The organism is Candidatus Pantoea multigeneris, from assembly GCF_011752615.1.
GTDB classification, from domain to species: domain Bacteria; phylum Pseudomonadota; class Gammaproteobacteria; order Enterobacterales; family Enterobacteriaceae; genus Pantoea; species Pantoea multigeneris.
Genome location: NZ_VWXF01000002.1, coordinates 692,057 through 797,276 on the forward strand (window position 1 = coordinate 692,057; position 105,220 = coordinate 797,276).

Here is a 105,220-nt window from a genome sequence, read left to right on the forward strand (position 1 = left end):
GTATCGAAGATGATAGCTGGCGCGATGCACAGCGCTGGGTGGCGTTGATCCGGCAGCACCAGGTTAGCGTGTTGAACTGTGTACCCGCTATCGCGGAAATGACGTTCACCAGCGCCGCAGCGGACAACCTGACGTTGCCCCTGAGGATTGTGCTGCTGGGGGGGGACTGGGTTCCGCTTGATTTGCCGAAAAAATTACGCGCAGTGGCCGATCAGTGTCGCTGCATTGCGTTGGGTGGCACCACCGAAACGGCGATCCACTCCACGGTACAGGAGATCACCACCGTGCCGGCTGACTGGCGCTCGGTGCCCTATGGGTATCCGCTCGATAATGTCCGTTGCCGGGTAGTGGATAGCCTGGGGCGCGATCGCTGTGACTGGGTCAGCGGCGAACTGTGGATTGGCGGCGCAGGGGTCGCGCTGGGTTATCGTCACGATCCGCAACGCACCGCCGACCGTTTTGTTCAGCAGAACGGGGAACGCTGGTATCGCACTGGCGATTTAGCCCGCTATCACGCCAGTGGCTCGCTGGAATTTTTAGGGCGGCGTGACCATCAGGTAAAAGTGCGGGGTTACCGTATCGAGCTAGGCGAGATAGAGTCTGCGCTGATCGCCCATTCTGGCGTGGCACGCGGTATTGTCCTGCTGGATGATGAACAACATCTGGTCGCCGCTTACACCAGCAAGCAGCCGGTGGATGACGCGGCGCTGCGCCAGCATCTGCAACGTTACTTACCGCAGGAGATGGTGCCAGAACGGCTGGTGGCGCTGCCGGCGTTACCGCTGAGCAGTAACGGCAAAATCGATCGCAGCCTGCTAAGACAGTGGCTGGCAGAGCAAGCACCGCAGGCTGAACACCCCGGAGAAGCCGCCTTGCCGGGTGTTGAGCAACAGGTCGCAAACATTTGGCACGATATTGTGGGCAAACATCCCCACCGTCAGGATAACTTCTTTACCGCAGGCGGCGACTCATTGCTGGCAACACGGTTGGTGGCAGCACTGCGTCGCGAGGGATTTAGCGACGTCACCTTGTCTCAGCTGGTTGCTCAGCCGGTGCTGGCGGCTTTTTGTCAGACACTGCATCGCAAACAGCCTACCACTGCCGCCTCGGCCATTGCGCATGATCGATCAGGACGTTATGCCGCCTTCCCGTTGACCAGCGTGCAGCAGGCTTATCTGTTTGGCCGTGAAAGTGAGTTTGCGCTGGGGGGGATTGGCTGTACGTTCTATCGCGAATTTGAGGTCAACGATCTGGACCTTGCCAGACTGGAAAACGCGGTAAATCAGCTGATTGCGCGGCATGACATGCTCCGGGCGGTATTCAGTGAAGGCCAGCAGCAGGTACAACCGCAGGTTGCGCACTATCAGATCCCGCGGTTCTGCCAGCCGGGGGAGGATAACGTTGGTTTGCAGCGCGCGGAATATGCCTCACACAGCTTTGATCCGCAGCACTGGCCGCTCTTTAGCGTCAGCGTGGCGCAGCAGGGTGGCACGCACCGGGTCGCGATTGCTATCGATAACCTGATCCTCGATGCGCTCAGTATCCTGCTGTTCTATCAGGAACTGGACGCGCTCTATCATCAACGCCCGTTACCGGATGCTCCGGCGATTCAGTTCCGTGATGCACTGCTGGCACGCCAGCCGCAGCAGGCCCAGCGTGACGCCGCGTGGGCGTGGTGGCGTCCTCGCCTTGACCACTTGCCGCTGGCGCCACAGTTGCCGCTCGCTCAGCAACCTGAGGCGATCGCGGTACCTGAGTTCACTCGCCGTGAGCAGTGGCTGGATGCGAAGTGCTGGCAGCAGTTGACGCAAAAAGCCCGCCAGAATGGCGTCACCCCTTCTGCGGTGATGCTCAACGCGTTTGCTACTGTGCTGCGTCGCTGGAGCCATCAGCCAGACTTTACCCTTAACTTGACCCTGTTTGATCGCCCGGAAGGTCACGCCGATATTGCGCGCGTTATGGGCGATTTTACCTCCCTGGTGCTGGTCCCTTGCCGCCATGCCGACGGCGGCTGGCTGGATGAAGTTCGCCAGGTACAGCGCGATATGTGGGGGGCACTGGATCATCGCTCGCTCTCAGCCGTTGAGGTGCTGCGCGAGTTGGCCCGACGCCATCAGGAGCCTGAACTGGTTATGCCGGTGGTCTTTACCAGTGCTTTGGGACTCAGCGCCGAGCCAGAACAAGGCATCTTCAGCCAGGCCACGTATGGCCTGTCGCAAACGCCGCAGGTGTGGCTGGATCATCAGTTAACCGAGCAGGCAGGCGGTGTTTCGCTGGTCTGGGATGCGGTAGAAGCCCTGTTCCCGGCGGGGATGCTGGATGCGATGTTCAGCGCCTATCAGCAGCTGATCCAGCATTTATGTCACCACAGTTGGCAGCAGCCGCTGCCTGAACTGCTCCCTGTCGCCCAGCGCCAGGTGCGCGAGGCCATCACTGCCGCGGCGCATCAGCCCTGTGTGGCGGAAACGCTGCATCACGCCTTCTTCCAGCAGGCCGAACAGGCACCGCAGCAGGTAGCACTGATTTGGCAGCAGGATCAGCAGACTTGCCAATTCTCCTATGCGGAGCTGGCACAACAGGCGCTGAAACTGGCGCACTGGCTACAATTGCAGGGCACGGCGGTGGGCGATCGGGTCGCGATATCCCTGCCGAAAGGGCCACAACAGGTGATTGCGGTACTGGGTGTGCTAGCGGCGGGTGCCAGTTGGGTACCGATTGGCATCGATCAGCCTCTGGCTCGGAAACAGACAATTTTGCAACGGGCGGACGTCAGCCTGGTGCTCGATCTCAACACGCCTTTGGCTGGCGCGCAGGCGGTGCAGGCAGACGTCGCGCCCCTGGCCCATCCGGTGGCCATCTCGCCTCAGCAACTGGCCTATGTCATCTTTACGTCTGGCTCGACGGGGGAACCCAAGGGCGTAGAAATGTGCCACGCCGCCACCCACAACACCCTACAGGATCTGCGCCAGCGGCTGGCCATGCAGCCACAAGACCGTATTCTGGCGCTCTCTGCCCTTGATTTTGACCTTTCAGTCTTTGATCTCTTCGCCCCGCTGGGTTGTGGGGCGGCGTTGGTGATGGTGGATGAAGCGTACCGCCGCGATGCTGCTCACTGGCTGCACTTAATGCACCGCCATGACGTTACCCTGTGGAACTCGGTGCCTGCGCTACTGGAGATGTTGCTGACCGCGGCGCAGGACGCCAGCTTGCCTGTGCTGCGGGCGGCGCTGATTTCCGGCGACTGGATCGCGCTGACGCTCCCGGAACGATTGCAACACACCGCCCCGGCCTGCCGGTTACTGGCATTGGGGGGCGCGACCGAAGCCGCGATCTGGTCAAATATCTTCCCGGTGACCACCCTCCAGCCGGCGTGGCGTTCAATTCCTTATGGCTACCCGCTACGCAACCAGCGCTGGCGCGTGATCAATCACACCAACGCTGATTGCCCTGACTGGGTAGAAGGGGAATTGTTGATTGGCGGTACCGGTCTTGCTCGCGGTTATCTTGGTGATGCCAGCCTGACCGAAGCCCGTTTCCCGATTCTGGATGGCGAGCGTTGGTATCGAACCGGTGACCGTGGCCGCTACTGGCCTGACGGTACGCTGGAGTTTCTTGGCCGACTGGATACGCAGATGAAACTGCGCGGCCATCGCATTGAGGCGGGTGAAGTCGAACAGGCGCTACTGACGCTCAGCGGCGTCGATCAGGCGGTGGTCTCATTATGGCACGATGGCCTCACACAGCGACTGGTAGCGGCCGTCGCGCCACACACACCGGCCCGGACGGAACAGGAGGAAGTGTTCAGCCCTGGTAACACGCAACGTGGCCTGCTTGAGTACGAAGCATCCATGGCCGAGCACATGTTGGCTGAGCTTCTGCAACTGCCGGAGCAGACGGGTGGCGTGTGGCATGAACAGCCGCTACAGCCCGATGAGAAGGGCAGCCAGGTACTGCAACTCTGGTTGAAGTGGCTGGTGTCGCGTGGCGTGTTGCAGCCACAGGATTCGCACTACATCGCCACCGGTACCGCCGCCATTTTCGCCAGACCGGCTGCGGCACAGGTGGTTGAAGCGCGCACCCGCTATGCCAGCTGGCGCGCGATGCTGCGCGGTGAGCAAGACAATACCGCACTGCTGACCGACAACGTCTTCAGCCCTGCCAGTCTGTCGGCAGCGGATGATGAGACGCGGCAATGGTTGTCACAACTGGCGCTGCACATTAACAGCCTGCACCACCAGCGCGGTCAGCCAATCAGCATTGTGGAGATTAACGGTGCCAGCGGTCAGCACAGCGCTGCGCTGCTGGCGCGCCTGCCGCAGGGCAGTGTGCACTACACCTTGCTGGAATCCTCCCCACTGGCGCTGGAACAAGCGCGGACGCAACTGGCTAACAGCGGTCATCAGATCGATTTCCTGTTACTGAATGAACTGTATGTACCGGAAGCACTGCAAAACTCGGCGGATATCGTGCTGGCAGCCAATGCGCTGCACCGCTATGCCCAGCCATTGCATGGGCTGACGGCGGCCGCTCAGTTGCTAACGCCAACTGGCGAGCTATGGATGATGGAGCGCCAGAGTTTGACGCCGGTTGCCATGATCAGCGCTGGGCTGCTGGCGGGGGGCTATGGCGATAGCGGAAACGATCCGCTGCGCACCGTTGGAGTGTGGCAGCAACGTGCTCAGGCCTCTGGCTTTACCGTCGGCGAATGTCACCACAGCGGCCTTGCCGCCACCTTAACCCTGCGCGCTTCGCATCGTCAGGCACTGCCTGAGAACTGGTCCAGCCAACTGGCGGAGAAACTCCCCAAAGCCATGGTGCCTGAGCGGCTGGTTCTGCTGACGCATCTGCCGCTTACCGCGAACGGCAAGGTCGACCGTAAACGCCTGCAATCGCTGTATGACAATCTACCGAAGCCGCAGCAACAACAGGAAACCTTAACCACAACCGAAGCGAAACTGGCTCAGCTGTGGGGAACATTGCTCGCGACTGCACCGCACTTTGGCCGCCAGCAGGGCTTCTTTGAGTCCGGGGGGGACAGTCTGTTAGCCACGCGTCTGATTAATGCCATTCGCGAGGCATTCAACGTCGACCTTGCTCTGCGAAAAATCTTTACCGCCCCCAGCCTTGCCGCCATGGCAGCGGAAATTGAGGCACAGCAGGCTGAAGTCGCCAGCATGGAAGGAGGTGAATTGTGATCGGGATTTTAGGTGGATTTGGTGCCGTAGGCGGCGAAGTCGCACGCATGCTGCATCTCTGGGGAGAAACTTCGCTGCGCGTGGGGGGCCGCCATCCGCAGCCGTTGCCCTGGGCACAGAGTTGTTATGTGGATGTCAGCGACGAAAAGAGCCTGATGGCCTTCGCCAGCGGCTGTCGGCTGATCGTCAATTGTGCTGCGCCGTCTGCCCGGCTGTCACTTCCCGTGGCGAATCGCCTGCGGGCGGCGGGTATTCCGCTGGTGGATGCTGGTGGCATTGATTGCCCGGTTCAGTTCACCCATCAGACAGGAATGCCACCAGTGAGCGCGCTGTTTGGAGCTGGCGCATTGCCGGGATTATCCGGCATTTTGCCCGCATGGCTGGCGGCTAAGTTGGATCGTGTTGATGCGCTGCACGCCTGGTTTGGCGTGTTTGACCGTTTTACCCGCAGCGGGGCAGAAGATTATCTGGATGGCGTACTCCGTGCGCCAGCACCGCTGTCCGCTCTGCCGAGACGCCAGTCTAACGTGACGTTGCCGTTTTTCCCGCATCCGGTGCAGTTGCAACCTTACGAAGATGAAGAATCTCGCCACGTCACCCATCGCCTGGGGTTGCGCACCAGCCGCTGGCAGTTGGCACTGGCGGGTGAACATCTGGCACGGGCACTGGATTCGGCACGGGAGTTACCGCGTGAAGCGGCTATTCGTGCCGTGGTCGAGGGTTCTGAGCTGGACGTCGCGGGACGGCAACCCTGGGTTAACTTTTTGATTCAGGTTGAAGGCCGTCGCCAGGGCAACCTGACCACCTTAACCCTGTTGCTGAAAGCGCCGGGCATTGCGCAACTGACGGCCGCCTGCGCCGCCACCTGCGCTAAATGGTTGTTTAATTCCCCCTATCCCGTGGTGGGCCTCGCGGCTCATCACGTCGATGTGAGCGCGTTCATGCAGCTTTTCTGCCACGGGCAGACGGGCATCAGCATGGAGTTGTTTGACAACAGCGTTGAGCAACTGAGCGAAATGTGCGGAGGTGCGCTATGAGCGCTGTACCGTTAAAGGTGCTGGTGTGTGGCTCCACCTTTGGTCAGTTCTGGCTGGCGGCGCTGCAACGCTATCCGCAGCGTTTTCAGGTGGTGGGGCTGCTGGCCAGCGGCGGTGCGCGTAGCCGAGACTGCGCGCAACGCTATCACCTTCCCCTGTATACCGATGTGGCTTCACTGCCTGAAAATATCGACCTGGCCTGTGTGGTGTTGCGTGCCACCGTCATGGGGGGGGCCGGTAGCGATCTGGCACAACAGCTGATGGCGAAGGGCATCCATGTGATTCAGGAACAACCGGTACACCATGATGAAGTGGTGGCGAATCTGCGTTGCGCGCGTGAGCACGCTGTGCAGTATCGGGTTGGAAACCTGTATCCACATCTGCCTGCGGTGCAGCAGTTTATTCAGTCTGCTCACCGCTTACTGCGGCGACAGAAGCCCCAGTTCATTGATGCCGCCTGCGCCAGCCAGGTTGCTTTCCCGCTGATTACCCTGCTGGCAGAAGCACTTGGCGCACCGCGACCATGGCAGTTTCAGACGCAGGCCCCCCTATCCGAAGCCCCTTTCCAGCAGGTGCAGGGGCTGATGGGTGGCATCCCCTTAACGCTGAATATACATAACGAGGTCGATCCCCAGGATCCCGACAACCATTTCCAGCTGTTGCAACAGATAACGCTGGGCTTTCCCGCTGGGCGATTATCGTTGATCGATACCCACGGGCCGGTGATGTGGTTCCCGCGTTTGCATATCCCTGAGGCGGTAAAGCGTGACCGCGACTTTAGTAGCCCGCAGTCGGCGCATTTGATGGAAGAGACCAGTGCGATTATCGGCGAGGTTACGCAAGCCAGTTGGCGTACCACGCTGGCGGAGCAGTGGCCAGAGGCCATTTCCCAGGACTTGCTGGCGCTGGCCGAGAGCATTCAGTCGGCGGATGCGCCACGCTGGAGCCCGCAATCCCTGTTAACACAGTGTCAAATGTGGCAGGCGTTGACCAAAGCACTCGGCTATCCACGCCTCAATCCAGATCAACAGTTTCAGCCGCTGGCGCGTACCTTGCTCCCTGCCACTGTCGGGCTGGATCGTACGATCACCCAGCAGTGGGACTTTACTCAACGGGCTGAGCGGTTGGTGAGTGACATCACGGCACATCAGGTAACGGATTTTGTCTCGCGCATGGATGAAGCCTGCCTGAACGCCATGCTCTTCAGTCTGCAACAGGGAGGCGTGCTGTGCCATCCCGAACAGGGCCACGATCTGCCGCAGATTTTGCAACAATTGCAAGTCGCTGAAGCCCACCACACCCTGATCGGGCGTTGGCTGCTGCTGCTGGCCGACGCAGGACTGGTGATCCAACGCGGCGCGCACTATTTTAGCCGCCGAACAATCCGTTATGACGAGCTGCATCATAGCTGGCAGGCGGTACACGCGGTGTGGGATAACCGCCTGGGCTCTGCCACTTTTATCGACTACCTGTGGCATAACGCAGAAAAACTGGGAGAGCTGATGCGTGGCGAGCAGCAGGCAGCGCTGTTGCTGTTCCCGGAGGGTCGCAACGATGTCGCCGATGCGGTTTATCGTCATACCATTACCGCACGTTACCTCAACACCCTGATCGCTGACTGGCTGCTGCAACGGCTCAGTCAGCATACCGCACCGCTAAACGTTCTCGAGATCGGCGCAGGCACCGGAGCCACCACTGAACGGGTTAGGGAGTTGTTGCAGGAGAAATATGGAGAAACCCCGCCGATCCACTGGCTCTTTAGCGATGTTTCACGCTTCTTCCTGGTGAATGCCCAGCAGCGCTATGGCTATCTCGGCTGGCTCTCTACCGCCCTGATCGATATCGATCGCCCGCTGACGGAACAAGGTGTCGCCGCAGCATCCCAGGATCTGTTGGTGATGGCGGGCGTGCTGAACAACGCACACAACAGCGAACAGACCATTCGCTGGCTGGCAGAGGTGTTACAGCCTGGCGGCGTGATGCTAATCACTGAACCGACGCGTGAGCATCTGGAAATTCTCACCTCGCAGGCCTTTATGATGCCCCCGCCGCAGGATGATCGGCAGCGCAGTGAGCAACGTTTCCTCTCACCGGAACAGTGGCAGGATCTGCTGCAGCGCGCCGGGCTGATATGTGAAGCCTGCCTGCCCGATGCGGGACATGTACTGGCACCACTCGGTCAGCGCCTGTTTATCGCGCGGAGGCCAGATCATGCTTAAGTGCAGCCATATTCTCTGCAAGGTCGATAACATTCATGCCTGCGTCGCTCAGCTGGAACAAGCGGGGTTCTGCGTGCAGTGGGGAGGCGATCCTGCGCGGGCGCACAATGCGCTGGTGTGGTTTGAAGAGGGTCCGTTTCTGGAGTTCTTTGAACTGCCACGCTGGTTTCGCTGGCTAAGCTATCCGTTTGGCTGGCGCTTCGGCTCCAGCGCCGGACAGCGCCTGAGAGGCTGGTCGCAGGCGGGCGCTGGCTGGTGTGATGTAGCACTGGAGCCTGAACAGTATCAGCCCGAAGCACCGCTGAGTCTGGTTCAGGTCAGTCAACATTTGCAGCAGCAGGCACTGGCCGGTTCGCGCGTGGTAAAAGGCCGCCGTAAATCGGTGCAGGGGGAAACCGTACACTATCGCTTTATGATGCCGCGCGGTGAACACCTGCCCTTTATTGTCTCCCACTATCACCCGCTACAGCGACCGGTTTGCATACAGCACCCCAATGGCGCACGCGCCGTGGCTCGGGTCGATTTCCATTTACCGGTCTCCAGTCACCGCCACCTGCAACGTCTGTTGCCTTCTGATCGTTGGCTCAACAGCCAACAGGGCGAACGACGTTGTGTCAGCAGTGTGGTCTTGCAAGGATGGCAGGCATCGCCGCATACCTCTGGTTTTATCCAGTCACTGTTTAAGTCATCGCAGGAGGCGTAATGCGTGAGCTATTTTCTGCCTTACAGCACACGCTGGAAGGGGATGTTCTGTTGCCGCAACATGCGGAATACGAGGCGGCACGGCGGGTACGCAATGCCCGCATCGATCACCGGCCTGCGGCAATTGTGCGCTGTGCCAGCGTGCAAGATATTCAACATGCGCTCCAACTGGCGGCGAGCCAGCAGCTCCCAATCGCGCTGCGTGGCGGGGGCGCTCACGTTGCCGGTTACGGCACCTGCCAGGATGGGCTGGTGCTGGACCTGTCACGGATGAAGCAGATTTCTGTCGACCCGGTGACACGCCTGGCGCAGGTTGCACCCGGCGTTACCTGGGGTGAGCTGGATGCGGCAACCCAGGCGCACGGCCTGGCAGTCCCCGGTCCGCGCAACCCCACTATTGGCATCGCCGGGCATACGCTGGGCGGTGGCGTTGGTGACCTGTCGCGTCAGTTCGGCCTGACCAGCGATAACCTGGTGAGCTGTGAGCTGGTGACGTTGTCCGGTGACGTGCTGGAAGTCAATTCGCAGCGCGATGCCGAGCTGTTCTGGGGCCTGCGCGGAGCGGGTGCCAATTTCGGCGTGGTATCACGGTTCACCTTTCAACTGCACCCCGTTGAGGGCGTGGTGGCGGGTGTCCTCGCGTGGCCGGCACAAGACATTCCTGAGGTGTTACGTCGGGCGCGTAGCTGGCTGGCGCAGGCACCGGATCAGGCCTCGTTGATTGCCCTGGTCTGGACGGCTCCGCCGTTACCGTTTCTGCCTGAAGTACTGCATTTTGAGCGCAGTATCATGCTCATTCCCACCTGGTTTGGTGCACCGGAAGAGGCAGATCGCGTGCTGGCTCCCCTCAAAGTGGGGGCGCTATGCGACACGCTGCAACCGATGCGCTATGTGGATTACCAGCGCCTGCTTCCTTCCGCACCCCACTATCAACAACAACATGTTTACAACCGTGGCGAACTACTGCGTGAGCTAGATGATGTCACGCTTGAGGGATTGTTGGCGCTGTTCCGGCGCTCCGGTCCGAATTTCTCGCTGGTGTTTGGTGCGCTTGGCGGTGCCATTGCCCGCGCCCCGGCGGGGGCCACCGCGTTTGCCCATCGTGATGCCAACTGGTTCGTGGAAGTGTGCGCCCAGTGGTACGGCGAGCCGAATAACCCGGCGATGTTGGCACCGGCCATTGAGGCCTGGCAACAGTTGCAAACGGTGAGCTGTGGCCCTTATGCCAACCTGCTGCCAGACCATGAGCCGCGCTGGGCACAGGCCACCTATGGCAGCGGCTGGTCACGCCTGGCCGCGCTCAAGCAGCGCTTCGACCCGACTAATCGCCTGCGTTTTAACGTCAATATTTCGCCCCCGTCGTCCCTGATGACGGCGCCGGGCAAGGAGGATTTAACATGACTGACCGTTCTGTCGCCTTTGAACTGCTTCAACGTCTGCGCCGCCGTGGCACCCAGTTATGGGAAGAGCAGGGCAAGCTCAACTACCGTGCGCCGCAGGGCGTGGTGTCAGCGGAGGATCTGCAAACGCTGAAAGCCCACAAAGCAGAGGTGTTAGCCCTTCTGGCCGAGGAGCAGCAGCAGACCACGCTGGTGGCTGATGAGGCTGCACGTTTTGCCCCTTTTCCGCTGAGCCAGGTGCAGGCGGCCTATCTTGTCGGGCGTAACGCGGCCTTTGGCTATGGTGGCGTGGCTTGCCATGTGTACCTGGAGGTGAGTTATCCGCCGCTGGAGCATGCCAGAGTCAGTGCCATCTGGAATGCGTTGGTGAAGCGTCACGATATGCTGCGCGCGGTATTCGACCGCAGCGGCAGCCAGCGGGTATTAGCTGAAGTACCAGAACTGATCGTTGAATGCGCGAATAGCGGAGCAGAACCGGACGAAGCGCTACTGGACAGGGTGAAGCAGCAGATGGGGCATCGTCTGTATCAACCCGAGCAGTGGCCGCTGTTTAGCCTGAATCTTTCGCAGCTAACGGAACGCAGCGTGCTGCATCTTTCGATGGACTTCCTGATTGCAGACTGGGCCAGCATCTGGCTCTTGTTGGGCGAATTTGAAGCCTGCTATCAGCACCCCTCTCGGCCGCTGCCCGCGCTGGAGATTCAGTTCCGTGATTATCTACTGGCAGAGCGCGGCATGGATGCATCACCGGCGGCGCAACGCGACCGCGCCTGGTGGCAGCAGCGTATTCCCCAACTTCCTGCCTCGCCTCAGCTTCCGCTGCTTGAGGCGCAGGAACAGCAACCTGCCCGCTTTACCCGACGATTTCTGCAACTGCCGCCGGAACGCTGGGCGGCGCTCAAACAGCAGGCGGCGCAACGCGGGATCACCCCCACCGCTGCGGTATTAACCGTCTATGCCAGCGTATTACAGCGCTGGTCTGCCAGCGCTCATTTTTGCCTCAATCTGACGGTACTTAACCGGCAACCCCTGCACGGTCAGGTTGATCGTCTGGTGGGGGATTTCACCTCGGTCAGCCTGCTGGAGATCGATCAACGTCACCCAATGAGCTGGGCAGAGCGTGCCAGTGCCATCAGTCAGCAACTGTATGATGACCTCGATCATCGCCTCTGTTCCGGCGTTGAGGTGATTCGTGAACTGGCGCGTGCCAAAGGGCGCGATTACGCATTGATGCCTTACGTCTTTACCAGCGCTATCGGCCTGGTGCCTGTTGATGCTGAAAATACGCTGCTGGGTAAACTGGACGGCCGCGGGATTACCCAGACGCCGCAGGTATTTATCGACTGCCAGGCGATGGACAGCGCTGCCGGCTTACAGGTCAACTGGGATGTGCGCGACGGCGTCTTCCCGCCAGGCATGATCGACGATCTGTTTGCCAACTTTGAATCCCTGCTCAATGCCATGGCGCAACAAGGCGCTATCTGGCAGCAGCCCGCGCAGGTTGCACTGCCCGAGTGGCAGCGTGAGCAGCGGTTACAGGTTAATCATGTCCGCGCGCCGCTGCCGGAAGGTGGTCTGCATCTGCCGTTCTTCGCGCAAGCGCAGCAAACGCCGGATGCGCTGGCGGTGAGCGATCCGCAGCAACACATGACCTATCGCCAACTGGCGGACGCCGCCTTGACGATCGCGGGGCATCTGCAACAGCGCGGCATTACGCCGGGTGAGCCGGTGGCGATCACGCTGGAGAAAGGCGTGATGCAGGCGGTGGCGGTGCTGGGTGCCATGGCGGCGGGAGCGGTATGGGTGCCGGTGGATGTCTCACAACCCGCAGAACGTCGCCAGCAAATTCTGACAAATGCCGGCATTCAATGGGTGCTGACCTACCAGCAGGTGGCAGCGTGCGGCGTTAGCGGTGAGTGGCGTATTGATGTTGATGCGCTGCACGGCAGCAAAGCGCTTGAGGCACCCCACGCGCCGCGCAGTTCCGCTGTGGCCTACATCATTTATACCTCTGGCTCCACCGGTCAGCCCAAAGGGGTGGTGATGGGCCATCAGGCAGCGCGTAACACCGTTGAAGACATCAACCGACGTTTCGCGGTGCACGCATCTGACCGCGTGTTGGCACTGGCGCAGTTGGGTTTTGACCTGGCGATTTATGATCTGTTTGGCCCGCTGAGCGTGGGCGGAGCCGTGATCTATCCTGAACCGGCACGTGCCACCGATCCCTCGCACTGGATTGAGCGGATTGAATCACAGCAGGTGACGCTGTGGAACAGCGTGCCTGCGCTGATGCAAATGCTGGAGAGTGCGCTACAGCATCAGCCGCTGGCGACGTTACGTCTGGCGTTACTTTCCGGTGACTGGATCCCGTTAACGCTGCCGGAATCGTTGGCGACACGGCTGCCGCAGCTTCAACTGGTGGCGTTGGGGGGGGCCACCGAAGCGGCCATCTGGTCTAACTACCACTGCTGGCAGGGCCGTGATGCCGCATGGCGCAGCATCCCCTACGGCTTGCCGCTTACCAATCAGGGTTTTCGCGTACTGGATGAGAGCATGGCGGACTGTCCGGTGTGGCTGCCGGGCAATCTTTACATCAGCGGGGCGGGGCTGGCGCAGGGCTATCTCAATGACGCCGAGAAAACGGCCCGTCACTTTATTCATCATCCCCATGACCAACAGCGTCTCTACTGGACCGGCGATCGTGCCCGCTATCTGCCTAATGGTGAACTGGAGTTTCTTGGTCGGGCAGATAATCAGCTCAAAATTAAAGGGCACCGTATCGAGCCGGGTGAAATTGAAGCGGCACTCAGCGCCTTGCCGGGTGTGGAGAATGCCTGCGTTGTGCCCCATGGCGAGGGGAATCAGCGGCAACTGCTGGGATTGGTCATTCCGGCGTTGCAAGCGCCGGTCCCTGTTGATTACGCCCGCCTGACGGACAGCATTGACTCCGCCACCGCGAGCCTGACGCAACATATCAGCGCCGCGCAGTTGCAACAGGCAATGACCGCCCTGGATGCGGTGGTGCTGCAAAAGATGCGCGACACATTGCAGAGTTATGGCCTTAGCGGTGACTTCAGTGAGGCGGCGCTACGCGAGACGGCTGTAGATACACGCTTCTTCTGGCTGGTGCGCCGCTGGCAGGCGATGGTCGCGCAGGCAGGGGCTTTGCCCCCTTACAGCTGGCCGCAGGTCGAGGCATTATGGCAGCCGCTGCTGGAGGGGCCGGCGTTTCTGGCTTACATCCACAGCAACCTGGAAAATCTTACCGGGCTGCTTGAAGGCCGTGTCGATGCGCATAAGCTGCTGTTCCCGCAGGGCCAGTTGACCCACGTGCAGGCGCTGTATCGTGAAAACCTGATGGCGAAATACCTGAACCAGGCCGTCAGTACGCTGGTAAGCCAGATTGCGCAACAGCAGGAGGCGGAACGGCCGCTGCGTATCCTCGAAGTCGGTGCCGGTACCGGCGGTACCACGGCGGATGTGCTGGCGGCGTTGAGCCACCAGGCCGTGGACTATCACTTCACCGATGTGGCGGCTTTCTTCCTGCCTGAAGCACGATCCCGCTACGGTGAACGCACGGGGATGCATTTTGGCCTGCTCAATATTGACGACGATATTCGCTCGCAAGGCTATCACCCGGAAAGCTTCGATATTGTTCTGGCCGCCGGGGTGCTGGAAAACGCCCGCGATCAGCGTCGGGCACTGGAAAATATCCGGTTGCTGACTGCCCCACAGGGCTGGGTGATCCTGACCGAGCCGACGCGTGAATGCCCGTGGATCATGGCCTCTCAGGCCTTTATGATGACGCCGCCAGAAGACCGCGATCGCCAGCAGGAAAGCTACCTTGACCAGCATAGCTGGCAAGTGCTACTGCAATCCGTCAACCAGGATCCGGTGCTGTGCCTGCCGCAGCCAGAACATGTGTTGCAACAGCAGGGCTTCCATCTGCTGGCGCAGCAGATCAAGCGCGACCGTGCACCTCTTTATCCGCAAGTTCTCCAGGCGGCGCTCCAACAGAAGTTACCACGTCACATGATCCCAACGCAGATCCAGTCGGTAGCGGCTCTGCCGCTGACGCCAAACGGCAAAGTGGATCGTAAAACCGCTGCCAGCTGGTGGGTTGCAGCGACAGAAGAGGGCGACGCGACGCAGGATCTGCAACCACAGGGGGATGCACTTGAGCAGTTGCTCAGTCAGCATTGGGCAGAAGCGCTGGGCATTAAGCAGATCGCACTGGATGAGGATGTGTATCACCAGGGCGCTGACTCGCTGATCATGGCGCGTATGGCGGGCAAGCTGCGCCAGGTGCTGGCTGCTGACCCCTGGCGGATGGGGGATATTCCCTTTGATGCCTTGCTGCGTCATATGCTGAATGGCCCGACGGTGCGTGCCCTGGCGCAGGCTATCCGCACACAGCATGCGCCTGAGGCATCCATTGCAACGCCTCTGAACGGAAAGCAGGTTCAACCCGCTAACGATGGCCGGGCTGAAGGCAGTAACGGCATATTGCTGCCGATGGGCGGCGGTAGCGAAGGTCCGCTGCGCGTGGTGTTCCATGCGGGTCTGGGCACCATGGATTGCTTCCGACCGATGCTGGCGGAGCTGGAGAAAGATCCGCGCGGGCCGGTCATGGGTATCGTGATAGCCGATACCGCCCAGTATTGTGCATTGCCACCGCAGCAGGCGGTTGAGCGCATGGCGGATGATTACGCCCAGCGCTTGCTGGACACCGGGCACAGTCGGTTCCAGCTGGTCGGCTACTGTCTGGGGGGATTATTTGCGGTGGAAGTGGCGCGTCGTCTGAGCGAGCAGGGTGCAGAGATTGACGACCTGGTGTTAATCAGCAGCCACCCGGTGCTCTTCGAGGTGCAGGATGACCTGATGATCGAATCGCTGTTTATTCCTAATCTGCACATCACGCTGGCGCAAGCCGGTTTTGGTGAGGTGGATGGTGATGCGTTGGTCAATGGCTTTATGCAGGTGATTGAGCAGCATCAGGGCCGCATTCCAGAAGGTGCGCTGGCGCAACTTCCGGGCGCAGCGGGTCTGTTCTTCCAGCAGATGCAAGCGCTAACTATTGAAGAACGGTTTGCGCGGTATGTCGCTGGCGTTGAACAGTTTACCGGTCAGCAGATGCCAGCCGAAATGGCGCTGGGGTTATTCCGCGTATTCCGCCAGAGTTTCCATGCCGCACACTTTACCCCCAGTGCGTACGTGGGGGATATCCGCTTCCTGCTGCCTAATCAGGGATCGGGGTTCGCACCGGGGATGGATGACAACACGCTGAATTTCTGGCGCGATGTCTGTCTGGGAGAACTGCAAGTCACTTCCATTGCCGGTAATCACTTCAGCTGCATCGATACGCCAAACGCACAAGCCGTGGCGCAGTTAGTGAATGAGGGGCTGAAATGAAGCTACTGGGCCAACCCGGTAGGTTAGTGGCGAGCGTGCCGAAGGTGGCGCGCTCACTTAACCTGGCACTCAGTTTTGGAAGCATGGCGGGATTGTTCAACGTCAGTGGGATTGCGCTACTGGCATGGGCCGTTGCGCCATTACTCCAGGGCCCAATGTTACCGTCATCGTCACTGATTGCGCTCTGCGGCAGCGTGCTGACCCTGGTGCTGGCGTTCTGGTTGCGCTTACAGGCGGAAACGCGGGCGCACGAAGCCAGCTATCAACTGGAGGAGGCGCTGCGCGAGCGCCTGGTGGAACACCTCAGCCGCTTGCCTCTTGGTGTTGTACAGGGCTGGGGCAGTGGTCGGTTGCGCAAAATCATTCAGGATGATGTTAAAGCCCTGCACGTTGCGGTGGCTGATGCGGTGCCGTTTATCGGTGCCAGCCTGAGTCAACCGCTGGCCGCATTGCTGGTGTTAGCGTTGGTACAGTGGCGGCTGGCACTGGTGGCGCTGCTGTTACTGCCGGTTAGCCTCGTTTGTATGGCGCTGATGGCGCGGGAGAATCCGCAGCAGCGCCGCCGCTACAACGAGGCCAGTGAAGCCGTTAATGCCGGGGTGATTGAACTGGTGCAGGGCATGGCGGTGATGCGCACCTTTGATAACGGGGCCGCAGGCTGGCAGCGCTTTAACGCGCGCCTGCAACAGTTTACCTCGGCGGTAGAAAGCTGGATGGCGGGCAGTAAAGTACCGTGGAAGATCAACCGCCTGGTGGGGGCCGCGCTGCCTACGGCTGTGGTGCTGATGATAGCGGGTTTTGTGCTGTATCACGCCGGGCAGATTACGCTGGTGCAGTGGCTACTGGCGCTGATGCTGGGGACGTTACCCATCAAAGCGCTGGAACCGTTGGTGCATCTGGCAAATTATCTCAATGACGCCTCTGCGGCCTCTGGCCGCATTGAGGATGTGCTGATGCAACCGGTGTTGCCAGAGCCACAGCAGCCACAGCAACCGCAAGGGCACGCCCTCAGCCTGAATAACATCAGTTTTCACTATCCCGGTCAGACGCAGCCCGCACTCAGTAATGTGTCCTTAACGCTCGCACCAGGGACGCGCTGTGCAATTGTCGGGGCGTCCGGTTCGGGAAAATCGACGCTGGCGCGCCTCATCCCGCGTTTTTATGACGTGACCGAAGGCAGCATTCATCTTGGCGGCTGCGATATCCGCCAGATGCACAGCGATGTGCTGCTCAAGCAGATGGCGCTGGTGCTACAGGAACCGTTTCTGATCGGTGGCACGCTGGAGGAGAACTTGCGACTGGCCGCCCCTGAGGCCAGTGAAGAGGCATTGCAGCACATCATGGCCGCTACCGGCGTGAGCGAAATCGTCTCTGTGCTGCCATTGGGGCTAAATACCCCGATCAGTGAGCGTGGCAGTTCGTTATCGGGTGGACAGCGTCAGCGCGTTACTCTGGCGCGTGCGCTATTGAGCAATGCCCCTGTGCTGGTGATGGATGAAGCCACCTCCTATCTGGATGCACACAACGAACAACGCATTCAACAGGCACTGGCACAACTCGCGCCAGACCGGATTGTAATCACCATTGCGCACCGTTTATCCACGGTGGTTGATGCGGATGTGATTGTCGTGATGCACCAGGGGCGAGTGGCTGAACAGGGTCGTCATCACGATCTGCTAAACCAAAATGGCCATTACGCCCGGCTGTGGCAGCACTATCAGCTTGCCAGCCAGTGGACACTACAGCGCGAGGAGCAAGTATGATGCGCACCTATCACAACATGATTGCCGTGGCAGGGGAATTTGCGGCACCTTTTCGCCGGACGTTAGGCTACGCGGTAATCTCCGCGGTTTTGCAGGCGGCGGGCTGGGCCATCACATTGCCGTTGTTTTCACTGCTGCTGGCACCCGGTGCGCTGGCGGTGCGGGAGATAGTGAGCTGGTTAGGAGGGCTCATCATCCTGTTGCTCCTCGAAGGCCTGGTGCGCTGGCGTGAAATGGCGTTTGTCTATGACTACTGGCATCGCGTGACAGAGGCGATGCGTCAGCGGCTGGCGGATCGCCTGCGTGCGATGCCGCTGGAACAGCTGGCACGACGGAAAAGCGGCGATCTGGCGACGATCCTCAGCAATAACGTCACCTTCGCGGCAACGGCGCTCTCTTCACTGGCCACGCTGGCGATCCAGCTGATGGTGGTGCCTGCGGCACTGCTGGTGCTGATCTTCGCCCTCGACTGGCGGTTGGGCGCGCTATTGCTGGTGGGAGCCTTGCTCATCGTGCCACTGATGCTGCGGGTACGGCGTGATGCTAACCAGGATTTTCAGCGTATCGATGAGGTGGATGCGGCAGCCAGCGCCGCCATTGTCGAATATGTGCAGGGCCAGGCAATGTTACGTGCCAGTGGCCGTTCGGGGCGCAACGCACCTTGTTTAAGTGGGGTATTTGCGCATCAGCACCGGGTGCAGCATCAAACCGGCCATACCGCGCTGCTGATTGCCAAAGCACAGCTTATCCTCCAGCTCACGCTGGTGGCGACGGTCGCATTCGGGATTTGGCTATCTGCAACACAACAGCTTTCGCTTGCTTCGTTGCTCTGCCTGGCGGTGTTGGTGGCGCAGTTGGTTGAGCCGCTAACGCTGGGGCTTTCTATGGTGCGCCTGTTTGAATTGGCGGATGCGGCATTGCAACGGGTAAATGCGCTGTACAACGAAGCCGCGCAGGTCACCGAACAGCCGCAGCAGCAACCTCAGCACTTTGCGATCGGGCTGAATAAGCTGAGTTTTTACTATCAGCAGCAGGAGAAACCCGCCATCCAGGAGGTGACGCTGCACATCCCGGAGCACTCTTTAACCGCCTTAGTCGGCCCTTCGGGAGGAGGGAAAACCACGCTGACCCGGTTGATGAGTCGCTTTGCCGATCCCCAACAGGGCAGCATCACGCTTGGGGGCGCGGAGTTAAGGCATATCACGCCGGAGCAGCTTCTGGCCCAGGTTTCCGTGGTGTTTCAGGACGTGTGGTTGATGGACGATACGCTGGCGAAGAACATTGCGCTGGGAAGACCCGAGGCTTCGCACGCAGAGATCGTCAATGCGGCGCGCAAGGCCCATATTCATCACGTGATCGAACGCCTGCCCCAGGGCTATGAGACGCTGGCCGGTGAAGCGGGCAGTGCGCTGTCAGGTGGTGAACGACAGCGGGTCGCCATTGCGCGCGCCATTCTGAAAGATGCCCCGGTCGTGTTACTGGACGAACCCACCTCCTCGCTGGACAGTGAATCTGAGTATCAGGTGCAAAAGGCGATAGAGGCACTGGTGGCAGATAAAACCGTGGTGATTGTGGCGCATCGTCTCTCCACCATTCGCGCGGCAGATCAGATTGCCTTTATCGATCAAGGTCGTTGTGTTGAATGCGGCGATCACGCCAGTTTAATGGCCATTGAGGGAGGACGTTATCGGGCATTGGTTGAGGCTCAGCAGCACACCCTCAGCACTTAATCCTCTCTTTTCAGGCACTCGCAGTCATGCTGAGTGCCGTTTTCACGCCCAGCGCGAAAGGTAAAGAGCAGAATACATTTCTGCATCCATGTTGTTATGTTATAACATTGCAAATAAGACGCATTTCATTTTATCAGGGAGTTTAGGACGTTATGCAAAACAGGGCAGGGAAATTACCCTCACTCAAACCACTCAGCATCGCATTAATGGCCATATTAATGGCTTCACAGGCCAGCGCTGAAGAGACATTAAAGGTGGTAGCAAACACTTCAGACAGCAGTGGCCTGGTGGCGACCCGCAGTAAAAGCGCCACGAAAACCGACACGCCGTTGCTGGAGACGCCACAATCAATCTCGGTGATCACACGCCAACAGATGGATTTACAGGACGTCCGATCCCTTAATGAGGCGCTGCGCTATACGGCGGGTGTGGCAGCAGAGCAGTGGGGCGGCGTCAGTGCTTTCGACCAGTTCTCCATTCGTGGTTTTAACTACGGCTCCACCGGTTTTAACGATCAGTTCCTTGATGGCCTGCGCATGAATAACGGCCTGGTGTATGGCTTCCAGCAGGTGGACCCCTTCCTGTTAGAGAGCATCAGCGTGGTGCGCGGTCCGGCTTCAGTGCTGTATGGTCTTGCCAGCCCCGGCGGTATCGTTGCCATGCAAAGTAAATTGCCAACGGCGGAGACGGTGCGTCATATCGAACTGGAAGCAGGCAACCATCAGTATCAGCGCGGTGCTTTCGATCTCGGGGGTAAAGCCACGGACGATGGCAGCGTGCTGTATCGGATCGTGGGCACCGTCGCCACGCGGGAAGGGCAGGAACGTGGTACCGAAACACGGCGCTGGGCGTTGGCACCCTCGGTGACATTCCAGCCCGACTATTACAACCGACTGACGTTGTATGCGCGCCTGCAAAACGACCCCAAAATGGGCGCGCAAACCTCGTTGCCGGTAGCGGGAACGGCAAAATCTAACCCGAACGGCCAGTTGCCGGCCGATGCCTATCCCGGTGAGCCCGATCACAACACCTTCTCGCGCAAACAGGCGGCAGTGGGCTACAGTGCCGACCACTATTTTAATGATGACTGGGGCGTGACGCTGAATGGTCGCTATAGCGAGGAGACATCGAACTACAATGCGGTGATTTTCGCGGGGCTGCAGGATGACCAGCGCACCATTAATCGTGCTATCGCCGCGTCGAATGAACATTTCAATACCATCAACCTGGATAACCAGTTACACGGACACTTCACTACCGGAGAGGTCGATCATCAGCTGCTCTTGGGCATGAGCTGGGACCGCTTTACCGGGCATGCTAACTATGCCACTGGCTCGGTCAGCCCACTGGATATTTTCAACCCGGATTACGGCAAAGCGGTCTATGGTGCCTTGCAGGACTATCAAAACACCCGGGTGATGAACAGCCAGACCGGGCTTTACGCGCAGGACCAATTGAGTTACCAGCAGTGGCGAGCCACCTTGGGTGTACGTCATGACTGGTCGAGTATTCGCACCACCGATTTGCTGGGCGACAGCGCCAACATCAAGCAGCGGGATGAAGCCACGACCTGGCGTGCTGGCGTTAACTACCTGTTTGAAAATGGTATCGCCCCTTACTTTACCTATGCGCAGTCTTTCCAGCCTACGAGTTCGGTAGACAGCAGCGGGCATCCGTTTGATCCTTCGCGCGGTGAACTGTACGAAACGGGAATTAAGTATCAGCCTGTATCGTTGCCAGCCTTGTTCTCCATCGCGGCCTTCAACCTCACCCAGGATAAAGTATTAACCACCGATCCAGTGCACTCCGCTTACTCAGTGCAGGGAGGCAAAATTCGTTCGCGCGGCTTAGAGCTGGAGGCGAGAGGGAAACTGACCGATCAGTTCAGCATCATTGGTTCGATGACCTGGCAGAATGTGCAGTATGTCCAGGACAGCGATCGTGCCGTGATTGGCAAAACGCCGCTGCGCATCCCGACCCGTTTCGGTTCTTTATGGATTAACTGGGAAGCGCCAGAGACCAGCGTGGTGGCAGGATTGGGTGCCGGTGTAGGTGGTCGGTTCAGCAACGGCACCAAAGGCGGCACCATGGACAATCAGTTCAACACCGCAGGTTATGGTGTGATGGACGCGGAAGTACATTATGACCTCGGCCATCTGGCACACAGCTTACAGGGCGGTAAAGTGCAGGTAACGGCGCAGAACCTCACCAACCGGCAATATATCACCAGCTGCTTCACCGACTCACAGGGCTGCTTCTACGGCGCAGAACGCGCGGTTACCGCGAAACTGAGCTGGGATTTTTAATAACTGATTACCAGGTACCTGGCGGCATAGCGCCAGGTACCTTGGTGAATTTTTTCCTGTGAAACTCGTTTTATTTCTCTCCATTATCAATGATGTGATTAAGCATAGATGACCGGTTTCAGGCTACGCTGAGTTGTCCGATGATTCGGTTAAACGGCCAGTCTAGCTTAGCTATCGGAGAATAAATGTAAATTTATCAAATAGATGCTTGATTACGCGCAATGTTAGTTATGTTAAATTAAGTGTTCGGATGCGCACATGGACGGAACGCCCCTCTCCTGTAGCGGCACGATGTATCGCAACGAATCATTCAGGTGGATTGTTGTCTTGAGTTGTGCAGCAAATAACAAGTGCATCAAATCCCGGTCCAGCGAGATCGCGACTATCATCTCTTAGGGAATCTGTAGCTTTTAGACGTCTCAATCAGTGTACTACAGACATAGTACAAGTTACCGGCTGCACGTTAATAATATGAGCCAGGCCACACTCATGGTCCTGGCTGCGGTCATGAACCTGTCCCTCATGGTGATCACGTTGACTACTTAGTTGATGGTCATTTGCATCATCCTCATGGAGGCCACTGCGATGATCATGGGCCAGTTGACGTAGTTAAGAACAACTGATCGACCTTCTTCGACTATTCTTAACTGGAGATGCGGGATACCCGCTGTGGCCAGGGATCAGGAAAGGTACCCCCTTCGCGCCACCATGCGATTTCCTGGCCATTCAGAAAACAGTCTCTGAGTGCAGAAACAAAAGCACTGACCTGGGTTTTTTCACCAATCACGGTTAAATTACAGCGACGATCGCCAAAACGACCTGGCGCATTCTCAATCTCTTCCTGGAGGATCTGCCGTTCTTGAAACGTCAGATGGTTGTCGGTATGCCTGAGAATGCCGGCTTTCCAGTAGCTGATAAATTCGAGATTTATGCTCCCTGATGCCTGGTTCCATAACAGGGCAAGATCATCACGCCCCGGTAACCAGAAAAACCCTTTGCTGCGGTAAATACCCTCTCCCATAAAGTGATGGCAGGCATCCCAGAGGCGCTGTGGATGAAAGGGACGGTCGTCACAAATAACTTCTGATACCATTGTCCATGCGCCAGCCTCCTGAGTTTTTGGGGCATCCACTTCCGGCGCTAGCTCCTCGATCAGTGCCGCCACCCGATGAAAATCGTAATCAGGCATGGTCATGATATCGTTTAGTCGCAGATTACCCCATGACAGGGCGCTGACTGCCACATAGGGGTTTAGAGGATGGATTGCCTGAGCGATACCGACGACATTTTCCGTCGGGAGGCGATCAGCTCTCGTCAGCAGTAGCTGGCTACAAAACATGATCTGCTCGGCAAGTAGATTTTCAATACGCCGTTCCCCCTTTTCCAGATTAGCCTGAAGGCGTGGAATGAGCATCTGACCCACATCAAAATCATCATTCAACATCACACTGTCAACCAGAGACAAAAATCCTTTAAGCTGCACCTGTGCATGATCGCGAAGATAGCGCACCAACGGCAGGGGGTGACTGCTGCCTGATGTCTCCAGTAAGATCAAATCCGGATGATGCTGAGCCAGCATCTTCTTCAACGCGGCATCAAGTTTTTCAATACCGCTACTGCTGCTGATACTGTCAGCAGAAATCGTGACAAAGTTGTTTTTGCTCTCGTTAACGATTTCAGTGTTAGAGATGAGCACGCCATCAACGTCCAGTTCACTCATATCATTCACAACGACACAAACGGTCAGTTGTTGTTTGTGCGCCTGAACAAGAAGATTCCTGAGCAAGGTCGTTTTTCCGGCGCCTAGAAAACCATTCAAGATTGTTAGTGGTGTATTTGTCATAAATTCCTTAGCCACAGACGTATTACGGGATTTTATTGCCTGTAAACGCTGTAGAAGCCATCACGTCTGGATGATAAAAAAGGGGAAGGCTCTCTGGAAAGCCAAATAGCCGTAAGCTAATGCGAAACATTCTCAATCGCTAAATGTTATGTTATAACATATCCATTGAGTTATGGGATCATGTTATGACTGAACACAAAGATGTTGTAATCGTGGGAGCTGGCCCTGCAGGGGTTGGCATTGCTGCGACACTCCGGCATATCGGGGTGGAAAATTTTGTCCTTATTGACCGTTACGAGGTAGGTGCGTCTCTCCAACGCTGGCCAGTCGAAACCCGATTCATCACACCGTCCTTCTTTTCAAATCCATTTGGGCAGATTGACCTTAACGCCGTGACCCCAGACAGTTCCCCTGCTCTCTCATCAGGAATGGAGCATTTAGACGGCAAAACTTACGCTGGGTATTTACGAGAAGTACTTGATGCTCACGCAATAGAGACGCTCACTTCTACACATATTGTTGACGTTTCACTGAACCGTCAGGGACGTTTTCGTCTCCTGTCAGCTAACGGCGAAAGATGGGAAACGCCGGTATTGATCTGGGCTACCGGGGAATATCAGTTTCCAGATATGCAAGCCTTTGAAGGTGCAGATCTTTGCTGCCATTACTGCCAGGTCAATAGCTGGAAAGATTTCAAACCAGACAATTACATTGTGATTGGCGGCTATGAAAGCGCGATAGATGCCGCGCTGAATTTACTGGAACAAGGTAGCCAGGTCAGATTGTTAACCCGCTCGGCTCCGTGGGCTAACTACCATATTCAGGATCCCAGCGTAAGCCTTTCTCCGTATACCCGTCAGCGTCTGAAGAACGCAATGGATAACCCTAATCTCGAGATTTATGAAAATGCTGATATCACCAGCGTATTGAAGACATCAAATCCGGACAGCTTGTATCGCGTTAACACAGCAGATGGGCGCGCCTGGTGCACGCATCAGCGCCCCATCCTCGGTACTGGGTTTATCTGTGGAGGTGGAGCATGTCAGATCGCACCCTTTTTCGACTGGGGTTCTGAGGGGCAGCCGCTCCTGACCGAAGAAGATTGCTCGACTCGTTTTCCAGGTCTCTACCTGGTGGGTCCCCAGGTACGTCATGACCAGCGTATTTTCTGTTTCATTTATAAATTTCGCGAGAGGTTTTCAATTGTTGCACAAGCTGTGGCACGCCAGCTGAATATTCCCCTACTCAAGCAAGTCTGGCAGGTACCGGATGATGAGTGCTGCAAGGATGAAAGCTGTGGATGCTGACGGAGAATGTCATGAATAACGTGGCTTTAATCGGACTTGAGAGTACAGGCAAATCCAGCCTGTTCAATCTCATTACGAGGAGTGCCTCCAGTGATGAGCGTAACTTTCGCGGCTCTACCGTATATTGCCGTGAGAAACAGTTGCCAGATGGCTTGGGTCATCTGATTGATACACCCGGCATTCGCTATGCGAGCGATAGTGTAACGACTTCAATGGCGTTATCTGTCCTGCAGCAAAGTGACATTATCTTGCTGGTGATGCGTGCCAACCACGCGATGGCCGAATGGAACATCCTGCAACCGGTAGTAAAACAGAATCCTCATCGCCTGGCCATTATACTGACGTTTAGTGACAAAATAGCCACGGGCCTCGATGCAATAATTCAGGCATTTCATCTTAAGACACAGGCTCCGGTTTTAGCTCTCAATGTCCGGCATGCCGGAGAAAAGGAGCGACTGCAATTAAATGAGCTATTACGACAGGTTAAGTCGGTAAAATCCGCACTAATCAACAACAGAGACATTATTCCGTTCTTAAATGTCTCCACTGCAAAACCACAGCGTTCATGGTTTGAAATTGATTATCTTGGACCTTTTCTCGCCGTTATTGCCTTAATCGGGTTATTTTTAGCACCTGTATGGCTGGCCTGGCACATTTCCGACCTTACTCAACCGCTGGCAGATCAATTCCTCATACATCCCGCTATCCGATGGTTACATACCGCCCCAGAATTCATCCAGGCATTATTAACAGGCAGCTATGGGATTCTGTCTCTGGGAATATATTCGTTTATCTGGGCCTTTCCGGTGGTGTTTCTTATTGGCCTGTCCGTAGCTATCACCGAAGATAGCGGAGTCAAGGAACGAATTATTCATGCTCTTCATCCGATGATGCGGAAAATTGGCCTGAGCGGCGATGATTTGATCCCCATATTGAGCGGGTTTGGTTGTAATGTCGTGGCGGTTTTCCAGAGCAGAAGTTGTTCACAATGTTCCCGAAAAAGCTGCATCAGCACCATAGCCTTTGGCTCTGCGTGTAGTTATCAGATTGGTGCCACCTTATCTGTTTTCAGTGCTGCAGGACAGCCTGGGCTTTTTTGCTCCCTACATCGCGTTGTTGTTTTGCACGGCATGTCTGCATACACGCTTATGGCATCATGCCCATATACCTTCAAGCACTCTGGCCTCAGCTGATCTGACCTGGTTGCAATGGCCGCGCTGGCGTGCCGTTAAGTGGTCGCTGAAAAATATGGTGATGCAGTTTATCTTACAAGCCATGCCGATTTTTATCGGCATCTGCCTGATGGCCAGTGTTCTCGATTATTACGCTATAATTGATTCACTTTGTCATTTTCTGTCACCCGTAGCACAACTATTCCATCTCCCCCAACAGGTTATGCCAGGGATCATTTTTTCATTATTACGAAAAGACGGATTAATGGTACTTAATCAGGATAATGGCACTTTAATTCGCTCTCTTAATTCTGGTCAATTGATGTTGCTGGTGTGGCTGGCTTCTACTCTCATGGCCTGTCTGGTCACTGTGATGACTATCGGCAGAGAAGTCTCCTGGCGATTCGCCACCGGGATAATTATCAAACAATTAATAAGCTCACTGGCTGTTGCAGTGCTTTTTTCATTAACCATCAGATGATTATGGAGTAAATATGATCCCTAAAACGTACAATGAGTGGGAAAATTGTATTGTCAATGAATGTGGTATTGAATTGACGGGCTCATTTATTCAACAACGCCTTGATGTGTTGAATAATGAAACTCACCATGAGACTAAACGTTTGCTGTCGCTTTATGGAAAACCGCATCTGGAAAAACTCATTCGTTGGTTCACGACTGCAGCAGAAAAGCTGAATATGGAGAACGAAGCGACCCCACTGAATCAGATTCATTGATGCGAATTAAGCGCGGAGAACGAAAATTGAGACGTCTCCGCCCCTCGCTCAAAACGGCCCGTCTTGCCTGCTCTGTTCATTTTGTTAAATTGCATCTATTGATACGTAATAATCTCGCCTTCTTCTTTTTCAAGCACCCCATTCCCTGAAGCATACCAGCGTGGAGGCCCCTTTAGCCGCTAATGCTATGATGTTAACTTGGCAGGAAAGGGTACCAGAGGTCCCACCGGGGATCTCCTGGCGATAGCTGTCACTCAGCTGCTGTAATTCAACATTCTGACAGGTTAACTATGTTATCAACTCTTCTGGTCGTGCTGGTTGCCGCTATACATGTCTACATACTGATCCTTGAAATGTTCTTGTGGGATACCCCATTTGGCCGTAAGGCTTTCAATTTGAGTCCGGTTTTTTCACGTGACACAAAAGTGCTGGCTGCTAATCAGGGGCTCTACAACGGTTTTTTGGCGGCAGGACTGCTTTTTGGGGTGTGGTTAGGGAGTGAAGGCTTGCAGTTTAAGCTGTTTTTCCTGATATGTGTGATGGTGGCGGGTATCTATGGTGCGGTAACGTCAAGCAGGAAGATTCTCTATGTTCAAACCATCCCGGCTCTACTCGCTACCATCGCGCTGCTTTACACATAGTCTCTGGCCTTCTTGCCGCGTCAAGGCATACCGGCCGGAACTCACGGTCATTCCGGTCCGGTAGCGCCAATCCGTTAGCACTTCCTACCTGATACGCGAAACGAGCAGCTGTGGAGGATGATTAGGCTGGCGTAACTTTTGTAACCGAGCCGGACACAGCCCGGTTTCCCCCTGCCTGAACCCCGCTACTGAGCCGAACTTGCACCGCTCAATGCTTTATAACGCTGGTAAATGATATATGACCGAAGGGTGAAAAAGCCGACCACGCAGCCAGAAGAAACGGCTAACAGAATAATCAGTGCATGACTAAGGTGGTGGTTTTCAGCCGTTGCCTGGCTGTAGCCGATATAGTAACGCAGGGGGAAGTAGATCAAAAATATAATAATGACTGAGTACGTGCCAGACACCGTGACTGTACCTTCTTTCTGTCCCAGCCTATACGTTTTGGGGCCAAAGATTTTTTTCGCCAGACTCCCGCCAATCACACAGCCTAACACCCACGTCAAAATCGCAACGAATACGTCATCCTGCTGTAGCAAATTAATAAAAGAGAAAATCATAAAGCAGACTGGAATAAGCAATAAAAATTTAATATTAACGACTTTTTCAAAGCAAAATGTTATGCAATACGCCGCGACGACAGCTAAAAGTATAAATACCCATATCGGCGTGCCTGATACAATTCCTAACATATAGCGCTCCTGTAACCGAGATAATGCTCGCCATCAATAAAAGTGTAAAAGTGTTTGTTGTTGCCAGGGTATTTTCACTACCAATTTGCTTCAGAACATCCAGGGGAAATACTGTTTATCACCTCTTATGTGTCAGTGCAACCATGTTTACTGCATTTAGTGTGTGAACATTAAGTTACATGCAACTATAGTGTGGCTGTAACGCGCGCTGTCGTTCGGAAAACACCCTAATCGCGACGAAATTTCACACGTTTCCGTCAGGTAAGATTTCAGATTAATCCGTTTAAACGCGCAAAAACTCACCTGAATTCCCGTCCAGTTGCCATGTAATCTCCCCTACACCTGAACACCATGGTACATGAAGTGCCTGAAAATCAGGGGTTAAGCAACAGGTCAGTGTCATGGCTTTCAACGAGGTTGAAGCCGACACACCGTTTGGGCACAGGAAGTCAGCATTCACGCGCGCTGGCGTCAGAAAACATTAGCCGCAGCTCCAATTTATACATTGATTTTGTTTCAGCTGTAACATTTTACTGGTTGCAATGGTAAGGAAGTGTGATTAAGTTTGATGAATTGTCAACCACCGTCAATCGCCGCCGACCTTCTTGACGAATTTCTGTGAATTTCATGATTTGGTAATAAATATTTGGGAATAGTAATTAGATAACCTTATAAGAGCCTGCAAAGTATATGGACAAACATATGGATGTTGCAATTATCGGCGTCTCTTGCCAGTTCCCCGATGCCAAAGATTATACCGAGTTTTGGGAAAACATAGTCAATCACCGTAATTCCGTTGCTAACATTGCGGCCAGAAATAAAGAGATGACGTCACGCAGTCGTGAGTCATTACAATCACCGGATACCAGTGAAAATCGGTGGGCTGCACTGCTCAATTCCATTGACGGATTTGATAATCATTTCTTTGGTATTATTCCTAAAGTCGCTGAAACCATGGATCCTCAGCAGCGAATAATGCTGGAACTGACGTGGTCTTGTCTGGAAGACGCCGGGATTGTGCCATCGGCCTTGCGCGGCAAGAAAGTGGGCGTGGTTGTCGGTGTATTTAACAACGATTATAAAGAACTGCAGGAAAATTCGAATAATCCTATTGAAGCGCATTATTCGACAGGCACCGCAACCTCCATTATTGCCAACCGTATTTCGCATTTCTTTGATTTCCACGGCCCGAGCCTGGCGATTGATACCGCCTGTTCCAGCTCGCTGAATGCGATGCATGCGGCGATTCAGGCGCTCACCAATGGTGACTGTGACATGGCGATTAGCGGCGGGGTCAATCTCATTTTGACCTCCACCCGCCACCAGTCTTTTGCCCAAATGGGCATGTTATCCCCGACAGGTGCCTGCCACTCCTTTGACAACAACGCCGATGGGTATGTCCGGGGAGAAGGCGCTGGCGTCTTGCTGTTAAAACCGCTGGAAGCCGCCCTGGCCGATGGCGATACCATTCACGGTATCGTGAAAGGCAGCGCCATCAACCATTGCGGTACGTCGTATACCCTGACCTACCCCAGCGCAGAAGCGCAGGCCGACGTGATTGTCACTGCCACGACGCAAGCCGGGATTTCCGTTGACTCCATTGGCCTGATAGAAGCGCATGGTACCGGCACCCCGAAAGGTGATCCGATTGAATTTGCCGGTCTTAGCCAGGCATTTAGCACGCTGGCAGAGCAGCAAGGCATCACGCTGGCTGACGCGGTTTGCGGCGTCAGCTCGGTCAAAAGTAATATCGGCCATCTGGAAGCCGCAGCGGGTGTCGCGGGCGTAATCAAGATCTTGCAGGCCTTTAAGCACGGCACGCTGCCACCACTCAGAAACTTCACCACGCTGAATTCACGCATTGATGTCGCCTCAAGCCCGTTTTATTTCATTGAAAAGGCCAAAGCCTGGCCACGCCTAAATGCTGCGACCCCACGCCGTGCAGGTGTAAGCTCGTTTGGCTTCGGCGGAACCAACGCACACATCGTACTGGAAGAGGCACCCACACCCGCACGGCGCAAAACCTCAAAAAGCAAATCCGCCTTGCGCAACACCCATATGATTGCGTTGTCGGCAAAAAGCCCTGCCGCGCTGTTACAACGCCAGCAAGATCTGATTCACTGGCTGCAACAGCACCCTGCTGCCGCGCTCGGCGATGTGAGTGCGACCCTGTTAACACGGCGCGAACACTTTGCCTATCGTTACGCCTGTACAGGCAGTGACAGTGCGTCAATTATCGCCGCGCTTGAAACAGCGATTGCCAGTGGTCCGCTCCAGCTCGAAGACGCAGTAGAGGCCGACGAAGCAGAAAAAGCCACTGCCGAAGCCGCCGCATTACTGGCGACGGTTAACACGGTACCGGACTCAGCGATTGTCCCGCTGTTCCATCAGCTCAATGCGAGTTATCTCCGTGGTGCTCAACTGGACTGGACGCCGCTGTTTAAGGGAACGTCCCCGCAAGCGGTCGCGTTACCCACTTACCCGTTTGTCCATGCCCCGTTCTGGATAGCCGCGGAAGAGAAAGCCACCCGCCCGCACTCTGCCCAGCCATGCCAAACGCAACGTGTCGTCAACATCGGTAATGGGCACTATAAAATGACGCTGTCAGGCGATGCTTTTTATATTGCCGACCATCAGATTGGCGGCCAGGCCATATTGCCTGGGGTGATGTATCTGGAATGGGTGCGTGCCACCTTTGTCGAAGCCCGCCTGCTCACGGATAGCGATAAATTGACCTTCTCTCAGGTGACCTGGCTGCGTCCTTTCAGCTGCCTGCGCGCCGCGGAGGAGATCATCATTCAGATCGATCCGCAATCCAGCGAGGCATCGTGGGGATTCAAGGTTGTCGATGACGAGGCGCACATTTACTGCCGTGGTACGGTCGCGCTATCCGCAGCCCAACCAGACACTTTACCAGAGGAAATGCCCACTGACAGGCGTCGCCGGTTAGATAAAACCGCGTGTTATCAGCGGCTTGAAAATTTGCAGATGTGCTATGGCGCAGGCCTGCAATCGATAAACCACATCGCTCTTAATGACGATGTCGGTATCGCCGATCTCACGCTGCCTGTCGGCCGGGATGATGATTTTATCATTCACCCGGCGATGGCGGATGGTGCCCTCCAGGCCGCGGTGATTTGGGTGACCGAAAAGCGGCGCGTTGGGCATCAGGCAGATCAACCAGGGCCGGTGATCATGCCGTTTTCAGTTGAAGAGGTGGTGCTGGTTCAACCCTGCGGCACAGCAATGACGGCGACCATCATGCCTTCGGGTGATACCACACTCAGCAACGATGCGGTCACCGTCGATGTTTACCTGACAGAGACCCACCACCCAGAGCACATTGTACTGATACTCCGTGGACTGTGCCTGCGGGTGCTGAATGAGGGGCCGGCCGAAAAAAAACCGGCGCAAGCCCCGCAGCAAAACTGGCTCCCCCCGCAAGGCGTGAATCTTTATCAACCTTACTGGGTCGATAAAGCGCTACCCGCAGTGAATGATGCCGTTGAACGTATCGTATTCGTCGGCAACGAACAGGATGTTGCGCAAATGGCGGCGCTGATTGCGCAGGCCAACCCTGCCACGCACCTCCACCGCATCCTGTTCGCTGCTGAACCCGCACGCAACGCCTCTGCCGCATATGTTCGGCCAGGCAACAGCGACGACTTCATGGCCGCCGTTGATGCCTTGCTGGCACAGGGCGCGACATTCAGCCATATCCTGTGGGTAAGCCCAGCACTCGCCAATGACGATTTCAGTGTGCGCCTCGCAACCGGGCCGAGCAGCTTGTTTGCGTTAACCCAGGCGCTGATGCGCAAGGTTAAAAAAGCGCATTTTATCCATTTCCACCAGGCAGCGGAAAGTCTGCCAGACGTTGTGGCGATGAGTGGTTTTTACCGTACCCTGCGCGTCGAAAAGCCTGCTTACATCGGCCATGTCGTCCAGTGCGATAGCGCCATCGCACCCGAAGCGCTGCCAGCGCTGATCAACCGTGAATTCAGTGATACCAGCAAAGATGCCGACGTGCGCTACCTGCAGGGCGCGCGTCAGGTACGCCGGTTCACCACCGCGACCTCCGTTGATACGCAGAACCCGTTGAATACGGCATCGACCGTCTTGCGCCAACAGGGCACCTACCTCATTACCGGCGGCCTTGGCGCGTTGGGACTGATTTTTGCGCGCTATTTGTGTTCAACATACAACGCCACCCTTTACCTCACTGGCCGCTCTGCACTGAATGAGGATCGCCAACAGCAACTTGATGCACTTAATGCACTGGGCGGCAAAGCGCGGTATGTCGCTTGTGACATCAATGACGCCGCCAGCGTGCAGTCTTTAATCGATACCCTCCGCACGGACGGTCACGATCTGAACGGCATTATCCATTCTGCTGGCGTCATCGAAGATAACTTTATCCTGCGCAAGAGCCATGAGGCCTTTGAACGCGTCATTACGCCTAAAGCCATCGGCAGTTGGTTGTTGGATGAGGCCACGCGCGATCTTCCCCTCGACTTCTTCATGCTGTTCTCCTCTGTAACCGGCGTGTTGGGAAACATGGGGCAATGCGACTATGCCTATGGCAATGCCTTCGAAGACTATTTCGCCCACCAGCGGAACGTGCAGCAACAACAGGGGCTGCGTAGCGGCAAGGCGCTTTCAATAAACTGGCCATACTGGAAAGACGGCGGAATGCGCCTGACGGAGAAAGAAGCCTCTTTCCTGAAAACACAATTCGGGATTGTTCCGCTGCTGACCGACGACGGTATCGCCGCATTTGACTGCGCACTGCAAAGTCAGGCGACACAAATCGTGGTGATGCCGGGTGATACTGCACGGATCAACGAAACCCTGAACGTGGTGGATATTGCCCCAGCCGCAGCAGACAACGCCGCCCCACTACAGGACGTGGTGATTCACGCGCTGTCGACGATTTTTGCCACAAAATTGCAGATCCCGGCACATTTTGAGCGTCACGGGTTCTTCCGGGATTACGGGTTCGATTCGGTGGTGGTGATTGAACTGGTTAATGAGCTGAAAACGACCTTTGGCAGCAGCCTGCCGATGACGTTGTTCTTCGAATACCAGACCATGGATGAGCTGAGTCGCTATTTGCTTGAAAACTATGCCGAGGTTTGTCAAAGCCTGGCGGGAGCAGCCCCCGCAACCCGGCAGAATACTTTCGCACACAATGCCGCAACCTCTGCCGTTGAAGCGGTGCGTGTGGCATCGACGCAGCATAATGCACACGATGAGGATATCGCGATTGTCGGCATTGCTGGCCGCTATCCTGAAGCCGATAACCTCGAACAGTTCTGGCTGAATTTAGCACAGGGGCGTGATTGCGTTATTGAAGTCCCCTCCGAGCGCTGGAGCGCCCGCTGGTTTAAAGAAGGGGCCGCGACGCCCGGTAAAAGTTACAGTCGGTGGGGCGGATTCCTCTCTGGCGTTGAACGTTTCGATCCGCGTTATTTCAATATTTCGCCGAAAGAAACCGAAATCATGGACCCGAACGAGTGGCTGTTCCTTGAGACGGTCACGCACGCGATTGAAGATGCAGGCTACACCGCCGACAAACTCACCGCCGCAATGGCCGGGCGGGAAAATCATGTCGGCGTCTACGTGGGCATGATGTGGGGCGATTACCAGCTCCACGCTCACGCCAGCCCGCAAGACGAATGGACAACATCGCACTCCTCTTACTGGTCGGTTGCCAACCGCGTATCGCATTTCTTCAACTTCTCTGGCCCCAGCATGGCGCTGGATACCGCGTGCTCATCGTCCCTGACGGCTATCCATGTGGCCTGCAACGCGATTCGTAGCGGGGATGTGCCGGTGGCTATTGCGGGGGGTGTCAACCTGTCGCTGCACCCCTACAAGTACCATCTGTTATCGAATATGCATTTTCTCTCTTCCGATGGTCGCTGCCGCAGCTTCGGTGAAGGCGGTACCGGCTATGTGCCAGGAGAAGGTGTCGGGGCCGTGATACTCAAGCCGCTGTCTCAGGCTCGCCGTGACGGTGACCACATTTATGGCATTATTCGCGGCACCGCAGTCAATCACGGCGGTAAAACGTCAGGCTTTACCGTGCCCAATGCCAAACGTCAGGCGGATCTTATTGTGGATGCGTTGACCACGGCCAGGGTCAACCCGCGTCACATCAGCTATGTAGAAGCCCACGGGACCGGCACCAAACTCGGCGACCCGATTGAAATCAGTGGCCTGAATAAAGCCTTTTCGATGGCGGGTGACAACAGCCAGTACTGTGCCATCGGCTCCGTGAAGGCCAACATCGGACACCTGGAGGCGGCGGCAGGTATGTCGGCGCTGACCAAAGTGCTGCTGCAAATGAAGCATCAGACGCTGGTGCCTTCCATCCAGTCTGCGGTGGTCAACCCGTTTATCGACTTCCAAAGTGGCCCGTTCCGTATTCAGCAGACGCTGGCCCCGTGGCAACGTCCGGTGCTTGCCACGACTGCGGCCGATGGGAGCACGGTGACTCAGGAAATTCCACGCATCGCGGGCATCAGCTCGTTTGGCGCGGGCGGGAGCAACGCCCACCTGATCGTTGAAGAGTACAACGAAGCGATACCAGCCGCCGCCGATGAAGGAAAACCGGCGTTAATCATCCTGTCTGCGCGTCGTGAAGCGGCGTTGCACACCATGGCCGGAGAGCTGGCCGACTTCCTGGCGCAGCATACCGCTCTCGCTTTGCAGAATGTGGCCTATACATTACAGGTGGGGCGCGTGGCCCACGAATACCGCCTGGCATTGGTGGCAGAAACCGTAGCAGAAGCGATTACCCTGCTGCGCGCCTACACCAGACAGCAGCTTGCTGGCCTGATGACCGGCCATCGCGATAATGCCCGCCAGGCAGTGTCTCCCCCGCCAGTCAGCACCTGGATATCGCAGGGCAATCTCGGCGAATTGGGCGAAGCCTGGGCCAACGGCCATGTGATTGACTGGACACCGCTGCATACGCAACACCAGCGTCGTCGCCTCTCCTTGCCGGGCTATGCGTTTCAGCGTCAGGACTGCTGGGCACCAACTGCGCCGGCAGACTCTGTTGAGGCTAGCGGGTCACGCGTCGCCTCACTGCACCCGCTGATCGATAACAATATCTCCACGCTGGCCGCCCAGGCATTTGGCAAAACCCTGCATGCCGATGAATTTGTCGTCAACGACCATCGCCTCGGGGGCAATCGCATCTTGCCAGGCGCAGCCTATATAGAAATGGCCCTGAGTGCGGGTGAGCTGGCTCTGCTCGGCAAAGCGTTGCCAGAAGCGGGCGAACGTCCCGTCCTGTCACGGGTAGAGAATGTTAAATGGCAGCAGCCTGTCCGGCTTTCCGACAGCCCGGTGGAGATGGAAATCTCACTGGTGCCGTCTCAGGGTGGCCTCGATTTTGCTATTTATTGCCATCAAGGTGAAAAGCGTCAGCAAGGTGATCAACGCCAGATCTACGGCAGCGGTCGCCTGTGTGAAGCGCAGACCGCTAATTATCCTGCGGTTAATCTGCAGCGGCTGATGGCGCAGGGTCAGGTTGTTCAGCGTGATGAGGTGAACGCGGCGTTCACGCAGCGTGGCTTTACCTTCGGCCCGGCGTTCCAGGTCATTGAACGTCTGTATGCCCATGCTGATGAGGCGCTCGCCGAGTTGAAATTCCCGGAGGGTCAGCCAGCAGCCTCGCGGATTGATCCCTTTATTCTGCCGCCCTCCCTGCTTGATGGTGCCTTGCGCACCGCGCTGGGCATCGGGGGCTTTGCCAGCGGCGCAGAAACACTCCATGTCCCGGTGGCATTAGCCGGGTTGCAGGTGTGCAAACCCATTGCCGGGATTGGCTATGCCTACGCTCGTCGCACCGCCGTCTCTGGTACCGTCGCCAGTTACGATATTGATCTGCTGGACAACAACGGTGAAGTGGTGGTCAGCCTCAGCCAGCTACAGACGCAGGCCGCGCCTCAGTTAGGGATCACCGCCGCCCGTTCCACCCCAACGGTTCAGCACGCGGCTAGCCATGCTGCACCCGCGCAGGCCACCGTCATGCCGTCGCTGGCTGGCGCAACATCTGCACGCGATGCGTTGATTACCAGCCTGATCGGTCACGTTATTGCGGTCACCAAACTGGATGCGGGCGATGTCAGTGCCTCTACGCAGCTTGCGGAGTATGGCCTTGATTCGATGATGATTCTGGCCCTGAATGAGCAACTCTCCGCCACCTTCGATAATCTCTCGCAAACGCTGTTCTATGAATACGCAGATCTCGCATCAATAGCCGACCACCTGCTTGAACAGCACCCTGAGTATGGCGTCTCCTTCGCGTCATCTTCCCTTGCCATGCGCGATACGCAGGACACCGGTCACCGTTCGGTACGTGACAGTGTGCTGGAGTTCCTGATTGCGGGTGTCACGGAAGTGACGCGCCTCGACGCAGGCGAAGTCCAGGCCGCCACGGAGCTGGCAAATTACGGCCTCGACTCGATGATGGTCCTGGCGTTGAACGAGAAGCTGACGGCGACCTTTGGCGAGATATCGCAAACCCTGTTCTATGAATACCGGGATCTTGACACGCTGACGGATTTCTTCTGCGAAAACTACCCGCAGCAGGCAGCCGCATTGCAGCCCGCAGGGAGCGGGACTGCACACAACCCGCAGCCCGCAGCGCCCGCTGATGTGACCGAACCGGCGCAATCCGTACCGACCCTCAGCGAAACGCTGTTCGTCAGTCTCAGGACGGCCATTGGTCCTGCCGCAGCACACTGTACGGCCACCCTGCCTTTGTATCAGTGGCCGTTAGACACCATCAGCCAGATGCGTTTGCAGCATGAGCTCGACGTGCGTCTCAAGGGAATCAATGCCAGCGCCGTCTTCCGTTATCACACGCTGGCCGAATGGGCCTGCACGCTTGAAGCGGTGCCCGCGCCCGTTGCGGCTGCGCGTACCCAACCGCTGACCCAGGAGGTATCAAAGCCGTCTCTGGCAAGCCTCCTGAACGGATCTCGCCTGCATGCCGGGCAACACCCGACAACGGGCACGCAAGATATTGCCATTATCGGCCTGAGTGGCCGCTATCCCGGTGCCAATGACCTGGATGCGTTTTGGGCCAACCTCACCGCGGGCGTAGACAGCGTGACCGAAATCCCGCTGTCCCGCTGGGACTACAACCTGCATTACTCCCCGGAGCGCGGGCCTAAGGATAAGGTCTACAGCAAATGGGGCGGCTTTATCGACAATATCGATCAGTTCGACAGCCAGTATTTTAATATTTCCCCTCGCGAAGCGGAGCTACTCGATCCTCAGGAACGGCTGTTTTTACAGACCGCCTGGGAGTGCGTCTCAGACGCCAGCTATTCGCGTCACGCGCTGAGTACATCGCAGGTCGGGGTCTATGTTGGCGTGATGTGGGCGCAATATCAGTGCATTGAAACCACCGCCGAACAGTATAAAACCGGCTTCCCGATGTCGTTACACTCGTCGGTGGCAAACCGGGTGTCATTCTATTTCAATTTGAATGGCCCCAGTGTGGCACTGGATACCATGTGCTCATCGTCCCTCACCGCGCTGCATATGGCTTGCCAGGCGATTCAAAATGGCGACTGTCAAATGGCGATCGCGGGCGGCATCAATCTTATCGTCCATCCGATGAAATATTACCAGCTCGGGCAGAGCCAGTTCCTGTCCAGCGAAGGCCGCTGCCGTGCCTTTGGTGAAGGGGGCGACGGTTATGTTCCGGGTGAGGGAATGGGTGCGGTTCTGCTTAAGCCACTGCAACAGGCGTTGGCCGATGGCGACCAGATCCATGGCGTGATCAAAGCCACGGCGATTAACCATGGCGGGAAAACCAGCGGCTTTACGGTGCCGAACCAGGCAGCGCAGAGCAATGTTATCAGTCACGCCTTCCAGCGCGCAGGCTGGGAGCCGGCGACGGTGGACTATATCGAAGCGCACGGTACCGGCACCCAGTTAGGCGATCCGATTGAGATCGCTGGTCTGTCCAAAGCCTTTACGCGCATCAATGCCGAAAAAGGCGTGAACACTCCGCTCCTGCCGGGCTCCTGTCGTATCGGATCGGTGAAAAGTAATATCGGGCATCTGGAGTCGGCCGCCGGGATCGCGGGCCTGACCAAGATCCTGCTACAAATGCGTCATCGTCAGTTTGTCCCCTCACTGCATGCACAGACGCTAAACAGCCGGATTAACTTTGAGACCTCAACCTTCCGCGTGGTGCAGTCACCTGAAGCGTGGCACGCGAAGCCGGGAAGCCCGCGCCGGGCTGGCCTGAGTGCCTTCGGTGCCGGAGGATCGAACGCGTCTGTGCTGATTGAAGAAGCACCGACACTCTCCGTCACCGCGCCTGTCATCGGCGGATCCTGCCTGTGGGTGCTCTCCGCAGACAGCGAGACCCGGTTATCCGCCTATGTGGAACGCATGATTACCTTCCTGACGCAGGCGGTGGCATCACCTGAAACGTCACCGGTCCTGGCTGATTTGGCCTTCTCATCCTTAATTGGCCGCGAGGCGATGGCCGAACGACTGGCGGTGGTGGCCAGCAGCCCAGCCGATTTGCTGGGCAAGCTTGAGCAATACCGCGATGAAGGCAGCGCCCGACAGGTATTCCGTGGACGCATCGCGGGCAGTAACGATCGTCTGGACGCCATCCTCGACCCTGAGCAGTTGGAGACGCTGGTGACCGGCCTGGTACAGGAGCGCCAGCTCGTCCGTCTGGGGCGCTTGTGGACCACCACGCTGGATGTGAACTGGGAACACTTTGCCCGTCCGCTCTGCGAGCCAGCCGCCTCCGCAGGCGGCCCGCGTCGGGTCTCCTTCCCTGCTCTGCCGCTGAACACACGCCGCCACTGGCTGGCGCTGCCGGGAGAGCCAGGCACGCAGGGGCGCACGCACGCGCTGCATCCATTGATAGACGAGAATATTTCGACGCTGGCGCAGCAAAAATTCAGTAAAAAGTTGACCGGTCAGGAGTCCTGGCTGCGCGACCATGTGATTGGCCGCGAGAAAGCCCGGGTGATTTTGCCGGGTTCAGCTTACGTTGAAATGATCCGCGCGGCAGGCCAGTTAGCCATCGAAAATAGCTGGTGCGTGGCCGCGATCCGCAATCTGATGTGGATGAATGCTGTTGAGATAGAGGACGAGCCGGTCGCGCTGGCGATTGATCTCGTCTATCAGGATCATGAAAGCGTTAAAATTGGCGTGCGCAACCTCAATACTGACGTCATCGCGGCGGAAGCGGAGCTGGTTTATCGCGCCAGAGAGGTAGACGTCGCTGATGAGTGGATTGATCTCGATGCCCTGCGCAGCCGGGGCCTGCGGGAAAACGATCGCGCCGCATTTTATGCCGACTTTGCAAAAATGGGCTTCGCCTATGGCCCAGGCTATCAGGTCACGCAGGAGCGCTACCGTTTCGCCGATGCCGCGCTGAGCTATCTGTGCCTGCCTGATTCTGTCTCCTCACCGGACGCCTTCTGTCTGCATCCTTCACTGCTGGATGGCGCTCTGCGCACCTGTCTGGCCGTAGGGTTGACGCCGACTGATCCTGGCACGCCGATCGTGCCGTTCTATCTGGGCGAAATCGAGTTCCGTCATCCGCTGGGGAAAGCCTGCTATGTCTACGCCACCCCGGTACAAGCGACGGAGGCTGACAGCCATGTGCAAAAACATGACATCGCCCTGTTAGACACCGATGGCCGCGTACTGGCTCGCCTTAAAGCCTTTGCCGCCCGCGCGCTGGAGAAAGGGGCGACCGCCTCCCTGCCCGCGCCGCAGCAAGATGTGCGCTATTACGGCTATGACTGGCAGCCAGCGCTGCTCGCCGCCGCTGCGCAGGTCAGTACCACATCGCAGATCCTGGTGTTGAGCAATGATGCACAGTTGAGTGAGGCTTTACGTGCGCTGTATGGCGACGCGGCGACAGTGATCGGCGTGCAACCTGGCGACCACTACCAACAACAGGACCCTCACCATTTCAGCCTCGACGCTCAGTCGCCTGCAGACATTGAACGACTCTGTGTACAGCTCAAAGCGCAGCAGCTCTGGCCGACACATATCGTCCATGCGCTGGGCGCTGACGTGCATTTTGACACGCTGACCGGCGCAGAGAGTGCCGCGCAGTTACATGCCGGTTTGCAAACCTTACGCCATCTGTTTATCGCCCTGGAAAAGGGGCAACCGGGCCAGGTGATGCGTTGTATGCACGTTTATCGTGCCCAGCGGGCGCAGGTTGAGCCTCAGCAGGACGCGATCAGTGGCTATGCCCGTTCGCTGTTAACCATCAACCATCGCTTCGAACTCTTCACGTTACGCAGCGATGCCGGGAATACGACAGCGCTGGCGGGCGAGATTTATCAGGAGTGTGTTCAGCGTCCCGCTTCCCTGCCAGGGCTGGAACTGGCGTACTGGAACGGCCAGCGCTATCAGCGCCAACTGGTCGAAATCGCGCCACCGGCCGCCACCGGAACGGGACAGGCAGAGAAGCTGCCCTTCATCCATGGCGGACACTATTTAATTACCGGTGGTGCGGGCAAGCTGGGTCTGCTCATGGCGCACTATCTGGCCTCCCGCTATCAGGCGCATATCGTCCTGAATGGCCGTTCAGCCGACATCAGTAATGAAGTCCAACAGCAGTTGATCGCGCTGCGTGAGCTGGGGGCTGATGTCCGTTATATCGCGGCCGATATCGCCCTTCCGGGCCAGGCAGAGAGCCTGCTCGCACAGGCGAAAGCGGCATTTGGCCCGCTCCAGGGCGTGCTGCACTGCGCGGGCGTCGCCAGCGACACCCCGATAACCGCCCTGTCAGACCGGGAGTTCACTGCGCTGATCGGCCCGAAAATCGATGGTCTGGTCGCCCTCGATCGCGCCACCGCGCAAGAGCCGCTGTCCGTCTTTATTAACTTCTCCTCGGTTTCTGCCGTGCTCGGCGATTTAGGTTCAGGCGCTTACGCTGCGGGCAACCGCTTTATGGATAGCCATGCCGTGTGGCGTCAGCAGCAGGTCAGCGCAGGATTGCGCAGCGGCCAGAGCCTGTCCGTTAACTGGCCGCTGTGGGCCAGTGGGCAGATGGCCCTGGCTGAAGAAGAGGCCTCGCTGTTTGAGTTCTCCGGCATGCAGGCTTTGCAGCAACAACAAGGCATTATCGCCCTTGAGCGCGCCCTGCTTGCCCTGCGGCCTGAGCTGCTTGTCGCCGCTGGCGAACGCGATAAAGTCGCGCGTGCGCTGCGAATTCCGGTCAACAACGTCACGCACGCCGCGCCAGCGGTGCAGGTGGCCCGTGCCGAAGCCGCCCGGCCGCAGGATAGCGCATATCAGCACAGCGAAAAGGTACTGAAACAGCACATCGCCGCCGTCACAAAAATTGCGGAAGAGGATATTGCGGTCGAGGCCACCTTTGAGCAACTTGGTATGGATTCCGTGATGCTGATGGAGCTGCGTGCGGCGCTGGAGAAAGCGTACGCTGGCTTGTCGAAAACGGCGCCCTTTGAGTACAACACGACCGCGAAGCTGGCGGCCTACCTATGCCAGCATTACGGTAATAAGCAGACTGAGACTCCAGCCCCAGAGCTTAACCCCCATCCGGCCAGCGCGACGATCACCTCCGTGCCAGTGAACATCACCCGCTCGCCGTTCGCTCGTGCTATCCCCGCGTTTTCGCCTCCGGCATCGACGCGTACCGACCACGACGCCGTCGCGATTGTCGGGCTGGCGGGTGAGTTCCCGGGTGTCGATAATTTGGCTGAATTCTGGTCAGCGCTACAGGCGGGAGCAGAGAATCTCAGCGGCATCCCAGAGACACGCTGGGCCGTCGACGCGACGCATAGCGGCAATCCGCGCTATGTGGATCGCGGTGGCTTCCTCAGCAAGACAGACGTGTTTGATCCTGACTTATTCCGCATGAGCGCCGAGGAGGCAAGCCGCCTCGATCCGCAAGTGCGCGTGCTGCTTCGTTCCGCCTGGCATGCACTGGAACATGCCGGTTATACGCCAGCGGCGTTGAAATCCCAGCAGGTTGGCGTCTACGTCGGGGCCATGAATGAAGATTTCACCTGGGTGATGGCGGACTATTATGCCCGTACCGGCAATTATCCGGGCGCAGGTTCGGTCATCAGTGAACTGGCTAACCGCATCTCTTTCCTGATGGATCTGAAAGGCCCAAGTTTCAGCGTCGCCACCACCTGTGCTTCATCACTGACCAGCGTGCATATCGCGCGTAAAGCCATACTCGGCGGTGAGTGTGATATGGCGCTGGCTGGAGGCATTAACCTGAGCCTGCACCCCAGCAAATACATGCTGTTGCAGGATATGAAAGTGTTGTCTGCGGATGGCAAAGAACGCACCTTCGATGAACATGCCAATGGCCTGATCCCCAGCGAAGGGAGCGGCATCGTGGTGCTTAAACGCCTGAGCGCTGCGATCGCCGACGGCGATACGCTCTACGGTATTCTGCGTGGTTCGAGCATTGGTCATGCGGGAACCGGAGCCGGGCAATACCTGCCAAATCTGTCGGTGATGGAAGAGACCGCAGTGCGGGCGCTGGATGAAGCGCGCATTAACGTCAATGAACTGACCTATATCGAGAGCCACGGCGCGGCGACTGAGCTGGGTGATCCTATCGAGCTGAAGGCGCTCGCCAACGCGCTACGCCGTCAGACAGGCGCGCAGCAATTCTGCGCACTCGGCACCAAGGCCAACCTGGGGCATATGGAGGCGGCATCAGGGATTTGTTCCTTAATCAAAGTCTTGCTGAGCATGCAGCATGGCCGTGTGTCGCCGTGCGCCAACCTCAGCACGGTGAATACGTCCTTCGAGCACCAGACTTCACCCTTCCTGTTCCCGAGTGAGGCGCAAACGTGGGAGGCCAACGGCCGTGGCACACGTATCGCCGGGATCAATGCCTACGGCATGGGCGGCTCAACGGCGTTTATGGTGGTTGAGTCTCCCGAAGACGTGGTGATGCTAAATCCGCATTCACTGCCTGAGGACAATACGCCGCAGATCGTGGTGTTATCTGCCCAGCGCCCTGAACGCCTGCAAGCCTACGCGACGTTGCTGCACGATTTTGTTGCGCAGCAAGGCGATGTGCTGCACCTGGCGGATCTGGCCTACACCAGCCAGGTGGGGCGTGTGATGTTTGACAACCGCCTGGCGATCGTCGCCACCCACACGGCCGATCTCCAGGCGAAGCTGGCTCAATTTATCGCTCAACCGGCTTCACAGCACACCCAGGCCCACATCTATAGCGGCAACGTTCTCGACACCAGAGAAGTCTCGCAGCTCATTGCCGGTGAGGCCGGTCAGGATTTCATCGCCGCGCTGCTGCAAAACCAGCAACTTGGCCGTGTAGCAACCCTGTGGTGCCGTGGCTGTGAGGTTGACTGGCATTTGTTACACCGTAACAGCGCACGCCATCGCGTGGCGTTCCCTGGTTATCCGTTCGCTGAAATCCCCTGCGATCTTCACGCCGTGCTGGAACGCGATATCGCCCGACGCACCGCCAGCAACAGTGGGCGTGAGGCGATGAGACAGTCCGCCGAACATACGCAACACCCCGTACCGCAGGCGTGGTTTGCCCGCACAATCGCGCAAGGCGCAGCCCCGGCCGAGGCGTCCAACTCCGCTTTCTGGGCTGAGCAACTTCATGTTGATGATGATGTGGGTTCACTGATCGCACCGGCCCTGTTGAATGGCGCAGAGGCGCGGGATGACGAGGCCACGCTACACGTCACCAGACTGCTCAGCCAGGAGAGCGTCGCCGCCCTGCAAACCGCCACTCAGCGGCTGGAAATTGCCTTTGAGACGCTGGTGGTCGCAGGCTGGGCGCTGCTGGCTAACCGCCACATGCGGGTCAGGCTCGCCCAGTTTGGCGTGATGCGTGGTTTCAACGACGAGGCATTACAGGTCACGCCAGCGCGTCTTCAGGTGGTGGGTCGTCACAAGGTCGGCCCATGGCTCGACAGCGTTGAACAGCAGTTGGCGCAATACCTTGCCCATGCTGACGCCCTTGATCAAATAGCCCTCTGGGTTGACGACGCCCCGCTGTTTGACAGCGCGGTGGCTATCCTGGGCGATACCCCATCGGCCAGCGTCAATGCAGGCGTCAACGCACTCTTTTCCCTGCAACCCACGCTGCATTTAGCGCTGGTGGTCGGTGTCGAAGCGCACGGCGTCAGTCTGCATATTCACGCTCAGGGGCTGAATACCACGGAAACGCAGTTAGAACAGTTGCTTGAACAGTTAGTCACCCTGCTTGAGGGCTTAGCCGCCAACCCGGATAAAAACCCTGCGGCGCTCCCGATGCGGAGCAAAAACGAAGGTCGCAAAGCCTTCTGGAAGACGCTTGAACAACTTAACCAGCAGGAGCAGACGTCATGAACGTATTGATTACCGGGGCAAACGGCTTCGTTGGCCTGAACGTGGTGAAAGCGTTAGTCGCCGCACAGCATCAGGTAACGGCTTATGTCAGAGCCTCTTCCAACGTGGCGTTTCTTTCCCGCTTTGGGGTGAAGCTGGTGCAGGGCGAATTGCACGACAGCGTGGCACTGCGTGCCGCCATGACCGGGCAGGATGCCGTGATTCACACCGCAGGGAACACCAGCAGTAACCCTCGTGACTGGCCACTGCTTGAAGCGGTGAATATTAACGGTACGCGCTGTGTCGTGGATGCCGCGCTGGAGACAGGCATCGCCCGCCTGGTATACACCAGCACGACCTCAACGATTGGGGCACACGACACGCCGCAGGCCGAAGCCACCGAAGAGACGGCATTAACGGGTTTTCGCGCCGGTAATCCCTATGCCAAAAGCAAATTGCAGGCCGAAGCGTTGATCTACCGGGCCTGCGATCGCGGCCTGTCGGCTGTCATCCTGAATCCCGCCGAAGTGCTGGGTGCCTACGACTACAACATGCAGTGGGGCCGGATGGTACTGGCGGTGATCCACAACCAGCTGCCGTTTATGCCGCCGGGTGGGGCCAGTTTCTGTAGCGCAACAGCCGTCGGGGAAGCCCATGTCCGCGCCTTGAGTCAGGGAAACGCAGGCGAGCGCTACATTCTTGCCGGGGCAAACGTGCGCTATACCGATCTTATCAGCGAGATTGAAGCGGTCACCGAGTGCCAGGCTACCCTCTCGCGCCCCCCTTATGCCTGGTTTTATCTCAAAACCCTGCTGCAGGAAAAATTTCCGCGGTTGATCCCCGGCGAGCCAATTCTGGACGCCTATCGCCTGCGGGTCTTCAAAGGCACCTATTACTTCAGCAGTGCTAAAGCAGAACGTTTTCTGGGTTATCAGCCGGTTTCCCTGAGTCAAATGGTGGAGGAGTGCGCCAGTTGGTATCGGGCCAACGGTTTTATTGCTCCTGCACCATCGGGATCTCTCGCAGTGACAAAATAAACACTTAAAGGGGTTTTTATAATGGATTTTCATGACCTGATTGAACTGGAACGAAAGCCGTTTAAAGAACGCGTGAAATTGCGCTACGACGTGTATCTGAAAGAAAAAGAAAAAGGCTTTATGTTTGGCCGTCAGGGCGACGGTCCGGTTGATGCGCAAATGGCTTATAAAGATTTGCACAGTGATACGTTCAAAAATGTGTTGGTATTCGGCTCAAACAGCTATCTGGGCCTGGCCAATCACCCTTACGTCAAACGTAAGGTGGTCGAAGCCGTAGAACAATTCGGCATTGGCACCGGCGGCTCCCCGGCGTTTTCCGGTTATACCCGACAGCACAGAGAACTGGAACTGCGCCTGGCCGCGTTAGCGGGCCATGAAGATGCGGTGCTGTTGCCGAGTGGCTACATGGCTAACCTGTGCTGGGTGAACGGGCTGATGAATCGCAATGATGCCATCATCTATGACCAGAACAGTCATGCCAGCGTGATCAACGCCATCAAAATGACTAACGTGCCGTTTTATACCTTTGATCCAGAACGTCTGGATGATTTCGAACGCATGCTGGAGAAAATCCGTCAGCGCCTGAAGCCAGGAACACAGATTTTCTCAACGGTGGAAGGCGTGCGCTCCACAGACGGTTCGATTATTGATCTGAGGCGTTACATCGATATCTGCCGCGCCCACGACGTTATCACCATCCTCGATGATGCTCATGGTCTGGGCACCGTCGGCCCAACTGGCAGAGGCACGCTGGAACACCTGGATCTGCTCGGCCAGGTTGACCTGCGGATGTCAACGTGCAGCAAGTCACTGGGCGCACAAGGCGCGTTCGTGTCGGGCAAAAGCGAATACATCTTTATGCTGCGCCACTTCGCCTACCCTTATCTGTTCACCTCAGGCTTAGCCCAGCCGACCATCGCCGCGATTTCTGCCGCACTGGACGTGATGGAACAAGAACCGGAACGCATTGCGCGCCTGCATGACAACGTGCGCTACATGCAGGACCAGTTAGTCGCAAAAGGCTTCACGATCCTGCGCGGGCAATCGGGCATCATTCCGGTTTTCTTCGACAAACCTTCCGTCGCCGGCAATATCAACCGCCGTCTTTTTGAGCGTGGTGTGTTCGCCAACATCATGGAATATCCGATGGTTCCACCGGATAAAGAGCGCCTGCGTATTTCCGTTATGTCTTCGCATACCCGCGAAGAGATTGACACCGCAGTCGGGATTATTGCCGACGTTGCGCGCGAATTTGACGCGCTGTAATCAAGTGGATTGGGAGATAAACATCATGGATCAAAAAGACATTCTGACCGTTGTGCTCGACATCATCAACAACATCAAAAACACCGGTTTCACGCCAGAAGTGGTTGATGTGGAAGCCTTTCTGGGCGGCGAACTGGGTGTAGATTCCGTCGAGATGCTCGAAGCCTGGTACGAAATTGAAAAGACGCTGAACATCAAGGTTAACGACAGTGAAAAGCGTGCGATTTACACGCTGGATGACCTGATCGACGCGATTCAGGCGCATTTGCCTGCGGAAGCCGTCAAGTTCTGAACACGATTACACTCCTGGGAAACGGTAATAGGCGACTTATGTCTTCTTCAATTTGGGTATTTCCTGGTCAAGGATCGCAGCAGAAAGGGATGGGAGCGGCGCTGTTTGCGCGTTTCCCTGAACAGGTTAAAGAGGCTGATGCGGTCCTCGGTTATTCGATTCGCGAACTCTGTCTTGAAGATCCTCAGGGGGTGTTGGGCGAGACCGCCTTTACCCAACCCGCCCTGTTTGTGGTCTCGGCGCTGGGTATCCTGGCGGAGCGCGAAGATGGCGTAGCGGCGCCCGACTGCTATGCGGGCCATAGCCTGGGGGAGTTCGCTGCACTGTTTGCCGCTGGCGCGTTTGATTTCGCTACGGGTGTCGCCCTGGTCAAAGAGCGGGGCCGGTTGATGTCAACGGTATCCCGGGGGGCAATGGCCGCCGTGGTCGGCATGAGTCAGGCCCGCGTGGCAGAAGTGCTCGCCGCGTCGGGACTGACGGGTATCGACATTGCCAATATCAACACGGCACAGCAAATCGTGATCTCCGGTCTCTCTGACGACATCGCCGCCTGCGAGGCACGTTTTACCGCAGCAGGCGCGCGTTTCGTCAAACTGAATGTGAGTGCGGCTTTCCACTCCCGTTACATGCGTGATATCGGGCAGCAATTCGCCCGGTTTGCGCAACAGTTTACCTTTAACCCACTGCAGGCGCGGGTGATTTCCAACTACACCGCGCTAGATTACCCGCCAACCGATTATCTCGACCTGCTGACCCAACAGATCAGTCAGCCGGTTCGCTGGTTTGAAAGCCTGTCGCGCCTGCTGGCGCAAGGCGACGTCACACAGCGGGAAATCGGGCCAGGCCAGGTGCTGACCAACCTCTTCACCAAAATCCAGGCCCAGCCGATGACACTGTCGGTGACGCCTCAGGGCGAGCCGGACCCGCAGGCGCGCGTGGTGTTTATGTTTGGTGGCCAGGGATCGCAGTACCACGGTATGGGTGCCGAACTGTACCAACGTAACAGCGCCTTCCGTAAGCAGATGGATCAGTGTCACGCACTCTATCAGCAGCTTACCGGCAACAGCCTGCTGGAGCCGCTGTATGACGAAACGCGCCGCCACCTGCCGCTCACCGACATCGTGTTGTCGAATGCGGCCTTGCTGAGTGTCGGGGTCAGCCTGACGCAGATGCTGGGCGCACAGGGCATCGTGCCCAGCGCCGTGGTGGGATACAGCCTCGGCGAATGTATCACTGCGGTGGTCGCTGGGGTGTTAACCCTCGAAGACGCCATGAAGCTGGTGGTCACGCAAGGACGTCTCTTGAGCGAAAAAAATGCCAACGGCGGCATGATGAGTGTGCTCGCGCCGGTGGCGCATTTCCACGCGCAGACTCAGCTCTATCAGCATACCGAATTAGCCAGCATTAACTTCCCGAACAACTTCGTGGTTAGTGGTGCGCTTGAAAATCTGACCGCCCTTAAAGATCAGCTGACCAGGCAAGAGATTATTTCGATGGTGCTGCCCGTCGAACACCCCTTCCACTCCTCGGGGATCGCGGCGATTGAGCACGACTTCCGCACGCTGGTAGACACACTCCCTACACGCCCGGCAGCGATACCGGTGTACTCAGCCATGTCGGGCAGTGCGGTCACCCAGTGGGACAACGAATATTTCTGGCGGGTATTACGGGAAAAGGTCGATTTCTACGGTTTGATGCAACAACTGGAGGACAACGACGACACCTTCTTTGTCGATCTCAGCCCAACGGGCACGTTGTCGACCTTCCTCAAATACGGTTTTTCCACCATGACCCAGCAGGGTACGGCCATTAATCAGTTTGGCCGCAACGTCGAAAGCGTCTCCCACCTGCAAGAGAAGATAAAAAAGTTTGTCGATAACGCCGTCATGGAGGGCGCATAAGTGCAGGATAACAGACACTTGCCGCACGCTGAGAGCACGTTGACCTATTGGTCACACTACCTGAGCGGCGTACAAATGACAGCGAATGCCAACCTGGCAAATACCACCGGCACGGATACGGCCAAGGCCTTGCCCTCTGAGGCGCAAGTCAGCACGCTTGTCGCGGCGCTTCCCTCCGCGCTGAGCGCCGCACTCCTGGCGCACAGGCTATCGCTGGATGTGTTGCTCACGGCGGCCTGGGGGCTGCTGCTGAGCAAGTACAGTGGCGAAGAGGAGGTCGCCTTCGCAGTTCGCCTCGATAGTGATGTCCGGTCAGGCTCTCCCCTGTTTCCGGTGCGTCTGCCCGTTGATGGCGACCTCACGCTGGGTGAGTGGTTGAACGAAGTAGCCGACCGGTTGGCGCAACACCGGCTGCATGCCGACACGCTGCCCGCCTCTTTGCCGTCCCTGACTTCGCAGGTCAGCGTGCAGGAGAAAGCATCAGCAGACGAAACCGGCGCGCCGTTGCAGGTCACTTTGCAGTGCGGTTCGACACTGTCTCTGGCGCTGCGCTATCACCTCAGCGACATCAGCGATGCCGATGCACAGAGCCTGCTGCACCGTTTACAGCAGTTGCTGACCGACTTTACCCAGGGCAACACACGCCTGATCCGCGAACAGTCACTGCTTGGCGGTGAGGATATCGCCCGCATCCTCCATGCGTGGAATGACACCGCGTTAGACGTGGCGCTGGATCGCTCACTCTATGCGCTGTTTGCCGACCAGGTCGCGGCCCGGCGCAGCTCAACAGCACTGGTGGCTGACGATCGGCGTATCAGTTACCAACAACTGGCCGACCGCGCAGGAGAGATTGCCACCGCCCTGCGTCGTGCTGGTGTGGTACAGGGCGATCGGTTGGTGCTGAGCATGAATAAGTCGCCAGACCTTATCGCTGCCATGCTGGCTATCATCAAGCTCGGCGCGGCTTATGTGCCCGTCAGCCTGGATACCCCGTTTGAGCGCCGTGCGTTTATCACCCATGATGCACAGGCGCGCTGGACGCTCACCACGCGGGCAGATGTTGAGCACTTCACCGCAGAGGAAAGCGCCAGGTTACTGTTCGTCGATGAGTTTCATGGAGCCGCCAGCGCCCCGGAAGACGCAGCCGACGCCGTTGACTCCAGCACCATTGCTTACATCATCTATACCTCCGGGACCACCGGTACCCCAAAAGGGGTGGCGATTGCGCACCGCAGCCTGATTAACTTCTGCGCCTGGTGCGAGCACCTGGGCATTTTCAGTGCCGGGCAACCTATCACCCAGTTCGCGCCTTACACGTTTGATGCCTCCGCCGGGGAGATTTTCGGTACGCTGACGCGCGGTTGTGAACTGCATCTGCTGTCAAATGCGCTTATCCAGAATCCACCCGCCTTGACGGAATACATGGCCGAACACAATGTCCGTTTTTCCGCCTTCCCACCGCCGTATCTGGCGCACCTCGATCCGACGCGGGTGCCTGAAGGCATGACGCTGCTCACCGCTGGCTCGGCCCCCACGCTGTCGCTGATTGAACGCTGGAGCGAGCGTTGCCGTTATATCAACGGCTATGGCCCTACTGAAACCACCATCATGTCGTCCGCCTGGATGCGGGACAGTGAGCCGACGCAGGATAATCGTCTGAGCATCGGACGTCCCATTGCCAATACCCGCATGTACGTGGTCGATCATTTCGGCCAGCTTTGTGCGCCGGGAATGGCCGGGGAGATCTGGATCGGTGGTGAAGGTGTGGCCGTCGGCTATATCAACCGCCCGGAACTCACCGCGCAACAATTTATTGCCGATCCCTGGGTGCCAGGGGCAAGAGTCTATCGCACCGGTGATATCGGCCGCTGGTTAGACGATGGCCGCATCGAGTTCCTCGGACGTCGCGACCACCAGATTAAGCTCAGCGGGTATCGTATTGAGCTGGGTGACATCGAGTCGCACCTCACCGCGCTGGCACAAATTAAAGAAGCGACGGTGATCGGTTTGACCCCGGCGGAGGGCGAAGCGCGTCTGGTCGCCTATGTTGTCCCGGAACACCCGGTGGACAACACCGCCATCGCGCAGTGGCGTGAAGCCCTTGCCCGCCAACTGCCTGGCTACATGATCCCGGCGGCCTTTGTGGTGATGAAGGCGTTACCGCTCACCGCCAACGGCAAAATTGACCGTAAAGCCCTGCCATTACCGGATAGCAGTGCCTACGTACAACGTGATTTTGCCGCGCCCCGCGCCGGAACAGAAACGGTACTGGCACAGCTGTGGCAAACCTTGCTCGGCGTTCATACGGTTGGCCGCCAGGATAACTTCTTCGAGTTGGGTGGTCATTCACTGCTGGCGATGCAGCTGAAAGCGTTGCTGCTGGAGCAACAGCTGTATACCGATGTCCCGACAATCTTAACGTATCCGGTATTAGCCGAGCTCGCCGCGCAGATAACACCGGAAGCCGCGCCGGGAGCCGCCTGTGTTGTTCCTGAGAATCTGATTACGCCGGACCTCACCGCACTGCATCCTGAACATCTGCCGTTGGTCTCTTTGACTCAACCCCAGATAGAAAACATCGTGTCGCAGATAGCGGGAGGCATTGCCAATATTCAGGATATCTACGCGCTAACGCCGTTGCAGGAAGGCATCATCTTCCATCATTTGCTGGAAGAAGGCGGCGACCCTTATCTCCAGTGCGGACATCTGTCATTTACGCAGCGCGATGCGCTGGATAAGTATCTCGCCGCGCTGCAACGGGTTGTCGATCGCCATGATATTCTGCGTACCGCGTTTATCTGGCAAGGACTGGAGACCCCGGTTCAGGTAGTACTGCGCCAGGCCCGCCTCCAGGTAAAAACGCTGGCATTGACCGCCGACGCGGGGGCGATTGTCGAGCAGATGAAGGCGCATCTTGACCCTTACGCCCAGCGCATTGATTTGGCGCAACCGCCGTTGCTGCATCTGCACATTGCGTATGATGACGCACAGGCACGCTGGGAAGTCCTGATGTATATCCACCACCTGGTGGAAGATCTCTCCTCACTGCAAATCCTGCTTGCCGATACCCAGGCATTCCTCAACGGCACCGGCGATAGCCTGCCGCCCGCAACCGCGTTCCGTCAGCATGTCGCGCATTTGCGCCAGCACAGCGATCCGCAACCGCAGCTGGCCTTTTTCGCCGAGATGTTAGGGGATATTGACGCACCCACGATGCCGTTTCTGCTTAAGAGTGGGTATCTCAAAGGCCAACAGATCACGGAAACCCGCCAGCGGCTGGCCGCCCCGCTCGCGCAGCGGTTACGCCAGCAGGCTCGCCGTCTCGGCGTAAGCCTGAGCAGCCTGTGCCATTTAAGCTGGGCGCGTGTACTGGGTGCCGCCAGCGGGCGCGACACGGTGGTGCTGGGAACCGTGCTGTCAGGCCGGATGCAGGGCAAGGACAGCGATAAAATTCTGGGGCCGTGCCTCAATACTTTGCCAATGCGCCTGGACGTTGGCGCAATCGGTGCCGTCGAGGCGGTTCAGCAGACACATCAACGCCTTACCGCCCTCATCAGGCACGAGCACGCGATGTTATCCCTGGCGCAGCAAGCCAGTGGAATAGCTCCCCCAACTCCCCTGTTTAGCTCGGTGTTTAATTACCGCCGTAACCGTCCTTCAGACAAAGATATTTTGGGGAATATCGCCTTCGATGGCATGTCATGGCATGGGTTTGAAGAGCGCACACCTTATCCGATCGTGGCGTCGGTCGATGAGGGCGATGACGAGATTGATATCAGCGTACAGGTGCTCCCGTCACTCTCTGGCGAACCCCTGGTGGCCTATTTCCAACAGAGCCTGCTGAGCCTGGTCACTGCCCTTGAAGCCGATGTGTCGCCTTCCTCGACGGAAATCGCGCTGTATCAGCTTGAGATCTTGCCGCCAGAGGTGCGTCAGGATCTGCTCAACACGGTGAATACCACGACGCTCGCCTTCCCGGCGACGACGCTGATTCATCAACTGTTTGAGCACCAGGCCGCGCTGCAACCGCAGGCGCTGGCGTTATCCGTAGGTGACGCACAGTTTAGCTACGCAGAACTGAATCAGCAGGCGAACCGCCTGGCCCACTATTTGATGGCGCTGGGGGTAACGCCAGATACCCGTGTCGGTGTGTGCGTGGAACGTGGCGCAACCATGCTGATCGCGCTGTTGGCCACCCTGAAGGCAGGCGGGGCTTACGTACCGCTCGATCCTGAATATCCCGCCGCGCGGCTGGCCTATATTCTCGACGATGCCCAGCCGAAAGTGCTGTTGGTGGATCAGCGCGGCAGCGCACTGTTTGGCACGCCTGCGGATAATCCCGTCACGGTGGTCAACCTGGACACAGACCGCGCCGGTTGGGCGGCCTCGTCAACCCGCAACCCTGCGCCGCTGAGCCTGAATTCGCGCCATCTGGCGTATGTGATTTACACCTCAGGTTCCACCGGCAATCCAAAGGGCGTGATGGTGGAGCACCGTCAGGTGGTTAACTTCCTCACCGGGATGCAGGCGCTGTTCCGGCTAACGCCGGAGGATTGTCTGCTGTCCGTCACCAGCATCTCCTTTGATATCGCCGGGCTTGAGCTCTATTTGCCGCTGATGACCGGGGCGTCGATCAGGCTGGCAAGCCGCGATCAGGCGCGGGATCCCGATGCGCTCCTCTCGCTGCTGCGCAGTCACCGGATCACCCTGATGCAGGCAACCCCAACCACCTGGCGAGCGCTGGTGGAAAGGGATGCAACGCCACATCCACAGTTGAAGATCTTGTGCGGGGGTGAAGCGATGCCCGCCGATCTGGCGCAGCGCCTGTTCACCTTTGGCGCATCGCTGTGGAACCTCTATGGACCCACCGAAACCACCATCTGGTCGACCTGCCATCGCGTAGAAGAACAGGACTTAACCCAGTACAACCAGGCCATCGGCACCCCGATTGCGAACACGCAGGTGTATCTGATGGATGCTCACGGTCAACCGGTGCCGAAAGGTGCGATGGGCGAGCTGTACATCGGCGGTGAAGGCGTGGCGCGAGGCTATTTTGCGCGCCCTGAACTCACCGCTGAGCGTTTTATTCCCGACCCGTTCTCAACGGATCCTGCCGCCCGCCTGTATCGCACCGGGGATTTCGCGACGTTTTCCGCTGAAAACCGGCTGATTTACCTGGGGCGTACCGACAGCCAGCTCAAGCTGCGCGGACATCGTATTGAGCTACAGGAAATCGAAGCCCGCTTAATGCGCCATCCTCGGGTACGTGAAGCGGTTGTCGTTGCGCGAGAAGCGCGTAATGGCACGCAGCGTCTGGTGGCCTATGTGGTGCCGCAGTCAAATGAAGCGAGCACGGCAACGCAGCCGGTTGACCCTGCCCGTCTGGACTTTAGCTTATTCTTCTTTGGTGCCAACACGGATGCCCGGCGTGGCTACCACGAGTATCTGAAGGCGGCGGAGTTTGGCGATCGACAGGGGTTTACGGCGATATGGACACCGGAACGCCATTTCCACAACGTCGGCGGATTGTATGCAAATCCTGCGTTATTACAGGCTTCGCTCGCGACCGCCACGCAGAATATCCAGCTGCGCGCGGGCAGCGTGGTGCTGCCGCTGCACGATCCCCTTTCCATCGCTGAAAACTGGTCGATCGTCGATAACTTATCGAATGGCCGGGTGGGGATCGGCATTGCGTCTGGCTGGAATCCGCAAGATTTCGTCCTGGCACCGCAAAATTACTGCTCGCGTCGCGAGGTGATGCGGCATGGGATCGAAGAGCTGAAAACGCTGTGGCACGGCGGTAGCGTCGTTCGGCAAGACAGTCGCGGCCAGGACGTCGCCATCACGATTTATCCGCAGCCAGTACAGCGAGAGCTGCCGATTTGGTTAACCGCCGCCGGCACCTCGGAGACCTTCGAGTATGCAGGCAGCAGCGGCGCAAACGTGCTCACGCACCTGCTGACGCAGAATATTGACGGGCTCGCCAGCCATATCGCGCGCTATCGTGCCGCACGAGAAAACGCCGGGTTCGATCCGCACAGTGGCAAAGTCACGGTGATGGTTCACACCTGTCTGGGCGACAATCACGACGCCGTGCTCAATCAGGCGAGACAGCCTTTCTTCGACTACCTGGAAGGGCATCTGAGCCTGCTTTCTGACTGGTTGATGGAGCAGGACATCGACCTCAACCTCCTGCCACACGAAGATAAACAGAGCATGCTGGCGTTCGCCTTTAAGCGCTATACCCGCGATCTGTCGTTTATCGGTACGCCGGAGTCTGCGCTCTCCGTGGCTGAAAAGTTACAGGAGATTGGCGTGAACGAGGTGGCCTGTCTTATCGACTGGATTGAGCCGGAAGATCCCCAGGCGGCATTGCAACATCTGGCGACGCTCAAAAATAAGGTCCAGGCACGCTTTGATCGCCAGACGTTACGCCAGCATTTGCAGGACACACTGCCGGACTACATGGTTCCTGCCGCGTTCGTCACGCTCGACACCCTACCGCTTACGCCGAACGGCAAGATTGATCGCAATGCGCTGGTCACACCGGATGACATGGACTTTGCCCTTCGCACCTATGTGGCACCTCAAGGCGAGATAGAAACCACGCTGGCGGCTATCTGGGAAGCGCTGCTGGGCGTTGAGCGCATCGGCCGACAGGACAACTTCTTTGAACTCGGTGGCTATTCGTTATTGGCGGTTCGTCTCATAGAACAGCTGCGACGCAAAGGGCTCAGCATTGAAATACGCACACTGTTTGATACGCCTGTTTTGGCAGATCTCGCGGCCAAAACCATTGAGCTTGCGGAGACCCGACTGTGAATACGTTATTCCGAAGCATGTGTAACACAACAAAAAACCCTTGCCTGAAAGTGATTATCATGGAGAACAAATAATGAGCGATTTTGACCAGTTACTGCTGACTCTGGAAAAGGCCAAAATATCAATCGCACTGGACGACGAGGATTTGGTGATCACCGCAGCCAAAGGGGCGCTGACCAGCGAGATTAAAAGCGCGCTGCGCGAACACAAAGCCACGATGTTGAACGCGCTGCGGAGCGGTAAACGCCTCTCCAACGCCTTTGAGGTGGTGGTGCCGGCGAACAAAATCACCCGCCAGACCACGGCGATTACGCCGGAACTGCTGCCTTTGATCGATTTTAGCCAGGACGATATCGATCAGGTTGTCGACCAGGTATCCGGCGGTGTCAGCAATATTCAGGACATCTATTCGCTGGCTCCGTTACAGGAGGGGATCCTGTTTCACCATATGCTGGCGAGCAAGGGCGACCCCTATCTGCAAACGGGCCAGATGAACTTTGCCAGCCGCGAAAAAGTCGACCACTATCTGGCCGCCGTTCAGAAGGTTATCGACCGTCATGACATCATGCGCACCGGCTTTTACTGGGAAGGTGTCTCTACGCCGTGCCAGGTTGTACAGCGGCAAGCCACACTGCATGTGCAGGAGGTTCAGCTGGACCCTGCTAACGGCCCGATTGCTGAGCAGTTAGCCGAGCGCTTCGATCCGTCCCATTACCGGATTGATTTGGCAAAACCGCCGTTGCTGCACGCCTTTGTCGCCTACGACGCCCCTAACGATCGCTGGGAAATGTTCCGGGTGCTGCATCACCTGATTGATGACATCACGTCGGTGCTGATCCTGTCGGCTGAAATCCACACCTTCCTGGCAGGGCGCGGCCATACGCTGCCAGAGGCACAGCCCTTCCGCCGCCTGATTGCCCAGGTCCGTCTGGGTAAGAGCCCGGAAGAGCACGAGCGTTATTTCCGTTCGACACTGAGTGATATCGACGAGCCAACCGCGCTGTATGGGCTGGTTAATATGCTTGATGACGCTGAAATCATTGAGGTGACGCGCAAAGTGCCGCAGCAACTCAATGACGTACTGCGCGGCTTTGCACGACGTCTGGGCGTCAGCCTGGGCAGTATTTGCCATCTGGCGTGGGGACAGGTGCTGTCCTGCCTTAGCGGCCAGGATTCGGTGGTGTTCGGGACCATTTTGTTTGGCCGTATGCACGCCGGTGAAGGCGCAGACCAGATCATGGGGCCGTTCATTAACACCTTACCGCTGCGTCTCGATATGACGGGGGCCAGTGTTGAGGAGAGCGTGCGTGCGACCCATAAACGGTTAGCGGAATTGCTCAGCCATGAACACGCCTCATTAGCGCTGGCCTTGCGTTGCAGCGGAGTGACCAGCGGGATGCCGCTGTTCAATACCCTGTTCAACTACCGCCATAACCGCGAGTCTGAGAGCAAGTCGCTGGACTTTGTGGTCCCCGAAGCCGATCAGTGGGACGGTTTTGAAGAGCGAACCACCTATCCGATCACCCTCTCCGTGGATGACTATGGCAGCGCGCTGGGCCTGAATATTCAGGTCGTCGACTCGCTGGATCCGGAACTGCTGTTTGCCTATATGCAGCAGGCGCTGGAAAACATCGCCAAAGCCCTGGGTGAAACGCCTCATCTGCCGATGCAGCAGATCGACATTCTGCCTGCTGCGGAACGGCATCTGCTGTTGAATGAATGGAATAACACCGCCAAAGCGTATCCAGAGGTGGCTTATACCCACCAGATGTTTGAGGCGCAGGTAAAACGCACGCCGTCGGCGACGGCGCTGCGCTTCGGTCAGCGCCAACTGAGCTACGCCGAGCTGGAGGCATTATCCAACCAACTGGCGCACATGCTGCACCAGCAAGGGGTGAAACCGGACGATCGCGTCGCCATCTGTCTGGATCGCAGTCTTGAGATGGTGGTTGGCCTGATGGGCATCATGAAGGCCGGTGCGGCCTATGTGCCGCTTGACCCGGATTACCCGGTTGACCGTCTTGACTATATCCTGCAAGACGCGACGCCGAAGCTGCTGTTACTCGATCCCCGTGGACGCGAGATCACCGCCGGGCTGGATACGGCTGGCCTGCAGACCCTGGATCTCAACGTTGACGTACTGGCGGCGTCTTCCTTCTCTCGCACACCGCTCTCCCCTGATGAACTGGGTCTGAAGTCACATCACCTGGCCTACGTTATCTATACTTCAGGCTCAACCGGCAAGCCAAAAGGGGTGGAAAACGAACACCGTGGCCTGATCAACCGCTTGCAGTGGATGCAGGACGCCTATCAACTCGACAGCAGCGATGCTGTCCTACAGAAAACCACCTTTAGCTTTGACGTGTCCGTGTGGGAATTCTTCTGGCCGCTTTCCGTGGGGGCAACGCTGGTGGTGGCCCCGCCAGGCGCGCACAAAGATACGCAAGCGCTGGCCCAGGTGATTCAGGAGAATCACATCACGACGCTGCACTTTGTTCCGTCGATGTTGAACCTGTTCCTGGCAAGCGAAGGCGCTTCGGCATGCCGTTCGTTACGCCGCATTGTGTGCAGTGGTGAAGCGCTGAGCTCTGCCAGCGTGGTCGCCTGTCACACTGCGTTGCCGGATACCGCCGTGCATAACTTGTATGGACCCACCGAAGCGGCAATCGACGTGACCGCCTGGACCTGCCCGCGTGATTTGCCAGCCGCAGCCATTGTGCCGATTGGCCGCCCTATCGCTAACCTGCGCATCTATCTGCTCGATCAGCACCTGCGCCCGGTGCCGCTCGGCGTGGCGGGTGAGCTGTATATTGCCGGAACCGGCGTCGCGCGCGGTTACCTCAATCGCCCGGATCTGACGGCTGAGCGCTTCCTCAAAGATCCGTTTGTCACCGATAGCCACGCCCGCATGTACCGCACTGGCGATCTGGCACGCTACCTGCGTAATGGCGACATCGAATATCTCGGACGTAACGATAATCAGGTCAAGATCCGCGGTTTCCGTATCGAACTGGGTGAGATTGATGCCGTGTTGCTGCAACAGCCTGACATCAGTGAGGCCGTCGTGGTCGCCCGTGATGACGCGCAAGGCGATCTGCGCCTGGTGGCCTATGTGGTGCTGAATGCCACTGCGCAGCGCCACAATACTTCAGAATCTATCGCCCAGTGGCGTGAGCGCCTGGCTGCGCAACTGCCGGACTACATGGTGCCAGCCGCCTTCGTCAGGCTTGACGGGCTCCCGCTGACCGCTAACGGCAAGCTGGATCGTAAGGCTCTGCCGTTGCCTGATGACGACGCGTTCTTCCGCAACACCTACGTTGCGCCAGAGAGCGATGTTGAGATCGTCATGGCCGAACTGTGGCAGGAGCTGTTGGGCGTGGAACGTATTGGTCGTCACGATAACTTCTTCGAATTAGGCGGCCATTCGCTGTTGGCGGTGCAGCTGATGCAGCAACTGCGCCAGCGCGATTTGAGTATCGAGATCCGCGAGCTGTTTGAAAATCCGACGATAGCAGAGCTCGCCGAACGCACCGTTGAACTCGATGAGATGAGAATATGATCGATTTTGATGGCCTGTTACAGGCCCTTGACGAGGCGAATATTGCCTTGTCCCTTGATGGCGAATCACTGGTCATTAAGGCGGCTAAGGGCGCATTAACCCCGGAGATTAAGCTGGCGCTGCGTGAGCATAAACCCGCCCTGGTGGACGCTTTGCGCGCAGGCCGGGATTTCTCCGCTCAGGGAGGCAGTCACGGTGCGCGCGTGCCCGCCAATCTGATTACGCCTCAGACCACGCACCTGACGCCAGAGATGCTACCGCTGATTGATCTGACGCCAGAGGATATTGCCCACATTGTCGCCCAGGTTCCGGGCGGCATGGCAAATATTCAGGATATCTATGCGCTGACGCCGTTGCAGGAGGGGATCCTCTTCCTGCATCAACTCAGCGATAACGGCGATCCTTACCTCCAGTTTGCCCGGGTTTCTCTGGCAAACCGCGCAGTGATGACGCAATACATCGAGGCCGTCCAGCAGACCATTAACCGGCACGATGCTCTGCGCACCGCCTTTATCTGGCAGGGGCTGTCGACACCGGCACAGGTAGTGTTACGGCAGGCCCCTGTGCAGGTGACGGAGCTGGTGCTCGATCCGGCCAACGGCCCTGTCATGTCGCAACTCACCCAGCGCTATGATCCGGCACATTACCGGATCGATTTGACGCAGGCTCCCCTGCTGAGCCTGCATACCGCGCAGGACCCGCACACCGGACGTTGGGAAATGGTGATGCTGCAACATCACCTTATCGACGATATCGCGTCGTTGCAGATAATGATCGAGGATATCCGCGCTTTCATGCTCAATCGCGGTCATCTGTTGCCCGCGCCACAGCCTTTTCGCCGCTTGATTGCCCACATCCGGGCATCCGCTTCCGCCGCGCAGCACGAGCAGTTTTTCCGCGCGATGCTGGCGGATATCGATGCCCCAACGCTGCCGTTTGGCATCGCGAATGTGACCGTGGATAACGCAACGGTGGTTGAACACCACCAGAACGTTGAAAAGCCGCTGGTTGACCGCTTACGGGCCCATGCCCGTCGGCTGGGGGTCAGTATGGGAAGCCTCTGCCACCTGGTGTGGGGGCAGGTCATGGCGCGTGCCAGCGACAGCGATACCGTGGTCTTTGGCACCATCCTGCTGGGCCGTTTGCAGGCAGGCGCGGGGGCTGAGCAGATCATGGGGCCGTTTATCAACACGCTGCCTATCCGTCTGGATCTGGGTGACGTGGGTGTCGAGGAGAGCGTGCGCACCACGCATAAGCGCCTGGCAGCCTTACTTGAGTATGAACATGCATCCCTGGGCCTGGCCCAGCGGTGCAGTGGGATTGCACCGCCAACGCCGCTGTTCAACGTGTTATTCAACTATCGCCACAATCAGCAGTCAGCCGATGAAACCCCGGCTACTCCGGCGGGCGAACGCGATGCCATTGAGTGGCACGGCTTTGAGGAGCGTACAGACTATCCGCTGACGGTCTCGGTGGACGACTTTGGCGATACGCTGCGTCTGAATGTACTCGCGGTGCCAGAGCTCAGCGCGGCACGCATCATGGGCTATCTTCTGCAAACCCTGGCAAGCCTGGCGGAGGCGCTGGATAACACGCCAGCACTGCCGATGCATGCGCTGAACATCCTGCCTGCCGCGGAGCGTCACACCCTGCTGGACGAGTGGAATGATACGCAACGGGAGTATCCGGCGACGGCAAGCGTGCACCATCTGTTTGAGCAACAGGTCGCCCGCACGCCTGACGCCGTGGCGGTGATTGAAGGTGACGCGCAGTTGCGCTATCGCGAACTGGATCTGCAGGCTAACCGCCTGGCCTCGGCGCTCATCGCCTGGGGCATCCAGCCTGGTGATATTGTGGCGCTGCTGTTGCCCCGTGGTCGCGCATTGCTGGTCGCGACGCTGGGCATCCTCAAGGCGGGGGCAACCTACGTGCCGCTGGATCCGCTCGCCCCGCAGGCGCGCCTGAACGGGATGATTGATGACTGTGCCGCGCGGTTGTTAGTCAGCGATGCGCATCAACCGCTGGCCGCACACCTGAACCTGCCGATGATGGATATCGGCAGTAACGAAATAACGCGAGCAACGCCCATCCCGGAGGGCATTCTGCGTGCTGGCACCGCACCTGCGTATCTTATTTACACCTCCGGCTCTACCGGGGTGCCGAAGGGCGTGCTGGTCCCACACCGGGCGATCAGTCGTTTGATTTTCAACAGTGGCGTTGGCGAGTTCCAGCCGGGTGATCGCATGGCGCTGGCCGCCAATACCGCTTTCGATGCCAGCACGCTGGAAATTTGGGGACCGTTACTGACGGGCGGCACCTGCGTGGTGATCCCGGCGGAGACCCTGCTCTCCCCGGCGGAGCTGGTGCAGGTACTCAGGCAGCATCATGTCCAGCAGATGTGGCTCACGGTGGGTTTGTTCAACCAGCTGTATACCGAACTGGCCCCGGTGATCCCGCAGTTCACGTCGCTGTTTATCGGCGGTGATGTGCTCGATGCGGGCGTAATTGCTCAGGTCATGCGCACTTCGCCGTCTGCGAAGCTGGTGAATGGCTATGGCCCAACGGAAACCACCACGTTCGCAACCACCTACGCCATTGATGAGGCCAGCGTCCTGGCATCGGCTATCCCTGTTGGACGCCCCATCGGCAATACCCGCACCTATGTGCTGGACCGCCATCAACATCCCGTTCCGTTAGGGGCCGTGGGTGAACTCTATATCGGTGGTGACGGTGTCGCCCTTGGCTATCTCAACCGTGAGACGTTGACCCGCGAGCGCTTCGTGGCCGATCCCTTTACCGCTGACCCTGCGGCACGAATGTATCGCACAGGCGATCTGGTGCGTTATCGTGAAGACGGCAATTTGCTGTTCGTTGGCCGTAACGATCAGCAGGTTAAACTGCGCGGTTTCCGTATTGAACTGGGCGAAATTGAGGCCCGTCTGGCCGAACATCCACTTGTGGAAAAAACGCGGGTGCTGGCTCTCGACGCTGGAAGCAGTAAGCGCCTGGTCGCCTATGTCATCAGCACCGCAGAAGAAGCGGAGTTGCTGGATTATCTGAACGCGCGGCTACCGGATTATATGGTACCTGACCGTATCGTCGCCGTGGCGCAGTTCCCGTTAACGGCGAACGGTAAAGTGGACCTCAAAGCGCTGCCCGCTGTGGCGTTCACGGAAACAACCGCCTGGCGCGCACCGCGTTCGGCGCAAGAAGAGGTGCTCTGTCAGCTCTACGCTGAATTGCTACAGGTGCCGCGTGTCGGTATTGATGACGATTTCTTTGCGCTGGGCGGCCATTCTATTCTGGCAACGGGCCTGATTGCCCGTATCCGCGCCCGGCTGGGCGTCGAGCTGCCGGTTCGTGTGCTGTTTGAGCATCCCACGGTGGTGGGACTGGCCAGACACCTCAATACACCACACAAAATCCGTCAGCCACTGACCCAGATAACGCCGCGTCCGGTCCCGCTCCCGGTCTCCTACAGCCAGCATTTGATGTGGGTCGGACAGAATACGCGCGGCAACAACTCGTCGCTCAATACGCCGATCGTGGTTTCACTGGAAGGCTCACTGAATCTGGCCGCGTTAACCGCCGGGCTGAACGATCTGGTTGAACGTCATGAAACACTGCGAACCCGTTTTGCCGTCATCAACAATCAGCCGGTGCAGGTGGTTTCACCGTTTAGCGAGATGCAGATCGAGGTGCCCTGCATTGACATCAGCGCGGAGAAGATGAATCAAACCGTGTTTGACGCGATTACCTATGTCTTCGATCTCGCCGTTGATTTTCCGTTCCGCCCCGCTATTTTGCGCGTCACGCCACAGCAGCACATCCTGGTGTTGTTGTTCCACCATATTGCCTGTGACGCCTTTTCACTCGCGCCGTTAACGCGTGATCTGACGCTGGCTTATCAGGCACGCAGCGCAGGCCGTGCGCCTGATTTCATCCCGTTGCCGGTGCAATATGCCGACTATGCGGTGTGGCATCGGGCGTTACTCGGCGATCCGAATCAGCCGGACAGCCTGTATGCCGAACAGTTGTCCTACTGGAAAGACACCCTCCACGGTGTCCCCGCGACCTTGTCCCTCCCGCAAGACTACCCACGCCCGGAACGCCCGAGCTATCGGGGAGAAGTCTTGCCACTGCGTATTCCTGCCGCTCTGCATCAGCGTCTGAGCCGGCTGGCACGCGAGCGCAACATGACACTGTCGATGGTATTGCAGGCCGCATTGGGGATCTTTTACACCCGCCTGGGTGCTGGGGAGGATATTCCACTGGGGGCCATTTTGGCCGGGCGCAGTGACGAGGCGCTCAACGAACTGGTGGGATGCTTCCTGACGCAGTGGGTCATGCGCGTCGATACCTCGGGGAACCCTTGCGCCAACGATGTTCTTGAGCGAGTCAGGACGCAAGCGCTGGCCTCTTATGATCACCAGGACATCCCCTACCTTAAGTTGGTTAGTGAGCTCCTCCCGGTGCGTTCACCGGCGCACTATCCGCTGTTCCAGACCATGATGATCCTGCAAAACACCCCTGCGGAGGTGTTTAACGTGCCGGGCCTTGAAGCCCGCGTCCTGCCGGTTCACAGCGGCAACACCAAGTGGGATCTCTACTACATGCTGTACGAAAAATACGGCGATGAAGGCACCCCGCTGGGCATGGAGGGCATCCTCGAGTACGCCGTGGATCTGTTTAGCCGTGAAACCGCTGAAATGCTGGTGACGGGTTATCTCGCCACCCTGGAAGCGATGGCTGAGTCCCCCGAGAAGCCGATTACGCAGTTGTCCGTGAGTGGCCTTTCTGGCCGTTGATAACAATAGACTGAGTGAGCGTAAATGACTGAGTTACTTGATGTTATGGAAGAAAATATTAATACGCTTCCGCTAGAGCAGCTGAACCCTGCCCGCCGCGATCGGTTTGTGAATGCCACCGAATTGCCGGTGTTTGAACGTTTACGCCGGGAAGATCCGGTGCATTACACGCCGGACAGCGAATTTGGCCCTTACTGGTCGCTGACGCTGTGGGAGGACATTCGTGCCGTGGGCAATAACCATCACGATTTTACTTCTACGGAAAATATTGACCTCAAGTCGATTGAAGAAAAAATCAATCTTGAAGCCGCGTTAAAGGCACTCGGCCATAAACGCCGCAAGAATATCGGGTTTATTACCATGGACCCGCCGGAACACACGAAGCACCGTAAAGCCGTAGCGCCGGGTATGGGACCGGCTATCCTGGCCCAGATGGAGCCACTCCTGCGTGAGCGTGCGGGGGTTATTCTCGATAATCTGCCGGTGGGCCTCCCCTTTGACTGGGTGGATAAAGTCTCCAAAGAGCTGACCGCCACCGTGCTGGCGACACTGTTTGATTTCCCGTTTGAGGATCGCCGCCTGCTGACCTATTGGTCAGATATGCTGATGTACGAGCCTGGGCACGGCCCGGTAAAAAGCTGGGAACACAAAGCTGAAGAGACGGTGAAATGTTATCAGGCCTTTGAGGCGCTGTGGGAAAAACGCCGCAACGAGCCGCCCTCCCATGACCTGATCTCGATGCTCGCCCACCACCCTGAGACCTGCAACATGACCCTTGAAGCGTTCCGGGGCACCATCGTGCTGCTGATTATCGGCGGCAATGACACAACGCGGAACACCATATCCGCCAGCCTTTACTGGCTGGATAAATACCCTAAGGAGTACGCCAAACTCAAGGCTAACCCGGAACTGGTGATGTCGATGGTGTCAGAGACGCTGCGTTTTCAGACGCCAATTAACTTTATGAGCCGCGTGGCGAATCGCGATGTTGAGATCCGTGGCAAGCATATCCGCCAGGGTGACCGTGTCCTGATGTGGTATCTGTCCGGTAACCGGGACGCTGCGGTGATTGACGATCCGGATACCTTTTGCATCGATCGTGAGCGCGCACGTCGTCATCTCTCATTTGGCGTGGGGGTTCATGCCTGTATCGGCAGCCGGGTTGCCGAAATGCAGTTATCGATTATCTGGCAGGAGATCCTCAAGCGCTTCTCCCATATTAAGGTTCTCGGCGAGCCCACACGCAGCTACTCCAATTTTTTACACGGGTTCGAGAACCTTCAGGCCATCATTCCAAAGAATACTCAAGATGCGAATCAGTAATTTAGCGGTTTGCCGCGCATTTAAGGGCGGTGTTTGATGAAAATATCCTTGTTTACGGCGGGTTCTATGGGCGACATTCGCCCCTTTATTGTACTGGGTAAACGGCTGCAACAGATGGGGCATCAATGCGCCATCATGTCGGGCGAAAGAAACGAAAAAATCGTTACTGACGAGGGACTGGAGTACGACCGATGGGATCTTGACCTTCCCGAGGCGCGTCAGGTGGAACAAGGCCTGATGAACGGTGACTCGGCCCATAAGGCAGCGAAAAAAATGTCGGGTGTGGTCGATAAACTGATGTCGCTGTGGGTCGAGCAAGCCACTGAGGCTGTGCAAGGTAGCCGCCTGATCATCGCTGCGAATCAGGCGGTTCCCCTCGCGCTGTCTGTTGGGGAAAAGTTTGATATCCCGGTGGTCTCCCTCTATTTCGCTCCTTTAACGCCGTCACGCTCCATACCGCCCCTTTTCCTGAAGCCCATCATCAGGTTGCCGGGGTTTCTCAATATCGCGCTCAGCAAAGTACTACGTCTCGTGATGTGGCGTTTTGTGGCGAAGTCCTATGCGGCGTGCCGGGCCAACCTGGGGCTTCCCGCCTGGAAATGGGGCGGCCCCTGGTCTGACAAAATCTATGATTCCAGAAAAATCATTTATGCATTTAGCCCGTATCTAGTGCCAAGGCCAGAGGAGTGGCCGGAAGCCTCCATCAAGATAGCGGGCAGCTTGTCCGGTGAAATGAGCAGTACACAAGGCGTTTCACCGGCGCTGGAACAGTTCATCGTCAGCGGTGAGAAACCGGTTTATATCGGTTTTGGCAGTATGGTTTGCGTTGATCCCGAAAGTCTGACGCAAAAAATCATCAACGTCATTAAACGTTCAGGTCTGCGTGCTGTAATCATGACCGGCGGGGGGGCGCTCAATAAGGAACTGATTGCGGCCGCCAATCTGCCGGGCGTGTTTTGCGTGGAAAACGTGTCTCACTCATGGCTTTTCCCACGCGTGAAAACCGTATTCCACCACGGAGGCAGTGGCACCGTAGCCGCCGCCGCGCGCGCTGGAGCACCACAGGTCGTTATGCCCTTTATCTATGACCAGTTTTACTGGGCATGGCAGATGGAGATGTTGGGGGTCAGCGGCGGCAGCCTCAATGTCAAACGCATCGAGGAAGGCGACATTGAAAACGCCCTGCAGAAAAGTTTTTCCCCGGAGGTGGCTCAATGCGCGCATACGCTCCGGCAAAAAATAAGCGTTGAGAACGGCGTAGATAACACCATTACGGAACTGCAGCATTGGGGTTTGCTGTGAAAGAATAAATAAAAGAGGTTTGTGAATATGTATAACGGAACTTCTGCAAAAGACTATTTTAACCACACCGGTGAATACGCCTCAGACAGTGAGGTAACGGATATTATTCCTGACAGATTGCATCTGGATGCCCTCCAGGTAGGACAAGTTTTTCACAGCCATGAATATTATGTCAGCGCTGATGAAATCAGGGCATTCTCGTCCAAATACGATCCTCAGCCTTTTCATATGGACGATGAACTGGCGAAGGACTCTATCTTCAATGGCCTGACGGCCAGCGGTTGGCTTACGGTCAGTATCACCATGAATCTACTGGTGAAAAGTCTGCCGCTGGCGCAGGGAATTATTGGCACCGGCGTGGAGAAAATTAACTGGCACCGGCCGACCCGGCCTGGAGACAGACTGCGAATCAGCGCTACTATCACGGAAATCACACGATCTCCCGCCCGTCCAGACCGCGCCGGGGTGAGTATTCATATTTCAACCATCGGTCAGGATAATAAAATACGACAAGAGCTGGTCGGCAACTTACTTATTTTGCGGGCAAAAGATCCCTCCGCGACTTGTTAAACAGAACAATAAGTGCTTCGTCGCTTTCAACCTAAGGAAACAATGCGTGATCACTGATATTTCTGGCAGCGAAAAAAATACGTTGCTTCAAGGTTCAATATTGCGTTCTCTGGCCCAAATTGGTGTCCCCGTAATTGTAGCGAATCTCCTGCAATCCGGTTACATCATGGTGGATGCTTTCTGGGTTGGCCGTCTGGGAGACAAAGCCGTTGCCGCGATATCGGTCAGTCAGCCGATCGTTTTTCTCGTTTTTGCCCTGGGGATCGGCTTTAGCGTTGCGGGAGCGACGCTGGTTGCACAGTATATCGGCGCTAACAAGCATCATGAGGCGAATACTATTGCATCGCAGGTCTTCATGTTGGCGCTGCTGTTCGGTATCCCGATTTCCGCAGGTGCTTATATGCTGTCGCCCGCGCTGCTGCGAACGCTGGGCACGCAAGATGATATCTTCGCGTTGGCGCTGAGTTTTCTGCGGGTGATCGTCAGCGGCATGGTCTTTACCTTTGGGTTTGCGATGTTGCAGTCACTGATGAGAGGCGCAGGTGAAGTCCGCATCCCCTTAATGATCACACTGGGAACCCTGATCCTGAATGCGGTTCTGGATCCGTTACTGATCTATGGTTGGGGGGCACTCCCCGCCTTTGGGGTAACGGGTGCGGCCATCGCGACGCTGATCAGTCAGGGCATCGCCATGGTGGCTGGGCTTGTCGTATTACATTCACGCTTTGTTGTGCTCAGCGTCCATTTTCGGGCCATGAGACCTCGCCTCGATCTCTTAAAGTCAGTCCTGCGACTTGGGGTACCAGCATCTATTGAGCTTTGTGCGCATGCCTTGAGCGCCAGCGGAATGGTGGCGCTGGTTGCCGTGCTGGGAACCACCGTGACGGCCGCTTACGGCGTGGTCAACAACATCAATGCATTGGTGATTGTTCCGGCGATTGGTATGTCGATAGCGACGGCAACGCTGGTGGGCCAAAACATTGGCGCAGGCCATTTCAGGCGGGCGCAGGCAATCGGGCGTTTAAGTGCCATGATCGCCTTTATCGCGTTGACGCTGGTGGGGCTGTGCGCATTTATTTTTGCCTCCGAGATTGTGGCCTTCTTCGTGCCCCATCAGGCGCAGGTGATCGCACAGGGCAGCCATTTTCTGCATATCATTGCCCCCAGTTACGGTCTTATCGGGTTACAGATGGTGATTAACGGCGCTTTCCGCGCGATGGGACGCACCATGACGACCATGACACTGGCACTGGTTTCGCAATGGGTGGTGCTGATTCCACTGGCCTGGGTGCTCTCGCACTCAACCTCGCTCGGCATCTCCGGCCTGTGGTATGCGTTTCCGATCACCAACCTGCTGATCGCGGTGGTGGCCGTTATTCTGTTTGTACGCACGGACTGGCAACGTGCAAGTCTGGTAAACCAGCCTGAAAAGGCTCCCCAAGGGGAGATGGTAACCCCGGCTGATGCCCCGTCTGTTTAGTCGTTTGATAGCAGGGAAACCGGTGCGTGGCAGCGTCTTGCTGTCACGCCGTTACCGGCGGTAGGTGAAGGTTTACGGGGCAATGGCTAACAGTGCAGTAAGACAATGGTCAGTAGTGGTAACGGCAGGATGCGATCAGTAGGGCATCATCGCCTACAGCATATACAAGCCGGTGCTCTGCCGTGATTCGACGGGACCAGAATCCCGCCAAATTGTGCTTCAGAGGCTCTGGCTTTCCCTTTCCGTCAAAAGGCGTCCTGCTGGCATCCTTAATAAGCTCGTTTATTTTTTTAACGGTTTTTTTGTCCGTTTCCTGCCAGTAAAGATAATCTTCCCATGCTTCCGCAGACCATGTCAGTTTCACTCAATAAGATTCCTTTCCACACCATCACCGTTTTTCAGGCTTTCAATCGAATCCATCAGCCTGCGCGCATTCTTCGGAGAACGCAGCAGATAGGCAGTTTCTTCGAGCGAATTATATTCCTCAAGGGACATCAACACACACGACTCCCCGTTCTGGCGGGTAATAAGGATTGGCGCCCTGTCTTCAACAGTTTGAATCATCGTTGTAGACAGGTTTTGTCGTGCTTCACTGTAACTTACTGTTCTCATATACACCTCCAGCATTTGTACATGTAATTGTACAACAGTTCTTGCTCACAATATACTTATCCCTCTTCCGACACAAGATTCCCCCTTAAAGCTTAAGCAGGGCATTTTACACGCTGCTGGCTTTTACCGAAGACAGTTGGGGGGCATTAGCGCCCGACGAACTGTGGCTGAACTAAGCCACCAATCATCGCGAACCCGTTAAAAAGTGGCGATGGAAGCCGGGTCGATAATAAGGCCCGGCAAACAGGTTCGCGACTACAGCCGCTGAATGTAAAGTTGCTATCCTGTCATTGAGCAGAATCCAGAGAGATATCAAGATGAGTAAACTACGCGTAGGTATTGTCGGTTTGGGTGCGATTGCGCAAAAAGCCTGGCTGCCAGTGATCACCTGTACTGACAGTTGGCAGGTCGCTGGGGCATTTTCTCCAAATTTACAAAAGGCGCAGCCCGTCTGCGATCGCTACCGCATACCGCTTTTTTCATCGCTAGATGCGCTCGCAGAGGCCAGTGATGCCGTTTTTGTGCATAGCAGCACAGCAAGTCATTTTACGATAATCGATAAGCTTCTGCGGGCGGGTAAGGATGTCTGCGTTGATAAGCCACTGGCGGCTACGTTAAGTGAGGCGGAACAGCTGGTAGAGCTGGCAGCGAAGTCAGGCCGCAAACTGATGGTGGCTTTTAATCGCCGTTTTGCGCCGCGTTATCTCCAGCTACAGGCTGCGCTTCAACAACCGGCTTCGATACGCATGGACAAACATCGAAGCAACAATATTGGACCCGAAGATGCAAGATTCACGCTGCTAGACGACTATCTGCATGTGCTGGATAGCGCGCTTTGGCTGAGCGGCGGAGCTGGCACATTGAAAAGTGGTACCCTTCAAGTCAATGACCAGGGATGCCTGGTGTATGCCGAACATCATTTCACGGTAGATAATATACAAGTGACAACCAGCATGCACCGCAACGCTGGCAGTCAGGCTGAACGTATTTCTGTGGTGGATAACGGTGCGCTGTATCAAATCAGTGAGATGCGTGACTGGCAGTGCGAACAGGAAGGGAAGCTGATTATAGACCCTGTTCCGGGCTGGCAGAGTACGCTAGAGCTGCGCGGTTTTGTGGGTTGTGCATTACATTTCATTCGCTGTGCCGAAAATCAGACAGCGCCTCTGATAAGCGGTGATCAGGCGCTTATTGCGCAACGGGTGGTCGAAAAATTATGGCTCGATGCGCATAAAGGGTAAATCGCCTTTAACTGCGGACATCAATTAACATGCAGTGAGAGGGTCACTGATTTAAAACAGTGACCCTCTTATAAGAATACGAACGGTTTTTTGTGTTCAACGACCAGTACATCATGATTTAACTTATGCAAGATTTACACATCTCAAGCTCAAACTTGCCTTTCATCACATCCTTTCTCATTTTCCTGAACTCATTGCTACGCCAGATTTCGATGATGCTTTTTTCTTTGACGTTGCCGAAAGAGGTTGTTTCATGGAAATCGTTAGTGCAAAGGACATTGCCTAAATGCGTGACGGAGATTTCATCTGAAATATAAAAGCATCGTTTTAACTTTCTTGATTTTTTAGGTTCGACGCTTCCACTTCTGTTGAAAAGCGTTAAGTTATCAAGGGTTCTCACCTTTAGTGTTCCATGTTTAGCATATTTTTCTTCCACCAAACGCTGAACGTTTCTTGGCATTTTTGGTGTGTGTTGTGTGACGAGGAACCCCGTAACCCCAGCAGCCATACACTCATCATACGTTGTCTTGCTTAGCCGAATGCCATTGGTATGTATGATTATCTGGCATTTGGGGAGCTTTTCTCTTGCATAGGCCATCAACCTCGGCAGCCTCTCATCCAACAAGGGTTCGCCAAAAAAATGCGGCGATATGCGGCCTGAATAATTAATGGTCGCGAGATCGTCAATCACCTTCCTGAACATCAGTTCATCCATATACTTAGTCCCTCTTCCTCCCTCAAAAGAGGTGGGACAATAGCTACACTCTAAATTGCAATGAGAGTTTATTTCAAAATCAATGGCGGTAAATATATCCCGGTTAAAGAAGCCGTAGGTGACGATTTTGTTCAGCAGGTTGTACCACCCCCTCAGCGTAGGCTTTATCGTTTCAGGGGTGTTTTGCGCAAGTATCCGATACAAAGGGTTTAAAATTAACGGTAATTTCATCTGCCCTCCCAATGCGGTTTAGGATTTTTCCTATTACACCCTTCCGCGAGATGAAAAACAACCGGTATTAGAATTTAAAATTTATTAAGCCGACATTACTCTTTACGCCCTATTATCTCTTTTACTATCCCTGCGGGATTGATAAAATTGCCACGCAGCCCTGGGCTAGCGTCCTCTCCCGACGACCATATCGGTGATGACACCAGGTTCGTTCTGGTCCTGTTTAGCAGGACCATCCCTTTCAGACAAAACCGCCTTTGGGCGGTTTTGTCGTTTCAGCCCTGCACAAGACTTTGAGTGTTTTTTGCATGGTAAGGTATCACGGTTTGTGTGCCGCCAGCGGATATTCGATGGGCCTCCAAAAGAGGCCTGTATTTTACTTTTTGCGCTGCAATGTTATGCGCGTGAGTTCTGAAGGACGTCCCAATCTTATTGCCATTCCAGGCCAGAGTGCGGTGCCGTTATTTACATACAGCTGCATGCCATCAACCTCATAAAGCCCTGAGACAAAACCCGCATTGGGTTTAACAAACAGCCTGTCAAAACCCAGAATCAGTCCGCCGTGCGTATGACCGGAGAGCTGCAAATCCACTTTTTTCGTCGCGTTGTTACGGGCATTTTTAGGTTGATGATCAAGCAGTATCACTGGGGCATCAGCGGGGCTTCCCTGCAATGCTTTCTCAAGGTCAGGGCCGGTAGCCTCTCTGCGGGACGCTGAGGTGTCGGGCAAACCTGCAATCACTAATTCGGCATCGCCGCGTTTGATCGTTGTGTGGCTGTTGAGCAAGGGTTTTAGCCCTAAAGTTGCGAGATGCTCAGTCCATCGTTGCTGTTCGAAAAAGTATTCGTGATTCCCGGTGATAGCAAATACGCCGTCTGGTGCATGCAAACCGCGTAAGGGTGCTACGTCGTTGATGCGATTTTCCACCGTTCCGTCAATCACATCGCCAGTTACCAAAATCAGATCGGCGTTCAGCGCCATCGCCTTGTTCACCACGGCAGTGGTCCATTTGGCGTTGAAGAGTTTGGTGATGTGCAGGTCGGTCAACTGCAGCAGCTGGTAGCCCTCAAATTCGCGCGGAAGATCCTCTATTTTGATCGTCACCTCTTTGACCGGCGGCACGCGGATGGCCTGATGAACCCCCACCGCCGAGATGACCATTGCAACAAGCGCGATCACATAACGCCCCCCTGGGGCAATCGTCAACGGATGCCTTACCAGCAGTGAAAGTACCGTCACCACATCGACGAGTAATTGCATAAACGCGAGCAGCAAAACCGCGCCAAATGCCCAGTTGAACAGGATAGTAACGGCTCGCGGCATCTCAGGAGAGAAGATTCCGCCCGGCGTAAACCGGCTGATTAACAGGTACTGGGAAGCCAGCAACACCAGCAAAGACAAGACGATTTTTAAGCCGAGTGGGATGGCTAATGGAAAAAGGAAGCGTGCGATAACATACCAACTCGGTATGCTGAAAATGAGATGGAACATGACTCTCTGCCCTGTTGATCAACATAACGTATCACGCATGGTACAGGATTTAACCCGATGATCCCCAATACATCATCCTGATATAAGGTATTCTGGCCGTGCAAAACGGCCAGAATACCCCTTCAGGTTATCTACGGGTTTTGCATCTCAGGCCCACCTGATTTTCCAAAGGGTGCTCCCTCCGATGAAGGAGGGAGGGGAATTTGGACGAGCTTGAAAAGCCCGCGCTTTTAGCCCCGTTGGTTTTGAATGTATTTTTTTACGACTTCCAATGGGGCACCTCCGCATGAACCCGCAAAGTAGCTGCGCGACCAGAGTACAGGCTTGCTATAGGCGGCGCGTAGGTCAAGATATTCATTTCTCAGTCGCCTGCTGGTGACTGCTTTGAGTGAATTTACTAACTTCGTGATCTGCACTGTAGGCGGGTATTCAATCAACATGTGAAGATGGTCTGCCTCGCCGTCACACTCTTTTAATTCAGCACCAAACTCAGTACAAACCTCAGATACATACTGACGTGCGCTATTGATATGCAATTCGCCAAAAACCTTGCGCCGATACTTAGTTACAAACACAATGTGAACATGCAGAAGAAAGGCGGCATGACGGCTACGATTAAACTCGTTCTTCACTTGACTACCTGTGGATTTATACATTAGATTAGCCTAAATGTTACTACATACTGAATGATAATGTTAATCCAGAAAGCCTTTAAATTCAGACTCGAGCCAACCGATATTCAGGCGCTGAGATTGCGCCAGTTATGCGGCTGTGCTCGATTTGTCTGGAATTACGGGCTTGCGGAAACAAAGAGGCTTCTGGATTCTGGAAATAAGATCCCTTCTTACTTTGACCTCAGCAAACTGCTTACCGCGTGGAAGAAGCAGGAAGACATGGCATTTCTCGCGGAAGGCTATACGGACAACCTCCAGCAAAAACTGAAAGACTTACACACTGCCTGGAAGCGTTGTTTCGATAAGAAACTTGCAGCCAACGCGCCAGTATTTAAGAAAAAATCAGACGGTCGTGACTCAATCCGGTTTGTTAACTTCAACAAATACTGTGAACTGCGTGCCCGCAGAGTGAAAATGCCGTCAGGTTTGGGCTGGATTAAATTTCGCCAGTCGAGAGAAATTGCCGGGAATGTTAAAAATGCGACAATCACCCAAAAAGGCGAGCACTGGTTTATCTCTTTTCAGGTTGAGTTTGAAGTAGCGTCACCAAAGCATCCATCCACCTCAATGGTTGGCTTAGATGCTGGCATTTCTAAGCTCGCGACGTTGTCAGATGGGACAGTTTTCACGCCAGTTAACAGTCTCAAAGCGAGTCAGGAAAAGCTGGCGAAACTACAACGCAAACTGAGTCGTAAAGTTAAGTTCAGTAGTAACTGGAAAAAGCAAAAGCGTAAAATTCAAAAGCTGCATACTCAAATCGCAGATACTCGCCGCGATTACCTTCAAAAAGTCACAACAACAATCAGCAAAAACCACGCGATGATCGTTATTGAGGATTTGAAGGTGTCTAACCTCTCAAAATCGGCGGCAGGGACAACAGACAAGCCGGGGCGCAATGTTGCGGCTAAATCAGGTCTGAACAAGGCGATATTAGATCAGGGCTGGTACGAATTACGCCGCCAGCTTGAGTACAAGCAATCCTGGCGAGGCGGTCAGGTGTTAGCGATAAACCCGGCTTACACCAGCCAGAAATGTGCATGTTGTGGTCACACGTCAAAAGAAAATCGCAAATCACAATCGCGTTTTGTTTGTCTGGCGTGCGGCTACAAAGAGAACGCGGATATAAACGGCGCGCGTAATATTTTAGCGGCAGGACATGCCGTTTTAGCCTGTGAAGTGAACGGTGCATCAATGCCGTCAGCAACAGGAACCAGATAACTGAGTGATCAGTGAGTCGCCCTGTAATGGGAATCCCCCTCCTGAGTCGCGCAGCGTGAAGGTGGGGGAGGATGTCAATGTTCTTTGCATTCAGCATCCCGATTTTGGCCGCAATAAAGATCATCTGCCAACGGAGAGCCTGGCAGATGACAGGCGTAATACGGGAAATTTCCGTGGGATCAGACTTTCTCCGTCTGCACCGACAGCGTATTTTTCAGCATCTTCGCTTCCGCGACCTTTTCGATATCTTCCAGTGCGATACCGCGGGTTTCCGGCACATAGCGCGACAAGAACCAGTAACAGAACGCGTTGAACACCACAAAGATCCACATGGAGAATGCGCCATGGAACTGCTCCTGCAACCAGGCATTGTCGTTAACGATTGGGAACACCAGCGTGATCAGGAAGTTGGTGACCCACATCAGGCCCACGGCCAATCCCATGCTGGATTCGCGGATTCTGTCCGGGAAAATTTCCGAGATCATCACCCAGGCACCTGCGCCCCACCCCATGCCAAAGAACAAGGTAAAGATCAGGATGCCGCTAATGGCGATATAACCGACATCATTGGTATACAGACCCCAGGAGGCGATCAGCAGCCCGGTGATGGCCCCTACGGTACCCATCTTCATGATCGGCAGGCGGCCATAATGGTCAAACAGGTGCATGCCGATAAACGCGCCAACACCATTGAGCAAGGCCACAAAAATGGTCTCGAAGAAGATAATGTCTTTATTACTGGTGGTGCCTTCCAGCATCATCGGCGTGTAGTAGTTGATGACGTTGATGCCGGTAAACTGCTGCAGAACGGCAATCGCTACCCCAACCACCAGGATATAGCGCAATACCGGATTTTCCGGCATCACGCCCTTGCGCGCCGTGGTGGATTTTTTGCCAGCAGACGATGGCAGCTGAAACAGCAGGCGCGCCTCTTCCTGATTGAACTCCGGATAGATACGCGAAAGCACTTTGATCGCCTGCTCGCTGCGGTTATGCCGGACACACCAGTGCGGTGACTCAGGAACCAAAATGATCAAGACCAACATTGCCAGCGATGGCACCAGCTGTACCGCCATCATGATGCGCCAACCGGTTTCTACCATCCATGCCTGCGGCATGCCACGCGCAATCAGATAGTTGACGGTAAATACCGCCAGCACCCCGGCTACAATAGAGAGGTCGTAAGTACCGGTGGCTTTCCCGCGCATTTTGGCCGGCGAAATTTCAGAGATATACATGGGTGTGACTGTCGCCGCCAGCCCCACCGCGATGCCACATATCAACCGTGCGCCGGTAAACAGCGTAAACGAATGGGCTGCGGCGGAGAGATAAGACGTGATGACGAACAGGATGGCGCTGACCAGCATCACCGGTTTGCGGCCGGTTTTATCCGCCATTTTTCCGGCGGTCAGTGCACCGATGACGCCACCGAAGATGATGCTGGACACTGCCCAGCCGGTTTCCATTGAGCTCAGCCCGAAGACCTTCTGAATCGACTCCAGCGTAGCGGCAATCACCCCTTCGGAGTAACCAAACATAAATCCGCCAGCGGCTGCTGCCAGGCAAAGCATATACACATACCGAGCATTAAACTTGTGCTGATAAGACATGATATTGCTCTCCGTTATGCTCGGCCAGGCAGGACAGTGCTGAGCCAGTCACGAGCTCTGGCTACGGTGATCTCCGGACGTTCGAGTGAAGGGTCCTGCTCAGCTTCCACTACCACCCAGCCCGCATAACCAGAGTCATTAATGAACTCGACCAGCGGCAGGAAGTCGATCGCGCCGTCTCCGGGGATGCTAAACATGCCGGCCCGAACCGCCTCGTTGAAAGAGAGATCGTTGCTGCGTACGGTGTCCAGTATTGGCGTGCGTACATCTTTCAGATGGATGTGCTTAATACGTGGGCCAAACTCGGTGATCAGATCGACATAACTGAATCCACCGGTCAGCGCATGCCCGGTATCCAGCAGCAGGCCAACTTCATCACCGGTTGCCGCCATCAGTTGGCGGATTTCATCCTGCGTTTCCACCACCATCATCAGGTGGTGGTGGTACGCCAACGCCAGGCCGTAGCGCTGTGCCAGCTTACTGGCGAATTTGGTCAGACGTGCGCCATAGGCGGCCATCTGCTCTGGGTTCAAGCGGCGGCGGCGGGACATGGGGACATCCAGCGCGTTATCTGCCATTGCGGCACACTCGCCATACACCATCACCTGCGATCCGGTTTTTTGCAGCAGTGTGGCAAACTCATGCACCGCACTCAGCTCTTCATCCACGCTGCGCTCAGCCAGAAAGCCGCTGTGCCAGCCGGAGGCAAGGGAGAGGTGATAACCCGATAACAGCAGATTCAGTTCGTCTGGATTACGGGGAAATAAGCGGCTCATCTCGACGCCCTCATAACCTGCTGCCTGGGCACCCGTCAGGCAGATATCCGCTGTGGCATCTTTGCCAAACTCTTCAATCACTTCATTGGCCCAGGAAAGCGGACTGATGGCCACTTTCACTGATAAGCGCGGAGCTTTGATCGTTTTATTCATATTGTTCTCTCAGTCACTCATTGATGCAGGGAGGTAATAAAGGCGATAACCATCCGAAGTGATTAATTAACAATGATTGTTATCACCCAAAATCTGATGTTTTTTAAATTAAAAAGCGTGTTTCTTAATAGAGGCTAGCAGTTCCTTTGTTAACCACGCGGGATCCCGTTCCCATAAGCGCGGGCTAATTAATTCAATCGACCAGGCTCCGTTATATCCGGTGGATTTAACGGCTTCTGACCAGGCGCGCAGATCAATTTCCCCTTCGCCGGGTATGCAGTCGCGTAATACCGTTTCATCCCAGGGTTCATCAGGGCTGTGCGGCACGCGACCGTCGCCGAAGTGCACCCCAAAAATCATCGTTTTATCCATCTTCGCGACCTCCTCTGGTGTTGCGCCAGCGGCGTAGAAGTGCCAAAAATCCACCACCACACCGACATTCCTCTTACCAATGCGGCGGATCACTTCCCGCGCCTGGCTCAGCGTACGGAATTTAGTGAAAGCGGGCAGCTCAATCATATAGCGAATACCGTGCTGTTCACCGATGGCGGCAATAGCCGCAATATTTTCACTCATGATGTCCATGATCTTTTCATCAGAAAAGTGGTCAATCCCGTTACGCGGCAATACCATGACGGTGTCCGTGCCCAGCTCAACGGCTTCACGGGTGATCTTTTCCGCTTCAGCCAGCAGCTGCTGTTTTTCACTGCCCTGATGCCGTTCAATTCTGTCCAGCGCGCTGAGAAAAGAAATAGAAAGTCCGGCATCCGCAATAATGTGTTTTATTTCCTGCGTCGTACCGCCATTTTCTAAATAACGCACCAGCTTTGGATAAAATATTTCTAACGCATCGAAGCCCGCCTCTTTAGCAAGGCGTACATCAGTTATTAAATTGCCGTGGCTGGTCGAAATACCGTGTAAAGAGGTCAGCATAATAATCACCATAGTATGCAGATAATAATCGTATGTTTTCGTCAGGCGCTCTGCACAGGCAGAGCGCCATTTAACAGACTATTTAGGGTAAGGCGTAGGCAATAACGTAATCGCCGCGATTTTTGTTGGTGCCGGTTCGCGTCGCACCGCCATCCACCACCACGATGTACTGCTTACCATCCTTGCCGATATAGCTCATTGGCGTGCCCTGGCCGCCGACAGGCAGACGGGTGCGCCAGACTTCTTTGCCGGTATCGTTATCGAACGCGCGCAGGTAATAGTCCAGCGTGCCGTGGAAGAAGCTCAAGCCACCCGCCGTGACCAGCGGACCACCGAGGTTCGGCATGCCCAGCGGGATGTACAGGTTGGGCACAATGCCCTCTTTCGGTAAGAAGTTATTGTGGATTGTCGCATCCTGGATCCCACCAAGCGGCACCTGCCATTTCACTTTATTATTCGCCAGGTCAATGGCGGTCAGTGAACCGAACGGCGGTTTAAAGCATGGCGTACCCAGTGGTGACAGGAACATACCGCGTTCCACGCCCCACGGCGTGCCCTTCTGCTCGGAGTATTCGCCTTCAGTTGACGGCTTCAGGCCACCTTTTGCTGCTTCCTCACGAGACAGGAAACGCCCCACCATCGCCATGCGAATGTCATTCACATAGAGGGTGCCGGTGGCCGGGTTGATCGCCATGCTGCCCCAGTTCTGGCCGCCGTAATAGCCAGGCCAAATCAGTGTGTCCTGCTTATCCGAAAGCGGTGTCCACTCACCTTCATAGCGCAGTTTCTTAAACTGGATGCGGCAGTAGAGCTGGTCGAAGATCGTGGCTCCCCACATGTCAGACTCTTTCAGCTTATCAACGCCCACGGAGAGCGCGGAATACGGTTGGGTTTCAGAGACCTGCATGCCTGGCATCACATCGGTCGGCACTTTACGCTGCTCTACCGGGTAAACCGGCTTTCCGGTACGGCGATCCAGCACAAAGATCTGGCTGCGTTTCGTGCCCTGGATGATCACCGGCAGGGTTGTGCCATCCCTCTGCGGCATGTCGTACAAAATCGGCTGTGTAGACACGTCGTAGTCAAACTGGTCAATGTTGGCAGTACGGAAGTGCCAACGCTCCTTGCCGGTTTTCAGGTCTACCGCCACGATGGCATCGGTATACTCGTTCGAGTAAGGATGGCGATCGCCGGTCCAGAAGTCAGGTGTCTGGTTGCCCGTCGGGAAATAGGCCAGACCCAGTTTAGGATCGTAAGCGGCCGTACCCCAGAAGTTAGGCGTTTCACGCGGGTAAGTCTCACCCGCGGGCAGCGGGCTGCTGTCGCTGGCACCGCGTTTCGCATCCCAGGCCCACAGGATCTTACCGCTGACCACATCATATCCACGGACCACGCCGCCAGGCTCGCCCACGGTGAGGTTATCGTTCAGACGTCCACCCACCATGATCACGCCATCGGCCACCAGTGGCGCAGAGGTCACGTTATAGCTCCCCTGCTGCCCGCCTTTGGCGTCAGCCGGCATGTTCACTGTCAGATCGACATAGCCGCCGTTACCAAAGTCTTCACACAGTTTTCCGGTTTCGGCATCCAGCGCCACAATGCGGGCATCAATGGTGGTTTCAATGATGCGTTTGCGACAAGTGGCCGCTGTAGAAACAGCCGTATCAGCCACCTCGCCAGAGGCGGGCTTTTTAGCCGCTAACTGGTCAAGATCGGCATAGCCAACCCCACGGCAGCGTTTCCAGCCTTTGTCGCTTTCAAAGATTTCCGGATGTGGATCGAAACGCCACTTCTCCTTGCCCGTGGTGGCATCAACCGCAATCACTTTGCTGAGCGGAGTACAGAGATAAACCGTGTCAGCCACTTTCAAAGGCGTAACCTGATATTCGGCACCATCAACCGCCATGTCGCCGGTACGATAGGTCCAGGCAACTTTCAGGTCCTTAACATTGCTTTTGTTGATCTGGTCAAACTGGACATATTTTTCGCCGAGGGTATTACGCCCCCAGGCTGACCAGTCGTTGCCCCCCTCGTGACCGGCCTGAGGATTAATCACCGGCGCGGCTTCCCCGGAGGCGGTGACTTCCGCATGGGGTACAAAAATGCCACTGATCAGCGCGACCAGGGCAATCAAGAAGGCACCCGCCGTGGCGAAAGCCGACTTCTTAGGTACCGGCAGACCATTTTTACGGCTTAGCCACGGCACACACACCGACGCCAGTATGGCGAAACCGAGGAACACCGTGACGCGCGGTAAAAATTGCCAAAAGTCATCACCAATTTCCCACCACGCCCACACTACGCTGTAGAGCGCCAGTACCAGCGCCACCGGCCAGGCAAAAAAACGCCTGCGCAGCAGCCCGTAGCCCATGATGCACAATAAAATCCCTGCGAATAAGTAGAACCAGGCTCCCCCTAGTACCGCGAGATACACACCGCCTGCTGCCAGTGCTGCCCCCGCAATAGTCACCAGTGCGCCCAGCGCACCCAGTAGCCAAACAGATTTTCTCATTTTTTCTTCTTCCACTGACTTGCCATTGTTATCCATGAGGTATCAACAGATGCCGCATTTTGACTCTTATTGATACATTAATAAATGCATCAGAGACAAAATAGATCATTACCGATAACAAGCACAACGAAAGATGATCAAAACTGAGACGTAAATCGAATTTTTGTTTCAATAACGCCTTGCAATGAACTGTATGCTCTAAAGAAGTGCATGAATCGTGCTGCGGGTAGCATGCGATCATTGCTGTGGCTCTTTTTTGCTTCTGCATTTGAGACAAAATGACTCAATAGTCAGTATTTGGCTAGATAGCGTTGAAGGGGAAATTGAGACAGTGGCTTCACGAAAAGGGGCAGGTTGCAATCCTCAAATCAGAACGGGCTTGATGTTGCTACACCGCGCCATAAGAAGCAGTGGCAGGCCTTGAAGGTTATGTTTGAAATACATCCCGGAAAAGCCGAAGCCTGAAGACAAGGAATCTGTGTGCTTCTCGTTTATAGGCGTGCCCACATTATCCGAGTATGGTCACCCTTACGACTATTGCTGGTGGACAAGCCACCAGCACACTTACTGACCTAGCAAGCTACAAATGAATCAATCTTGCCATATCTGACACGATCAAGATCTTTTATGAGACGCTGTTCATGCATGTTTTCCAGCGTATGGTGAATGACTTTCTCATCACCAACGTATGCAAGTTCGTTCACATAAATCCTCGAATGGCCGGTCTGCGAGAGATAGCCGCTAATCTTTCCTTGAGCACTGGTATCCAGTACACAATGTTGATGAGAGAACACAATCCCATCACAAACACATTCTGCACTTACGAAGTAAGCATCTCTTTTAGCAACTAAACGTTTGAACACCGATTCGATTTCATCTTCCGGGATAAGGTGCACAACCTGATTGGGAAAAAGGATGCGTTTAAACTGCGTAGCCATACGCATTAAATTGTAATCAATAACAATCTTCTCTAACTCTTTATAATTGTTCATAAAATCTCCTTATTACCCTTTCAGGCATTGTTAAGTAAATCAGTCAGACTAACCCCGGCTGAAAGTGGATTCTCAGAGGTTTGTACTTTCCAGGCTCACAATTTTTCTACCTGACATCATTTTCTCAAATGTTGCATCTCATGATGTTTACCTGGAGAGAAAATTTCTGGCATCGAAAGTATGCTGAAAGTGAGTTATCTGGACGGAGGCTTTGCAGATTCGTGAATTGGTAATAGCGTAGCAGCCACGGTGATTGCACGCTGGTGTTGCGAATTTAAAGAGGATGACGCGAAAAACAGCTCAGCCGAATGTTGGGCCGAATGAGAAGCACCGTGTTGACCTCCTCCCCGCCTGATTCGCGCGGCGAAAAGGTGGAGAGGGTGTTAAATCGCCAGGTTTACCAGGGCACGGGTTTACCAAAGCGGTCGAGATATTCCAGGCCAGCTCTGCCTTGTTTAGTCTCGATCACATTGACGATATCGGGAATGGTTTCTTCGAGGCTAAAAGTCCCCTCTTCACCGCCCAAGTCGGTGCGTATCCAGCCCGGTGCCAGCAGAAGCAAAGCACGGTGCGGATGCGTAACCGCCTGTCGTGCGGCATAGCAGCGCATATATTGATTCAATGCCGCTTTGCTGCCGCGATAAACCTCTTTCCCGCCTTTCACATTATTGCTTACGCTGCCCTGCCCCGAAGACATCACGCCGATAAGTCCGTCCGATTTGATCAGCGACTGTAAGTTTTCAATCACTCTTAGCGGAGACAGCGCGTTAGTGATCATCACTTGCATAAACGCCTCCGTGCTTACTTCAGCGATGGTTTCCTCCTGGTTATGATTAGCGGTACCGGCATTGACAAAGAGTGCATCGAAATTCTGGCCCTGAAGGCGCTGTTTAAGGGCGGAGAGTTGGTCTGCGTCGTTGATGTCCAGTTGCTCGATCGTCAAGGCATTGGGGTAGCGCGCCACAAGCTGATGCAAAGCCGGTTGGCTTGACGCGCGAAGCGTCGCGGTAACTTCCCAACCTTGTAGCAGCAAAGCTTCGGCAAGGGCAAGGCCAATCCCTTTTGACGCGCCAATCAGCAACATGCGCGGTTTTTCTGTTTCGAATAAGTGATGTGACATGTTTCTTGCTCCCAATCTCTGGTGAACAATGACTTTAATATGCGGGACAGAGATTGAGCCAGACGCACAGCATGCAATAATAGATTGCATATGATGCAAGAGTTTTGACTGATGCCTGATATCGACCTGAATCTACTGACCGCATTGAATGCGTTACTGACGGAGTGCAGCGTCACGCGTGCAGCAAAACGCGTGGGGCTAAGCACTTCAGCGATGAGCCGGACGTTAACCCGTTTACGCCAGGCGACGGGCGATTTGCTCCTGGTGCAGGCTGGTCGTCACATGGTGCCGACGCCTTATGCGATAGCGCTGGCTGAACGTGTACATGAAACGACGATCAATGCACATGCCCTGCTGCAACCGGCGAATCAGCATCTTGATCTGGCGAACCTGGAACGTAACTTTGTCATTCGTGCCAGCGAAGGGTTTATTGATCTCACCGCAGCAGCACTGCTGAAAGAAATGCAACAGACGGCACCGAAAATACGCCTGCTGTTTGTCAACAAAGCGGATAAAGACGCGCAGGCGCTGCGAGCCGGAGACATTGACCTCGAAATTGGTGTATTAGGCACCGATGCGCCAGAGCTTAAGACCCGGTTGTTGTTCAGCGATCGCTTCGTCGGGGTCTGCCGCAGGGGCCACCCGCTGTTAAACGCGGGCGTTACGCCTGAACGCTATGCCAGTTTCCCTCATATCGTCATTTCCCGTAAAAACCAACTGCACGGACCCGTCGATGCCGCACTTGGACGCCTGGGCATAAAGCGGCAGATCAGCATGTGTGTGCCTTCTTATCACAGTGCCATCAAAGTCGTAGCGGCTTCGGACGCGATTGGCCTAATGCCCTTTACGGTCATGTGCTGGTCTGATCCGGCTTCAGAATTGGTGCATTTCGAGTTGCCGGTTAACACACCGCCGATCAAAGTCTCAGCTATCTGGCACCCAAGACTGCAAGCAGATCCGGTTCACCGCTGGCTACGGGAAACCATCCTGGCGATATGCCGAAGCGAGCATGAGCGTTACACCGGGCCGCAGGCATAAAGGAAAGCTGCCCTCTAGCGGCCAAGTGCCACCAGGATCGCAGTTTCCATTTTCTCCGGGGTAGTGAACGGCGCGAAACGCGCTAGCGGTTTGCCGTCACGGCCGATCAGGAACTTGGTGAAATTCCACTTAATACGCCCACCCAGCACACCGGGCAGTGCGGTTTTTAAATAACGAAACAGCGGGTGTGCTGCGCGCCCATTGACCTCAGTTTTCCCGAACATCGGGAAGCTCACGCCGTAGTTGATGTGGCAGGTTTTCGCGATGTCGTCAGCGCCGCCAGGCTCCTGCTTGCCGAACTGGTTGCAGGGGAAACCCAACACCACCAGGCCCTTGTCGGCGTACTTTTTGTAGAGCGTTTCAAGGCCTGCATATTGTGGCGTGAAGCCGCAATGGCTGGCGGTGTTCACCACCAGAACCACCTTACCCGCGTAGTCAGCCATCGGGACCGGCTCACCGGCAAGGCTAGTGGCAGTGAATTGATAAAAAGGGGTCATGTTGCAATCCTCAAGCCAGAGTCAGTTCGATGTCGCTATTGCTACGCCGTGCATAGCGAGGCAGGTCTTTTGAGATATATCCTGGCAAAGTCGAACCCTCAGGACAAGGAACCGAAGCGTCTTGCCTGCTTGTTAACATTAAAGTCATTACTCATCGCATTGCACAACGCGACAATTTGTCGCATACTTTCATCTGTCGTGCGTCAGGCGCTGGCGTATCGATTGAAACCACCCCAATACCTTACTGGCACGGGTGACTACATCGTGAGGTTTAAAATGGCAACAAGCATCCGGTTAGATGATGATTTTGTTGAAGAAGTGAAAGTACACGCAGAGGCAATGAGCCGCAGTGTGCCCAAGCAGATTGAATACTGGGCTAAAATTGGCCGTATTGCGGAGGACAACCCCGATCTGCCGTTTTCCTTTATTAATGAAATTCTGCTGGCGAAATCAGAAATGGACAACGGGAGAATGAAAAAGTATGTGCGCCGAAAAGACAGAACAGGAAATTGAGGTTTTCCAGTCGAGCCGCTTTGAAAAAGCGTTTAACCGTCTGAACAAAATGGAGCAGGACAGCGTTGATGACGAGATAGATCGCATCATCGAAAACCCGGAAATAGGCGAACGCAAGAAAGGCGATCTCAGCTATCTGTGGGTGCATAAGTTTTATTTGGGGAAACAACAGTACCTGCTTGGCTACTCCTGGCTGGGCCAAAAGCTGGAAATCTACCTCCTCAGCATGGGAACACATGAGAACTATTATGATGAGCAAAAGAGGCAGCGCAAAGCCGATCTTAAGCTCATTGGATAATCAAATAAGATGTGAAGGTTTAGCCCTAGGAAGCCAGAAGGAAAAACGCGTGCCTTTTAGCGCGTTCTGTTCACAATAAACCTTGCCGCCGTGGGCCTGAACAATCGCTTTCACCACCGCAAGCCCCAGCCCTGTTCCTCCGCTGTTGCGCGAACGAGATGCATCAGTACGTACAAATGCATCCCACAGGGTTGAGGCCAGCGCCTGATCGATACCCGGTCCTTCGTCATCAATATGAATCATGACGCCTTCGCTATCTTCCTCACAGGAAATCATGATAACGCCGGGAACAGAGTAGCGACGTGCATTCTCCAGAAAGGCCAACATCACTTGCCTGAAGCGCGAAACATCGCATTCAATCACAACGGGATTGAGTTTGAGCACCAGCGAAAGGTGGCTCTCTTTAAAATCCTCTTTTACCAGCCCTGATAACGTACAGATTTCAGTATCGATATTCACGCGATCGTAATAAATATGCAGATGTCCGGACTGAGCCAGGCTCAGTGTTCTCAGATCTTCAATGAGCCGCGTGAGACTGTCCGTTTGATGGACCAGACTGACGAAAAGCTTATTCTCCGGCGCAAATATGCCATCGGCTAAACCCTGAAGCCTGCCCCGTAAAATCGTCACTGGCGTTCTTAATTCGTGAGCAATAGCGGCGTTCCACGTACGAATGTCCTGAGACATGGTTTCTAACGTTTCAGCCATACGGTTGAAATCTTTTACCAGGGCGCTGATCTCCCCAAGTTCCACTGCCCCACCCACGGCTCGTGCGGTTAAATCGCCCTCAGCAACACGCTTTGCGCTTTGCGTTAGCGATTCAAGAGGCACGATCATTTGACGCGCAAACTTTGCAGAAACAAGGACAGAAACCAGTATGGTTAATATCGTGGTGACGATCATTGTTATCCAGTCTCCCAGGTTGCCAACGTCGAAATCCGGAGGCAGGAATTTGCCTGAAAAGAATCCCACGAAGGTGGGATAAAATGCATAGGTCGTGAATGAAGTCAGAAATGAATAAAAGGTAATTTTGATGATCAGCCAGTTTAGCTGTTGGCTGAGACCTCGACGCTTCATTTCCGCTCTCCAAGACGGTAACCAAAGCCCCTGACATTTTGCAAAAGCCCTGCTGCCTCGGCATCCTCAAGTTTCTTACGCAGTTTGCTGATGTGGCTGTCAACGGTTCTGGGAAGCGTATCCCCTTCAGGGAAGCAGGCCTCCAGCAGTTCCTCTCTGCTGAAGACACGGTTCGGTTCCCGCACAAACTGCGTGATTAAGCGAAATTCCGTGGTGGTTAAACGCGGCGCGATATCCACTGAGCTGGCTTTTACAATAACGCTATGCTGCGCCAGGTTGATGGAAAGCGAGGGGGTAGACAGAATTTCTTCGGAAAAACTTGCCGCCCGTGAGCGCCTCAACACCGCCTGAACCCTCGCCACCACTTCGGCTGGATTAAAAGGTTTTACAACGTAATCATCTGCGCCAATACGCAGCGCTGAAAGCTTATCCACATCATCATCATTCGCGGTCAGCATGATTACCGGGGTATTGCCACGACGTCGGACTTCAGCAAGGACTTGCCACCCGTCCATAACGGGCATACGCACATCAAGAATGATTAAGTGAGGGGGCGATGAAGCACAATACTCCAGCGCTAGCGCACCGTTTTCAGCATGGTGAGTGTGGTAACCCGCATTTTGTAGATATGCGGTTAATATCGCAGCTATCTCGTGGTCATCTTCGACGATCAAAATCAGTGTGTTATGCATAATGACTCTTTTATGATTGAAATCACCCGCCGTGGCGGGTGATAAATCCTTACTCTTTGATACCACCGCCAAGCGCTTTGTACAGAGTGATGGCGTTATCAATCTCGTTCTGCCGTAAAGTGAGTAACGTTTGCTGCGCGCTGTAAAGCTGGCGCTGAGCGTCAAGCAGTTCAAGGCGATTATCCAGGCCTGCCTGATAGCGCTGCATCGACAAATGCAATCGACGTTCGGCACTCTCCACGACGCGCTGTTGCGCGGACATCTGTTTACGGTAGGTGGCGTTGCCCGCCAGTCCATCAGAGACTTCGCGAAAGGCGACCTGAATCGCTTTGTCATAGTCTGCCACTGCTGTGGATTTTTTCAGCTTTGCGACATCCAGTTCGGCTTGAAGACGTCCTCCCTGGAAGAGCGGTATAGAGACCTGTGGCAGGAATTGCCATGTCTGGCTCCCCGAGTCAAACAGCTGTGACAGCTGCGGACTTGCCTGACCAAAGGACGCGGTAAGGGAAATCCTCGGGAAAAAGGCAGCCCGTGCTGCACCAATATCCGCATTCGCCGCCTGCAGGTTCAACTCCGCCTGAATGATATCAGGTCTGCGCGTCAGTAAATCTGATGGAATGCCTGCGGGTAACTCGGTTTCGATGTCGCTCTTCATCAACGTACTTTGTGGCACGGGTAGCGTCTCGCGGGTGCCCACCAGTAACCTTAATGCATTTCCAGCCTGAAGGTACGCCCGTTCGTTGGCCTGGACGTCGGCTTCCGCCGTCGCGACCTGCCCCTCAGCTTGTGCGACATCGATCGCGCTGTTCTGATTAGCGGCCTGCAATTGGCGCGCAAGCACTAAGGAGTGTTGCCAGTCTTGTAAGGTTTGCCGGGATAACGCCAACTGCTCTGCGGTTTGCATCTGGTTATACCAGGCGCGCGCAACCGAGGCAATCAGGGATATCCGGGCAGCCCGCGAACCGGCTTCTGTCGCCAGGTATCTGGCATAAGCAGCGGTAGATAAAGACTTCACCCGGCCGAAGAGATCAATTTCAAACGCGCTGAGATTCACACCAGCCGTGGTCTGATCCGTGATGCCTCCCGTGCCTGAAGCCGCATTACTTCCGCTGTTCTGACGCGTCCAGCTTCCATTCATCTCCACGCCAGGCAAACGCGCAGCGCGTTGAATGCGGTACTGAGCTTGCACCGTGTCGACATTTAACATGGCAATACGCAAATCCCGGTTATTGGATAATGCCAGGGCAATGGCCTGCTGTAGTTGGGGATCTTTAAACATTTCCCGCCAGCCGAGGTCTGCGCCATTCCCTGTTGCCGCATTCTGCTGTGCATAATGTTGCGCCACTGGCGAGGGGCCATGTGTTAGCGCGGGATTTAATGAACATCCACTGACGAATAACGCCAAAAGAAGAAGCGTTCTGTTCATTATTGATTCTCCAGCGCTTTTTTGGCACTACGGCGCGCCAGTTTATTTCTTAATGACATGACACTGACAAAAAACAGCGGGACAAAAATAATCGCCAGTAGCGTCGCGCTGACGATCCCACCAAAGACGCCAGTGCCAATAGCATGCTGGGTCTCACTGCTTGCACCAGAAGCAATGATCAACGGAACAACCCCTAAGCCGAACGCCAGGGAGGTCATGATGATGGGGCGCAGGCGCATTTTGGCTGCAGTCATGGCGGCCTGCCAGAGGCTCTGCCCCTCTTCATGCAGCTGTTTGGCAAACTCCACGATAAGAATGGCGTTTTTCGCTGACAGTCCAATCACGGTGATCAAGCCGACTTTAAAGAACACATCATTCGGTAATCCTCGTACCATGATGGCGAGAACAGCCCCCACAATCCCCAATGGGATAACCAACATCACAGACAGTGGAATGGCCCAGCTTTCGTATAACGCGGCTAAGACTAAAAAAATAACCAGGATGGAAAGTGCCATGAGCATAGGAGCCTGGGCTGACGACTCCTGCTCCTGTAACGACTGCCCGGTCCACTCCACCGCAAACCCTGGCGGCAGCTGTGAAGCCAGTTTTTCCATTTCCGCCATGGCATCGCCGCTGGAAACGCCTGCGGCGGCACTGCCTGATATCCTCATTGCAGGATATCCCTGATAACGAACCTGTTGCAGCGGTGCATCTGACCACACAGGGTGAATGAACGTTTTCAGCGCAACCATCTGGTTATCGCTGTTGCGTACATACAGGTTCAGGATGTCATCGATTTGCATGCGATCTTTAGCATCTGCCTGAATGATGACCTGCTGCATACGACCTTTATCAGGAAAATCATTGACGTACAGCGAACCTATTGCAGAGGAAAGTGTGTCACTGATACTGGTGAAGGGGACACCCATGGCATTGGCTTTTTCACGATCGATATCAAGGCGAATGTTTGTTCCTGGGGCCAAACCATCAGGGTATACCTGTACCACTTTGTGGCTTTTCGCGGCGAGTTGCAGCAGCTGAGTCTGCGCAGCCTCCAGTGCCTGGTAGCCCTGGTTGGCGCGGTCTTCAAGCCGCAAGGTAAATCCTGAAGAGGTCCCTAACTCCTCAATGGCAGGTGGCATCAGGCTCATGACAGAGCCCTCCGGCGTGTCACTCATCGCCTGCTGCGCAAACGCGATCTCCTTCTGGGTAGACGTGTTGCCCCGTTCCTTCCAGTCTTTCAGGACAGTAAATGCAAGTGCGGTATTGGCACCGGAACCGGAGAATCCAAAACCAATAATCGATTGGTTCGTCGCGATTGCTGGACGTGAAGCCACCGCATTCTCATATTTTTTGACGACCGCGAGCGTACGCTGCTGGGTTGCATCCGCAGGTAATTGAAACGCGGTCATAAAATAGCCTTGATCTTCTTCTGGCAGGAAACTTGAGGACAGCTGACTAAATGCCAGCCCCATTCCCGCACTGATCGCCACAAACAGCAGCAGCATTCGCGTTGAACGTTTCAGCGTGGTTCTGACCCACTGTGAATAACGCTGTGTCAGCCGATCAAACCCTCGGTTAAAGAGGCCGAAAAAGCCCCTTTTTGCATGCTCTTCCGGGATCTTTTTAAGCAGCGTTGCGCACAGAGCAGGCGTCAGCGTCAGCGCCAGGAGCGCGGAGAACAAAATGGACGTCGCCATTGAGAAGGCAAACTGGCGGTAGATAACGCCCACTGAACCACTGGCAAACCCCATCGGAATGAAGACCGCCGTAAGCACCAACGTAATCCCGATGATCGCACCCGTGATCTCCTGCATCGCACGTGAGGTGGCTTCGCGGGGTTCGAGGTTTTCTTCGCGCATAATGCGCTCGACATTCTCAACCACGACAATCGCATCATCGACGATGATGCCGATAGCGAGAACCAGTCCAAACATCGTCAAAACGTTGACGGAGTAGCCAATGAGCAGCATCACGGATAGCGTGCCCAACAAGGCGATCGGCGCAACAATCGCGGGTATAAAGGTGTAGCGGATGTTCTGTAAAAACAGATACATGACAATGAACACCAGCACCATTGCTTCGAGAAGCGTGTGAATCACCTTCTCGATGGAGAGCTTTACGAAAGGGGCAGTATTGAAAGGGATGGAGTACTGCATGTCCTGCGGCATTGACAGGCTCAATTCGTGCATACGCGCCGCCACCGCATCAGCGGTTTTTACGGCATTTGCACCTGGTGCAAGCATAACCGCAGCACCGGTTGAGCTCTTACCGTTGTCACGGATCATCATGCTGTAGCTTTGAGCCCCGAGAGCGACTTTTGCCACGTCAGATAATTTCACTTTGGAGCCATCTTGATTGGCACGCAGGACAATATTGGCAAACTCCTCAGGCGTAGAGAGCTGTCCCTGCACCGTTAAAGGGATAGTAACGGTTTGATTCGGCATCGTCGGCTCATCACCTACCCGTCCAGGCGCGATTTGCACATTTTGTTGGGAAATCGCCGTGGAAACGTCACCTATCGTCAGATTGAAAGCCACCAGTTTGGCGGGGTCCACCCAAACGCGCATGGCTCTTTCGGCCCCAAACAGCTGAACGCGACCCACACCAGGTATTCTGCGCAGTTCGTCAACCACATTTCTGGCCATATAGTCGCTTAAGGCTTCGCTGTTCATTTGGCCTTGTTTTGAGGTCAGACTGACAATCATGAGGAAGCCTGAGCTGGCAGATTCGACCTGCAGCCCGTTTTGACGCACAGTCTGAGGCAGGCGAGGTTCTACCGTCTTGATACGGTTTTGTACATCTACCTGAGCCAGCTCAGGATCGGTGCCCGGCTTGAAGGTGACGGTGATCGTCGCCTGGCCTGAGGTATCGGTAGATGATTCAAAATAAAGCAGATTTTTAACACTGGACAGTTCGCGTTCAATCAGCCCCACCACGGAGTCGTTCATGGTCTGCGGTGAAGCCCCAGGATAGGTCGCGGTGATGGTGACATTCGGCGGTGCAACGGAGGGATAGCGCGCAACCGGGAGTTTAGGTATCGCAATGACGCCAAACAAAATGATAAACAGCGCCAGCACCCAGGCGAACACCGGACGTTTAATAAAAAACTGAGCCATTTTACTCTCCTGCTGTCATCGTCAGAGGTGTCGGGGACGCCGGAGCTAATGCCGCCGCGACTTTGACGCCGTCAGCCAGCTTCTCCATTCCCATGACAACAACGCGGCTCCCTGCCGGCAAACCGGAGGATATGCGGTATTCCCCCTGTGATAACTCTCCAACATCGACGTTTACCTGGTGTGCTTGCTGCTGTTCATCCACCACCCAAAGCGTGGGTGTTCCCTCGTGTCGGGACACTGCCTGCTGAGGAACCATCAAAGCGTCGTCGTAGTGCTGGCGGGGGATCTGCACACGTACAAACATGCCAGGCAATAATTCTCGATTCGGATTTTTGACCTCAATACGCACCAGCACGTCTCCCGTGCCAGCATCAACAGAAATTCCAGAGAAAAGGATCTTTCCGGGGTGTTGATAGACCGTGCCGTCCGGTAATAACACCTGGACGGGAAGCGCAGCGGCAGTACCCTGCTCACCGCCTACCTGTCGGCGAAGCTGGCTATAAACCTCAGCAGGTTGGCGTACGTCAACGTAGATAGGATCGGTTTGATAGATACGTGCAAGTGGGCTGGTATCCCCTGGCGTCACGTATGCCCCCTCTGTCACTAGCGTCTGATCAATCCGGCCAGAGATCGGGGCGTCGACAGTGGCGAAACTTAAGTCGAGCTGTTTACGCGCTAGCGTAGCACGGGCCTGAGCAACGTCCGCTGCTGCCTGACGCGCATTGGCAACCGCATCGTCATAACTTTGACGGCTGACGGCTTCGGATAACATCAGCGGCTTCAGGCGATTGACTTGCTGTTGGGCTTTATCGTTCGCCGCGTCTACCCGCAGTAACCCGGCTTTCGCATTGGCAACATCCGCGGCAAAAGGGGCGGCGTTAATCTGGAAAAGTGCTGTGCCCTTGGTCACCTCTGCACCCTGTTCAAAGAGGCGGCGCTGGATCACTCCGTTAACCTGTGGTCGTATTTCGGCCGTGCGCCAGGCGGTAACCCGACCGGGCAACGTCTCTTTTACTGATAAAACGCGGGGCTGAATGACCTCAACAGCGACCTGAGGAGGATGAACGTCGGTCTCTTGACTGGCTTTCTTATCACAACCCGTCAGGACGGCACCTGTTAAAATCAGAAGTAGCGGTAGTGGGAAATGTTTAATACCGGGCATGGTACTCTCGTGTTGGAAAATGATGGCCAATGGTAGCGAAGTTGCGTTTACTGGCCGTTGAGGATGTGTTTAGGTTGTGTGTAGCCGATAAATAATTTTGTAAATTTAAAGAGTGGGTTAATTTTAAAAAAGCGTTCTCCCCGAAGGCATAATGTCACACCACTGTTTTTTGTACTGCCATGCCGGGTTGTAAGCACCAAGTGAAAAAATACATTTTTTATTCGCTGACGCTGACAACGCTTTTGCCTCGCGGATGTTTTCCCACAGTAAAACACTGCCAATACCCAGTGACTTGAACTGCGGATCTAATCCGCCATTAAAGTCTTCAAAGTAATACCAGGATGGGCACTCCACTTTATAGTTAAGGTCGAACGCGCAAGGCCTATCATTGACAAATAAAATTTTGCCAAAAATCATGTCCCTGAATTCGGTAAATGTTTCATGCAAAACGTCTCTGTTTATACATTTAACCGTGTTTTGCCAGCGTAAGTTAAACAACTGATGGTAAATGGTTGATATTTCATCAGGCGAAAAGGCGGTAACATCTTCGATAACCCCGCCATTTTGTTGAAATCGTCTGACTTCGCCATTTCTTTTTTTTACCGATTTAGCGGAAAAATCGGACTTAATGTGCGCAATTTTCTTCTTGAAGAGGTTATGGCGAATGCTGTTGCGTACAGACGTTTGAGAGTATGGGGATAACCGTTTGGTTTTAAAAGGAAGCATGACTTTCACCCCTGGTTTCACAGGGAGGATCAAGTCATCAAAAACAAAGGGGATGCCGGGGTTTTTATATTCCAGGGAACCATTGATCGAAAAGACAGCAGCGACAGGACCCGAAGCTGAACGTTTTAAATAGTATTGAACGCTGAGACTCTCCCGTTCAGAGAGATATGAAAGCACCCTGGGATGGGTACAGAAACTTCCCCCAAACGTATTATAAATTTGCGTGTAAGCAGCAAGCCCGCACTCTTCCCAGCCCGTTTGTTTAAGTTTTAAATGTGTGAGAAACAAAATTAACACCTGAAGTTAAACAGTAAAAAACCGACAACCTGTTACGGTTGATTTCACAAGGAAGTGACTGTTTAAATCAGTGAGATTAAACAAAATATAAACGAGCGCATGAGAAATTCAATGAAATTCGGTTAATTTCATTTCTACACACATTCTACACATTAACTACACGTATTCTACACAGATATAAATGAAATTTTCATCACTCTCAAAATATACACAAAGTTCAAAATAAAATTAAGAAAAAAACGGTGACAATGCAAATCTTTATGGGCAGAGCGAGTTTTTTAACGCTCTGCCCCCCGGAGAATGACACTTGATTGCAGCCTAACTCATCTTTCAGACGGGTTAGATCGTCTGTGGTTGGGGCTGAGTAGTTTTTTACAATGCACACAGATGCCCCAAATGTAAAAAGCCCCCTTGCGGGGGCTTTTTACTAAAGTATTTTCAATAAAAACGTGGTGCAGGCTACGACCACACCGATAAGCCCCGTTGCGATGGCCACCGGATACCAGAAGATTTCGCGGAAGGTGTTGCCGGTATCAGCCAGGAGTTTTATTGTCTCCGCATTCATTTTGCTGGTTTCTGCGTTCAGTTTAATGCTTTCGGCAATCAGCTTAGAAATTTCGGCCTGCAATTTGATGGATTCGTCAGCGGTCATGGTGTTGTCACTCATTTTTCATCCGTTCGGGATTTACGTGCCGCACCTCTTGCACAGCCCTACATGAAACACAATCGACCCAATGTACCTCCCTGTCAACACTCAATACCTGCGTCTACCGGTTCTTTTTGAAAAAAATTATCAAGCAGAACCTGAGTAACCGCTGGTCTTGCGATAGGTATCGCTATGAGTCGCAATCCTCCCCGCCCTAAAGTACAAGGAACCGGGATGCCCCTCACTTGGCTTCATTCGGCATAAGATTGATGTCTTGAATTCGTCTTTCATTCGGATTGACCAGGTTTTCCGAACAATCTATTCCGCCTGTTGAACACGCTGTAAATAGCGTTTACGCACCTGTGCAACGACGATAAGTAAAATGATCCCCATGCCTAAACACAGTGCGGTAATGCCCTTTACTGGCCCCATTTGGGCCGTGGCGATACCGGCAACCCACGGCATCGCGCCACCCAGGAGATAACCGCCGGATTGTGTCACGCCACTGATCCGGGTTGCTTCTTCACGCGAGGAAGAAAATTCCAGTGGCAGCAGCAAGGCTATCGGGAACAAGCCCCCGGTGGCGATACCCAGAAGCACAGCGGCAGCCCAAACGGTCTGGGATAAATCCCCCAACATCAGGAAGCCGGTGAGCGCGCAAACCGTGTAAATGATCATCGCTCCGGCCACCTTGACGCGCATCAGGCGCATCAACAGCGGGAAAAACAGGCTGGTGAGGGTCTGCAACAGCATAAACACCGCAATAAATCCGCTGCTCGCCTGCTGCGCAAAGCCGGAAGCGAGGTATAAACTGGGCAACCACGCCACAATCGTATAGTTAATGCCGGCCTGTAAGCCAAAAAACAGCGTCAAGGCCACCCTCCCCAGATGATCCAGACGTTGAGATTGTCCACGCGGGACCTCAGCAGCCTCATGTTTAGCGCCGCCTGACCACATCACCCACAGCATCGCCGCAATCAGTGCCGGAATAGCCCAAAATGCCAGACCACCTTGCCAGCTCCCGTAGGCGGTGGACAAAAAAGGTGTGGTATAGGCAGCAACGGCAGAGCCTACCCCCATGGCCGTGGCGTAAACGCCCATCGCCGCGTGGGTCCTGTCGTGAAACGTCTCTTTGATAAAACCGCTTAACAGCGGCCGAATAATAGCATCACCGATGCCGACCAACGCTGCCGTTAACAACAGAAGGCCAAAGGTTTCGGTTTTCAGGCGCAGTGCAAGGCCAGCCATCAGCACAATAAAAGCCAGCATCATTGACGTCTTTAGCCCAAACCGACGGTCGAAAGCGTGTCCAAGTGGAGACAACACCCCCATGCAAACCACCGGGATTGCGGTCAAAAGGCCGAGATAGCTGCTACCGATCCCCAGTTGATGCTGGATGGTGTCCAGCATCGGTGAAAGCGATGAGATACCGGTGCGCAGGCAAAGTCCTGCGCCAAAAACCATCAACCAGGGCAATAACATTCTGTCTTTCATTCCATTCATCCCGTTGCAAAATCACCACAGGGTAGCGGTCGTCCCGCATCAATGCTTTCGATATAATGACAATATATATCGAACAGCTGCCAAAGGAGCGCGCCGGTGCGAGCGAGTCTGAATAACAAAGAGTGGATTCTGGCCACCACCTCTTCCCTGAAAACATTGCCCCGGCAGGTGTACTTTCGGGCCTACGGTATCCATGCTGGAACCTGTGTACAGCCACATCAGCACAGCTGGTGGCAATTTCTCTTCGCACGAGAAGGCCTGATGCAAGTGCAGGCCGGGGAAATGACGATTCTACTGCCGCCCGATTATGGCGTTTGGATACCGCCAGGATGCCTTCACACGCTCTGGGTCAGCGAAGAGGTTGAGCTGGAGAGTTTATACATCAAGGCGGAGGTTATTACTCTCAAGCCAAATGAAACCCGGGTGGTGATGGTGGATGATTTTGTGCGTGCATTTATTCATCACGGCTGCACGTCACTCCCGGTGCACTATGACGAAACGGGGGCTGAGGGCCGAAAAGTAGAGGTGCTGCTGGATTTACTCCAGTCCCTGCCAGATGCCCCGCTTAACCTTCCCTTTCCTGCCAACGCCAGGTTGCTTGATGTCTGCCTTGCTGTTCAGGCCACACCGCATCTGCCGCATACGCTCGAACAATCCGCAGATCTCGCTTGCATGTCAACGCGATCATTTTCGCGACATTTTCTGCGCGCGACGGGGTTGCCGTTTCATCAATGGCGGCAACGTCTGCGGCTGTTGAGCGCCCTTGAAATGCTGCGTTCCGGCAGGACAGTCACTGAGGTCGCACTGACCGTCGGGTATTCGACACCCTCGGCGTTTATTCATGCTTTCAGGCAACTGTTTGGCCAGTCTCCAAAGCACTTTTTCTGAACCGGTCCAACCGTTTCGGGTTTACCAGAGAAACAGATCTGTCCACTTGCCACACCAGGTCAAAAAACCGTCAAGGTTGCCCAGGCGCTTTTCCAGAAAAATGACATAGCGGGCACGTTCGACCGGTTTATCGCACGTGACTCCCCGGTCACTCAGCGCCTGCCAGGCGGCTAACCTCACTTTGAAGACAAAATCGTGTTTCACCAGATACTGTAGCGCCTCTTCGCTGTGGCTATCGGTGCGTCCCTTTAATACGCCAATCAGCTTCAGCCGCTTTTGAAAGTCGCTCTTGTCTTTCAAAAGGGCTGCGACTTCATCCTGTTGCACTGCTCACTCCTTGTTATGCGAAATATCGGACTAACTGCGTTGCCATTGACTAATTAGTGGGCCTTGCGCACCCGTCACAGGATCGCTGGCCGGAAACGGGAGATGTGCCATACGGTCGATCATCGCCTGCGTAGGGGCTTCACGACAGATATCCCAGTTTTGTTGTGGCGGGTACGCGCCCACGACCAGAAAATCGTCACTGCTTCCCTGATTGCAGTGCCCGGTTCCCGTTGGCAACAGTACCACATCACCTGCGGAGAGCGTGACAACATGCCCGCCAGGGCCACCCAGCATCACGTCCGCTTTGCCGCTTACGCAGCCGAGCACCTCATGGGCGGTGCTGTGATAATGGTGATAGTCAAAAATGGAAGCCACCCACTGAGGCGGCCACTGATGTTGTTCAAATTGCGCTTCAGCCGCCCCGGTTCGATCGGTTGCGGGAGCCAACGCCTGCTTGTAGAGGATAACCGGCAAGTGAGCATTGTTAGGAACCCAGCTGTTACGTTCAAGGTGCAGTAACTGCACATTGTCGGCGTGGGGAGCGGCTGCCGCATAGCGACTAAACAGGGTGGGAGCCGCCAGGGCCAGGCCGGATATCCAGGACATAAAATGTCTGCGCGATAACTCAGTCATAACTGTTCCCTCTTACGATGAATTTGTGACAGCGATCAAAGTATAGCGAGAGTCATCGCCTTGCCCACATTAAGATTGTTACATTATTTCTCATGAAACTAATTCGCTTGAAGCCAGCGGGATCGTGGTATGTGTCACTGTTTCAGCGTCCCGAAGCAGAGAGAACCTGAACCTGGGCGGAAGTTTCGTGGCATTTATCTAACCTTTGCTTATCACATCACCTGAACTCCCTATGCCTTCTTTATCCCATTCCCCTGCTATAACAATATCCTGACTCAATCGAAAAGAAGCGAAACCATGGATATTCGTAAAATTAAGAAGCTGATCGAACTGGTAGAAGAGTCTGGTATCGCTGAGCTGGAAATTGCCGAAGACGAAGGGTCTGTGCGTATCCGCCGTGCATCGGCTAATCCTGTGATGCAGCAGGCGTATGCGGCACCCGTCGCACAGCCTGTTGCTGCGCCGGTAGTTGCTGCTACGGAAGCTGCACCTGCGGCTGCTGAAGTCAGCGGCCATCTGGTTCGTTCACCCATGGTGGGGACGTTTTATCGTACCCCCAGCCCGGATGCGAAAGCATTCGTGGAAGTGGGGCAGCGCGTCAATGTAGGCGATACCCTGTGCATCGTTGAAGCGATGAAAATGATGAACCAGATCGAAGCGGATAAAGCGGGCGTCGTGAAAGCGATCCTGATTGAAAGTGGGCAGCCGGTGGAATATGACGAGCCGCTGGTCGTCATCGAATAACAGGGGATACCATGCTCGAGAAAATTGTCATTGCTAACCGTGGTGAGATCGCCCTGCGTATCCTGCGCGCATGTAAAGAGTTAGGCATCAAGACTGTTGCGGTTCACTCAACGGCTGACCGTGACCTGCAACATGTCTTGCTAGCCGACGAAACCGTCTGCATCGGCCCGCCGCAGTCGGTTAAAAGCTACCTCAACATTCCGGCTCTGATCTCCGCAGCCGATGTCACCGGTGCTGTTGCTATCCACCCAGGGTATGGCTTCCTGTCTGAAAATGCGGACTTCGCAGAGCAGGTTGAAAACTCTGGCTTTATCTTCATCGGCCCACGCGCTGAAACCATTCGCCTGATGGGCGATAAAGTTTCGGCGATCACCGCGATGAAAAAAGCCGGCGTTCCTACCGTTCCGGGTTCAGACGGCTCACTGACTGAAGACATGGAAAAAAACCGTGCGTTTGCAAAACGCATTGGCTATCCGGTCATCATCAAAGCGTCTGGCGGCGGCGGTGGTCGTGGTATGCGTGTTGTGCGCAGCGACAAAGACCTGGAACAATCCATCAACATGACGAAAGCGGAAGCCAAAGCGGCTTTCAACAACGACATGGTGTACATGGAGAAATACCTTGAGAACCCACGTCACATCGAAATTCAGGTGATGGCGGATGGTCAGGGTAACGCTATCTATCTGGCAGAACGTGACTGCTCTATGCAGCGTCGTCACCAGAAAGTCGTTGAAGAAGCGCCAGCACCGGGCATCACGCCAGAGCTGCGTCGCTACATCGGCGAGCGTTGTGCCAAAGCCTGTATCGATATCAACTATCGCGGCGCGGGTACTTTCGAGTTCCTGTATGAAAACGGTGAGTTCTACTTCATTGAAATGAACACCCGTATTCAGGTTGAGCATCCGGTGACCGAGATGATCACGGGCGTAGACCTGATCAAAGAGCAGCTGCGTATTGCTGCCGGTCTGCCACTGTCGATCAAACAGGAAGATGTGATCATTCGCGGCCATGCGGTTGAGTGCCGTATTAATGCGGAAGATCCGAATACCTTCCTGCCAAGCCCAGGCAAAATCACGCGCTTCCATGCGCCAGGTGGTTTTGGTGTGCGTTGGGAGTCTCATATCTACGCCGGCTACAGCGTGCCGCCGTACTATGACTCCATGATCGGTAAATTGATCACTTACGGCGAAAACCGTGATGTGGCCATTTCTCGCATGAAAAATGCGCTGGCAGAACTGATCATCGATGGGATCAAAACCAACGTTGATCTGCAAGTGAAAATCATGACGGACGAAAACTTCCAGCAGGGTGGTACCAACATCCACTATCTGGAGAAAAAACTCGGTCTGCACGAGAAGTAAGTTTGCATTTTGCTGTGTACAGAGGCCGGATAATCCGGCCTTTTTCTTTTGTTTTTCGCCTGGATTGCATTGATGGACGCCCGTTTTCCACAAGCACATAAAGAGGCCCGCTGGTCGTTATATCTTACTCTCGGCTGGTTAGCCGTCTGGGGCTTAAGCGCCTGGTTAGGCGGTAGTGAAATCGGTATTACCGGTTTGCCGCACTGGTTTGAACTCTCCTGCATATTTGCCCCGTTGTTATTTATTTTTCTCTGCTGGCTGATGGTGCGCTACGTATTCCGAGAGATGTCACTGGAGGATGAAGATGTCTCATGAAATCATTTTGCCGCTTATCGGCTATTTGCTGCTAATCGCTGCACTTTCAGTTTTTGCGGTGCGTAAACAGCGCCAGGGTAACTTCCTGACTGAATACTTCCTTGGCAGTCGCTCCATGGGTGGCTTTGTGCTAGCCATGACCATCACCGCAACCTATATCAGCGCTAGCTCCTTCATTGGCGGACCGGGTGCGGCGTATAAATATGGCCTTGGCTGGGTTCTGCTGGCGATGGTGCAAGTCCCCGCTGTCTGGCTATCTCTGGGTGTCTTAGGGAAAAAATTTGCCATTCTGGCACGCCGCTACAACGCCGTGACGCTCAACGATATGCTGTATGGCCGTTATCGCAGCCCGCTATTGATCTGGCTCTCCAGCATTAGCTTGCTGGTGGCATTTATTGGCGCAATGACCGTGCAGTTCATTGGTGGTGCTCGGCTACTGGAGACCGCAGCCGGCATTCCCTATGACACCGGATTGCTGATTTTCGGCGGTACCATTGCGATCTACACCGCTTTTGGCGGGTTCCGTGCCAGCGTCCTGAATGATGCGATGCAAGGTATGGTGATGCTGATCGGAACTTTTCTGCTGCTGTTTGCAGTTATTCACTATGCCGGGGGGCTGGAAAGTGCGGTGGCTAAACTGCAAGCCATTGATCCGCAGCTTGTTGAACCAGAAGGCGTGGGTAATGTCATCAACCCAACGTTCCTCAGCTCCTTCGCGGTACTGGTGTGCCTTGGCGTTATTGGGTTACCCCACACGGCGGTGCGTTGCATCTCTTACAAAGACAGCAAAGCCATGCACCGTGGCATTATTCTTGGCACCATTGTGGTTGTCGTGCTGATGTTTGGCATGCACCTGGCAGGCGCGCTTGGTCGGGCGATCCTCCCGGATCTTCAGGTTCCCGATCAGGTGATCCCAACGTTGATGATCAAAGTATTGCCGCCGCTGGCCGCAGGGATCTTTCTCGCCGCTCCCATGGCCGCGATTATGTCGACCATCAATGCGCAATTGCTACAGTCTTCCGCTACGCTAATCAAGGATCTCTATTTACGTGTTGCGCCGCATCAAGCGGAGAACGAGCGTCACCTGCGTCGGCTTTCAGGGGCGATTACCCTGGTTCTGGGTATACTGCTGCTGATTGCTGCCTGGCACCCGCCACAAATGATTATCTGGCTCAATTTGCTGGCCTTCGGCGGGCTTGAAGCGGTCTTTCTCTGGCCACTGGTGTTAGGCCTCTATTGGGAGCGAGCCAACGCAACCGGCGCAATTAGCGCGATGATTATCGGCGCAGGATGTTATACCCTGCTCGCCAGCCTGAATCTGGAACTCTGGGGCTTCCACCCGATTGTTCCTTCACTGTTACTAAGCCTGCTGGCCTTTCTGGCAGGTAACCTGTTTGGCGATGCGCCGCACAGCGCCACTACTGAATTAAAGAGATAAGCTATGCCATGGATTCAAATCAAAATTAACAGCTCTGGAACACACGCTGAAGCGCTGAGTGATGCGTTAATGGATGTTGGCGCTGTGTCGGTCACGTTCCAGGACACCAACGATACGCCCGTTTATGAGCCTTTACCGGGTGAAACCCTGCTGTGGGGCGATACCGATGTTATCGGGCTGTTTGATGCCGAAACGGAAATGAGTGATGTGGTGGCTGAGCTGTCACAGCATCCGCTGCTGGGCGCTAATTTCCGCCATAAGATCGAGCAAATCGAAGACAAAGACTGGGAACGTGAATGGATGGATAACTTCCACCCAATGCGTTTTGGCGAGCGTCTGTGGATCTGCCCAAGCTGGCGTGATATTCCCGACCCAGAGGCCGTTAACGTCATGCTAGACCCAGGACTCGCTTTCGGCACGGGTACTCACCCAACAACTTCACTTTGCCTTACCTGGCTCGATGGCCTCGATTTGGCAGGTAAAACCGTTATCGATTTTGGCTGTGGCTCCGGCATCCTGGCAATTGCGGCATTGAAGCTCGGCGCAGTAAAAGCAATCGGCATCGATATCGATCCACAGGCCATTGAAGCCAGCCGAGCTAATGCAGAACGTAACGGTGTTTCTGAGCGCCTGGAGCTCTATTTACCTCATCAGCAACCTGAGAACTTGCAGGCGGATGTGGTGGTCGCAAACATCCTGGCTGGCCCGCTACGTGAGCTGGCTCCATTGATTAGCGTACTGCCGGTTTCGGGTGGTCATCTTGGTCTTTCAGGCGTACTGGAAAGCCAGGCTGAGGGTGTATGTGAAGCTTATACCTCGCTGTTCACGCTAGACCCGGTCGCCGTTAAAGAAGAGTGGTGCCGCATTACAGGCGTCAAAAACTGATGACTGTGTGCCCTGCATAATTGTGGTGTAGGGCACATTTTTTTATTAATTGATGATTACCGTTTTTATCACGATTAAATTCAGCGAAAAACCATAATTCAGCCAGTAAAATCCGCACCTTGTGTCGTTAATTCCCCAATGTGACGATTTTTATGTTGAGATTTTGTGCTATATTCGCAAAAAATTTTTGCTCACAATTTCATCATTAATTGCTAACTTAATGATAAATAATAACTTTTAACATATTGACACTCCCAATCTTCTAATTCCTTGTTTTTTCATTGCGTATTGTTCAAAGTTTGGCCTTTCATCTTCGTGAAAAAATGCGTAATATACGCCGCCTTGCAGACATAGTATGGCTACTCTGAACTTCATGCGTATTGGAAATCTCCAGCTAAGAAATCGGCTGATTGCAGCGCCTATGGCGGGCATTACCGACCGACCTTTCAGAACCTTGTGTCATGAAATGGGTGCAGGTATGGCGGTTTCCGAGATGTTGTCGTCTAACCCGGAAGTTTGGGCAAGCGATAAATCTCGTTTACGCATGGTACACAGTGATGAGCCAGGGATTCGCGCCGTGCAGATTGCCGGTTGTGATCCCCACGACATGGCGCAGGCAGCACGTATTAATGTTGAGGCTGGTGCACAAGTCATCGATATCAATATGGGTTGCCCGGCTAAAAAGGTGAATCGGAAAATGGCAGGCTCCGCCTTGCTGCAATACCCCGACGTAGTGGAATCGATTCTCTCCGCCGTGGTAAATGCCGTTGAGGTGCCAGTTACGCTAAAAATTCGCACCGGTTGGGATCCTGATAACAGGAACTGTGTCGAGATTGCCCAATTGGCTGAACGCTGTGGTATTCAAGCCCTGACGATACATGGGCGCACACGCGCCTGTTTGTTCAACGGGGAAGCTGAATACGACAGCATTCGGACAGTTAAGCAGAGTGTTTCCATACCGATCATTGCGAATGGAGACATAACTGACCCGCACAAAGCCAGAGCAGTACTCGACTATACGGGGGCTGATGCCCTGATGATAGGCCGTGCTGCTCAGGGAAGACCGTGGATCTTCCGGGAAATCCAGCATTATCTGGACACTGGGGAGCTGCTTGCCCCGCTGCCTTTGGCAGAGGTAAAGCGCTTGCTTGTTTCGCATATACGTGAGCTGCACGACTTTTATGGTCCAGGCAAGGGATACCGTATTGCGCGCAAACACGTCTCCTGGTATTTGCAGGAGCACGCCCCGAATGACCAGTTTCGGCGCACATTCAACGCCATAGAGGATGCCAGCGAACAGCTGGAGGCGTTGGAGGCATACTTCGAAAATCTTGCGTAAACGAAATAAAGAGCTGAAAGAACTATGTTCGAACAACGCGTAAATTCTGACGTACTGACCGTTTCTACCGTTAACTCACAGGATCAGGTGACGCAAAAGCCTCTGCGTGATTCGGTTAAACAGGCACTGAAGAACTATTTTGCTCAACTGAACGGTCAGGATGTTAGCGACCTGTATGAGCTGGTATTGGCTGAAGTCGAGCAGCCACTGTTGGACATGGTCATGCAGTATACCCGTGGCAACCAGACCCGTGCAGCACTGATGATGGGTATCAACCGTGGTACTCTGCGTAAGAAACTGAAAAAATATGGCATGAACTGATTTTTAATCAGTTCGGTCATTTGTAGAAAAGGTGCCAGCCCTCGGGTCTGGCACCTTTTTTATGTGCGGTACTTTTCTTTATTCTCATACGATTACGAGCAATGTCGTCGCTGTAATTGCCTGCCAGACATACCTTCTCTCAGTCTTACTCTATGGCCGTTTCAAGCCGCCCTTCTATGACGGTTTATCCCAATCAGCTTTAGTATCAAGCATGCCATTTATAATGGCTGGCTGTAAGAGCCGCATCTTATTTAAAGGCCACCATTGGACGACTCAGAGGTGGTTGCTGTTGTCCAGCCTCGTTGCCGTGTACACGTATGATATCGGCAGAGCCGATCGTATGAGGATTACTGGCAGTTTTGAGTGCGGATAAGAGGGCATTAATGTTGCGTCTGGCACCTTATCCAAGGGCTATGCAGACAGCGCAAACCCAACTGATTGTCTGTGCAAATCGGTATTTTCCCGCTGCATGGCTGGCTAGCATCAGCTTATACCGCGTTACAGAGGGATCACGGCTCGCATTTAGCTGTTGAGAGGCCGGTTGTTACGCAGCCACGCTTAGTGAATTCAATGAGAGATGCCCAGACAGAGCATAAAATTAGGGGAGTGTCGTTTAAATACAACTTATGGCCCTGTTTGATAATGCCCCTGAATGCAAAAAGCCCCTGTCTTTCGACAGGGGCTTCTCACTAATTTAATGCCTGGCAGTTCCCTACTCTCGCATGGGGAGACCCCACACTACCATCGGCGCTACGGCGTTTCACTTCTGAGTTCGGCATGGGGTCAGGTGGGACCACCGCGCTAAAGCCGCCAGGCAAATTCTG

The 105,220-nt window shown here is 55.3% G+C and carries 63 protein-coding genes and 1 rRNA gene (1 of these 64 only partly in view); 39 read left to right on the top strand and 25 right to left on the bottom strand.

What is annotated here, in order from left to right:
* The 9 genes from F3J40_RS08525 to F3J40_RS08565 all read left to right on the top strand — a co-directional run.
* Positions 1-5,195, top strand: the 3' portion of a protein-coding gene (locus F3J40_RS08525; RefSeq protein WP_167013682.1) for a non-ribosomal peptide synthetase. The gene continues 2,251 nt to the left of window position 1, outside the view; 5,195 of the gene's 7,446 nt are visible here — the last part of the coding sequence; its start codon lies off the left edge, out of view; the stop codon is at positions 5,193-5,195.
* Entirely contained in the window at positions 5,192-6,232 is a 1,041-nt protein-coding gene (locus tag F3J40_RS08530) for a Rossmann-fold NAD(P)-binding domain-containing protein (protein WP_167013684.1), read from the top strand. Before F3J40_RS08525 ends, F3J40_RS08530 begins: the two co-directional genes overlap by 4 nt.
* Positions 6,229-8,451 carry a Gfo/Idh/MocA family oxidoreductase gene (locus tag F3J40_RS08535; RefSeq protein WP_167013686.1) on the top strand — a complete coding sequence of 741 codons (2,223 nt, stop codon included), beginning with the start codon at positions 6,229-6,231 and terminating at the stop codon, positions 8,449-8,451. The genes F3J40_RS08530 and F3J40_RS08535 overlap by 4 nt, the downstream gene beginning before the upstream one ends.
* Positions 8,444-9,154 (top strand): VOC family protein, encoded by a 711-nt coding sequence (locus tag F3J40_RS08540; RefSeq protein ID WP_167013688.1) that lies wholly within the window; start codon positions 8,444-8,446, stop codon positions 9,152-9,154. The genes F3J40_RS08535 and F3J40_RS08540 overlap by 8 nt, the downstream gene beginning before the upstream one ends.
* Positions 9,154-10,554 carry an FAD-binding oxidoreductase gene (locus F3J40_RS08545; RefSeq protein WP_167013690.1) on the top strand — a complete coding sequence of 467 codons (1,401 nt, stop codon included), beginning with the start codon at positions 9,154-9,156 and terminating at the stop codon, positions 10,552-10,554. Before F3J40_RS08540 ends, F3J40_RS08545 begins: the two co-directional genes overlap by 1 nt.
* Positions 10,551-15,965 (top strand): non-ribosomal peptide synthetase, encoded by a 5,415-nt coding sequence (locus F3J40_RS08550; protein ID WP_167013692.1) that lies wholly within the window; start codon positions 10,551-10,553, stop codon positions 15,963-15,965. Before F3J40_RS08545 ends, F3J40_RS08550 begins: the two co-directional genes overlap by 4 nt.
* Positions 15,962-17,728 carry an ABC transporter ATP-binding protein gene (locus tag F3J40_RS08555; protein WP_167013694.1) on the top strand — a complete coding sequence of 589 codons (1,767 nt, stop codon included), beginning with the start codon at positions 15,962-15,964 and terminating at the stop codon, positions 17,726-17,728. Before F3J40_RS08550 ends, F3J40_RS08555 begins: the two co-directional genes overlap by 4 nt.
* Positions 17,725-19,458, top strand: coding sequence for an ABC transporter ATP-binding protein (locus F3J40_RS08560; protein WP_167013696.1), 1,734 nt, complete (start codon positions 17,725-17,727; stop codon positions 19,456-19,458). The genes F3J40_RS08555 and F3J40_RS08560 overlap by 4 nt, the downstream gene beginning before the upstream one ends.
* A 206-nt stretch (positions 19,459-19,664) precedes the next feature.
* Complete coding sequence (locus F3J40_RS08565) at positions 19,665-21,764, top strand: TonB-dependent siderophore receptor (protein ID WP_205297255.1); 2,100 nt, start codon at positions 19,665-19,667, stop codon at positions 21,762-21,764.
* A 643-nt stretch (positions 21,765-22,407) separates the two neighbouring features.
* Here the strand turns inward: F3J40_RS08565 and F3J40_RS08570 are convergent.
* A complete protein-coding gene (locus F3J40_RS08570) occupies positions 22,408-23,607 on the bottom strand; it encodes a CobW family GTP-binding protein (RefSeq protein WP_167013854.1) in 1,200 nt (399 codons plus the stop codon).
* Positions 23,608-23,792: 185 nt separating this feature from the next.
* On the opposite strand from F3J40_RS08570, the gene F3J40_RS08575 reads away from it, so the two are divergent.
* The 5 genes from F3J40_RS08575 (at position 23,793) to F3J40_RS08590 (ending at position 27,464) form a co-directional block, all read left to right on the top strand.
* The gene (locus tag F3J40_RS08575) at positions 23,793-24,914 is read left to right on the top strand and encodes an NAD(P)/FAD-dependent oxidoreductase (protein ID WP_167013699.1); all 1,122 of its coding nucleotides are present in this window, start codon (positions 23,793-23,795) and stop codon (positions 24,912-24,914) included.
* An 11-nt stretch (positions 24,915-24,925) separates the two neighbouring features.
* The gene (locus F3J40_RS08580; RefSeq protein WP_240155353.1) at positions 24,926-26,107 is read left to right on the top strand and encodes a nucleoside recognition domain-containing protein; all 1,182 of its coding nucleotides are present in this window, start codon (positions 24,926-24,928) and stop codon (positions 26,105-26,107) included.
* Positions 26,108-26,168: 61 nt separating this feature from the next.
* Entirely contained in the window at positions 26,169-26,567 is a 399-nt protein-coding gene (locus F3J40_RS24850) for a nucleoside recognition domain-containing protein (protein WP_240155357.1), read from the top strand.
* Positions 26,568-26,580: 13 nt separating this feature from the next.
* Positions 26,581-26,823, top strand: coding sequence for a hypothetical protein (locus F3J40_RS08585; RefSeq protein ID WP_167013701.1), 243 nt, complete (start codon positions 26,581-26,583; stop codon positions 26,821-26,823).
* A gap of 290 nt (positions 26,824-27,113) precedes the next feature.
* A complete protein-coding gene (locus tag F3J40_RS08590; protein WP_167013703.1) occupies positions 27,114-27,464 on the top strand; it encodes a DUF1304 domain-containing protein in 351 nt (116 codons plus the stop codon).
* Between the two features lie 185 nt (positions 27,465-27,649).
* On the opposite strand, the gene F3J40_RS08595 is transcribed toward F3J40_RS08590, so the two are convergent.
* Entirely contained in the window at positions 27,650-28,156 is a 507-nt protein-coding gene (locus F3J40_RS08595) for a hypothetical protein (protein ID WP_167013705.1), read from the bottom strand.
* A gap of 702 nt (positions 28,157-28,858) precedes the next feature.
* Here F3J40_RS08595 and F3J40_RS08600 point away from each other — a divergent pair.
* The 12 genes from F3J40_RS08600 to solL all read left to right on the top strand — a co-directional run bounded on the left by F3J40_RS08600 (position 28,859) and on the right by solL (position 68,872).
* Positions 28,859-44,533 carry an SDR family NAD(P)-dependent oxidoreductase gene (locus tag F3J40_RS08600; RefSeq protein WP_205297256.1) on the top strand — a complete coding sequence of 5,225 codons (15,675 nt, stop codon included), beginning with the start codon at positions 28,859-28,861 and terminating at the stop codon, positions 44,531-44,533.
* Positions 44,530-45,549 carry an NAD-dependent epimerase/dehydratase family protein gene (locus tag F3J40_RS08605; RefSeq protein WP_167013709.1) on the top strand — a complete coding sequence of 340 codons (1,020 nt, stop codon included), beginning with the start codon at positions 44,530-44,532 and terminating at the stop codon, positions 45,547-45,549. The genes F3J40_RS08600 and F3J40_RS08605 overlap by 4 nt, the downstream gene beginning before the upstream one ends.
* 21 nt (positions 45,550-45,570) lie before the next feature.
* Positions 45,571-46,815 carry an aminotransferase class I/II-fold pyridoxal phosphate-dependent enzyme gene (locus tag F3J40_RS08610; RefSeq protein WP_167013711.1) on the top strand — a complete coding sequence of 415 codons (1,245 nt, stop codon included), beginning with the start codon at positions 45,571-45,573 and terminating at the stop codon, positions 46,813-46,815.
* A 25-nt stretch (positions 46,816-46,840) separates the two neighbouring features.
* Positions 46,841-47,107 carry an acyl carrier protein gene (locus tag F3J40_RS08615; protein WP_167013713.1) on the top strand — a complete coding sequence of 89 codons (267 nt, stop codon included), beginning with the start codon at positions 46,841-46,843 and terminating at the stop codon, positions 47,105-47,107.
* Positions 47,108-47,145: 38 nt separating this feature from the next.
* Positions 47,146-49,008, top strand: a complete 1,863-nt coding sequence (gene fabD, locus F3J40_RS08620) for an ACP S-malonyltransferase (protein ID WP_167013714.1) — start codon at positions 47,146-47,148, stop codon at positions 49,006-49,008.
* Positions 49,009-55,830, top strand: a complete 6,822-nt coding sequence (locus F3J40_RS08625) for a non-ribosomal peptide synthetase (RefSeq protein ID WP_167013716.1) — start codon at positions 49,009-49,011, stop codon at positions 55,828-55,830. It abuts the gene before it with no gap.
* 73 nt (positions 55,831-55,903) lie between these two features.
* Positions 55,904-59,389, top strand: a complete 3,486-nt coding sequence (solG, locus tag F3J40_RS08630) for a solanimycin non-ribosomal peptide synthetase SolG (protein ID WP_167013718.1) — start codon at positions 55,904-55,906, stop codon at positions 59,387-59,389.
* Positions 59,386-64,197, top strand: coding sequence for a non-ribosomal peptide synthetase (locus tag F3J40_RS08635; protein WP_167013720.1), 4,812 nt, complete (start codon positions 59,386-59,388; stop codon positions 64,195-64,197). The genes solG and F3J40_RS08635 overlap by 4 nt, the downstream gene beginning before the upstream one ends.
* A 24-nt stretch (positions 64,198-64,221) precedes the next feature.
* Positions 64,222-65,520: a solanimycin biosynthesis cytochrome P450 SolI gene (gene solI, locus F3J40_RS08640; protein ID WP_167013722.1), complete on the top strand. Its 1,299-nt coding sequence runs from the start codon at positions 64,222-64,224 to the stop codon at positions 65,518-65,520.
* A gap of 36 nt (positions 65,521-65,556) precedes the next feature.
* Positions 65,557-66,822, top strand: coding sequence for a glycosyltransferase (locus F3J40_RS08645; protein ID WP_167013724.1), 1,266 nt, complete (start codon positions 65,557-65,559; stop codon positions 66,820-66,822).
* 27 nt (positions 66,823-66,849) lie between these two features.
* Positions 66,850-67,392: a MaoC/PaaZ C-terminal domain-containing protein gene (locus tag F3J40_RS08650; protein ID WP_167013726.1), complete on the top strand. Its 543-nt coding sequence runs from the start codon at positions 66,850-66,852 to the stop codon at positions 67,390-67,392.
* 46 nt (positions 67,393-67,438) lie between these two features.
* Entirely contained in the window at positions 67,439-68,872 is a 1,434-nt protein-coding gene (solL, locus tag F3J40_RS08655; protein ID WP_167013728.1) for a solanimycin export family MATE transporter SolL, read from the top strand.
* A gap of 109 nt (positions 68,873-68,981) precedes the next feature.
* Here solL and F3J40_RS08660 read toward each other — a convergent pair whose 3' ends face one another.
* Positions 68,982-69,236 carry a Txe/YoeB family addiction module toxin gene (locus tag F3J40_RS08660; RefSeq protein ID WP_167013730.1) on the bottom strand — a complete coding sequence of 85 codons (255 nt, stop codon included), beginning with the start codon at positions 69,234-69,236 and terminating at the stop codon, positions 68,982-68,984.
* Entirely contained in the window at positions 69,233-69,484 is a 252-nt protein-coding gene (yefM, locus tag F3J40_RS08665) for a YoeB-YefM toxin-antitoxin system antitoxin YefM (protein ID WP_167013732.1), read from the bottom strand. The genes F3J40_RS08660 and yefM overlap by 4 nt, the downstream gene beginning before the upstream one ends.
* Before the next feature lie 317 nt (positions 69,485-69,801).
* Here yefM and F3J40_RS08670 point away from each other — a divergent pair, with 317 nt between their 5' ends.
* Entirely contained in the window at positions 69,802-70,725 is a 924-nt protein-coding gene (locus tag F3J40_RS08670) for a Gfo/Idh/MocA family protein (RefSeq protein ID WP_167013734.1), read from the top strand.
* Between the two features lie 118 nt (positions 70,726-70,843).
* Here the strand turns inward: F3J40_RS08670 and F3J40_RS08675 are convergent, their stop codons facing one another.
* The 3 genes from F3J40_RS08675 to tnpA form a co-directional block, all read right to left on the bottom strand.
* Entirely contained in the window at positions 70,844-71,671 is an 828-nt protein-coding gene (locus tag F3J40_RS08675) for a radical SAM/SPASM domain-containing protein (protein WP_167013736.1), read from the bottom strand.
* A gap of 376 nt (positions 71,672-72,047) precedes the next feature.
* Positions 72,048-73,163 carry a metallophosphoesterase gene (locus F3J40_RS08680; protein ID WP_167013738.1) on the bottom strand — a complete coding sequence of 372 codons (1,116 nt, stop codon included), beginning with the start codon at positions 73,161-73,163 and terminating at the stop codon, positions 72,048-72,050.
* Between the two features lie 230 nt (positions 73,164-73,393).
* Positions 73,394-73,795 (bottom strand): IS200/IS605 family transposase, encoded by a 402-nt coding sequence (gene tnpA, locus F3J40_RS08685; RefSeq protein ID WP_370659855.1) that lies wholly within the window; start codon positions 73,793-73,795, stop codon positions 73,394-73,396.
* 60 nt (positions 73,796-73,855) lie between these two features.
* On the opposite strand from tnpA, the gene F3J40_RS08690 reads away from it, so the two are divergent.
* Complete coding sequence (locus tag F3J40_RS08690) at positions 73,856-75,055, top strand: RNA-guided endonuclease InsQ/TnpB family protein (RefSeq protein ID WP_167013743.1); 1,200 nt, start codon at positions 73,856-73,858, stop codon at positions 75,053-75,055.
* A gap of 179 nt (positions 75,056-75,234) precedes the next feature.
* Here the strand turns inward: F3J40_RS08690 and F3J40_RS08695 are convergent, their stop codons facing one another.
* From F3J40_RS08695 to F3J40_RS08720, 6 genes are all read right to left on the bottom strand, one after another.
* A complete protein-coding gene (locus F3J40_RS08695) occupies positions 75,235-76,665 on the bottom strand; it encodes a sugar porter family MFS transporter (protein ID WP_167013745.1) in 1,431 nt (476 codons plus the stop codon).
* A gap of 14 nt (positions 76,666-76,679) precedes the next feature.
* Positions 76,680-77,594 carry a myo-inosose-2 dehydratase gene (gene iolE / locus F3J40_RS08700; RefSeq protein ID WP_167013746.1) on the bottom strand — a complete coding sequence of 305 codons (915 nt, stop codon included), beginning with the start codon at positions 77,592-77,594 and terminating at the stop codon, positions 76,680-76,682.
* 108 nt (positions 77,595-77,702) lie between these two features.
* Positions 77,703-78,527: a sugar phosphate isomerase/epimerase family protein gene (locus F3J40_RS08705; RefSeq protein ID WP_167013748.1), complete on the bottom strand. Its 825-nt coding sequence runs from the start codon at positions 78,525-78,527 to the stop codon at positions 77,703-77,705.
* Positions 78,528-78,609: 82 nt separating this feature from the next.
* Positions 78,610-81,039, bottom strand: a complete 2,430-nt coding sequence (locus tag F3J40_RS08710) for a membrane-bound PQQ-dependent dehydrogenase, glucose/quinate/shikimate family (protein WP_167013750.1) — start codon at positions 81,037-81,039, stop codon at positions 78,610-78,612.
* 572 nt (positions 81,040-81,611) lie between these two features.
* On the bottom strand, positions 81,612-82,031 hold the full coding sequence (locus F3J40_RS08715) for a hypothetical protein (RefSeq protein WP_167013751.1): 420 nt from the start codon (positions 82,029-82,031) through the stop codon (positions 81,612-81,614).
* Positions 82,032-82,428: 397 nt separating this feature from the next.
* Positions 82,429-83,151: an SDR family oxidoreductase gene (locus F3J40_RS08720; RefSeq protein WP_167013752.1), complete on the bottom strand. Its 723-nt coding sequence runs from the start codon at positions 83,149-83,151 to the stop codon at positions 82,429-82,431.
* Positions 83,152-83,262: 111 nt separating this feature from the next.
* On the opposite strand from F3J40_RS08720, the gene F3J40_RS08725 reads away from it, so the two are divergent.
* Entirely contained in the window at positions 83,263-84,189 is a 927-nt protein-coding gene (locus F3J40_RS08725) for a LysR family transcriptional regulator (protein WP_167013754.1), read from the top strand.
* Between the two features lie 14 nt (positions 84,190-84,203).
* Here F3J40_RS08725 and F3J40_RS08730 read toward each other — a convergent pair whose 3' ends face one another.
* Positions 84,204-84,686 (bottom strand): glutathione peroxidase, encoded by a 483-nt coding sequence (locus F3J40_RS08730; protein WP_167013756.1) that lies wholly within the window; start codon positions 84,684-84,686, stop codon positions 84,204-84,206.
* Between the two features lie 276 nt (positions 84,687-84,962).
* Between F3J40_RS08730 and F3J40_RS08735 the strand changes: the two genes are divergently transcribed.
* The gene (locus F3J40_RS08735) at positions 84,963-85,199 is read left to right on the top strand and encodes a ParD-like family protein (protein WP_167013758.1); all 237 of its coding nucleotides are present in this window, start codon (positions 84,963-84,965) and stop codon (positions 85,197-85,199) included.
* Positions 85,168-85,497, top strand: a complete 330-nt coding sequence (locus tag F3J40_RS08740; protein ID WP_167013759.1) for a type II toxin-antitoxin system RelE/ParE family toxin — start codon at positions 85,168-85,170, stop codon at positions 85,495-85,497. Before F3J40_RS08735 ends, F3J40_RS08740 begins: the two co-directional genes overlap by 32 nt.
* Here F3J40_RS08740 and F3J40_RS08745 read toward each other — a convergent pair whose 3' ends face one another.
* The 8 genes from F3J40_RS08745 to F3J40_RS08780 all read right to left on the bottom strand — a co-directional run bounded on the left by F3J40_RS08745 (position 85,498) and on the right by F3J40_RS08780 (position 96,136).
* Entirely contained in the window at positions 85,498-86,574 is a 1,077-nt protein-coding gene (locus F3J40_RS08745) for an ATP-binding protein (RefSeq protein WP_167013761.1), read from the bottom strand. It abuts the gene before it with no gap.
* Positions 86,571-87,269: a response regulator gene (locus F3J40_RS08750; RefSeq protein ID WP_369410932.1), complete on the bottom strand. Its 699-nt coding sequence runs from the start codon at positions 87,267-87,269 to the stop codon at positions 86,571-86,573. The genes F3J40_RS08745 and F3J40_RS08750 overlap by 4 nt, the downstream gene beginning before the upstream one ends.
* 46 nt (positions 87,270-87,315) lie before the next feature.
* Positions 87,316-88,692 (bottom strand): efflux transporter outer membrane subunit, encoded by a 1,377-nt coding sequence (locus F3J40_RS08755; RefSeq protein WP_167013765.1) that lies wholly within the window; start codon positions 88,690-88,692, stop codon positions 87,316-87,318.
* The gene (locus F3J40_RS08760; RefSeq protein ID WP_167013767.1) at positions 88,692-91,811 is read right to left on the bottom strand and encodes a multidrug efflux RND transporter permease subunit; all 3,120 of its coding nucleotides are present in this window, start codon (positions 91,809-91,811) and stop codon (positions 88,692-88,694) included. Before F3J40_RS08760 ends, F3J40_RS08755 begins: the two co-directional genes overlap by 1 nt.
* Position 91,812: 1 nt before the next feature.
* Entirely contained in the window at positions 91,813-92,973 is a 1,161-nt protein-coding gene (locus F3J40_RS08765) for an efflux RND transporter periplasmic adaptor subunit (RefSeq protein WP_167013769.1), read from the bottom strand.
* Positions 92,974-93,096: 123 nt separating this feature from the next.
* Positions 93,097-93,987 (bottom strand): GNAT family N-acetyltransferase, encoded by an 891-nt coding sequence (locus F3J40_RS08770; RefSeq protein ID WP_167013771.1) that lies wholly within the window; start codon positions 93,985-93,987, stop codon positions 93,097-93,099.
* Positions 93,988-94,423: 436 nt separating this feature from the next.
* Complete coding sequence (locus F3J40_RS08775; RefSeq protein ID WP_167013773.1) at positions 94,424-94,663, bottom strand: hypothetical protein; 240 nt, start codon at positions 94,661-94,663, stop codon at positions 94,424-94,426.
* Between the two features lie 297 nt (positions 94,664-94,960).
* Positions 94,961-96,136, bottom strand: a complete 1,176-nt coding sequence (locus tag F3J40_RS08780) for an MFS transporter (RefSeq protein WP_240155359.1) — start codon at positions 96,134-96,136, stop codon at positions 94,961-94,963.
* A 105-nt stretch (positions 96,137-96,241) separates the two neighbouring features.
* Here F3J40_RS08780 and F3J40_RS08785 point away from each other — a divergent pair, with 105 nt between their 5' ends.
* Entirely contained in the window at positions 96,242-97,033 is a 792-nt protein-coding gene (locus tag F3J40_RS08785) for an AraC family transcriptional regulator (RefSeq protein WP_167013775.1), read from the top strand.
* Positions 97,034-97,054: 21 nt separating this feature from the next.
* On the opposite strand, the gene F3J40_RS08790 is transcribed toward F3J40_RS08785, so the two are convergent.
* The gene (locus F3J40_RS08790; protein WP_167013777.1) at positions 97,055-97,360 is read right to left on the bottom strand and encodes a hypothetical protein; all 306 of its coding nucleotides are present in this window, start codon (positions 97,358-97,360) and stop codon (positions 97,055-97,057) included.
* 30 nt (positions 97,361-97,390) lie between these two features.
* Positions 97,391-97,993: a cupin domain-containing protein gene (locus F3J40_RS08795; RefSeq protein ID WP_167013779.1), complete on the bottom strand. Its 603-nt coding sequence runs from the start codon at positions 97,991-97,993 to the stop codon at positions 97,391-97,393.
* 297 nt (positions 97,994-98,290) lie between these two features.
* On the opposite strand from F3J40_RS08795, the gene accB reads away from it, so the two are divergent.
* The 7 genes from accB (at position 98,291) to fis (ending at position 104,396) form a co-directional block, all read left to right on the top strand.
* Entirely contained in the window at positions 98,291-98,737 is a 447-nt protein-coding gene (gene accB, locus F3J40_RS08800) for an acetyl-CoA carboxylase biotin carboxyl carrier protein (protein WP_167013781.1), read from the top strand.
* Positions 98,738-98,748: 11 nt separating this feature from the next.
* Positions 98,749-100,098 (top strand): acetyl-CoA carboxylase biotin carboxylase subunit, encoded by a 1,350-nt coding sequence (gene accC / locus F3J40_RS08805; RefSeq protein WP_167013783.1) that lies wholly within the window; start codon positions 98,749-98,751, stop codon positions 100,096-100,098.
* Between the two features lie 72 nt (positions 100,099-100,170).
* On the top strand, positions 100,171-100,413 hold the full coding sequence (locus F3J40_RS08810; RefSeq protein ID WP_017345554.1) for a YhdT family protein: 243 nt from the start codon (positions 100,171-100,173) through the stop codon (positions 100,411-100,413).
* Positions 100,403-101,851, top strand: a complete 1,449-nt coding sequence (gene panF, locus F3J40_RS08815; RefSeq protein WP_167013785.1) for a sodium/pantothenate symporter — start codon at positions 100,403-100,405, stop codon at positions 101,849-101,851. The genes F3J40_RS08810 and panF overlap by 11 nt, the downstream gene beginning before the upstream one ends.
* A 3-nt stretch (positions 101,852-101,854) precedes the next feature.
* Positions 101,855-102,736 (top strand): 50S ribosomal protein L11 methyltransferase, encoded by an 882-nt coding sequence (gene prmA, locus F3J40_RS08820; RefSeq protein ID WP_167013787.1) that lies wholly within the window; start codon positions 101,855-101,857, stop codon positions 102,734-102,736.
* A 373-nt stretch (positions 102,737-103,109) separates the two neighbouring features.
* On the top strand, positions 103,110-104,075 hold the full coding sequence (gene dusB, locus F3J40_RS08825) for a tRNA dihydrouridine synthase DusB (RefSeq protein ID WP_026042352.1): 966 nt from the start codon (positions 103,110-103,112) through the stop codon (positions 104,073-104,075).
* Between the two features lie 24 nt (positions 104,076-104,099).
* Positions 104,100-104,396: a DNA-binding transcriptional regulator Fis gene (gene fis / locus F3J40_RS08830; RefSeq protein WP_003855228.1), complete on the top strand. Its 297-nt coding sequence runs from the start codon at positions 104,100-104,102 to the stop codon at positions 104,394-104,396.
* A gap of 699 nt (positions 104,397-105,095) precedes the next feature.
* Here fis and rrf read toward each other — a convergent pair.
* Positions 105,096-105,211 (bottom strand): 5S ribosomal RNA (gene rrf, locus F3J40_RS08835).
* Positions 105,212-105,220: the final 9 nt, after the last annotated feature.

Coding starts and splice junctions, on each gene's coding strand:
- F3J40_RS08535 (WP_167013686.1), top strand. CDS start 6,229: ATGAGCGCTGTACCGTTAAAGGTGCTGGTGTGTGGCTCCACCTTTGGT.
- F3J40_RS08540 (WP_167013688.1), top strand. CDS start 8,444: ATGCTTAAGTGCAGCCATATTCTCTGCAAGGTCGATAACATTCATGCC.
- F3J40_RS08545 (WP_167013690.1), top strand. CDS start 9,154: ATGCGTGAGCTATTTTCTGCCTTACAGCACACGCTGGAAGGGGATGTT.
- F3J40_RS08550 (WP_167013692.1), top strand. CDS start 10,551: ATGACTGACCGTTCTGTCGCCTTTGAACTGCTTCAACGTCTGCGCCGC.
- F3J40_RS08555 (WP_167013694.1), top strand. CDS start 15,962: ATGAAGCTACTGGGCCAACCCGGTAGGTTAGTGGCGAGCGTGCCGAAG.
- F3J40_RS08560 (WP_167013696.1), top strand. CDS start 17,725: ATGATGCGCACCTATCACAACATGATTGCCGTGGCAGGGGAATTTGCG.
- F3J40_RS08565 (WP_205297255.1), top strand. CDS start 19,665: ATGGCCATATTAATGGCTTCACAGGCCAGCGCTGAAGAGACATTAAAG.
- F3J40_RS08570 (WP_167013854.1), bottom strand. CDS start 23,607: ATGACAAATACACCACTAACAATCTTGAATGGTTTTCTAGGCGCCGGA.
- F3J40_RS08575 (WP_167013699.1), top strand. CDS start 23,793: ATGACTGAACACAAAGATGTTGTAATCGTGGGAGCTGGCCCTGCAGGG.
- F3J40_RS08580 (WP_240155353.1), top strand. CDS start 24,926: ATGAATAACGTGGCTTTAATCGGACTTGAGAGTACAGGCAAATCCAGC.
- F3J40_RS24850 (WP_240155357.1), top strand. CDS start 26,169: ATGCAGTTTATCTTACAAGCCATGCCGATTTTTATCGGCATCTGCCTG.
- F3J40_RS08585 (WP_167013701.1), top strand. CDS start 26,581: ATGATCCCTAAAACGTACAATGAGTGGGAAAATTGTATTGTCAATGAA.
- F3J40_RS08590 (WP_167013703.1), top strand. CDS start 27,114: ATGTTATCAACTCTTCTGGTCGTGCTGGTTGCCGCTATACATGTCTAC.
- F3J40_RS08595 (WP_167013705.1), bottom strand. CDS start 28,156: ATGTTAGGAATTGTATCAGGCACGCCGATATGGGTATTTATACTTTTA.
- F3J40_RS08600 (WP_205297256.1), top strand. CDS start 28,859: ATGGATGTTGCAATTATCGGCGTCTCTTGCCAGTTCCCCGATGCCAAA.
- F3J40_RS08605 (WP_167013709.1), top strand. CDS start 44,530: ATGAACGTATTGATTACCGGGGCAAACGGCTTCGTTGGCCTGAACGTG.
- F3J40_RS08610 (WP_167013711.1), top strand. CDS start 45,571: ATGGATTTTCATGACCTGATTGAACTGGAACGAAAGCCGTTTAAAGAA.
- F3J40_RS08615 (WP_167013713.1), top strand. CDS start 46,841: ATGGATCAAAAAGACATTCTGACCGTTGTGCTCGACATCATCAACAAC.
- fabD (WP_167013714.1), top strand. CDS start 47,146: ATGTCTTCTTCAATTTGGGTATTTCCTGGTCAAGGATCGCAGCAGAAA.
- solG (WP_167013718.1), top strand. CDS start 55,904: ATGAGCGATTTTGACCAGTTACTGCTGACTCTGGAAAAGGCCAAAATA.
- F3J40_RS08635 (WP_167013720.1), top strand. CDS start 59,386: ATGATCGATTTTGATGGCCTGTTACAGGCCCTTGACGAGGCGAATATT.
- solI (WP_167013722.1), top strand. CDS start 64,222: ATGACTGAGTTACTTGATGTTATGGAAGAAAATATTAATACGCTTCCG.
- F3J40_RS08645 (WP_167013724.1), top strand. CDS start 65,557: ATGAAAATATCCTTGTTTACGGCGGGTTCTATGGGCGACATTCGCCCC.
- F3J40_RS08650 (WP_167013726.1), top strand. CDS start 66,850: ATGTATAACGGAACTTCTGCAAAAGACTATTTTAACCACACCGGTGAA.
- yefM (WP_167013732.1), bottom strand. CDS start 69,484: ATGAGAACAGTAAGTTACAGTGAAGCACGACAAAACCTGTCTACAACG.
- F3J40_RS08670 (WP_167013734.1), top strand. CDS start 69,802: ATGAGTAAACTACGCGTAGGTATTGTCGGTTTGGGTGCGATTGCGCAA.
- F3J40_RS08675 (WP_167013736.1), bottom strand. CDS start 71,671: ATGAAATTACCGTTAATTTTAAACCCTTTGTATCGGATACTTGCGCAA.
- F3J40_RS08680 (WP_167013738.1), bottom strand. CDS start 73,163: ATGTTCCATCTCATTTTCAGCATACCGAGTTGGTATGTTATCGCACGC.
- F3J40_RS08690 (WP_167013743.1), top strand. CDS start 73,856: ATGTTAATCCAGAAAGCCTTTAAATTCAGACTCGAGCCAACCGATATT.
- F3J40_RS08695 (WP_167013745.1), bottom strand. CDS start 76,665: ATGTCTTATCAGCACAAGTTTAATGCTCGGTATGTGTATATGCTTTGC.
- iolE (WP_167013746.1), bottom strand. CDS start 77,594: ATGAATAAAACGATCAAAGCTCCGCGCTTATCAGTGAAAGTGGCCATC.
- F3J40_RS08705 (WP_167013748.1), bottom strand. CDS start 78,527: ATGCTGACCTCTTTACACGGTATTTCGACCAGCCACGGCAATTTAATA.
- F3J40_RS08710 (WP_167013750.1), bottom strand. CDS start 81,039: ATGAGAAAATCTGTTTGGCTACTGGGTGCGCTGGGCGCACTGGTGACT.
- F3J40_RS08715 (WP_167013751.1), bottom strand. CDS start 82,031: ATGAACAATTATAAAGAGTTAGAGAAGATTGTTATTGATTACAATTTA.
- F3J40_RS08720 (WP_167013752.1), bottom strand. CDS start 83,151: ATGTCACATCACTTATTCGAAACAGAAAAACCGCGCATGTTGCTGATT.
- F3J40_RS08725 (WP_167013754.1), top strand. CDS start 83,263: ATGCCTGATATCGACCTGAATCTACTGACCGCATTGAATGCGTTACTG.
- F3J40_RS08730 (WP_167013756.1), bottom strand. CDS start 84,686: ATGACCCCTTTTTATCAATTCACTGCCACTAGCCTTGCCGGTGAGCCG.
- F3J40_RS08735 (WP_167013758.1), top strand. CDS start 84,963: ATGGCAACAAGCATCCGGTTAGATGATGATTTTGTTGAAGAAGTGAAA.
- F3J40_RS08740 (WP_167013759.1), top strand. CDS start 85,168: ATGTGCGCCGAAAAGACAGAACAGGAAATTGAGGTTTTCCAGTCGAGC.
- F3J40_RS08745 (WP_167013761.1), bottom strand. CDS start 86,574: ATGAAGCGTCGAGGTCTCAGCCAACAGCTAAACTGGCTGATCATCAAA.
- F3J40_RS08755 (WP_167013765.1), bottom strand. CDS start 88,692: ATGAACAGAACGCTTCTTCTTTTGGCGTTATTCGTCAGTGGATGTTCA.
- F3J40_RS08760 (WP_167013767.1), bottom strand. CDS start 91,811: ATGGCTCAGTTTTTTATTAAACGTCCGGTGTTCGCCTGGGTGCTGGCG.
- F3J40_RS08765 (WP_167013769.1), bottom strand. CDS start 92,973: ATGCCCGGTATTAAACATTTCCCACTACCGCTACTTCTGATTTTAACA.
- F3J40_RS08775 (WP_167013773.1), bottom strand. CDS start 94,663: ATGAGTGACAACACCATGACCGCTGACGAATCCATCAAATTGCAGGCC.
- F3J40_RS08780 (WP_240155359.1), bottom strand. CDS start 96,136: ATGAAAGACAGAATGTTATTGCCCTGGTTGATGGTTTTTGGCGCAGGA.
- F3J40_RS08795 (WP_167013779.1), bottom strand. CDS start 97,993: ATGACTGAGTTATCGCGCAGACATTTTATGTCCTGGATATCCGGCCTG.
- accB (WP_167013781.1), top strand. CDS start 98,291: ATGGATATTCGTAAAATTAAGAAGCTGATCGAACTGGTAGAAGAGTCT.
- accC (WP_167013783.1), top strand. CDS start 98,749: ATGCTCGAGAAAATTGTCATTGCTAACCGTGGTGAGATCGCCCTGCGT.
- F3J40_RS08810 (WP_017345554.1), top strand. CDS start 100,171: ATGGACGCCCGTTTTCCACAAGCACATAAAGAGGCCCGCTGGTCGTTA.
- panF (WP_167013785.1), top strand. CDS start 100,403: ATGTCTCATGAAATCATTTTGCCGCTTATCGGCTATTTGCTGCTAATC.
- prmA (WP_167013787.1), top strand. CDS start 101,855: ATGCCATGGATTCAAATCAAAATTAACAGCTCTGGAACACACGCTGAA.
- dusB (WP_026042352.1), top strand. CDS start 103,110: ATGCGTATTGGAAATCTCCAGCTAAGAAATCGGCTGATTGCAGCGCCT.
- fis (WP_003855228.1), top strand. CDS start 104,100: ATGTTCGAACAACGCGTAAATTCTGACGTACTGACCGTTTCTACCGTT.